At 45.5% G+C, this 115,343-nt stretch carries 99 protein-coding genes, 10 tRNA genes, 6 rRNA genes and 1 riboswitch (2 of these 116 cut by a window edge); of the genes, 58 read left to right on the top strand and 57 right to left on the bottom strand.

Annotation, left to right across the window (positions count from 1 at the left end; genetic code table 11):
* Both SJY39_RS21265 and SJY39_RS21260 read left to right on the top strand, forming a co-directional pair.
* A protein-coding gene (locus SJY39_RS21265) for a DNA-binding domain-containing protein (RefSeq protein WP_016789617.1) crosses the window boundary here: on the top strand, positions 1–312 show its final stretch. It extends 456 nt beyond the left edge of the window; 312 of the gene's 768 nt are visible here — the last part of the coding sequence; its start codon lies off the left edge, out of view; its stop codon occupies positions 310–312.
* Position 313: 1 nt separating this feature from the next.
* A complete protein-coding gene (locus SJY39_RS21260; RefSeq protein WP_010440663.1) occupies positions 314–772 on the top strand; it encodes a DoxX family protein in 459 nt (152 codons plus the stop codon).
* A gap of 85 nt (positions 773–857) precedes the next feature.
* Here the strand turns inward: SJY39_RS21260 and SJY39_RS21255 are convergent, their stop codons facing one another.
* Positions 858–1,139, bottom strand: coding sequence for a hypothetical protein (locus SJY39_RS21255; protein ID WP_004736654.1), 282 nt, complete (start codon positions 1,137–1,139; stop codon positions 858–860).
* Positions 1,140–1,242: 103 nt separating this feature from the next.
* A complete protein-coding gene (locus tag SJY39_RS21250; protein ID WP_010440662.1) occupies positions 1,243–2,442 on the bottom strand; it encodes a multidrug effflux MFS transporter in 1,200 nt (399 codons plus the stop codon).
* 101 nt (positions 2,443–2,543) lie between these two features.
* Here SJY39_RS21250 and SJY39_RS21245 point away from each other — a divergent pair, with 101 nt between their 5' ends.
* Together SJY39_RS21245 and SJY39_RS21240 are read left to right on the top strand one after the other, a co-directional pair.
* Complete coding sequence (locus SJY39_RS21245; RefSeq protein WP_016783735.1) at positions 2,544–3,485, top strand: LysR family transcriptional regulator; 942 nt, start codon at positions 2,544–2,546, stop codon at positions 3,483–3,485.
* Positions 3,486–3,608: 123 nt separating this feature from the next.
* Entirely contained in the window at positions 3,609–5,399 is a 1,791-nt protein-coding gene (locus SJY39_RS21240) for an aminopeptidase P family protein (protein ID WP_016798747.1), read from the top strand.
* 135 nt (positions 5,400–5,534) lie between these two features.
* Here SJY39_RS21240 and thiH read toward each other — a convergent pair whose 3' ends face one another.
* The 19 genes from thiH to SJY39_RS21145 form a co-directional block, all read right to left on the bottom strand.
* The gene (thiH, locus tag SJY39_RS21235; protein ID WP_010440657.1) at positions 5,535–6,662 is read right to left on the bottom strand and encodes a 2-iminoacetate synthase ThiH; all 1,128 of its coding nucleotides are present in this window, start codon (positions 6,660–6,662) and stop codon (positions 5,535–5,537) included.
* A 7-nt stretch (positions 6,663–6,669) separates the two neighbouring features.
* The gene (locus tag SJY39_RS21230) at positions 6,670–7,434 is read right to left on the bottom strand and encodes a thiazole synthase (RefSeq protein WP_010440655.1); all 765 of its coding nucleotides are present in this window, start codon (positions 7,432–7,434) and stop codon (positions 6,670–6,672) included.
* 2 nt (positions 7,435–7,436) lie between these two features.
* Positions 7,437–7,646 (bottom strand): sulfur carrier protein ThiS, encoded by a 210-nt coding sequence (gene thiS, locus SJY39_RS21225; protein ID WP_010440653.1) that lies wholly within the window; start codon positions 7,644–7,646, stop codon positions 7,437–7,439.
* Positions 7,643–8,425: a HesA/MoeB/ThiF family protein gene (locus SJY39_RS21220; RefSeq protein ID WP_010440651.1), complete on the bottom strand. Its 783-nt coding sequence runs from the start codon at positions 8,423–8,425 to the stop codon at positions 7,643–7,645. Before SJY39_RS21220 ends, thiS begins: the two co-directional genes overlap by 4 nt.
* Positions 8,415–9,707, bottom strand: a complete 1,293-nt coding sequence (locus SJY39_RS21215; protein WP_010440648.1) for a thiamine phosphate synthase — start codon at positions 9,705–9,707, stop codon at positions 8,415–8,417. Before SJY39_RS21215 ends, SJY39_RS21220 begins: the two co-directional genes overlap by 11 nt.
* Positions 9,707–11,656 carry a phosphomethylpyrimidine synthase ThiC gene (gene thiC, locus SJY39_RS21210; RefSeq protein WP_016767818.1) on the bottom strand — a complete coding sequence of 650 codons (1,950 nt, stop codon included), beginning with the start codon at positions 11,654–11,656 and terminating at the stop codon, positions 9,707–9,709. The genes SJY39_RS21215 and thiC overlap by 1 nt, the downstream gene beginning before the upstream one ends.
* Before the next feature lie 130 nt (positions 11,657–11,786).
* Positions 11,787–11,885: riboswitch (TPP riboswitch) on the bottom strand.
* Positions 11,886–11,947: 62 nt separating this feature from the next.
* Positions 11,948–12,331: a fluoride efflux transporter CrcB gene (crcB, locus tag SJY39_RS21205; RefSeq protein WP_004736665.1), complete on the bottom strand. Its 384-nt coding sequence runs from the start codon at positions 12,329–12,331 to the stop codon at positions 11,948–11,950.
* A 100-nt stretch (positions 12,332–12,431) separates the two neighbouring features.
* Positions 12,432–13,814 (bottom strand): multicopper oxidase family protein, encoded by a 1,383-nt coding sequence (locus tag SJY39_RS21200; RefSeq protein WP_016793346.1) that lies wholly within the window; start codon positions 13,812–13,814, stop codon positions 12,432–12,434.
* 319 nt (positions 13,815–14,133) lie between these two features.
* Positions 14,134–14,210: transfer RNA gene (locus SJY39_RS21195), tRNA-Trp, on the bottom strand.
* A 60-nt stretch (positions 14,211–14,270) separates the two neighbouring features.
* Positions 14,271–14,347 (bottom strand) — tRNA-Asp (locus tag SJY39_RS21190).
* 67 nt (positions 14,348–14,414) lie between these two features.
* A 5S ribosomal RNA gene (gene rrf, locus SJY39_RS21185) occupies positions 14,415–14,530 on the bottom strand.
* A 100-nt stretch (positions 14,531–14,630) separates the two neighbouring features.
* A 23S ribosomal RNA gene (locus SJY39_RS21180) occupies positions 14,631–17,524 on the bottom strand.
* 368 nt (positions 17,525–17,892) lie between these two features.
* Positions 17,893–17,968 (bottom strand) — tRNA-Val (locus SJY39_RS21175).
* 70 nt (positions 17,969–18,038) lie between these two features.
* Positions 18,039–18,114: transfer RNA gene (locus SJY39_RS21170), tRNA-Lys, on the bottom strand.
* Positions 18,115–18,116: 2 nt separating this feature from the next.
* A tRNA-Glu gene (locus SJY39_RS21165) sits at positions 18,117–18,192 on the bottom strand.
* Between the two features lie 122 nt (positions 18,193–18,314).
* A 16S ribosomal RNA gene (locus tag SJY39_RS21160) occupies positions 18,315–19,869 on the bottom strand.
* A gap of 546 nt (positions 19,870–20,415) precedes the next feature.
* Positions 20,416–20,943, bottom strand: coding sequence for a menaquinone-dependent protoporphyrinogen IX dehydrogenase (gene hemG / locus SJY39_RS21155; protein WP_016767554.1), 528 nt, complete (start codon positions 20,941–20,943; stop codon positions 20,416–20,418).
* A gap of 10 nt (positions 20,944–20,953) precedes the next feature.
* Complete coding sequence (locus SJY39_RS21150; RefSeq protein ID WP_016767553.1) at positions 20,954–22,411, bottom strand: TrkH family potassium uptake protein; 1,458 nt, start codon at positions 22,409–22,411, stop codon at positions 20,954–20,956.
* A 34-nt stretch (positions 22,412–22,445) separates the two neighbouring features.
* The gene (locus SJY39_RS21145; RefSeq protein WP_016767552.1) at positions 22,446–23,069 is read right to left on the bottom strand and encodes a YigZ family protein; all 624 of its coding nucleotides are present in this window, start codon (positions 23,067–23,069) and stop codon (positions 22,446–22,448) included.
* Positions 23,070–23,296: 227 nt separating this feature from the next.
* Here SJY39_RS21145 and fadB point away from each other — a divergent pair, with 227 nt between their 5' ends.
* From fadB to SJY39_RS21130, 3 genes are all read left to right on the top strand, one after another.
* Positions 23,297–25,468: a fatty acid oxidation complex subunit alpha FadB gene (gene fadB, locus SJY39_RS21140; RefSeq protein ID WP_016793482.1), complete on the top strand. Its 2,172-nt coding sequence runs from the start codon at positions 23,297–23,299 to the stop codon at positions 25,466–25,468.
* A 26-nt stretch (positions 25,469–25,494) separates the two neighbouring features.
* On the top strand, positions 25,495–26,658 hold the full coding sequence (gene fadA / locus SJY39_RS21135; protein ID WP_009848166.1) for an acetyl-CoA C-acyltransferase FadA: 1,164 nt from the start codon (positions 25,495–25,497) through the stop codon (positions 26,656–26,658).
* Positions 26,659–26,900: 242 nt separating this feature from the next.
* Positions 26,901–27,881, top strand: a complete 981-nt coding sequence (locus SJY39_RS21130) for an MDR family oxidoreductase (protein ID WP_010433138.1) — start codon at positions 26,901–26,903, stop codon at positions 27,879–27,881.
* Between the two features lie 120 nt (positions 27,882–28,001).
* On the opposite strand, the gene SJY39_RS21125 is transcribed toward SJY39_RS21130, so the two are convergent.
* Positions 28,002–28,943 (bottom strand): LysR family transcriptional regulator, encoded by a 942-nt coding sequence (locus SJY39_RS21125; RefSeq protein ID WP_010433141.1) that lies wholly within the window; start codon positions 28,941–28,943, stop codon positions 28,002–28,004.
* A 155-nt stretch (positions 28,944–29,098) separates the two neighbouring features.
* The gene (locus SJY39_RS21120) at positions 29,099–29,284 is read right to left on the bottom strand and encodes a hypothetical protein (protein WP_010433144.1); all 186 of its coding nucleotides are present in this window, start codon (positions 29,282–29,284) and stop codon (positions 29,099–29,101) included.
* Between the two features lie 149 nt (positions 29,285–29,433).
* Between SJY39_RS21120 and tusA the strand changes: the two genes are divergently transcribed.
* On the top strand, positions 29,434–29,685 hold the full coding sequence (gene tusA, locus SJY39_RS21115; RefSeq protein ID WP_004736675.1) for a sulfurtransferase TusA: 252 nt from the start codon (positions 29,434–29,436) through the stop codon (positions 29,683–29,685).
* Positions 29,686–29,768: 83 nt separating this feature from the next.
* Here tusA and SJY39_RS21110 read toward each other — a convergent pair whose 3' ends face one another.
* Together SJY39_RS21110 and SJY39_RS21105 are read right to left on the bottom strand one after the other, a co-directional pair.
* Positions 29,769–30,023: a hypothetical protein gene (locus tag SJY39_RS21110; RefSeq protein ID WP_016767550.1), complete on the bottom strand. Its 255-nt coding sequence runs from the start codon at positions 30,021–30,023 to the stop codon at positions 29,769–29,771.
* Positions 30,024–30,174: 151 nt separating this feature from the next.
* The gene (locus SJY39_RS21105) at positions 30,175–30,729 is read right to left on the bottom strand and encodes a TMEM165/GDT1 family protein (RefSeq protein ID WP_010433152.1); all 555 of its coding nucleotides are present in this window, start codon (positions 30,727–30,729) and stop codon (positions 30,175–30,177) included.
* Between the two features lie 420 nt (positions 30,730–31,149).
* On the opposite strand from SJY39_RS21105, the gene glyQ reads away from it, so the two are divergent.
* The 4 genes from glyQ to SJY39_RS21085 all read left to right on the top strand — a co-directional run bounded on the left by glyQ (position 31,150) and on the right by SJY39_RS21085 (position 37,943).
* Positions 31,150–32,079 (top strand): glycine--tRNA ligase subunit alpha, encoded by a 930-nt coding sequence (gene glyQ / locus SJY39_RS21100; protein ID WP_016793481.1) that lies wholly within the window; start codon positions 31,150–31,152, stop codon positions 32,077–32,079.
* Positions 32,080–32,081: 2 nt separating this feature from the next.
* Positions 32,082–34,148: a glycine--tRNA ligase subunit beta gene (gene glyS, locus SJY39_RS21095; protein WP_016784135.1), complete on the top strand. Its 2,067-nt coding sequence runs from the start codon at positions 32,082–32,084 to the stop codon at positions 34,146–34,148.
* A 202-nt stretch (positions 34,149–34,350) separates the two neighbouring features.
* Positions 34,351–36,438 (top strand): alpha-amylase, encoded by a 2,088-nt coding sequence (locus SJY39_RS21090; RefSeq protein WP_016767548.1) that lies wholly within the window; start codon positions 34,351–34,353, stop codon positions 36,436–36,438.
* A 254-nt stretch (positions 36,439–36,692) separates the two neighbouring features.
* Positions 36,693–37,943: a valine--pyruvate transaminase gene (locus SJY39_RS21085; protein ID WP_016790455.1), complete on the top strand. Its 1,251-nt coding sequence runs from the start codon at positions 36,693–36,695 to the stop codon at positions 37,941–37,943.
* A gap of 107 nt (positions 37,944–38,050) precedes the next feature.
* On the opposite strand, the gene SJY39_RS21080 is transcribed toward SJY39_RS21085, so the two are convergent.
* Positions 38,051–38,485, bottom strand: coding sequence for an Hsp20 family protein (locus tag SJY39_RS21080; protein ID WP_010433156.1), 435 nt, complete (start codon positions 38,483–38,485; stop codon positions 38,051–38,053).
* Positions 38,486–38,627: 142 nt separating this feature from the next.
* Here SJY39_RS21080 and SJY39_RS21075 point away from each other — a divergent pair, with 142 nt between their 5' ends.
* Positions 38,628–38,750 carry a hypothetical protein gene (locus SJY39_RS21075; RefSeq protein WP_022570905.1) on the top strand — a complete coding sequence of 41 codons (123 nt, stop codon included), beginning with the start codon at positions 38,628–38,630 and terminating at the stop codon, positions 38,748–38,750.
* Positions 38,751–39,021: 271 nt separating this feature from the next.
* Here the strand turns inward: SJY39_RS21075 and gyrB are convergent, their stop codons facing one another.
* The 4 genes from gyrB to dnaA form a co-directional block, all read right to left on the bottom strand.
* Positions 39,022–41,439: a DNA topoisomerase (ATP-hydrolyzing) subunit B gene (gyrB, locus tag SJY39_RS21070; RefSeq protein ID WP_016767545.1), complete on the bottom strand. Its 2,418-nt coding sequence runs from the start codon at positions 41,437–41,439 to the stop codon at positions 39,022–39,024.
* Between the two features lie 17 nt (positions 41,440–41,456).
* Entirely contained in the window at positions 41,457–42,536 is a 1,080-nt protein-coding gene (recF, locus tag SJY39_RS21065) for a DNA replication/repair protein RecF (protein WP_010433158.1), read from the bottom strand.
* Positions 42,537–42,589: 53 nt separating this feature from the next.
* Positions 42,590–43,690, bottom strand: coding sequence for a DNA polymerase III subunit beta (gene dnaN / locus SJY39_RS21060; RefSeq protein WP_010433159.1), 1,101 nt, complete (start codon positions 43,688–43,690; stop codon positions 42,590–42,592).
* A gap of 81 nt (positions 43,691–43,771) precedes the next feature.
* Complete coding sequence (gene dnaA / locus SJY39_RS21055; RefSeq protein ID WP_016784132.1) at positions 43,772–45,193, bottom strand: chromosomal replication initiator protein DnaA; 1,422 nt, start codon at positions 45,191–45,193, stop codon at positions 43,772–43,774.
* A 310-nt stretch (positions 45,194–45,503) separates the two neighbouring features.
* Between dnaA and SJY39_RS21050 the strand changes: the two genes are divergently transcribed.
* From SJY39_RS21050 to glmU, 23 genes are all read left to right on the top strand, one after another.
* Entirely contained in the window at positions 45,504–46,253 is a 750-nt protein-coding gene (locus SJY39_RS21050) for an amino acid ABC transporter substrate-binding protein (protein ID WP_016784131.1), read from the top strand.
* Positions 46,254–46,383: 130 nt separating this feature from the next.
* Entirely contained in the window at positions 46,384–47,055 is a 672-nt protein-coding gene (locus SJY39_RS21045) for an amino acid ABC transporter permease (RefSeq protein ID WP_010433176.1), read from the top strand.
* Positions 47,052–47,789 carry an amino acid ABC transporter ATP-binding protein gene (locus tag SJY39_RS21040; protein ID WP_010433180.1) on the top strand — a complete coding sequence of 246 codons (738 nt, stop codon included), beginning with the start codon at positions 47,052–47,054 and terminating at the stop codon, positions 47,787–47,789. Before SJY39_RS21045 ends, SJY39_RS21040 begins: the two co-directional genes overlap by 4 nt.
* 206 nt (positions 47,790–47,995) lie before the next feature.
* Complete coding sequence (gene rpmH / locus SJY39_RS21035; protein WP_004735800.1) at positions 47,996–48,130, top strand: 50S ribosomal protein L34; 135 nt, start codon at positions 47,996–47,998, stop codon at positions 48,128–48,130.
* A 45-nt stretch (positions 48,131–48,175) separates the two neighbouring features.
* Positions 48,176–48,499 carry a ribonuclease P protein component gene (rnpA, locus tag SJY39_RS21030; RefSeq protein WP_016767542.1) on the top strand — a complete coding sequence of 108 codons (324 nt, stop codon included), beginning with the start codon at positions 48,176–48,178 and terminating at the stop codon, positions 48,497–48,499.
* Positions 48,466–48,723: a membrane protein insertion efficiency factor YidD gene (yidD, locus tag SJY39_RS21025; protein ID WP_004735802.1), complete on the top strand. Its 258-nt coding sequence runs from the start codon at positions 48,466–48,468 to the stop codon at positions 48,721–48,723. The genes rnpA and yidD overlap by 34 nt, the downstream gene beginning before the upstream one ends.
* Positions 48,724–48,725: 2 nt before the next feature.
* The gene (yidC, locus tag SJY39_RS21020; protein WP_010433191.1) at positions 48,726–50,345 is read left to right on the top strand and encodes a membrane protein insertase YidC; all 1,620 of its coding nucleotides are present in this window, start codon (positions 48,726–48,728) and stop codon (positions 50,343–50,345) included.
* Positions 50,346–50,475: 130 nt separating this feature from the next.
* Positions 50,476–51,837, top strand: a complete 1,362-nt coding sequence (mnmE, locus tag SJY39_RS21015; RefSeq protein ID WP_029203056.1) for a tRNA uridine-5-carboxymethylaminomethyl(34) synthesis GTPase MnmE — start codon at positions 50,476–50,478, stop codon at positions 51,835–51,837.
* Between the two features lie 49 nt (positions 51,838–51,886).
* Complete coding sequence (gene mioC, locus SJY39_RS21010) at positions 51,887–52,321, top strand: FMN-binding protein MioC (RefSeq protein WP_010433198.1); 435 nt, start codon at positions 51,887–51,889, stop codon at positions 52,319–52,321.
* Between the two features lie 482 nt (positions 52,322–52,803).
* A complete protein-coding gene (gene mnmG, locus SJY39_RS21005; RefSeq protein WP_016793479.1) occupies positions 52,804–54,699 on the top strand; it encodes a tRNA uridine-5-carboxymethylaminomethyl(34) synthesis enzyme MnmG in 1,896 nt (631 codons plus the stop codon).
* Complete coding sequence (rsmG, locus tag SJY39_RS21000) at positions 54,699–55,331, top strand: 16S rRNA (guanine(527)-N(7))-methyltransferase RsmG (protein WP_016793478.1); 633 nt, start codon at positions 54,699–54,701, stop codon at positions 55,329–55,331. The genes mnmG and rsmG overlap by 1 nt, the downstream gene beginning before the upstream one ends.
* A 14-nt stretch (positions 55,332–55,345) precedes the next feature.
* Positions 55,346–56,119 (top strand): ParA family protein, encoded by a 774-nt coding sequence (locus SJY39_RS20995; RefSeq protein ID WP_010433205.1) that lies wholly within the window; start codon positions 55,346–55,348, stop codon positions 56,117–56,119.
* 23 nt (positions 56,120–56,142) lie between these two features.
* Positions 56,143–57,024, top strand: a complete 882-nt coding sequence (locus SJY39_RS20990; RefSeq protein WP_010433208.1) for a ParB/RepB/Spo0J family partition protein — start codon at positions 56,143–56,145, stop codon at positions 57,022–57,024.
* A gap of 191 nt (positions 57,025–57,215) precedes the next feature.
* Positions 57,216–57,605 (top strand): F0F1 ATP synthase subunit I, encoded by a 390-nt coding sequence (locus SJY39_RS20985; protein WP_010433210.1) that lies wholly within the window; start codon positions 57,216–57,218, stop codon positions 57,603–57,605.
* An 8-nt stretch (positions 57,606–57,613) separates the two neighbouring features.
* Positions 57,614–58,411: a F0F1 ATP synthase subunit A gene (gene atpB / locus SJY39_RS20980; RefSeq protein ID WP_009848124.1), complete on the top strand. Its 798-nt coding sequence runs from the start codon at positions 57,614–57,616 to the stop codon at positions 58,409–58,411.
* 49 nt (positions 58,412–58,460) lie between these two features.
* On the top strand, positions 58,461–58,718 hold the full coding sequence (gene atpE, locus SJY39_RS20975) for a F0F1 ATP synthase subunit C (protein WP_004411110.1): 258 nt from the start codon (positions 58,461–58,463) through the stop codon (positions 58,716–58,718).
* Between the two features lie 59 nt (positions 58,719–58,777).
* Positions 58,778–59,248, top strand: a complete 471-nt coding sequence (gene atpF, locus SJY39_RS20970; RefSeq protein ID WP_010433231.1) for a F0F1 ATP synthase subunit B — start codon at positions 58,778–58,780, stop codon at positions 59,246–59,248.
* 15 nt (positions 59,249–59,263) lie between these two features.
* Positions 59,264–59,797, top strand: coding sequence for a F0F1 ATP synthase subunit delta (gene atpH, locus SJY39_RS20965; protein WP_010433233.1), 534 nt, complete (start codon positions 59,264–59,266; stop codon positions 59,795–59,797).
* A 13-nt stretch (positions 59,798–59,810) separates the two neighbouring features.
* Complete coding sequence (atpA, locus tag SJY39_RS20960; RefSeq protein WP_010433235.1) at positions 59,811–61,352, top strand: F0F1 ATP synthase subunit alpha; 1,542 nt, start codon at positions 59,811–59,813, stop codon at positions 61,350–61,352.
* A 48-nt stretch (positions 61,353–61,400) separates the two neighbouring features.
* Complete coding sequence (atpG, locus tag SJY39_RS20955; protein ID WP_009848120.1) at positions 61,401–62,267, top strand: F0F1 ATP synthase subunit gamma; 867 nt, start codon at positions 61,401–61,403, stop codon at positions 62,265–62,267.
* A 34-nt stretch (positions 62,268–62,301) separates the two neighbouring features.
* Complete coding sequence (atpD, locus tag SJY39_RS20950; RefSeq protein ID WP_009848119.1) at positions 62,302–63,705, top strand: F0F1 ATP synthase subunit beta; 1,404 nt, start codon at positions 62,302–62,304, stop codon at positions 63,703–63,705.
* Positions 63,706–63,723: 18 nt separating this feature from the next.
* A complete protein-coding gene (locus SJY39_RS20945) occupies positions 63,724–64,146 on the top strand; it encodes a F0F1 ATP synthase subunit epsilon (protein WP_010433239.1) in 423 nt (140 codons plus the stop codon).
* A gap of 183 nt (positions 64,147–64,329) precedes the next feature.
* On the top strand, positions 64,330–65,691 hold the full coding sequence (glmU, locus tag SJY39_RS20940) for a bifunctional UDP-N-acetylglucosamine diphosphorylase/glucosamine-1-phosphate N-acetyltransferase GlmU (RefSeq protein ID WP_010433241.1): 1,362 nt from the start codon (positions 64,330–64,332) through the stop codon (positions 65,689–65,691).
* Positions 65,692–65,769: 78 nt separating this feature from the next.
* On the opposite strand, the gene punC is transcribed toward glmU, so the two are convergent.
* Complete coding sequence (gene punC, locus SJY39_RS20935) at positions 65,770–66,981, bottom strand: purine nucleoside transporter PunC (protein WP_010433243.1); 1,212 nt, start codon at positions 66,979–66,981, stop codon at positions 65,770–65,772.
* A 163-nt stretch (positions 66,982–67,144) separates the two neighbouring features.
* On the opposite strand from punC, the gene punR reads away from it, so the two are divergent.
* A complete protein-coding gene (gene punR / locus SJY39_RS20930) occupies positions 67,145–68,059 on the top strand; it encodes a DNA-binding transcriptional activator PunR (RefSeq protein WP_010433246.1) in 915 nt (304 codons plus the stop codon).
* 99 nt (positions 68,060–68,158) lie between these two features.
* On the opposite strand, the gene ilvA is transcribed toward punR, so the two are convergent.
* Genes ilvA through ilvG form a run of 5 tightly spaced genes read right to left on the bottom strand, consistent with a single transcriptional unit; the run spans position 68,159 to position 74,494 of the window.
* Positions 68,159–69,703: a threonine ammonia-lyase, biosynthetic gene (ilvA, locus tag SJY39_RS20925; RefSeq protein WP_016767538.1), complete on the bottom strand. Its 1,545-nt coding sequence runs from the start codon at positions 69,701–69,703 to the stop codon at positions 68,159–68,161.
* 2 nt (positions 69,704–69,705) lie between these two features.
* On the bottom strand, positions 69,706–71,547 hold the full coding sequence (ilvD, locus tag SJY39_RS20920; protein ID WP_010433252.1) for a dihydroxy-acid dehydratase: 1,842 nt from the start codon (positions 71,545–71,547) through the stop codon (positions 69,706–69,708).
* Positions 71,548–71,580: 33 nt separating this feature from the next.
* Complete coding sequence (locus tag SJY39_RS20915; protein ID WP_010433254.1) at positions 71,581–72,549, bottom strand: branched-chain amino acid transaminase; 969 nt, start codon at positions 72,547–72,549, stop codon at positions 71,581–71,583.
* Positions 72,550–72,561: 12 nt separating this feature from the next.
* Complete coding sequence (gene ilvM / locus SJY39_RS20910; RefSeq protein WP_010433257.1) at positions 72,562–72,846, bottom strand: acetolactate synthase 2 small subunit; 285 nt, start codon at positions 72,844–72,846, stop codon at positions 72,562–72,564.
* A gap of 1 nt (position 72,847) precedes the next feature.
* Positions 72,848–74,494, bottom strand: coding sequence for an acetolactate synthase 2 catalytic subunit (gene ilvG / locus SJY39_RS20905; RefSeq protein ID WP_010433260.1), 1,647 nt, complete (start codon positions 74,492–74,494; stop codon positions 72,848–72,850).
* A gap of 471 nt (positions 74,495–74,965) precedes the next feature.
* Between ilvG and SJY39_RS20900 the strand changes: the two genes are divergently transcribed.
* Positions 74,966–76,489 carry a YifB family Mg chelatase-like AAA ATPase gene (locus tag SJY39_RS20900; RefSeq protein WP_016767536.1) on the top strand — a complete coding sequence of 508 codons (1,524 nt, stop codon included), beginning with the start codon at positions 74,966–74,968 and terminating at the stop codon, positions 76,487–76,489.
* A 126-nt stretch (positions 76,490–76,615) separates the two neighbouring features.
* Here the strand turns inward: SJY39_RS20900 and SJY39_RS20895 are convergent, their stop codons facing one another.
* From SJY39_RS20895 to SJY39_RS20870, 6 genes are all read right to left on the bottom strand, one after another.
* Positions 76,616–77,569, bottom strand: coding sequence for a DUF2860 domain-containing protein (locus SJY39_RS20895; protein WP_010433296.1), 954 nt, complete (start codon positions 77,567–77,569; stop codon positions 76,616–76,618).
* Between the two features lie 139 nt (positions 77,570–77,708).
* Entirely contained in the window at positions 77,709–78,308 is a 600-nt protein-coding gene (locus SJY39_RS20890) for a thiol:disulfide interchange protein DsbA/DsbL (protein ID WP_010433299.1), read from the bottom strand.
* 55 nt (positions 78,309–78,363) lie between these two features.
* Entirely contained in the window at positions 78,364–79,350 is a 987-nt protein-coding gene (locus tag SJY39_RS20885) for a serine/threonine protein kinase (RefSeq protein WP_010433301.1), read from the bottom strand.
* A gap of 74 nt (positions 79,351–79,424) precedes the next feature.
* The gene (ccoG, locus tag SJY39_RS20880; protein WP_016784122.1) at positions 79,425–80,843 is read right to left on the bottom strand and encodes a cytochrome c oxidase accessory protein CcoG; all 1,419 of its coding nucleotides are present in this window, start codon (positions 80,841–80,843) and stop codon (positions 79,425–79,427) included.
* Between the two features lie 327 nt (positions 80,844–81,170).
* Complete coding sequence (locus SJY39_RS20875; protein ID WP_010433308.1) at positions 81,171–81,434, bottom strand: YihD family protein; 264 nt, start codon at positions 81,432–81,434, stop codon at positions 81,171–81,173.
* 130 nt (positions 81,435–81,564) lie between these two features.
* On the bottom strand, positions 81,565–81,732 hold the full coding sequence (locus SJY39_RS20870; protein WP_010433312.1) for a hypothetical protein: 168 nt from the start codon (positions 81,730–81,732) through the stop codon (positions 81,565–81,567).
* 283 nt (positions 81,733–82,015) lie between these two features.
* On the opposite strand from SJY39_RS20870, the gene SJY39_RS20865 reads away from it, so the two are divergent.
* Positions 82,016–82,807, top strand: a complete 792-nt coding sequence (locus SJY39_RS20865; RefSeq protein ID WP_010433315.1) for a sporulation protein — start codon at positions 82,016–82,018, stop codon at positions 82,805–82,807.
* Between the two features lie 123 nt (positions 82,808–82,930).
* Complete coding sequence (locus SJY39_RS20860) at positions 82,931–83,584, top strand: hemolysin III family protein (protein WP_016784121.1); 654 nt, start codon at positions 82,931–82,933, stop codon at positions 83,582–83,584.
* On the opposite strand, the gene SJY39_RS20855 is transcribed toward SJY39_RS20860, so the two are convergent.
* From SJY39_RS20855 to def, 6 genes are all read right to left on the bottom strand, one after another.
* Entirely contained in the window at positions 83,581–84,171 is a 591-nt protein-coding gene (locus SJY39_RS20855; protein ID WP_016784120.1) for a DUF3157 family protein, read from the bottom strand. The genes SJY39_RS20860 and SJY39_RS20855 overlap by 4 nt on opposite strands.
* 26 nt (positions 84,172–84,197) lie before the next feature.
* Positions 84,198–85,643, bottom strand: a complete 1,446-nt coding sequence (locus SJY39_RS20850) for a TrkH family potassium uptake protein (protein ID WP_029189229.1) — start codon at positions 85,641–85,643, stop codon at positions 84,198–84,200.
* Between the two features lie 96 nt (positions 85,644–85,739).
* Positions 85,740–87,116, bottom strand: a complete 1,377-nt coding sequence (gene trkA / locus SJY39_RS20845) for a Trk system potassium transporter TrkA (RefSeq protein ID WP_010433327.1) — start codon at positions 87,114–87,116, stop codon at positions 85,740–85,742.
* Positions 87,117–87,225: 109 nt separating this feature from the next.
* On the bottom strand, positions 87,226–88,506 hold the full coding sequence (gene rsmB / locus SJY39_RS20840) for a 16S rRNA (cytosine(967)-C(5))-methyltransferase RsmB (RefSeq protein WP_016784119.1): 1,281 nt from the start codon (positions 88,504–88,506) through the stop codon (positions 87,226–87,228).
* A gap of 119 nt (positions 88,507–88,625) precedes the next feature.
* Positions 88,626–89,591, bottom strand: coding sequence for a methionyl-tRNA formyltransferase (fmt, locus tag SJY39_RS20835; RefSeq protein WP_016793477.1), 966 nt, complete (start codon positions 89,589–89,591; stop codon positions 88,626–88,628).
* Positions 89,592–89,629: 38 nt separating this feature from the next.
* On the bottom strand, positions 89,630–90,142 hold the full coding sequence (gene def / locus SJY39_RS20830) for a peptide deformylase (RefSeq protein WP_010433336.1): 513 nt from the start codon (positions 90,140–90,142) through the stop codon (positions 89,630–89,632).
* 140 nt (positions 90,143–90,282) lie between these two features.
* On the opposite strand from def, the gene SJY39_RS20825 reads away from it, so the two are divergent.
* Genes SJY39_RS20825 through SJY39_RS20810 form a run of 4 tightly spaced genes read left to right on the top strand, consistent with a single transcriptional unit; the run spans position 90,283 to position 93,545 of the window.
* Positions 90,283–91,374: a LysM peptidoglycan-binding domain-containing protein gene (locus SJY39_RS20825; RefSeq protein WP_016793476.1), complete on the top strand. Its 1,092-nt coding sequence runs from the start codon at positions 90,283–90,285 to the stop codon at positions 91,372–91,374.
* Complete coding sequence (gene dprA / locus SJY39_RS20820) at positions 91,371–92,483, top strand: DNA-processing protein DprA (protein WP_016789736.1); 1,113 nt, start codon at positions 91,371–91,373, stop codon at positions 92,481–92,483. The genes SJY39_RS20825 and dprA overlap by 4 nt, the downstream gene beginning before the upstream one ends.
* A gap of 3 nt (positions 92,484–92,486) precedes the next feature.
* The gene (locus tag SJY39_RS20815; protein ID WP_009848094.1) at positions 92,487–92,963 is read left to right on the top strand and encodes a DUF494 family protein; all 477 of its coding nucleotides are present in this window, start codon (positions 92,487–92,489) and stop codon (positions 92,961–92,963) included.
* Between the two features lie 12 nt (positions 92,964–92,975).
* The gene (locus tag SJY39_RS20810; RefSeq protein ID WP_010433345.1) at positions 92,976–93,545 is read left to right on the top strand and encodes a type I DNA topoisomerase; all 570 of its coding nucleotides are present in this window, start codon (positions 92,976–92,978) and stop codon (positions 93,543–93,545) included.
* A 68-nt stretch (positions 93,546–93,613) separates the two neighbouring features.
* Here the strand turns inward: SJY39_RS20810 and SJY39_RS20805 are convergent, their stop codons facing one another.
* Together SJY39_RS20805 and purE are read right to left on the bottom strand one after the other, a co-directional pair.
* Positions 93,614–94,744 carry a 5-(carboxyamino)imidazole ribonucleotide synthase gene (locus SJY39_RS20805; protein WP_372264249.1) on the bottom strand — a complete coding sequence of 377 codons (1,131 nt, stop codon included), beginning with the start codon at positions 94,742–94,744 and terminating at the stop codon, positions 93,614–93,616.
* A gap of 5 nt (positions 94,745–94,749) precedes the next feature.
* Positions 94,750–95,235, bottom strand: coding sequence for a 5-(carboxyamino)imidazole ribonucleotide mutase (gene purE, locus SJY39_RS20800; protein ID WP_004735777.1), 486 nt, complete (start codon positions 95,233–95,235; stop codon positions 94,750–94,752).
* Between the two features lie 195 nt (positions 95,236–95,430).
* Between purE and SJY39_RS20795 the strand changes: the two genes are divergently transcribed.
* The 4 genes from SJY39_RS20795 to SJY39_RS20780 all read left to right on the top strand — a co-directional run bounded on the left by SJY39_RS20795 (position 95,431) and on the right by SJY39_RS20780 (position 98,118).
* The gene (locus SJY39_RS20795) at positions 95,431–95,988 is read left to right on the top strand and encodes an L-threonylcarbamoyladenylate synthase (RefSeq protein ID WP_010433350.1); all 558 of its coding nucleotides are present in this window, start codon (positions 95,431–95,433) and stop codon (positions 95,986–95,988) included.
* Between the two features lie 19 nt (positions 95,989–96,007).
* On the top strand, positions 96,008–96,925 hold the full coding sequence (gene hemF, locus SJY39_RS20790; protein ID WP_016767527.1) for an oxygen-dependent coproporphyrinogen oxidase: 918 nt from the start codon (positions 96,008–96,010) through the stop codon (positions 96,923–96,925).
* A gap of 75 nt (positions 96,926–97,000) precedes the next feature.
* Positions 97,001–97,831 carry a shikimate dehydrogenase gene (aroE, locus tag SJY39_RS20785; protein WP_010433366.1) on the top strand — a complete coding sequence of 277 codons (831 nt, stop codon included), beginning with the start codon at positions 97,001–97,003 and terminating at the stop codon, positions 97,829–97,831.
* 17 nt (positions 97,832–97,848) lie between these two features.
* A complete protein-coding gene (locus SJY39_RS20780; protein ID WP_010433369.1) occupies positions 97,849–98,118 on the top strand; it encodes a DUF1488 domain-containing protein in 270 nt (89 codons plus the stop codon).
* On the opposite strand, the gene SJY39_RS20775 is transcribed toward SJY39_RS20780, so the two are convergent.
* Positions 98,115–98,660, bottom strand: a complete 546-nt coding sequence (locus SJY39_RS20775) for a gamma carbonic anhydrase family protein (RefSeq protein ID WP_010433372.1) — start codon at positions 98,658–98,660, stop codon at positions 98,115–98,117. The two genes, SJY39_RS20780 and SJY39_RS20775, sit on opposite strands and share 4 nt — an antisense overlap.
* 587 nt (positions 98,661–99,247) lie before the next feature.
* Between SJY39_RS20775 and SJY39_RS20770 the strand changes: the two genes are divergently transcribed.
* From SJY39_RS20770 to SJY39_RS20735, 8 genes are all read left to right on the top strand, one after another.
* Positions 99,248–100,802 (top strand): 16S ribosomal RNA (locus SJY39_RS20770).
* Positions 100,803–100,924: 122 nt separating this feature from the next.
* Positions 100,925–101,000, top strand: a tRNA-Glu gene (locus SJY39_RS20765).
* Positions 101,001–101,002: 2 nt separating this feature from the next.
* Positions 101,003–101,078: transfer RNA gene (locus SJY39_RS20760), tRNA-Lys, on the top strand.
* 25 nt (positions 101,079–101,103) lie between these two features.
* Positions 101,104–101,179, top strand: a tRNA-Ala gene (locus SJY39_RS20755).
* A gap of 67 nt (positions 101,180–101,246) precedes the next feature.
* Positions 101,247–101,322: transfer RNA gene (locus SJY39_RS20750), tRNA-Val, on the top strand.
* A gap of 314 nt (positions 101,323–101,636) precedes the next feature.
* Positions 101,637–104,530, top strand: a 23S ribosomal RNA gene (locus tag SJY39_RS20745).
* Between the two features lie 101 nt (positions 104,531–104,631).
* Positions 104,632–104,747 (top strand): 5S ribosomal RNA (gene rrf, locus SJY39_RS20740).
* Positions 104,748–104,853: 106 nt separating this feature from the next.
* A tRNA-Ser gene (locus tag SJY39_RS20735) sits at positions 104,854–104,944 on the top strand.
* Between the two features lie 114 nt (positions 104,945–105,058).
* On the opposite strand, the gene ilvY is transcribed toward SJY39_RS20735, so the two are convergent.
* Positions 105,059–105,949 (bottom strand): HTH-type transcriptional activator IlvY, encoded by an 891-nt coding sequence (ilvY, locus tag SJY39_RS20730; protein ID WP_010433390.1) that lies wholly within the window; start codon positions 105,947–105,949, stop codon positions 105,059–105,061.
* 146 nt (positions 105,950–106,095) lie between these two features.
* On the opposite strand from ilvY, the gene ilvC reads away from it, so the two are divergent.
* Entirely contained in the window at positions 106,096–107,580 is a 1,485-nt protein-coding gene (gene ilvC / locus SJY39_RS20725; RefSeq protein ID WP_010433392.1) for a ketol-acid reductoisomerase, read from the top strand.
* Between the two features lie 159 nt (positions 107,581–107,739).
* On the opposite strand, the gene SJY39_RS20720 is transcribed toward ilvC, so the two are convergent.
* From SJY39_RS20720 to SJY39_RS20705, 4 genes are all read right to left on the bottom strand, one after another.
* Positions 107,740–107,991, bottom strand: coding sequence for an accessory factor UbiK family protein (locus SJY39_RS20720; RefSeq protein ID WP_010433394.1), 252 nt, complete (start codon positions 107,989–107,991; stop codon positions 107,740–107,742).
* Positions 107,992–108,110: 119 nt separating this feature from the next.
* Entirely contained in the window at positions 108,111–111,233 is a 3,123-nt protein-coding gene (locus tag SJY39_RS20715; protein WP_016784112.1) for a multidrug efflux RND transporter permease subunit, read from the bottom strand.
* Positions 111,234–111,244: 11 nt separating this feature from the next.
* On the bottom strand, positions 111,245–112,351 hold the full coding sequence (locus tag SJY39_RS20710) for an efflux RND transporter periplasmic adaptor subunit (protein ID WP_010433397.1): 1,107 nt from the start codon (positions 112,349–112,351) through the stop codon (positions 111,245–111,247).
* 18 nt (positions 112,352–112,369) lie between these two features.
* On the bottom strand, positions 112,370–112,951 hold the full coding sequence (locus tag SJY39_RS20705; RefSeq protein WP_010433399.1) for a TetR/AcrR family transcriptional regulator: 582 nt from the start codon (positions 112,949–112,951) through the stop codon (positions 112,370–112,372).
* A 180-nt stretch (positions 112,952–113,131) separates the two neighbouring features.
* Between SJY39_RS20705 and rep the strand changes: the two genes are divergently transcribed.
* Positions 113,132–115,150, top strand: a complete 2,019-nt coding sequence (gene rep, locus SJY39_RS20700; RefSeq protein WP_010433402.1) for a DNA helicase Rep — start codon at positions 113,132–113,134, stop codon at positions 115,148–115,150.
* A gap of 95 nt (positions 115,151–115,245) precedes the next feature.
* Here the strand turns inward: rep and SJY39_RS20695 are convergent, their stop codons facing one another.
* Positions 115,246–115,343: the 3' portion of a cytochrome c5 family protein gene (locus SJY39_RS20695; protein WP_016788864.1), read on the bottom strand. Its footprint extends 316 nt past the window's final position; 98 of the gene's 414 nt are visible here — the last part of the coding sequence; its start codon lies beyond the right edge, outside the window; it ends in the stop codon at positions 115,246–115,248.

The following is a 115,343-nucleotide window of genomic DNA, read 5'->3' as shown; positions in this document are numbered from 1 at the left end:
GTCTTCCATCTCAAAGATTCAATAACGCTAGTTAATTCTAGCTATACGATTATCGCGCTTGAGCAAGCTATCTACCAGCAACAACTTGACGGGTTAGACATCAACCAACCTGAATTAGGAGTGTTAATCAGAACCGAGAATTCACAGGTTGAGAGCTATCGTTTGACGGAAGAATGCCACCAACTATTAACTGAATTGCAATCGGGTCAAGCACTCGCTCAGATTAACCCTTCACTACTACAACACCTTAATACTGTAATGGCTCTCGACGTCATCTCAGGCTTCTCACTCAATGATGAATTGGAGACATAAAATGGATAACAACACGGTCACAAACATGATGGCTCAATACGATGCATTGATTGAGAAGTCACAATCACTTTTTGTTCCTCTGCTACTTTTGTTTTGTCGCTTATGGGTGGCTTGGGTATTCTTCAATTCAGGACTCACCAAAATAGCCACATGGGATAGCACCCTTTATTTGTTTGAGTTGGAATACCAGGTGCCATTGCTGCCTTGGGAATTAGCAGCTTACATGGGTACTGCCGCAGAATTGATTCTGCCTGTTTTCTTAGCACTAGGCCTATTAACACGACCGATGGCAGCAGCGTTATTCGTATTCAACATCATGGCTGTCGTGTCATACCCTGTGTTGTGGGAGCAAGGTTTCTATGATCATCAGTTGTGGGGATTAATGATACTGGTCGTCGTCGTATGGGGAGCCGGACCTATGTCGCTTGATCGAATATTAAGAAAACAATTCGCAAGCTAGATCTATTTTGCATCGTCCTTAAATTTACCTAGCCCTAAACGCAAAAAACCACTCAATCGAGTGGTTTCTTTTTATCTGGGATAAACTACTTGTTTAGAAAAGCTTGTAGTTCTTCAGCAGAGATACCTTGTTCTGCTAACTCTTTTGCTAATAGCTGAACTTGTTCACCTTTACGAGACTCTACCACACGCTGGAATTGGTAAATAATATCTCGCAAAGTATCGATTGGAACTTGTTTTGCCGCACTGCGAATACGCTCTTCACTTTGGTTTCCTAGCTCTTTAAGCAGTTTACCAAACATGACCTTTTCAGGTGCATCTTCCATTTGTTCTAAGATGCGCGCCATTTCGTAGGTTGTTAATGACATTACAGTATTTTCCGTTGTGGTACTAACGTTTCAATGAGTGACAAATATACCATGTTTTAACGTTTCGAAAACCGCCATTTGTATATTTTATCACCCTTGTAACTTATGCCTTTGCAAACGTCGTATGCCACGACTTACCCGCCTTGCTCGCAAGTACCAACAATGCTGGCACAATAAGGAACATTTGTAGCGCAATCATCACTTGAGACGTTAAATCAAGACGTTGCATGGTACCAACAAGTAGCCCTGAACCGCTCATTTGGAACAAACCAAGCAGCGCAGCGGCTGTACCCGCACGGTCACCAAAAGGTTCTAATGCCTTACCCGCAGCAGCGCCAAGAATCCATGCAAAACCAACCGAAGATAAGAAAATAGGCAACATAAATGCGAACGCTGTCGCTTGATCAGCAAGCACCAACATAATCACCCCAGCTAAGCCAAGTGTGGATATACCAACAACCAGGGCTTTATAGGTACCAAAGCGATCCATAAACTTCGGCGCTGTGAATGCTGCGATGATATTAATTGCCGCGTTTACACCAAACCAAAAAGTAAATTCGTTCATCGTCAAACCTAGGTTTTCCATCAACACAACAGGTGCAGAGGTAACGTAAGCAAGGATTACCGCCATCGCCATCAAGCATAAAGTGGCATGGAAGATAAATGACGGTGTTTTCAATACCGACCAGTATCGCTCTAGCTTAAAAACTGCAACCTTTTCTGTCGCAGGGTTAGACTCTTTCATTTGGAAAAACAAAATGGTGCCGACCACAATCGCAAAGCCAGCCATGAAACTGAAGTTCGAGCGCCAACCAAACTGTTGAGTCAACCAAGCACCAAGGATCGGCGCTAATGCAGGAATAAAGCAAATTGCACCGTTAAGGTAACTGATCATTCGCCCGCTCTTCTGCGGGCCAAATAGATCGCGAACCGTTGCAAAGGCTGCTACAGAAGTCGCACAAGCTCCTAAGCCTTGTAACAGCCGAGCTATTAGCATCATATCAATCGACTGAGCTGCCCACGCCAAGCAAGCACTCAGTGCATAGATACTAACACCTCCCAATGCAACGGTTCGACGTCCTAACTTATCAGCCAAAGGGCCTGCAAATAATTGCCCGACACCCATGGCGAATAAAAACCAAGTAATCGTATCTTGTGCTAGTGCATGTTCCACGTGAAACGCTGTCGAAATTTGTGGCAGTGCTGGTAGATAAATATCAATAGCCAAAGGGCTAAATAGAACCAGCATTGCAAGTAGTGCAACCTGCAATTTGCTAGGATTTGGAAGCGCGTTAGAAGGCACAAGACTCTCCGAATGAATTAATTTGGGTGCATAATAACGGACTAAAGATATGAATAGAAATGGCATATACTCATTAGTATTATTCCAAATTGGAAATTCATATGAATATCGAGAAACTGTCACGCATCGACCTAAACCTATTAGTTTGTTTACAAGTGTTGATGGAAGAGCTGAGTGTCACTCGCACCGCACATAGGCTGTGCTTGAGCCAATCAGCAGTGAGCAAGTCGCTAGCCAAGCTTCGTGAACAATTTAATGATCCCCTTTTTACGCGAAGTGCTCATGGCCTAAGACCGACACCGAAAGCTGTGTTCCTCAAGCCTCGATTAGAAACGCTGATCAATCAACTTGATGTGCTTACCCAACCGGAAACTTTCATTCCCAACAACAGCGACCATAGCTTTCACATTGCTGCCGTTGAGAGTGTTTACCCGCTGATTCTTCCGCACTTCTTACCGGCAATATTTCGACAAGCACCTAAGGTCAATATCAACACCCACGCGTGGACAGAACAAACCTTTAAGAAGCTGCAGCTTGGCGAACTAGATATCGGACTCACTGGCAAAGACATCGACATCAACGATGCGCGTTTAACTATGCTGCCGCCAGACGACATTTGCGAACAAGAGATCTACCGCGACGCACAGATGTGTGTGCTAAGACGCAACCACCCTGCTCTGAGTGGTAAATGGGATCTGGAAACCTACCTTGCGCAACGTCATGTACAAGTAAGGTGCGATGGTAACGACCGCTGGCTGCTCGACTACAAACTTGCCGATCTTGGCCATCAACGCGATATCGCGATTTCTGTTCCAGACTTCAATAGCGCTGCAAGCCTATGTACTTACACCGACTTTGTGTTTACCGCACCAAGCCACTTTACTTATCTCGTCGCTAAGCAACTCGACTTAGTGGTTGTTCCTTTACCAATGGAGTTCCCACCGATGGCATACACTTTGTTTTGGCACCGTGACAGAGAAAATGACCCAGCCTTAACTTGGTTGCGAGATATCATCAAAGAAAAAACTCTGCACCTTAGATAAAAATGGCGTACAGCGTTTGCAGCAAACGAACAAAAGCGCTAGCTTATTGACCTAATAAGTCCCCTCACCTGTATATCGACTGTGAGTGTTAACAAGGACCCTAACAATAAGGATAAAACACAGATGCACAATATCACTGCTGAACGCGTTGCTGCGGTTCGAACTTGGCTTGAAACAAACAACCTAGATGCCGTTATCATTCCACACGAAGACGAATATCTAGGTGAATACGTTCCTGCTCATAACGAGCGACTTCACTGGTTAACAGGTTTCACTGGCTCTGCAGGTGCCGCTGTTATCACTCGTGAAACTGCTGCTATTTTTGTTGATGGTCGCTACACCGTTCAGGTTCGTAAGCAGGTACCAGCAGAGTTATTTGAGTATCGCCACCTTATTGAAGAACCGGCTTTAGATTGGATCATCAACTCATTGCCTCAAGGTAGTAAGGTTGCATTCGACCCACGCATGCACACCGCTGCTTGGTTGAAAGGCGCACAAGCAAAACTAGCGGAGAAAGTTGAGCTAACAACGTTATCAGCAAACCCGATTGATGAGCTTTGGTCTGACCGTCCTGAGCCTGTTGTATCTGATGTTCGCCTAATGGCAACAGATGCCGTTGGTCAATCAAGTGAAAGCAAACGTGCGGAGATTGCTGGCTTACTAAAAGCAAAAGGTGCGGACGCCGCTATCCTTACCGAGCTCGATTCGATCTGTTGGTTGCTTAACATTCGTGGTTTGGACGTATCTCGCCTACCTGTTGTACTGTCTAATGCAATCATTCACGCTGATGAAAGCGTCGATTTCTTCCTAGACCCAGCACGCATCCCAGCAGGCTTTGAAGCACACGTTGGTAATGGTATTCGAGTTTCTCACCCATCAGAACTTGAAGTGCGCCTTCAGTCTTTAGAAAATAGAAATGTATCTGTAGATTCAAGCACGAGCAATGCTTGGTACACGCTTGTTCTGCAAAACGCTGGCGCTCACATCATTGAAGCAGCAGACCCATGCCTAATGCCAAAAGCTGCTAAAAACGCAACTGAGATTGCAGGTATGAAAGCGTGTCACATTCGAGATGGCGTGGCGATGGCGAAATTCCTGTCTTGGATTGATGCAGAAGTAGCGCAAGGTAACCTGCACAACGAAGCTGTACTAGCAGACAAAGTACAATCATTCCGTGAGCAAGACCCAACGCTGATGGACCTAAGTTTCGACACTATTTCAGCTGCAGGCGGAAACGCAGCTATGTGTCACTACAACCATGAGAACCAACCTGAACCAGGTCAGTTAGAGATGAATACTCTGTATCTAGTCGATTCAGGCGGTCAGTACTTAGATGGCACAACGGACATTACTCGTACTATCGCGATTGGCCAACCAAGTGACGAAATGATTCAGCAATTCACTCTCGCACTGAAAGGTCATATCGGCATCGCACGAGCTCGTTTCCCACAAGGCACTCGTGGTTTCCAACTTGATATCCTAGCGCGTCAGCACTTATGGGCAGAAGGCTTCGATTACGACCATGGTACTGGTCATGGTGTTGGTCACTTCCTAAGTGTTCATGAAGGACCACAAAGTATCTCTAAGAAGCTGATCGACGTGCCTCTTGTTGAAGGCATGGTGTTATCAAACGAACCGGGTTACTACCGTGCAGAAGAGTTCGGTATCCGTATCGAAAACCTAGAACTGGTTGTTGAACTTCCAACTCAAGGTGACTTCTCAGTACTAACGTTTGAGTCGCTAACACGTTGCCCTATCGATAAGCGCAACATCAATGTTGATTTGCTAACCCGACCTGAACTGGCATGGCTGAACGACTACCATCAGAAAGTTTGGAACGACGTTAGCCCATTAGTTGAAGGTGATACATTGGAATGGTTACGTCAATCAACGACACCATTAGCTCACGCTTAATAGCTTTCTAGGCTGTTTACTTAACCAAAACAAGCTCGCTAAATTAGATATAAAAACGGCTACCTAAAGGTAGCCGTTTTTGTTTGTCGATAGCATCCCATCGATGTTTCACGTGGAACATCAACCAAACGTTGATTAACCAGAATAGGCACTGTGCCAGTCTCGCCACACTGGGTCGAAACCACGCTGACGAATCATCGACTCAACATCGGCAGCACTTCTCTCATCACTTATCTCAAACTGTTCGAGTTCTTCCTCACCCGAAGCATAACCACCAGGTTGGGTTTTTGACGCAGCCGACATACTCGTGATTCCTAATGGCAACACATTGTCGCGGAAGGTTGCTGACTCACGAGTAGATAGAGATAACTCGACCTCAGGGTTTAAGAGTCTATATGCGCAGATAAGCTGAACCAACTGTTTATCGTTCATGACCGACTTAGGCTGCAAGCCTCCATTACCGTCTCCACCCTCGCACGGGCGAAGACGCGGGAATGAAATTGAATAGCGAGTCTGCCAATAAGTGCGCTCCAGGTAATCCAAGTGAGCAGCAACAAAGAAGCAGTCGGTTCTCCAATCTTCCAAACCAATCAAGGCACCAATACCTATCTTATCGATCCCCGCTTTTGCCAAGCGATCAGGAGTTTCAAGACGATATTCAAAATCCATTTTATTGCCACGTAGATGATGCTCAGCGTAAGTTCTTGGCTGGTAAGTCTCTTGGTAAACCATAACAGCATCTAAACCGAGAGATTTAAGCTCTGCGTAATCATGTTGATCAAGCGGCTGCACTTCCATTGCAAGGTAGTTAAATTGCTTTTTGATAGTCGGCAACACCTGTCGAAAGTAATTCATCCCGACCTTAGTTTCATGTTCACCGGTGACCAACAAAACGCTATCAAACTTCATCTTTTTGATAGCCGCACTTTCGGCATCAATTTCATCCAAAGTAAGCGTGCGGCGCTTGATACGATTCTCCATTGAGAAACCACAATACGTGCATGCATTCGCGCATAGATTCGAGAGATACAAAGGAATATAAAGCGACATTGTATTACCAAATCGCTTACGAGTTAGCGCCAACGATTGTTGTGCCATCTGCTCTAAGTAAGGTTCTGCCGCCGGAGAGATCAGAGCCTTAAAGTCTTCTAGGTCGCGTTTGGGTTTACTCAGAGCACGTTCAACATCCGCTGCCGTTTTACTGAAGATAGACATACCAATGTCATCCCAGTTGAGCTGTTTAAATCGATCAACAAACGTCATGGCAATATTACTCGTCTAGAAATGAAGTTAACGGACTGGAAGCAACCGCGTGAGATACCTGACCAGCGAGACCAGCAAGGTAAGCCATACGACCTGCTTCAACTGCCAACTTAAAAGCAATCGCCATATCAACAGGTTGTTGGGAAGCCGCAATCGCCGTATTCACTAACACTGCATCTGCGCCCATTTCCATTGCGCGAGCAGCATGAGATGGTGCACCTATGCCTGCATCCACAATCACAGGGACATTCGCTTGGTCGATAATGATCTCTAAGAAGTCTGCCGAAGCGATACCTTTGTTTGAACCAATTGGGGCACCTAGCGGCATAACCGCAGTACAACCCACCTCTTCCAAGCGTTTACACAATACTGGATCGGCATGACAGTAAGGCAACACAATAAAGCCATCTTTAACCAGTTGCTCAGCAGCTTTAAGCGTTTCAATTGGGTCTGGCATCAAGTACTTTGGATCTGGGTGAATTTCCAGTTTGAGCCAATTTGTGCCTAGAGCTTCACGAGCCAAATGCGCAGCAAAGATGGCGTCTTTTGCATTCTTAGCACCTGACGTATTCGGTAGTAAGTTCACGCCAGCATCAATGATGGGTTGTAAAATGTCGTCTTGCTCAGAGCGAATATCAACTCTCTTAAGCGCCATAGTTGCCAATTCCGAACCTGAGGCCTCGATAGCACTCGCCATCAATTGCTTATTGGCGAACTTACCCGTTCCAGTGAAGAGTCGTGATTGAAACGTTTTATCTGCGATAGTTAACATGGTTAGCCTCCTGCAATGGCTTGGAAAAGAGATATAGCGTCGCCTTCATTAACGACTGTTTGTTGCCACTGGCTACGCGGGACAACCGCATTATTGATTGCAAACACACAACCTAGATCAGGTAATGCTAGAACTTGGATAATGTCCGCTAGAGACGACGAGTGTGCTACTTGTTCTGATTGTTCGTTTATCGAGATAGTTATATGGCTCATTGGATTTCTTCTTCTAAATGCTTAACTACAGACGCACTGCACACAGGACATTCACTATCTTGAGTGACCATAAGGTTTTGCCAATTCATCGTCTGGCCATCGAACAGTTTGAGTTGATGTGTTGCGACCTGAAACTCACCACGAGTTAGACGTTGAATAGCAGCCAAAGCTTGAAGGTTACCTATGGTGCCAACAACTGGGCCTATGATGCCGCTATCGCTACAACGCGTCGTTTGTGGATGCTGTCTGAACGGGAACAAGCAGTGATAGCACCCTTTCTGATTCTGATAATCAAATACAATAAACTGGCCTTTCCAGCCAATTGCAGAACCAGAAATCAAAGGGGTCTTCGTGCTGAAACATGCTTGGTTAACCTGCTGGCGTGACGCGAAGTTGTCAGTACAATCCAACACTAAGTCAGCTAGCATCACTTCAAGCTCAAGCTGACTTTCACTCATTCGTTGATTGATGGTTCTTACTTGGCTGCGACCATTGAGCTCACTCAGTTGTTGCTTCAACGCTTCAACCTTAAGCGAACCTAACTGACTTTCCCTGAACGCGACCTGCCGTTGCAGGTTCGATGAATCGACACAATCATCATCAACCAGCACGATCTTTCCAACACCAGAAGCAGCTAGATAAAGAGACGCGGCATTACCTAAGCCACCACAACCAATCAACAACACATGACTATTTAGTAAGTTGCGTTGCCCTTGCTCACCCACTTCAGATAACGCAATTTGTCGTTGATAACGAATGAATTCAAAGTCACTCAGCATAGCTAGGCTCCGACATAACCTCTTCTTTGAGAGTTGAAGGTTTAGACGTCATCTGTTTTTCGAAAAATTCGATCACTTTCTGTGGGTCTTCCGCCAATGTAATCGCACGTACCACCGCCAAGCTCGATACCCCACACTCCCACACCTGCTCGGCTGTCGATTGGTCAATACCGCCAATAGCAACCGTCGGATAGCCAGTAAGTTCTTCTGTGTATGGGATAGTATCAATCAGCTGTTGATACAGAGATAAACGAACTAAACCCTGAGGTTTCGATGGCATCTGTTTAGTTGTTGTTGGGAAGATATGCCCTAGCGCAATATAGCTTGGGTTGATTTGAACAATGCGTAGCAACTCGTAATAGCCATGAGTCGAGAGTCCGATCTTAATACCCGCTTGGCTCAACTGTGAGAGGTTTGATTCTTCAATATCCTCTTGCCCCAAATGAACACCAAAAGCGTCATGCTTGAGTGCAAGCTGCCAGTAATCATTGATAAAAACTTGAGCGTTATGCTCTCGACCAAGCTCGATAGATCGTGTGACTTGTTGTTCTAAGTCCGCTTGATGCGGGTTCTTAATACGTAGTTGGACAGTGTTGATTCCAAGCTTGAGTAATCTTTCGATCCACTCAACATCATCAACTACGGGGTATAAACCGAGGCTACTCTTATTCAATTCAGGAAAATAAAGTGATGTTCCTTGGTTAGCCCAACCTACGCTTATGTCCAACCGTTGATCTTCAAGAACAGGGATAGGAAAGTCTTGATAATGTGCTGGCCATGTTCCACGTGAAACATTCGATGCAGCGCGAGCTAAAACTAGTGCGTCTTCTAATGGGAATTCCAGCGCCAACAAAGTAAGTAACCAAGCAAAATGACCACTACTATCTAATTCTTGATGAGCTGTAGTTTCACTCTTAATGACACGATTAGCATCTAGGTGAGACCAAATATCCATTACAGATGAATCATCTGAGACACCAATATAGATAGTGTTTGGAGATTGTGTAAAGGCACCACAAACGTCAGTTAGCGCGACAGAATGACTGTAATCAACAACATGATTCAGTTCCGCTAACTTACACTCCGCCAATGAATCAACATCATGAACGAAGCCAATAGATAACGCCTGCTGAGCATCAACGATAGAGAAGTATTGAGTTGGGCTTACGCCCAACTCAACTGTATCGGTTGCCAAACCTTGTCGCTTAGCAACCAATAGACAGTTCTGCACCTCTCCCGTTAACTCAATATTTTGAGATGGGATGAGTATCTTCACTGTCATTATTCCTCTAATTGAGCTTCTTTTGCACCTACTGCAGGGTGGTAAAGTTCAGAGCCGGTATCACGGAACTCTTGTGATTTCTGACGCATCCCTTCCAACGGGTTATCCAACATCTTAATTTCGATAGCCTGATCAGCCGCCACTTGTTCGGTGTCTTTCGCATACTCTCGTACTTCCTGAGAGATCTTCATCGAGCAGAATTTAGGTCCACACATAGAGCAGAAGTGAGCAACCTTACCCGACTCTTGTGGCAGGGTTTCATCGTGGAAAGAACGCGCGGTTTCCGGATCTAAAGCTAGATTAAATTGGTCTTCCCAACGGAATTCAAAACGCGCCTTTGATAATGCATTGTCGCGGATCTGTGCGCCCGGATGTCCTTTTGCCAAGTCTGCTGCATGCGCTGCCAGCTTATAAGTAATCAAGCCAGTCTTCACGTCTTCTTTGTTTGGTAAGCCTAGGTGCTCTTTAGGGGTGACATAACAGAGCATCGCACAGCCGTACCAACCAATCATGGCCGCGCCAATACCAGAGGTAATGTGGTCATAACCAGGGGCAATATCAGTTGTCAGCGGACCTAAAGTATAGAAAGGTGCTTCGTGGCAGTGCTCTAACTGCTCGTCCATATTCTCTTTAATCAGGTGCATTGGTACATGTCCAGGGCCTTCAATGATCACCTGAACGTCGTATTCCCAAGCCACTTTAGTCAACTCGCCTAGCGTACGTAACTCCGAGAATTGAGCCTCATCATTGGCATCTGCAATTGAGCCTGGGCGTAAGCCGTCACCTAATGACAGAGCAACATCGTACTTCGCACAGATCTCACAGATCTCACGGAAGTGAGTATAAAGGAAACTTTCTTGGTGATGAGCAAGACACCATTTCGCGATGATGGAGCCGCCACGAGAGACAATACCAGTCACACGTTTAGCGGTCATAGGAACGTAGCGAAGCAATAAGCCTGCGTGGATAGTAAAGTAATCAACACCCTGCTCTGCTTGTTCAATCAAGGTATCGCGCATCACTTCCCAGTTAAGGTCTTCCGCAACGCCATTCACTTTTTCAAGTGCCTGATACATAGGAACCGTACCAATTGGTACTGGGCTATTACGCAAGATCCATTCGCGAGTCTCGTGGATATTACGGCCGGTGGAAAGGTCCATCACGGTATCGCCACCCCAGCGAGTCGACCAGACTAGCTTCTCAACTTCTTCTTCAATCGAAGAGCTTACTGAAGAGTTACCGATATTGGCGTTCACTTTCACTAAGAAGTTTCGGCCAATAATCATAGGTTCTGATTCTGGGTGGTTGATGTTTGAAGGGATAATAGCTCGACCTTCTGCAACTTCTTTGCGCACGAACTCAGAGGTAATTTCTTTCGGTAGGTTGGCACCGAAGTTATGGCCAGGGTGTTGATGATTAAGCTGCTCATCAGCAAACTTCTGACGTCCCATATTCTCACGTATTGCAATGTACTCCATCTCAGGAGTGATAATACCTTGACGAGCATAATGCAGCTGGGTAACACATTGGTTACCTGTAGCACGACGAATTCTAGGTAGATTGCCGTAACGAAGGTCGTCTAGGGTTTCATCTTCTAAACGTTCTTTGGTGTAAACAGAGCTTACATCGTCTAACAGTTCCGTATCGCCACGCTCATCAATCCATTGCTCTCGCAACTTAGGAAGACCTTTATACAGGTCTATTTCGTGTGTAGGGTCTGTATAAACACCTGAGGTATCGTAAACTTGAATAGGTACATTAGGTTCGAATATAGGCTCTTTTTTGCTGCCACCCACAAGGCTATCAGCGAGTGATATTTCTCGGACAGGGACTTGAATGTCCGCTCGAGATCCTTGGATGTACGCTTTTTTTGAATTTGGATAAGGTTGTACGGATAAAGAATCAATGAAATTCTTCGCTTCCAGTCTTGCTTGTTTACGACTCGACATAGCATTTTTCCTTGGCTTTTAGCCATTATTTATAGGGATAAAAATGCTTGACGGATTTGATGCTACAAGAGGGATCACAACAAGAAAATACAGTTGTGATCTGGAGATAGATCTCTAGAAGGATTCTAGTTAGATATCTACTCTTGTTCCCTTCGCAGGTATTAGCCTGATCAGGTTCAACGGATCCCGAGTTAACGGTCTCAGCCATATGGCACTCCGACAAGTTCGATCGAGTATATAAAAACGGCTTGGATAAACCAAGCCGAGTTGTTAACAAATCGTAAGAAAGTTTTAAGACTTTATCAAAAGTTGGAAGCCGATCCATGCTGCTGAGATGCTGAGAACCACGTTGAGTAGCACATTGAGCCCCATCTTAAAGAAAGCACCCTGCTGCATAAGAAGCACGTTATCCATCGAAAATGTAGAAAATGTAGTCAATGCTCCAAGGAAACCAAGACCGATGATCTGCCTCCATGGTTCTGTCGCAACCATCTCATTCTCAAACGCTGCGATGAGCAAACCCATAATTAAAGAGCCAATTACGTTAACTGTCAGTGTACCGTAAGGGAAACCACGTCCTAGCATCACCACACATAACTCTGAAATCAAATAACGCGAACAAGCACCAAATGCGCCACCAATGGCAATAAAACCTAAAATAGATAACTGACCCATGAATCCTCCCAAACAATAGTCCCTATATTCTAGCTTTACCGTCGATAAAAGCGAGGGTAGAAACTAAGAATGCATGCGTAAATATTAAACGTTACAGGTGTCACTTAACTTCAATATATCCCATCAATCCTGTTTTCATGTGCTCAATTACATGACAGTGGTACATCCAGCGTCCGGGGTTGTCTGCAACAAATGCAGCTTTAGCTCGGCCATTTTTTCCAAGTAATACTGTATCGGTATGGAAAGGCTCTTCAATTTTTTTACCATCAAGTTCCAATACAGTAAATGTATGACCATGAATATGAATCGGGTGATGATATTGAGTGACGTTCTTAAGATCGAATATGTAAGTCTTACCCAACTCTAAAGTCGCCAATGGTTCAGGAATATTGTCTTTGCTCATTCCTTCCCATGCTCTTTTATTTGTTAGCCAAAACTTAGGCATCGATTTTCCATCTTTGGATACTGGAGAAACAGCCCCTTCCCATTCAAATAAAAAGTCGATCTCTTCAGCATTAGCAAGATCTAGGTTGGGCACTGGATTCAATGGTAGTAATGGCAACGAACGTCCTTGAGCAAATGCTGAATCTACGACTTCAAATTCACACAAAGAAAATGGGAAACGCCCCTTCATATGGAGAACGTTAACTCGCTCACCAGCTTTAGGAGCGATCAGTCCGATATCAACACGCATACCCGGACCAATTTTATGTTGAGTCAGTTTATAAGGCGTTTTTACAGGATTACCATCGATGGCTATAACCCATGCTTCAGCCCCTTCGACAGCAATAGGGTAAGTGATCGTATTATCGACATTAGCAATACGCAGTCTAGTCGCTGCATACTGCTTCAACTGATATACGGGTTCATGGACTCCATTAACACTACTCCACTCCCCAGGAGTGCCCATACGAGCACTGAGTCGTGGGATCATTAAATCTTTCCATTGACCCTGCTTGTCGATGTGCCAATGCTTAAGCATCAATGCGTGTTCTTCATCGAACCGTACTGGATTGCTCTCTTCTACGATAATAAGACCAACTAAGCCCATACCAAGCTGCTTCACGCTATTCATGTGTGGGTGATACCAAAACGTACCGGCATCTGGCGGCGTAAACTCATAAATGAATGTTTCACCTGGCATGATTGGTGGCTGACTTAAGAAGGGAACACCGTCCATTTCGATAGGAATTCTTAAGCCATGCCAATGGATAGTCGTCGGCTCTGATAGCTTATTCGTAAAACGAATTGTGACCTTTTCACCCTGTCGACATCGAATCGTCGGAGCTGGGATCTGTCCATTAAAGGCTAAGACATTGGTGTCAAATCCCGCTACTAACTCAGCCGTTGAAGGTTCAGCAGTTAAGTCATAAACATACTTTCCTTGCTCATCAGCAGACCGCTTCATTGAACAAGCGGGTAGTACTGTTAATGCAGATATAGCGAGAGATGATTGAATAAACTTACGACGGGAAATATCCATATTTGTTGCCTTTTAGTAATAACGACCAAAATGTAACAAAATATTGAGAATAATTCTCATAAAGAAGTGTGGATTGTGTTGTTAATTGCTTATAAAAGAGACTGAGATAAGTAAGCACTTACATTTCTAAGACAATATTCTATTCAAGGTAGGTAATTATCAATTAAAAATCGAACAAATATAAATCAAAAAGACTCTAGGATTTCTGCTTCGATGGGGATCAATATAGTCGACTTGGCTGACACTCCGGTCCTCAACGTCACTTTGAAAAAGTGACAGATACAAAAAAGCTCCAGCATTTCTGCTGGAGCTTTAAATATGGCAGGGGTGGAGAGATTCGAACTCCCAACACGCGGATTTGGAATCCGCTGCTCTGCCAATTGGAGCTACACCCCTAAAACTTTATCTTGCTTCAGATTCGAAAAAACCTCGCACTAGGCGAGGTTATCGAATAAGTGGCGGAGTGGACGGGACTCGAACCCGCGACCCCCGGCGTGACAGGCCGGTATTCTAACCAACTGAACTACCACTCCGCAGTGGTCAACTCACTAAGTGAGCGTCCATATCTCCAGGTTGGTCAACCTAAAGATTTAATTTAAAGCCTGGCGATGTCCTACTCTCACATGGGGAAGCCCCACACTACCATCGGCGCTATTGTGTTTCACTTCTGAGTTCGGCATGGAATCAGGTGGGTCCACAATGCTATGGTCGCCAAGCAAATTTTAAAATTCGGAAAACTGTGTTTAAAAGTTATGTCTCATCAAACGCATTCAAGGTCTGTCTTTCTTTGAGTCCACAAAACCCCTTGGGTGTTGTATGGTTAAGCCTCACGGGCAATTAGTACAGGTTAGCTCAATGCCTCGCAGCACTTACACACCCTGCCTATCAACGTCGTAGTCTACGACAACCCTTTAGGACACTTATAGTGCCAGGGAAAACTCATCTCAAGGCTCGCTTCCCGCTTAGATGCTTTCAGCGGTTATCGATTCCGAACTTAGCTACCGGGCAATGCCATTGGCATGACAACCCGAACACCAGAGGTTCGTCCACTCCGGTCCTCTCGTACTAGGAGCAGCCCCTTTCAATTTTCCAACGCCCACGGCAGATAGGGACCGAACTGTCTCACGACGTTCTAAACCCAGCTCGCGTACCACTTTAAATGGCGAACAGCCATACCCTTGGGACCGACTTCAGCCCCAGGATGTGATGAGCCGACATCGAGGTGCCAAACACCGCCGTCGATATGAACTCTTGGGCGGTATCAGCCTGTTATCCCCGGAGTACCTTTTATCCGTTGAGCGATGGCCCTTCCATTCAGAACCACCGGATCACTATGACCTGCTTTCGCACCTGCTCGAATTGTCATTCTCGCAGTCAAGCGGGCTTATGCCATTGCACTAACCACACGATGTCCAACCGTGTTTAGCCCACCTTCGTGCTCCTCCGTTACTCTTTGGGAGGAGACCGCCCCAGTCAAACTACCCACCAGGCACTGTCCGTAATCCCGATTCAGGGACCAACGTTAGAACATCAAAACTACAAGGGTGGTATTTCAAGGACGACTCCATCACATCTAGCGACGCAATTTCATAGTCTCCCACCTATCCTACACATGTAGGTTCAATGTTCAGTGCCAAGCTGTAGTAAAGGTTCACGGGGTCTTTCCGTCTAGCCGCGGGTACACTGCATCTTCACAGCGATTTCAATTTCACTGAGTCTCGGGTGGAGACAGCGTGGCCATCATTACGCCATTCGTGCAGGTCGGAACTTACCCGACAAGGAATTTCGCTACCTTAGGACCGTTATAGTTACGGCCGCCGTTTACCGGGGCTTCGATCAAGAGCTTCGACCGAAGTCTAACCCCATCAATTAACCTTCCGGCACCGGGCAGGCGTCACACCGTATACGTCATCTTACGATTTTGCACAGTGCTGTGTTTTTAATAAACAGTTGCAGCCACCTGGTATCTGCGACTCTCGTCTGCTCCATCCGCAAGGGACTTCACTGATAAGAGCGTACCTTCTCCCGAAGTTACGGTACCATTTTGCCTAGTTCCTTCACCCGAGTTCTCTCAAGCGCCTTGGTATTCTCTACCCGACCACCTGTGTCGGTTTGGGGTACGATTCCTTACAATCTGAAGCTTAGAGGCTTTTCCTGGAAGCATGGCATCAATGACTTCACTACCGTAGTAGCTCGACATCGTATCTCAGCGTTAATAGCGGTCCGGATTTACCTAAACCACCCGCCTACATACTTGAACCTGGACAACCGTCGCCAGGCCCACCTAGCCTTCTCCGTCCCCCCATCGCAATTGTAAGAAGTACAGGAATATTAACCTGTTTCCCATCGACTACGCCTTTCGGCCTCGCCTTAGGAGTCGACTTACCCTGCCCCGATTAACGTTGGACAGGAACCCTTGGTCTTCCGGCGAGGGAGTTTTTCACTCCCTTTATCGTTACTCATGTCAGCATTCGCACTTCTGATACCTCCAGCAGCCCTTACAGACCACCTTCAACGGCTTACAGAACGCTCCCCTACCCCACATACCCTAAGGTACGTAGCCGCAGCTTCGGTGTATAGCTTAGCCCCGTTACATCTTCCGCGCAGGCCGACTCGACCAGTGAGCTATTACGCTTTCTTTAAATGATGGCTGCTTCTAAGCCAACATCCTGGCTGTCTGAGCCTTCCCACATCGTTTCCCACTTAGCTATACTTTGGGACCTTAGCTGGCGGTCTGGGTTGTTTCCCTCTCCACGACGGACGTTAGCACCCGCCGTGTGTCTCCCGGATAGTACTTACTGGTATTCGGAGTTTGCAAAGGGTTGGTAAGTCGGGATGACCCCCTAGCCTTAACAGTGCTCTACCCCCAGTAGTATTCGTCCGAGGCGCTACCTAAATAGCTTTCGGGGAGAACCAGCTATCTCCAGGTTTGATTGGCCTTTCACCCCTAGCCACAAGTCATCCGCTAATTTTTCAACATTAGTCGGTTCGGTCCTCCAGTTGATGTTACTCAACCTTCAACCTGCCCATGGCTAGATCACCTGGTTTCGGGTCTAATCCTAGCAACTGTACGCCCAGTTAAGACTCGGTTTCCCTACGGCTCCCCTAAACGGTTAACCTTGCTACTAAAATTAAGTCGCTGACCCATTATACAAAAGGTACGCAGTCACACCACGAAGGTGCTCCTACTGCTTGTACGTACACGGTTTCAGGTTCTATTTCACTCCCCTCACAGGGGTTCTTTTCGCCTTTCCCTCACGGTACTGGTTCACTATCGGTCAGTCAGTAGTATTTAGCCTTGGAGGATGGTCCCCCCATATTCAGACAGGATATCACGTGTCCCGCCCTACTCGTTTTCACTGATTATGATGTGTCGGTTACGGGGCTATCACCCTTTGTTGCGAGACTTTCCAGACTCTTCACCTGCATCATTAAAAGCTTAAGGGCTAATCCAATTTCGCTCGCCGCTACTTTCGGAATCTCGGTTGATTTCTCTTCCTCGGGGTACTTAGATGTTTCAGTTCCCCCGGTTTGCCTCCTGTTGCTATGTATTCACAACAGGATACTTACTTATGTAAGTGGGTTTCCCCATTCAGGAATCCCAGACTCAAAAGGTTATTACTACCTAATCTGGGCTTATCGCAAGTTATTACGCCTTTCATCGCCTCTGACTGCCAAGGCATCCACCGTGTACGCTTAGTCACTTAACCATACAACCCGAAAGGGTCTTAGTGTATGGCAACTAACCAAGGTTTTTGGTTGTCATCAAGAAGGGTTAATTCTTGATAACTGTTTGCCGGACTCAATTGTGAATCAATGTAAACATTAATTCGAATACAAGACACTTGAATGTGTTTGTTGTGTTTATCTAATGAAAGATAAACATTGAGAACTTTTAAATTTGATTGAATTACTCGTAAGTAATCAATCAGTCAGCTTTCCAAATTGTTAAAGAGCATGAGACTTTAAGAACAGTGTTCTAAAATTCACATTTTCTAAAGACTCTCAGGGTCAAAGATACCAACCAACGACAAAAGAAGTGGTTTGGATATGTAAATAACCAAGAATATTTAGAGAATGGTGGGCGATACCGGGCTCGAACCAGTGACCCCCTGCTTGTAAGGCAGGTGCTCTCCCAACTGAGCTAATCGCCCACGATAGTTTCTTTTGTCTTCACTTTTAATAAAAGTGAAAATAAAAGCCATCCTTTACGCGGAGAAAGAATGGTGGGTCGTGCAGGATTCGAACCTGCGACCAATTGATTAAAAGTCAACTGCTCTACCAACTGAGCTAACGACCCAATGGTATCCCGTAGGGGAGTCGAACCCCTGTTACCGCCGTGAAAGGGCGGTGTCCTAGGCCTCTAGACGAACGGGACACTGCTAATTTATCTCTACTTTTAAAGTAGAAACAAACCTTGAAGAACTTGGGAGTTCTTCATCTCTTTGCTTTTCTAAACCTAATCAATCTGTGTGGACACTCATCGTAAGTATCTTCGTATAAGGAGGTGATCCAGCCCCAGGTTCCCCTAGGGCTACCTTGTTACGACTTCACCCCAGTCATGAACCACAAAGTGGTGAGCGTCCTCCCCGAAAGGTTAAACTACCCACTTCTTTTGCAGCCCACTCCCATGGTGTGACGGGCGGTGTGTACAAGGCCCGGGAACGTATTCACCGTGACATTCTGATTCACGATTACTAGCGATTCCGACTTCATGGAGTCGAGTTGCAGACTCCAATCCGGACTACGACGCACTTTTTGGGATTCGCTCACTATCGCTAGCTTGCTGCCCTCTGTATGCGCCATTGTAGCACGTGTGTAGCCCTACTCGTAAGGGCCATGATGACTTGACGTCGTCCCCACCTTCCTCCGGTTTATCACCGGCAGTCTCCCTGGAGTTCCCGACATGACTCGCTGGCAAACAAGGATAAGGGTTGCGCTCGTTGCGGGACTTAACCCAACATTTCACAACACGAGCTGACGACAGCCATGCAGCACCTGTCTCAGAGCTCCCGAAGGCACACCTGCGTCTCCGCTGGCTTCTCTGGATGTCAAGAGTAGGTAAGGTTCTTCGCGTTGCATCGAATTAAACCACATGCTCCACCGCTTGTGCGGGCCCCCGTCAATTCATTTGAGTTTTAATCTTGCGACCGTACTCCCCAGGCGGTCTACTTAACGCGTTAGCTCCGAAAGCCACGGCTCAAGGCCACAACCTCCAAGTAGACATCGTTTACGGCGTGGACTACCAGGGTATCTAATCCTGTTTGCTCCCCACGCTTTCGCATCTGAGTGTCAGTATCTGTCCAGGGGGCCGCCTTCGCCACTGGTATTCCTTCAGATCTCTACGCATTTCACCGCTACACCTGAAATTCTACCCCCCTCTACAGTACTCTAGTTCACCAGTTTCAAATGCAGTTCCGAGGTTGAGCCCCGGGCTTTCACATCTGACTTAATGAACCACCTGCATGCGCTTTACGCCCAGTAATTCCGATTAACGCTCGCACCCTCCGTATTACCGCGGCTGCTGGCACGGAGTTAGCCGGTGCTTCTTCTGTTGCTAACGTCAAGATGCGCAGCTATTAACTACACACCCTTCCTCACAACTGAAAGTACTTTACAACCCGAAGGCCTTCTTCATACACGCGGCATGGCTGCATCAGGCTTTCGCCCATTGTGCAATATTCCCCACTGCTGCCTCCCGTAGGAGTCTGGACCGTGTCTCAGTTCCAGTGTGGCTGATCATCCTCTCAGACCAGCTAGGGATCGTCGCCTTGGTGAGCCATTACCTCACCAACTAGCTAATCCCACCTAGGCATATCTTGACGCGAGAGGCCCGAAGGTCCCCCTCTTTGGCCCGTAGGCATTATGCGGTATTAGCCATCGTTTCCAATGGTTATCCCCCACATCAAGGCAATTTCCTAGGCATTACTCACCCGTCCGCCGCTCGACGCCCATTAACGCACCCGAAGGATTGTTAATGTCGTTTCCGCTCGACTTGCATGTGTTAGGCCTGCCGCCAGCGTTCAATCTGAGCCATGATCAAACTCTTCAATTTAAGATTTTGTGACTCAACGAATACTGACTTCAAAACTAATATTCATTGCTCTTTCGAAAAAGATTGATGAACATGTAATTCTAAAGCTATTACCATTCCAACAGAATGGTAATGAATTGACTGTGCCGAATAACTACAAGTAGTTAAACGTATTGGTCACTCAGTTCATTGAAATCAAGTTTGTTACCGAAGTAACTGTTACTACCTAAGTAATAACGTTTTGATATTCATCAACGAGTGCCCACACAGATTGATAGGTTTAAATTGTTAAAGAGCTTTTCCTTTTTGAGCTTCGCTCAAATCGGACGGCCATTTTAGCGATTTAAGTTTTAGTGTCAACCACTATTTTCAAAACTTTTTTCAAGCGCTTAGCTTGGCTAATTTGGCTTGTTGATTCGCTTTGGTTTCCTAAGAAGCCTTCCCGTTTCAACGAGGTCGCATTATAGAGATTTCGATCACACTGGCAAGCCCTTTTTGAAGTTTTTCTCGTTTTTTTATTCGTTCGATTAAAAAGAACTCAAAACGCCTCAAAAGTAAGCTTTTCTCTTACATCTCTTGCAGTTTCTTAGAGAATAAAGAGACTTTTTCCCAATTTGTGTACTCGACTTCTTTGGTTGTATCCGTTTCTCCACCTGTCATATTCATAATGAAGCGAATCATGGTTTTATCGAACCAGTTATAACGAGGGTAATAGAGGGCACCCGCAAACACACCGATCAAAGTTGGTTGCCACGGGGACTTAAGAAGAAACTTCTTAATATAGGCGCTACCTTCGGGAGTATCTTTGCCTTGCTCTTCTTTACGAGCTGTTAAGTTAACGCAAAAGAAAGCAACCTTGTTTGATTGCAGCTGAGCAAGATTGGCATCAATAAACTGATATAGCTTCTTATTGAGGTGCCCATAGCGAATAGATGCACCAATCAAAACTCGGTCGTATTGAGCAAAGTCGACATTATCAATGGTGTGCAGATCTTGCAGCTCACATTCGAATTCATTCATTTCTTCTTTTATATAGTTCAATATTTTCTTGGTCTGCCCTTCACGGCTTGAATACAAAAATAGAGCTTTTGCCACAATGTTGTCCTTAGCTACGCCAAAACGTAGGGGTCAATAAAATTAATAAGGTGAATATCTCTAAACGGCCAAACAGCATGGATACGATCAACACCCATTTAGCCTTGTCATTCACATCGCCGAAGTGCATTGCCACTTCACCTAAGCCTGGGCCAAGGTTATTCAATGTTGCCGCTACAGCAGAGAAAGCGCTTAGCTCATCCATCCCTGTAGCAATAAGAGCCAACATACAAACCACAAAAACCAATGCGTATGCAGAGAAGAAGCCCCAAACCGCATCAACGACACGTTGTGGTAACGCAGAACCTCCGACCTTGATGGTATAGACAGCTCGCGGGTGCACAAGACGCTTCATTTCACGAGCACCTTGCAGAGTAAGTAATAAGATTCTAATGACTTTCATACCACCGCCTGTTGAGCCTGCACATCCACCTATAAAAGAAGAGAATAGAAGCAAAACGGGCAAGAACAATGGCCACTCGGAGAAACCAGTAGTGGTGAAGCCTGCTGTCGTAGATATAGATACCGTTTGGAACAAGGCTTGATCAAAGGCATCGTAATAAGAGTCATAAGAATGGTGATTAAGCAGTAACAAAAAACAAACTAAGAACAAGACCGCCTGAATAAAGATAAACGCGCGGAATTCAGGATCTTTCCAGTAATATTTAGGATGGACCCCCCCAGAAGCAAATGCAGCAAAGTGAAGCGAATAGTTACACGCAGATATAAGAAGGAACACGACCGTAATCATGTTAACCGCCGGACTGTTGAAATAGCCCATACTCGCATCGTGAGTCGAGAAGCCACCGATCGCAATAGTAGAGAAACTGTGGCTGATTGCATCAAAGAAACTCATACCTGCAAGCCAAAACGCTACCGCACAAGCAATAGTTAGACTCAAATAGATGTACCAAAGCGCTTTTGCCGTTTCAGCAATACGCGGAGTCATCTTACTGTCTTTAACTGGACCTGGGATTTCAGCACGATATAGCTGCATACCACCGATACCGAGAACGGGAAGGATGGCGACCGCCAATACGATGATACCCATGCCACCAAACCACTGTAGAAACTGGCGATAAAATAGAATTGCCTTAGGTAGGTCATCGAGGCCAACAATTACCGTTGCACCGGTCGTCGTTAATGCAGAAAACGATTCGAAGAAAGCATCGGTTACCGAAACGTTCGGGTTATCGGCGATCAAAAACGGCAATGCGCCCGCACTGCCGATTACCGTCCAGAACAACACCACAATAAGAAAGCCATCTCGCGCTTTCAACTCATGTTTATAACGTCGGTTGGGGAACCAACAAGTTGCCCCACAGAATAATAGAACGAAAAAAGTCGTCACAAATGGTACACCCGCACCATCTCTATAGATAAGTGCGACGAGCGCAGGTGCGAGCATTGATACACTAAAAAGTGCTAATAATAATCCGACGATTCGAATAATTGAGCGAAATTGCATGAGCTATTGAACGAAGCTAAATGCTTCAAACTTCCTAGTTGTCTTTAACTTTCGTTACCAGTGCCTTGGCACCGCTTTTATTGATCATGGTCTGAGTAAACGAATCTACCTGCAGGAGCTCTATCTCAATGATAAACTCAACTTGAACACCATAATCCGCTTGGACCTCAACAGCCTGATGCTGAGCCATAATAGATTGTGCAATTGGCACGAAACCATAGTCTAACTCTAGCCGTAATTTTGTGGTTATTTTTTTCTCGATAGTTTGAAGCAGCTTGAGAGCTTGTTGTACCCCTCCACCGTATGCCTTAACCAAACCACCCGTTCCGAGTTTTATTCCGCCAGAATAACGAGTCACAACAGCTGTTAACTCGCCAACACCCGAACCAGACAGTTGCGCCAAGATAGGCTTTCCAGCAGTACCAGAAGGTTCACCATCATCACTAAAGCCCCACTTCATCGAGTCTTCAGGTCGCCCTGCAACAAATCCCCAACAATTATGTCGAGCTGAAGAATGCTCTTTTTTTACCTGTTCTACGAACTGTTTAGCAGCTTCTACACTTGGTGTATGAGCAAGCTGAGTAATGAAAACGCTCTTCTTTATCTCTTCTTCAAACAGAGCCGATGCTGACGGTATTAAATAAGGCTGTTCATTCATATCGCTAACTTAATTAATAAGAGCAGCGAAGTGTATCACGCGTGAATAATAACGGTTAGAGGATCTGTGCTATCGCACAATGTTAAACAATTGTTTAAAAAATGTATTGAAATTAATCAAGCAGAGGTACAGACTAACATAACTGGTCTTACCAGGTATTCTACAATAATAGAAAGATAACAAGATTCTCTCAAACAATCGTGGATTGTATGTCATGGAGATAGACAATGATTTACCAAGCTAACACCTTACAGGTAAAGGAATTACAAGACGGTATTGCAGAACTTAGCTTCTGTGCGCCAGCCTCTGTAAACAAACTCGACCTTGCTACTTTAGAATCACTAGATAAAGCGTTAGATGCTCTTAATGCTCACGCTGGATTACGTGGTTTAATCTTAACTTCAAACAAAGACGCGTTCATCGTAGGCGCAGACATCACTGAATTTCTTGGCCTATTTGCTAAGCCAGAAGCAGAACTTGATGAATGGTTAAGATTCGCGAATTCAATCTTCAGCAAGCTCGAAGACCTTCCTGTTCCAACTCTTTCAATGATGCGTGGCCATGCCCTAGGTGGCGGCTGTGAATGTGTCTTAGCGACCGATTTCCGTATCGGTGACAAGACCACCAGCATAGGTCTCCCAGAAACCAAACTGGGCATCATGCCTGGCTTTGGTGGTTGTGTACGCCTGCCACGTGTTATCGGTGCTGACAGCGCAATGGAAATTATCACGCAAGGCAAAGCATGTCGTGCAGATGAAGCACTTAAAGTTGGCTTGTTAGATGCGATTGTTGAAACCGACCAACTACTAGAATCAGCGATTAACACGGTTTCTTTGGCAGCCAATGAGAAACTTGATTGGCAGCTACGCCGTAAACAAAAAACATCAGCGCTTTCGCTAAGCAAACTAGAAGCGATGATGAGCTTTACTATGGCTAAGGGCTTAGTAGCTCAAAAAGCAGGACCTCATTACCCAGCCCCAATCACTTCTGTTATCGCTATCGAAGAAGCAGCACGTAGTGATCGTGATGCTGCATTGGATATCGAGCGTAAACACTTCGTTAAGCTAGCAAAATCTGAGGAAGCGAAAGCATTGGTCGGCTTATTCCTTAATGACCAATACATCAAAGGCCTAGCGAAACAAGCGGGTAAGTCTGCCAACAAAGCTACTGAACGTGCAGCAGTACTTGGTGCTGGCATCATGGGTGGCGGTATTGCTTACCAGTCAGCATTGAAAGGCGTGCCAGTGATGATGAAAGACATCGCACAGGCGTCTCTAGATCTTGGTATGAACGAAGCTTCTAAGTTGTTGAATAAGCGCTTATCACGCGGTCGCCTAGATGGATTCAAAATGGCAGGCATTCTGTCTTCTATTACCCCAAGCCTACATTACGCTGGGATTGAGCAGTCAGATGTGATTGTGGAAGCGGTTGTAGAAAACCCTAAAGTAAAAGCGGCAGTTTTGAGCGAAGTGGAAGGTTTGGTTGGTGAAGACACAGTTCTTACATCAAACACCTCAACGATTCCAATCAACCTGTTAGCGAAATCTTTGAAACGCCCAGAAAATTTCTGTGGCATGCATTTCTTTAATCCAGTACATCGCATGCCTTTGGTTGAGATCATCCGAGGTGAGCACACTTCAGAAGAAACCATTAATCGCGTAGTCGCTTACGCAGCGAAGATGGGTAAATCCCCTATCGTTGTTAACGACTGTCCAGGCTTCTTCGTTAACCGTGTACTTTTCCCTTACTTCGGCGGTTTCAGCATGTTGCTACGCGACGGTGCTGATTTCACAAAGATCGATAAAGTCATGGAGCGCAAATTCGGTTGGCCAATGGGCCCAGCTTACTTGCTAGACGTTGTAGGTTTAGACACAGCACACCATGCACAAGCAGTAATGGCACAAGGCTTCCCTGAACGTATGGGCAAGGAAGGTCGTGATGCGATTGACGCACTTTACGTCGCTGAAAAATATGGTCAGAAGAACGGCAGCGGTTTCTATACATACAGCGTGGACAAACGCGGTCGTCCTAAAAAGACCTTCTCTGAAGACATTCTTCCTATCTTGGCTGACGTATGCCAACAGCCACAAGACTTTGATGACCAGACAATTATCCAGCGCGTGATGATTCCAATGATCAACGAAGTGGTGCTTTGTTTAGAAGAAGGCATCATCGCGACACCGCAAGAAGCGGATATGGCACTGGTTTACGGTTTAGGCTTCCCTCCATTCAGAGGCGGCGTATTCCGCTACTTAGACAGTGTGGGTATTGGTAACTTCGTTGTAATGGCGAAGAGCTACCAAGACTTAGGTGCAATGTACCAAGTTCCTCAACTATTGCTTGATATGGCAGCGAAGGGCGAAAGCTTTTACGACGGCCAACAAGCCAGTTCTCTATAACCCACATTTGGAAAAGGAATAGCAAAATGAATAATGTAGTTGTTGTTGATTGCCTTCGCACCCCAATGGGACGTTCCAAAGGTGGAGCTTTCCGTCACACTCGTGCTGAAGATCTGTCGGCACATTTAATGAAAGGCATTTTAGAGCGTAACCCAGAAGTAAACCCTGTCGAAATTGAAGACATTTACTGGGGTTGTGTACAACAAACGCTAGAGCAAGGCTTCAATGTCGCACGTAACGCTGCTTTGCTTGCTGGTCTACCGATTGAGATTGGTGCGGTAACGGTCAACCGTTTATGTGGCTCATCTATGCAAGCTCTGCATGATGCAACCCGCTCTATCATGGTTGGTGATGCTGAAATCTGCCTGATAGGTGGTGTCGAACACATGGGTCATGTACCAATGAACCATGGTGTTGATTTTCACCCAGGCATGTCTAAACACGTAGCGAAAGCTGCCGGTATGATGGGCCTAACGGCTGAGATGCTAGGTAAAATGCACGGTATTAGCCGTGAAGACCAAGACGCATTCGCAGCACGCTCACATGCTCGAGCTCAAGCAGCTACGGTTGAAGGTCGTTTCAAGAACGAAATCCTACCAACAGAAGCTCACGCAGCAGACGGTTCATTGTTCACTCTGGATTACGATGAAGTCATTCGTCCAGAAACTACGGTTGAGGGCTTGTCTCAGCTTCGCCCAGTATTTGACCCAGCAAACGGTACGGTAACAGCAGGTACTTCATCAGCACTATCTGATGGTGCCTCTGCAATGCTTATCATGAGCGAAGAGAAAGCCAACGCACTTGGCCTTAAGATTCGCGCTCGCGTGAAGTCTATGGCTATCGCAGGTTGCGATCCTTCAATCATGGGTTACGGCCCAGTACCTGCTACGCAAAAAGCGCTGAAACGTGCAGGCCTAACCATTGAAGATATGGGTGTGATTGAGCTAAACGAAGCGTTTGCCGCTCAATCTCTACCTTGTGCGAAAGATCTAGGTCTATTGGATGTGGTTGATGAGAAAGTAAACCTTAACGGCGGTGCGATTGCTCTTGGTCACCCGCTAGGCTGTTCTGGTTCTCGTATCTCGACGACGCTAATCAACCTGATGGAAGCACAAGATGTGAAATACGGCTTAGCGACCATGTGTATTGGTTTAGGCCAAGGTATTGCAACGGTATTTGAACGTCCATAGCGTTTACTGACTGTAATACTTGAAGGGTAATTTTTTGTGCAGCTATATTTATATAGCTGCACTTTTTATTACTTGGCATCCAACAATGCATCGATTTCGTTCAGCAAACTCTAAGAGAGAAAAACCAACACTGACGTCTATGCACAAAACGCATATATTCAATGTTGATGTTTCATTATTTTTTCTTGAATGATTCAACTAAAGTTACTTCAGTTTCCTAATATTCCTCCACGGAGCAGATCATGTTTAAAGCACTTGTACTAAACCAAGAAGACAAAAAAACTATCGCGTCAGTTTCTCAAATTGAAGAGTCTCAATTACCAGAAGGTAACGTGAAGATTGATGTTAGCTACTCTTCTTTGAACTACAAAGATGGTTTGGCGATTACAGGTAAAGGACGCATCGTTCGTAACTTCCCTATGGTTCCTGGTATCGACCTTTCTGGTGTGGTTTCACAATCTGATGACCCACGCTACAAAGCGGGCGACGAAGTTGTTCTAACGGGTTGGGGTGTTGGTGAAGGCCACTGGGGCGGCATGGCGGAGAAAGCAAGCCTAAACGGTGATTGGTTAGTGCCAATGCCATCAGGTCTAGACGCTAAAAAAGTAATGGCTATTGGTACAGCAGGCTTTACAGCAATGCTTTGTGTGCAAGCTATCGTAGATGCAGGCATCAAACCAGAAGACGGTGAAATCCTAGTAACAGGTGCAAGTGGCGGCGTAGGCAGTGTGTCTATCACTCTACTAAACCAACTGGGCTACAAAGTCGCAGCTGTAACTGGTCGTGCTTCTGCAAATGGCGAACTATTAAAATCACTAGGCGCAACACGCATTGTAGAGCGTGCTGAACTAGAAGAACCGGCGAAGCCACTTGAGAAACAACTGTGGGCTGGTGCTATCGATACGGTAGGTAGCAAAGTACTTGCAAAAGTATTGGCGCAAATTGATTACAACGGTGCGGTTGCAATGTGTGGTCTAGCAGGCGGTTTTGACTTACCAACCACGGTAATGCCATTCATTCTGCGTAACGTTCGCCTACAGGGTGTGGACTCGGTAATGTGCCCTCGTGAAAAACGTATTAAAGCGTGGGAACAACTAGCGGAATTGCTACCTGAGTCTTTCTACGCGCAAGCAACTAAAGAAGTGTCTTTAGATGGCGCAATTCAAGCTGCAGAAGACATCACTAACGGTCAAATCACTGGTCGCGTAGTCATTAAGCTATAGATTCTCAAACCTTAAGCAACAGCTTTAGGCTTGGATAACCCAAAATAACAAAGGGCTGATAGTAATCAGCCCTTTTGTGTTTTTGTCATTAGGATCGAGTAAACCAAAGCTAAGTCCCAGTTAACCTAAGCCAACATCCGCAATACGCTTTTGAATCAATTCGCCACACTCCTCTTTAACCACTCTTCTTAACCATTGTTGCGAGGCGGAAGAATCGCAGCGCGAGTGCCAGATCAATGAGTAATCAAACGGCATAAACTCGAATGGCAGCGGTTTAACGACTAAGTCATAACGCTCAGCCACCAAGTAAGCTAAATCAGCAGGCACAGTGATCACCAACGGCATTCTATCGACAATCGCCAATGCAGCCTCAAGGTGATAAGCACGCAACACCATTTTACGTGGGTTTTGATTAGCTAAAGCGTTATCGAGTAAAGCTTTAACGCCATCACTGATCGCGATCATCGCGTGCGGAAGTGAGACATAATCTTCAAGGCTTAATGGTTGATCGGCCAATGGGTGATTTTGGGATAACAAGCAAGACACACCAACCGGCCCTAATACGTCTTTATGAAGTGGTGCGATGCTGCCACTCGGACGACAAATCGCCATATCAACGCGCTCAGTACTGAGTTGCTTAAACAAATGCTCATGCTGCAACGGCGCAAATTCCAACGAGATATTCGGCGCTTGTTCATAAATCTTAGGCAATGCATAAGGCAAGATGGTTTGCATCGCGTAGTCAGTGGTCGCAATTAAAAAACGCTCACTACAATAGTAAGGGTCAAAATCACTCGGGCTAAGCAGTTGACGGAAAGATTCTAACGGTTGATCAATACGCTGGCTGATCTCAAGTGCTTTCTTGGTAGGAATAAGATGCTGACCTTGGCGCGTAAATAGAGGATCATTAAGTAGTTCTCTAAGACGCCCTAATACACGACTGGTTGCAGATTGACTTAAATTGAGACGAAGCGCAGCCTGGCTAACACTGCCTTCTTCAATCAATACCTTTAAGGCGACCAATAAGTTCAGGTCTCTACGATAGATGTCTTCTAATTCCACGCCACTTACCTAGCTGTATACTATCACCATTGATCACTACGTTGTTTATAGCATGCTTTAGATAAAAAAAATCCCGCAATTACGCGGGGAAGCCCAAGAAAATTGGGGATAGTGTCGGAATGTTGTCGTATCGGAATTTACTTGTTGTATTAAGGTTAGTGCTCTTGCTCTTCGGCTATGCTTTGCCAACGGCGCATCTCGACCCAAATACCAATAATCGTTGCTACTATGCCAAAGATAGGCATCAGTGAAGTCTCTGTCGGTGAGCGTAGTACTAACGCACAAAAAGAAATAAAACAGAGAACCGAATAAATTGTTAATCTATCTAATCCTGTCAACATCGCCACTCCTTAGCTAGTTGCCTTTGTTTCAAGTTGTTATCAACTTGTTAATTAAGTTATAGGAAATAATTCCGTTTGCCAAGCACTTATTGCATATTTTTTCTGCAGACGTATTATTCACTCGTTAGATAGATATAGAGATACAAACCATGACATTCAAACCTGAACTGGCAACCCATACTTTAGAAGCTGAAGGCCTGCGTTGCCCGGAGCCAGTAATGATGGTCAGGAAGACAATTAGAAACATGCAGGATGGCGATGTATTACTGGTAAAAGCTGACGATCCTTCGACAACTCGAGATATTCCGAGCTTTTGTCGATTCATGGATCATCAGTTGGTAGGTCAAGCGACAGAAACTTTGCCTTACCAGTATTTGATCAGAAAGGGATTGGAGGCGTAACGCCCCACCGAGTATCAAGTATCAAAAAAGCCGCTCGTACCTTATGTTCTTAAACAGAACTCAGAGTACGAGCGGCTTTTTGTTTATTCGTTTCTAGACTTGTTTTGCAGATGCTCGAGCTGATGCTGAATTTCTCGGATATCTTTGCGCATCGGAATAATATGCGCGACCCGAATCCAAGCCTCTACCGCAAGCGCAGTCATGATGATGGCACCCGCGACCATTGGTAGCCACATGTCCGTCAACACCATGCCTAATAATGTAAGTGCAAGACCAAAAGTAAATAGATAACTTTGGCTTTGTGGAGTAATACCCATATAACGCGTCAACATAATCATGCCCTCGTGTTCTTAACTCACAATATTAAAATATCATGACAAGTATGACAGTTATATGTCCATTCGCTCGATAAACCCCACAATACTGTAAGAGTATGACCTACAACACATTACTCTACTGATTGAGTATAATAAGACTCAATACTACCTGTTAATAGAAAGCCGCAGCGATAGCTAAACCCACGAATAATAAGGCCGTGATCTTACGAATCAGGTCAAGCGGCATCTTATCTGCCGACAACTTACCGATGATAACCACTGGCACATTCGCCAATAACATACCGATCGTAGTACCTAGAATCACCCACATTAATGCATCAGAGTATTGAGCCCCTAGAATGGAGGTCGCTATCTGGGTTTTATCACCAATCTCAGCAATGAAGAACGCGATGAAACTGGCGACAAACGGGCCTCGGTTTGAGATCTGCTCATCGTCATCCAACTTATCGGGAATCAGAATCCAGCCCGCCATAGCGATGAAACTGACCACCAGCACCCACTTTAAAACTTCAGGTGAAAGATAATCGGCGACTACAACCCCGAGCCATGCAGCAAGGGCATGATTGGCAATGGTGGCAAAGAAGATAGCCGCAATGATAGGTATCGGTTTTCGATATCGACTGGCTAATAAAAGGGATAGCAACTGGGTCTTATCACCGATCTCGGCTAAGGCGACAGTTGTAATTGAAATTGCTAAAACGCTCACGACATGCTCATTTGGGATGGAGATTATTATATTTAACCAAAGACAAACCTCGCGCCCCATCCCGGTTCACGATGCTTGTCTAAGGTCTTGCTAAGCGCCACCAAGGTGGTGGTTGCCTCGAACGCCATGATGATTTTGCATCAATTATGTTGACGGACGAACTCATTCAATAGGATATGAATAAGTAAGCTACTCCCCAAAGACCGCGAGATTTTAATCACCCACGCTTTCAAACACAAGTGTCAAACTTATCAAAATATCCACTTGTGCCGAAAAACAAACATTAAAGGCAAAAAAATCCACTAAACGACATTTTAGACCACTAATTAAACAAGATTACCCCTACTCGCTTTACCAATATCTCGGTATACTCAGAGGTTATTTTTATCATTCATTTAAAAGAATCGCGCGAACCTGACTATGCAAAAATACGATATCAAAACCTTCCAGGGAATGATCCTCGCGCTGCAGGATTACTGGGCACAAAACGGTTGTACCATTGTTCAACCACTAGATATGGAAGTAGGTGCTGGCACCTCTCACCCAATGACATGTCTACGTGCACTTGGCCCAGAGCCAATGTCTACGGCGTACGTTCAACCTTCTCGTCGTCCGACCGATGGTCGTTACGGTGAAAACCCGAACCGCCTGCAGCACTACTATCAATTCCAAGTAGCTCTAAAACCTTCTCCAGATAACATCCAGGAGTTGTACTTAGGCTCGCTTGAAGTTCTTGGTGTCGACCCACTTGTTCACGACATTCGCTTCGTTGAAGATAACTGGGAAAACCCAACACTAGGCGCATGGGGCCTTGGTTGGGAAGTATGGCTAAACGGCATGGAAGTAACTCAGTTTACTTACTTCCAACAGGTTGGCGGCATTGAGTGTAAGCCTGTAACTGGCGAGATCACTTACGGTATCGAGCGTCTAGCAATGTACATCCAGGAAGTAGATTCTGTTTACGACCTTGTATGGAACGTAGCACCAGACGGTTCTAATGTGACTTACGGTGACATCTTCCACCAAAACGAAGTTGAGCAATCAACATACAACTTCGAGCACGCAGACGTAGATTTCCTATTCACTTTCTTCGACCAGTGCGAAAAAGAGTGTAAAGAGCTACTTGAGCTTGAGAAGCCACTGCCGCTTCCAGCTTACGAGCGCATTCTAAAAGCAGGTCACGCATTCAACATCCTTGATGCGCGCAAAGCTATCTCTGTAACAGAGCGTCAACGTTACATCCTTCGTATCCGCAACCTGACTAAAGCTGTTGCAGAAGCGTACTACGCGTCACGTGAAGCACTTGGCTTCCCAATGTGCCGATCTGTAGAAGAAAAGGAAGGTAAATAATCATGGCGAAGAATTTTCTAATTGAACTGGGTACGGAAGAGCTTCCACCAACGGCACTTCGTTCTCTAGCAGAAGCCTTTGCTTCTAACTTTGAAGCGGGTCTTAAAACGGCTGAGCTTTCTCACGAAGGCATCAAGTGGTACGCAGCACCTCGTCGTCTAGCTCTTAAAGTAACCGCACTGGCTGAAGGCCAAGCTGACAAAGTCGTTGAAAAGCGTGGTCCTGCTGTTTCTGTAGCATTCGATGCTGAAGGCAACGCGACTAAAGCAGCACAAGGTTGGGCTCGTGGTAACGGTATCACTGTTGAGCAAGCTGACCGTCTGAAAACAGACAAAGGCGAGTGGCTTCTTTTCAAACAAGAAGTAGCTGGCAAACCTGTTCAAGAATTGGTGATGGATATCGCTGCGAAAGCACTGGCTGGCCTACCAATCCCTAAAGCGATGCGCTGGGGTAACTCAGACATTCAATTTATCCGTCCAGTAAAAACACTGACAGTACTACTAGGTGATGAGCTTGTTGAAGGCGAAATCCTAGGTGTAGCATCTGCTCGTACTATCCGTGGCCACCGTTTCATGGGCGAACAAGAGTTTACAATCGATTCTGCTGACCAATACCCTGCGATCCTAGAAGAGCGCGGTAAAGTAATGGCAGATTACGAAGCACGTAAAGCGATCATCCTTGCTGATTCGCAAAAAGCGGCAGCAGCGGTTGGCGGTAAAGCTGACCTAGAAGATGACCTTGTTGAAGAAGTAACGTCTCTGGTTGAATGGCCAGTAGTACTTACAGCGAAGTTTGAAGAAGAATTCCTAAAAGTCCCTTCTGAAGCTTTGGTTTACACCATGAAAGGCGACCAGAAGTACTTCCCAGTGTATGACGCTGATAAGAACCTTCTGCCAAACTTCATCTTCGTTTCGAACATCGAGTCTAAAGAGCCTCGTCACGTAATCGAAGGTAACGAGAAGGTTGTACGTCCACGTCTAGCTGATGCTGAGTTCTTCTTCAACACAGACCGTAAGCGTCCGCTTATCGACCGTCTTGCTGAACTAGAGCAAGCTATCTTCCAGAAGCAACTGGGCACTATCAAAGACAAAACCGACCGCATCACAGAACTTGCTGGCTACATTGCTGAGAAAATCGATGCTGACGTTGAAAAGTCTAAGCGTGCTGGCCTACTGGCTAAGTGTGACCTAATGACATCAATGGTATTCGAATTTACGGATACTCAAGGTGTGATGGGGATGCACTACGCGACTCACGATGGTGAAGACGAGCAAGTAGCACTGGCACTTTACGAGCAGTACATGCCTCGTTTCGCGGGTGACACACTACCAAGCACTGGTATTTCTTCTGCAGTCGCAATGGCAGACAAGCTAGACACTATCGTAGGTATCTTCGGTATTGGCCAAGCACCAAAAGGTTCTGACCCATTCGCTCTACGTCGTGCATCACTAGGTGTGCTACGTATCATCGTTGAAAACGGCTACAACCTAGACCTAACCGATCTAATCGGTAAAGCGAAAGAGCTACTAGGCGACAAGCTAACTAACGACAACGTTGAAGCTGACGTTATCGACTTCATGCTAGGTCGTTTCCGCGCATGGTACCAAGATGCTGGTTTCAGCGTTGATATCATCCAAGCGGTACTAGCACGTCGTCCAACTAAACCTGCTGATTTTGACCAACGTGTTAAAGCGGTTTCTCACTTCCGTGAACTGGAAGCAGCAGAAGCACTAGCAGCAGCGAACAAGCGTGTAGGTAATATCCTTGCGAAATTCGATGGCGAGCTACCAGCAGAAATCGATCTAGCACTTCTTCAAGAAGACGCAGAGAAAGCACTGGCTGAAAACGTTGAAGTAATGACAGAAGCACTAGAACCAGCATTCGCGACAGGCAACTACCAAGAAGCCCTAAGCAAACTTGCTGACTTACGTGAACCCGTTGATGCATTCTTCGATAACGTAATGGTTATGGCTGATGATGAAGCGCTTAAGAAGAACCGTCTAACGCTACTGAACAACCTACGTAACCTGTTCCTACAGATTGCTGACATCTCTCTACTGCAAAAATAAGCACGAGTGAGACAGTTGCTCTTAGTCATACTCTGAGTAACTAACAGTAAATACCCAAAGGGAAGCGAAAGCTTCCCTTTTTGTTTTTGTGAACCAAGCATTTGTTTGTAGAGGTGTTATTGATTAACTGAATGAAACAGCACTCAGACTGTAGAGGGTATTGTTTGCTATAAATAACCTGTTTATTCAGGGGAAGGGAACAATGAAAAAGACAGTACTCGCGCTTTCAATACTCGCACTCAGCGCATGCAGCCAAACCAATGACAACAATCTACTGCTGACAATTGATAACGACACTGTCGTATTCGAATCATCCGGTAAAGGCACCGTGATTGCAGAACAGGAGCTCGCTAAAGGTAGTTATACCTTCTCTATCAGCGACGCTCAAAGTACCTGTGGTACTAACTTTGCTCTGGCTGAAGAGAGTCGCATCAAATTCAATAAACCCCTTCGCCTAGACGACTGCGCCGAAAAGTCCGAAATCGCTATTAAAGTCTTTCGCGCTAACACCTATCAATTTACACTCAACCCACAGACCAATGAACTCACGGTTCAGATAAAGCCAAAGCAGCAACAAGTTCAAAGCTTTGCCTGCCCAATACCTAGTGACCAGCCAACCACCATCAACGTTGCTCAAACCTTTGATGATGGTACCTTGGTAAGAGACGCCCTTTCAGGCAAACAAATCACAGTAACTAATGGCAGCGTCACCATGCAGCCTGCAGAAAACAGCCAAGGTATTCTGCTACTAGAGAAAGTAGAACCAGAAACCAAAGCCGATTTTAGTTGGGATAACGCCACGGTTTACTTCGTAATGACTGACCGTTTCCACAATGGCAACCCTGACAACGACAACAGCTATGGTCGCAGCCAAGATGGACAAGACGAAATCGGCACCTTCCACGGTGGTGACCTAGCAGGCTTAACCGAAAAGCTCGACTACATTGAATCGCTCGGGGCCAATGCTATCTGGATTACCTCTCCACTAGAGCAAATCCACGGCTGGGTTGGCGGTGGTGATCGCGGTGACTTCAAACACTATGGCTATCACGGCTATTACCATCAAGACTGGACCAAGCTTGATGACAACATGGGTACCGAAGACGAGCTGAAAACCTTCATCGATACCGCGCACAGCAAAGGCATTCGTGTTGTTTGGGACGTGGTGATGAACCACACTGGCTACGCCACGCTTGCCGACATGCAAGAGTTTGATTTTGGTAAACTCAACCTGACCGATGAACAAGCTAAACAAACGCTTGGTGAAAACTGGACAGATTGGCAACCCGCTAAAGGTCAGAACTGGCACTACTTCAACAACTACATCTCATACAGCGATAAAGAAGCATGGGAAAAGTGGTGGGGCAAAGCTTGGCTGCGCAGTGATATCGGAGCCTATGACTCTCCAGGTTACAATAACCTCACCATGTCTTTGGCGCATTTACCCGATTTCAAAACAGAATCGACAGAGACCACTGGGCTACCTAACTTCTATCGCAACAAGTCCACCAGCGCCACGGATGAACTCCAAACCCCTCGTGAACATCTAATCACTTGGTTGTCTGACTGGGTACGTGAATATGGCGTTGATGGTTTTAGAGTCGATACCGCCAAGCACGTTGAGTTAGACGCGTGGGCAGAGCTTAAAGAGAGCACTAACCAAGCGCTTGCAGAATGGAAGCAAAACAACCCAGACAAAGCCCTGGATGACCTACCTTTTTGGATGACAGGCGAAGTATGGGCACACAGCGTAGTCAAATCAGACTATTTTGCTAACGGCTTTGATTCGATCATCAACTTTGAATTCCAGAGTGATATCGCACCAAAGGCGCTCAAGTGCCTATCCGATCTTGATGCTGATTACCTTCGTTACGCAGAGAAGATCAACAACGACAGCGAATTCAACGTACTGAGTTACCTATCGTCTCACGACACCTCTCTATTCTGGACACAACATGGCAGCGACTTTGCGAAACAGACCAAAGCTGCAAACGCGTTGATGCTGGCTCCCGGTGCGGTGCAGATCTATTACGGAGATGAAATCGCTCGTGATTTCGGCCCAACAGGCTCAGACCCAATGCAAGGTACTCGATCTGACATGCCTTGGGATCAAATCACAGGCGAACGAGCAGAATTGCTGGAACACTGGCAAGCACTTGGCCAATTCCGCCAACGACACCCAGCAGTAGCTCAAGGTAAGCACATCATCCGCAACAACAAGGGCTACTATGCGTTCGAACGCCAATACCGAGATGACAAAGTATTGGTTGTTTACACCGGAACGAAGTAAACATTCATTGAAATAATCCGCAAAATTAAAAGGAGAAGCTTAGGCTTCTCCTTTTTTGATCACGAAACACTCGTTCAATAAGAAAGCAGACACTCATTAGTTAAACTTTATAGAAGTTTTTTTCGTGTTAGAGCATTTGGCGCTATGCGTCGCAAAAACATTGCGGTATGTTCAAGGAATACACTGTTGGTAGACATAAGGTCTGCCTTAATGACACATAACAAGCAATCACAATGAATTAGGTAAAATAAGTAATGCAGTTCTCTAAGTTTGGTGAAAAATTTAATCGATACTCTGGAATCACTCGTTTAATGGATGATTTGAATGATGGCCTGCGCACTCCTGGCGCAATCATGCTCGGTGGTGGCAACCCAGCCGCTATCCCAGCCATGCTCGATTACTTTAACCAAGCCAGTGCCGATATGCTCGCCAGTGGAGAACTCATCGCCGCCCTCGCTAACTACGATGGTCCGCAGGGCAAAAACAGCTTTATTAAGTCGTTAGCGGCAATGCTGAAAGAAACTTATGACTGGGACATCAGCGAAAAGAACATCAGCCTAACCAACGGCAGTCAAAGTGGCTTCTTTTACCTCTTCAACCTGTTAGCAGGTCAACAACCAGACGGTTCTCACAAGAAAATCTTGTTGCCGATCGCACCGGAATATATCGGCTACGGCGATGCTGGCATTGATGACGATATTTTTATCTCTTACCACCCAGAAATCGAGCTTCTTGAAAATAGACAGTTCAAATACCACGTTGATTTTGAAAAGCTTAAGGTTGACGACTCGGTTTCCGCCATCTGTGCTTCTCGCCCAACCAACCCAACCGGTAACGTGCTGACCGACGAAGAAGTACGTAAACTGGATAAACTTGCGCGCGAAAACAACATACCGCTATTGATCGATAATGCCTATGGCTTGCCGTTTCCAAACATCATCTTTGAAGATGTCGAACCGTTCTGGAATGAAAACACCATTCTGTGCATGAGCTTATCTAAGCTTGGTTTGCCTGGTGTGCGTTGCGGTATCGTGATTGCGAGCGAAGAAGTAACACAAGCTCTGACCAACATGAATGGCATTATCAGCCTAGCACCTAATAGTGTTGGCCCTGCGATTGCTAACCACATGATTGAAAAAGGCGATTTACTGCGCTTAAGTAGCGAGGTAATCAAACCTTTCTATAAAGATAAATCTCTACGTGCAGTTGAGCTCTTACAAGAAGCGATCGATGACCCTCGCTTCCGTATCCACAAGCCTGAAGGCGCGATTTTCTTATGGCTATGGTTTGATGAGTTGCCAATTACCACCATGGAGCTGTACGACCGCCTCAAAGCTCGTGGCGTATTGATTGTTCCTGGTGAATACTTCTTTATCGGCCAAGAAGACGAGTGGGATCATGCTCACCAGTGCTTACGTATGAACTACGTGCAAGATGATGAAGCAATGCAGAAAGGCATTTCAATCATTGCAGAGGAAGTGAAAAAGGCTTACTCAGAACAGTAATCAAAGCTTTTAGGTTACTGTAGGCCAAATACAAAAAAGAGCACCTCATAAGGTGCTCTTTCACTTTTACTTTCCGATATTTATTAGCTCAAATGAGCTAATAACGCTTAACCTTCTAGAAGACTATTACCATTAATAGCAATCTTACGCGGTTGCATCGCTTCTGGGATCTCGCGTTCTAGGTCGATGTGAAGGAGACCATTTTCCATGCTTGCGCCTACCACTTTTACATAGTCAGCCAGTTGGAATTTACGTTCGAAATCGCGCTCTGCAATACCTTGATATACGAAGGTTTTCTCTACTTCTTCTTTACGCTCACCTTTCACAATTAGCGTATTCTCTTTTTGAGTCAGATCTAATTGGTCATCTGCAAAGCCAGCGACTGCCATAGTAATACGGTAGTTATTCTCGTCTTTTTGCTCGATGTTATAAGGAGGGTAACCGCCAGAAGTATTTTTCGATGTGTTCGCTTCCATCATGTTGAATAGACGATCGAAGCCGATTGCGTTGCGGTAAAGTGGAGTGAAATCTACAGTTCTCATAATGCTATCCTTTTAGTAAGCAATAGTCTTAGCTGTGATTTTTACTAAGATCGAACTTGTGAGTGACCCAGTAAACAGCTAAGGGATTCAGTTTGCATTCCTCGGGTTTCGCCTCTTTTGGCGACAACGCTGGGACATGACAATGAATCAATTTTTAAATTGTGTGCTGCCAAAGTTATCCTCTATTGAGCGATACTCTAGCAACGGTTATGAAGGTTCTGTTTCTTCTCTTGTAGAGCAAGACAGTCATCCTCTTCACAACTAGATATGTGGATTGAGCAAAATAGTTTCAAGGGATTATTTTCAATTATTTTTTCAACTCAATATTTTTCAAGACCTTACCGACACAAAAAAGCACCGCCAATAGGCAGTGCTTTCATAATTTTATGAACTTAATCAATACAACGAAGACATCAATTTAATTGCTTCGAGGATAAGTTAGTTCGCATTAGTTCAAGCAAGGCGCACGCAGCATACAAGTGTATGTGAGTACGCCGAACGCAGAAATCATGCGAAATAACGACGCATCGCAGTAATTAAACGTCTAAGTTTGCTACTTTCAATGCATTCTCTTCGATGAAGTTACGACGAGGCTCTACTTGGTCGCCCATCAACGTTGTAAACAACAGATCTGCACCAACGGCATCGTCAATGGTTACTTGCATCATACGGCGAGTTTCAGGATCCATTGTCGTTTCCCAAAGCTGGTCAGGGTTCATCTCACCTAGACCTTTGTATCGTTGCAAGCTTAAGCCACGACGAGACTCTTTCACCAACCAGTTCAGAGCTTCAACAAAGCTAGAAACCGCTTGAGTACGCTCACCACGCTTGATGTAAGCGCCTTCTTCAATCAAGCCATCAAGGGCTTCAGATAGATCAGCCAGCTTCGCGAACTCTTTCGAGTTAATCAGATCAATGCTTAGTAGGTGTTCATGAGTTACACCATGAGTACGAACCACGATCTTAGGTACGCTCAAACCTAGCTCTTCATGTTTTTCAACTTCAAGGCTGTATTGGCTAGCACCGACTTCTTTCGCGTTTAGCTGTTCTACAAGCTGCTTACCCCAAGCTTCAACTGCCACGTCATCATGACACTGCTCAGCCGTTAGACGAGGAACGTAAATCAGTTCGTGAACCAATGCGCGTGGGTAACGGCGGCTCATGCGGTCAACAAGCTTAATACCCGCATTGTATTGCTGAACAAGCTTCTCTAGACCTTCACCTGCGAACGCTGGCGCTTCAGGGTTTACGTGCAGTTCTGCATTGTCTAAAGCCAAAGATACTTGATACTGGTTCATCGCATCTTCATCTTTAATGTATTGCTCTTGCTTACCTTTCTTCACTTTGTAAAGTGGCGGTTGAGCAATGTAAATGTAACCACGTTCAATCAGCTCAGGCATTTGACGGTAGAAGAACGTCAGTAGCAGTGTACGGATGTGAGAACCATCGACATCGGCATCGGTCATGATAATGATGTTATGGTAACGCAGTTTGTCTGGGTTGTATTCGTCACGGCCAATACCACAACCAAGTGCAGTGATTAACGTTGCGACTTCTTGAGAAGACAGCATTTTATCGAAACGTGCTTTCTCTACGTTAAGGATTTTACCTTTAAGCGGTAGGATTGCTTGGTTCTTACGGTTACGCCCCTGCTTAGCTGATCCGCCAGCAGAGTCTCCTTCCACAATATACAGTTCAGACAGTGCAGGATCTTTTTCCTGACAGTCAGCGAGTTTACCTGGAAGGCCTGCTAAATCTAATGCGCCTTTACGACGTGTCATCTCACGCGCTTTACGCGCTGCATCACGAGCTCGTGCTGCATCGATAATTTTCGAACAAACGATTTTCGCTTCACCTGGATTCTCAATGAGGAACTCAGACAATTTCTCACCCATAGTAGACTCTACGGCAGACTTCACTTCTGAAGAAACCAGCTTGTCTTTAGTTTGGCTTGAGAACTTAGGATCTGGCACTTTCACCGAAACAATCGCCGTCAAACCTTCACGAGCATCATCACCTGATGTTGAAGTCTTCGCTTTCTTCGAGAAGCCTTCTTTGTCCATAAAGCTATTCAATGTACGAGTTAGTGCAGCACGGAAACCTGCTAAGTGAGCACCACCATCGCGTTGAGGGATGTTGTTGGTGAAACAGTAGATGTTTTCTTGGTAGCCATCATTCCACTGCATCGCAACTTCAACGGTAATACCGTCTTCACGCTCAGAGTTAAAGTGGAAGATTTTTTGGATGATTGGCGTTTTGTTAGTATTAAGGTGCTCAACAAACGCTTGGATACCGCCTTCGTATTCGAAGTGATCCATTTTGTCTTCTTCGCGCTCGTCAATCAGCTTAATTGACACACCTGAGTTCAAGAATGATAGCTCACGTAGACGCTTAGCTAAAATATCATAATGGAACTCGATGTTAGTAAAGGTTTCTTCACTCGGCCAGAAACGAATCTCTGTACCGGTTTTATCCGTGTCACCGATAACAGCTAGTGGCGCTTGAGGCTCACCGTGGCTGTAGGTTTGAGTGTGGATTTTGCCACCACGGTGGATAGTAAGAGTAACTTGCTTAGAAAGTGCGTTAACTACTGAAACACCAACACCATGCAGACCACCAGATACCTTGTACGAGTTATCATCGAACTTACCACCAGCGTGAAGAACCGTCATGATTACTTCTGCTGCTGATACGTTTTCTTCTGGGTGCAATTCTGTTGGGATACCACGGCCGTCATCGCTTACAGACACAGAACTATCTTCATGGATAGTTACAATAATGTCATTACAGTGACCAGCTAGCGCTTCATCAATAGAGTTATCTACCACCTCAAAAACCATGTGGTGCAGACCGGTACCATCATCCGTGTCGCCAATGTACATTCCAGGACGCTTACGTACCGCATCCAGACCCTTCAGTACTTTAATACTCGATGAATCGTAATTATCTGACATAGTTACTCTCTGACTAATTATCCTTGCTCTATTTTGCCATGTTCCACATGAAACATCCTGCTATTTTCGTCATGCATATCAGCAATCTGATCAGCGGTAATAGAGCTTACAAAAACTTGAGCCTTAGTCGCCTTTAAACACTCAGCAAGACGTGCTCGGCGTTGGCTATCTAATTCGGAAGCGAAGTCATCTATTAAATAGATGCACTGCTTACCTGTCATTTGGGTGAGGTGCTGCCCTTGTGCTACGCGCAACGCGCACACCATCAACTTCAATTGACCTCGTGACAAGACATCTTCCACTGGAGTGCCGTTCACTTTTATCTTTAGATCCGCTTTGTTTGGCCCACTAAATGTGTAACCAAGCTGCTGATCCCTTTCAAAATTCTTTTCTAATATCTCAGCGTATGGGGTGTCTTTATCCCAACCACGATAGTAGTTAATCTTTATCTCAAACTCAGGAAGGAAGGTCGCACAGATTTCCTCTGCCACTTCTTTTAACTGCTCAACGTAGGTAGCGCGCCATTGGCTGATGCTTTCTGCTAAACGGGCTAATTCTTGATCCCAATAGCTTAGCTCTCGATAATTCGTTGCCGTTTTCAATAATGCATTACGCTGTTTATTGAGTCGCTTGACCCTGCCCCATGCATCATAAAAACCAGACTCACTATGGAAGACTCCCCAATCAATGAATGCCCGGCGATGTTTAGGTCCATCCGTCAGTAAATCAAACCCTTCAGGATGAATCAACTGCAATGGTAATACTTGAGCTAGCTGAGCTAATTTTTGCCCAGTTTGACCGCTTATTTTAACCTCTGTCGTGCCATCGCGCTGCTTATTAATGCCAATTGGCAGCTCAAATTGATCCGAGGTCATAAAACGGCCATGAACAAACAGTTCGCTACACTCATTTTGAATGATACGACCGGTTAATGAGCTTTTGAATGAGCGACCATGTCCGAGCAGATACACCGCTTCCAGGACACTGGTTTTGCCGCTACCGTTAGCCCCTATAAGAAAGTTAAAGCCTGATGACGGTTGAATGTCACAGGCTTCTATATTTCTAAATTGCTTAACGATTAAGCGCGATAAAGGCATAACGTCTTCATATTAATCTTCAATCACGACTCGGTAGGTCAACATATTGCAGCTTATAAACGAATTGGCATAACAACGTACATCGCGCTGTCATCTTGTGCATTTTCAATCAAGGCACTCGCATTAGCGTCTGACATTGAGATACGAACTTGTTCACAACGCAGTGTGTTCAGAACATCCAATACGTAGCTTACGTTAAAGCCAATCTCTAGCGCGTCACCGTCGAAGTTAACATCTAGCACTTCTTCTGCTTCTTCTTGTTCTGGGTTGTTCGCTGTAATACGCATCTCGCTATCCACAAGATTAACTCGAACACCACGGAATTTTTCATTCGACAGAATCGCTGCACGAGAAAATGCGGAGCGTAATTCATCACAACCGGCTTCAAGTGTCTTGGTAGTATTTTGCGGCATTACGCGGCGATAATCAGGGAAACGACCATCAACGAGCTTAGAAGTAAAGACATAGTTGTTCACTTCAGCACGCACATTAGAGTTGCCAATTTGCAGCGTTACAGGCTGTTCAGGCGCATCCAATAACTTCACTAGCTCTTGAACACCTTTACGGGGAACAATGATCTGCTTCTGGGCAAAGTCAGCACCCAATTGCGCTTGAGATACTGCCATACGGTGACCATCAGTCGCTACGCTGCGTAAGATAGAACCTTCAATCTCAAACAACATGCCGTTGAGGTAGTAACGAACATCCTGGTTCGCCATTGAGAATTGGGTTTTCTCGATAAGACCGCGTAGCTCAGCCTGTGTCACAGACACTTCAACTTCACTGCTCCAGTCTTCAATGTTTGGAAAATCTGCCGCTGGTAATGTTGCCAATGAGAAACGGCTACGACCAGAGCGAACCTGAATACGGTCACCATCCAATACCACAGTGATCACTGAGCTGTCTGGTAAACCACGGCAAATATCTAGGAACTTACGTGAAGGCACAGTAATGCTGCCCGCTTCGAAATCACCTTCAAGCGTTACACGGCTGATCAATTCAACTTCTAGATCCGTCGCTGTCATCGACAACACGTTATCTTCTACTTTAATTAGTAGGTTTCCTAGAATTGGAAGCGTTGGCCTGCCACCGAGTGCGCCAGATACTTGTTGTAATGGCTTAATCAGGTGACTACGTTCAATGGTAAATTTCATATCTTGCTCTTACGGTCTAAATGGCACTGCGTAATAGTACGTGGCCAAGATTCTGCTTATTAAGGTTAAGAATACTGTGTATTAAGAAGAAAGGGTACGAATCAAGTTCGAATAATCTTCTTTAATGTCGTGGCTCTCTTCACGCAGCTGAGCAATTTTACGACAAGCATGCAGTACAGTCGTGTGGTCACGGCCACCGAATGCATCGCCAATCTCAGGCAAGCTGTGGTTTGTTAGCTCTTTAGCCAGAGCCATCGCCAATTGACGTGGACGAGCAACAGAACGAGAGCGACGTTTCGACAAGAGATCGGCTACTTTGATTTTGTAGTACTCGGCTACTGTCTTCTGAATATTATCAATGGTGACCAATTTCTCTTGCAGTGCAAGTAGGTCACGCAGTGCTTCACGTACGAAATCGATCGTAATCGGGCGACCAGTGAAGTTCGCATTCGCGATAACACGGTTCAATGCGCCTTCCAGTTCACGAACGTTAGAACGTAGACGCTTAGCAATAAAGAAAGCCACTTCATCCGCAAGGTGGATTTGGTGGTCTTCTGCTTTCTTCATCAAGATAGCAACCCGCGTTTCAAGCTCTGGTGGCTCAATCGCAACCGTCAAACCCCAACCGAAGCGAGATTTAAGGCGATCCTCTACCCCGTTGATCTCTTTAGGATAACGGTCAGAAGTTAGGATGATCTGTTGGTTGCCTTCAAGCAGTGCGTTAAAGGTATGGAAGAACTCTTCTTGAGAGCGCTCTTTATTAGCGAAGAATTGGATATCATCGATAAGCAAAGCATCAACACTACGGTAGTAACGTTTAAATTCTTCGATCGCATTGTTTTGGAGCGCTTTCACCATGTCTTGAACAAAGCGCTCGGAGTGCATGTAAACCACTTTAGCATTCGGTTTATTATCGACAATGGCATTACCCACCGCATGTAACAAGTGCGTTTTACCTAAACCAGTACCACCATACAAAAACAACGGGTTATAAGCTGTTCCTGGGTTATCAGAAACCTGACGTGCCGCAGCCAAACCCAGTTGGTTCGACTTACCTTCAACAAAGTTATTAAACTTATGCTTTGGGTTCACGTTTGAACGGTGGTTAAGGTCAACCGCCACAGGCTCTTCATCGCGCCAGATATTGTGAACAGGCTTACGAGCTTGTAACTGCGCAGGTGCGGATGACTCAGCGGCCACATCGGCTGCCGTACGTGTACGCGCCGGTGCTGGTGTCGCAGGTTTAGGAGCAATCACGCGCTTGCTTCCCACTTCAAAATGCAGATGTGGGATATCGTTACCACAATATTCTTGCAGTAAACGGTTAATGCTATTTAGATACTTATCGCGAACCCAATCGAGTACGAAACGGTTCGGTGCAAATAGAGTTAGAGTATTGTCATTGAGTTCCGCTTGTAACGGACGAACCCACATACTGAATTCTGTAGCTGGTAACTCTTCTTGAAGCTGTTGCAAACACTGCAACCAAAGCGAAGATGACACGGTGCCCTCACTCTATTTAAGTAATATGAAATGACTGCTAATTTTACCTGTTGATAAGTCAGATCACCAGCAATTGATCACAGATCCAGTGAATAAGATCCAAGTTATTCACAATAAATTTGTAATTTATCGGTGGATCCACACATCTTGCCCCTAATTTACTCACATAATGATCCACTTATGCCCGGATCCTTGCTAGTTATCCCCAAAATGGGAATTCAATCTGGTTATGGTTAATAACATCTGGTTATTTATTCTAGAGAGCATTTTCCCAGTAACATCCAATCCCATAAATATAAGGAGTTACCAAATGAATAACTGGATTAAGGCTGCAATTGCGGCTATCGCACTCTCTGCTGCTACTGTTCAAGCTGCGACTGAAGTTAAAGTCGGTATGTCTGGTCGCTATTTCCCGTTTACGTTCGTTAAACAAGACCAACTACAAGGTTTTGAAGTGGATTTATGGGATGAGATCGGTAAGCGTAACGATTACAACGTTGAATACGTAACGGCAAACTTCTCTGGTCTGTTTGGTCTTCTTGAAACGGGTCGAATTGATACCATTTCAAACCAAATTACAATGACGGATGCGCGTAAAGCGAAATATCTTTTCGCAGACCCTTACGTAGTAGACGGCGCACAAATTACCGTTCGTAAAGGTAATGACAGCATCAAAGGAATCGAAGACCTAGATGGTAAGACGGTTGCGGTAAACCTTGGCTCAAACTTTGAGCAACTGCTGCGCAGCTACGACAAAGATGGCAAAATCAATGTGAAAACCTACGATACAGGTATTGAGCATGATGTCGCTCTTGGCCGTGCAGATGCGTTCGTTATGGATCGCCTATCAGCACTAGAACTTATCAAGAAGACAGGTCTACCATTACAGCTAGCGGGACAACCATTCGAAACAATTGAAAACGCTTGGCCTTTCGTTGACAACGACAACGGTAAAAAATTGCAAGCAGAAGTAAATAAAGCATTAGCAGCAATGCGCGAAGATGGTACGTTAGAAAGTATCTCTCAGAAATGGTTTGGTGCGGATATTACTCATAAGTAATTACTCACTTTCTCCATTCAAAGCCCACTGCTTTACACAGCGGTGGGCTTTTTGCTTTTGAGTTCAGATTAAAAAGCCTGATATAACAGTATTTCCAAACAACACTTCCAATAAAAATACGAGATAGATTATGGGATTTGACTTTAATTACATGCTAGAGCTACTGCCAATACTGCTGAAGTATCTTGGCACAACCATGGAGATGGCGACCTGGGGTTTGTTCTTTGCTCTTATCCTGTCTTTGATATTGGCAAATATTCGTGTATTCAAAATCCCAGTGCTCGATCAACTGAGTCAGCTGTATATTAGCTTCTTTCGCGGAACTCCGCTGCTAGTACAGTTGTTCCTTCTATACTACGGCCTACCGCAGGTATTTCCGTGGATGGTTGGACTCGATGCGTTTGGCGCGGCCGTGATTGGTTTAACCCTTCACTTTGCCGCTTATATGGCAGAGAGTATTCGTGCCGCGATTATTGGTATTGATCGCAGCCAAATGGAAGCCAGTTTGTCTGTAGGCATGACAACTAGCCAAGCAATGCGACGAGTCGTCTTACCGCAAGCAACTCGCGTGGCATTGCCTTCATTGATGAACTACTTCATCGACATGATCAAATCGACTTCACTTGCATTCACCCTAGGTGTAGCCGAAATCATGGCCAAAGCTCAGATGGAAGCGTCTTCAAGTTTCCGCTTCTTCGAGGCTTTCTTAGCTGTAGCGCTGATTTATTGGGGCGTGGTCGTTATCCTCACTCGTATTCAAATTTGGGCCGAAGTGAAACTGAATAAGGCGTATGTACGATGATCAAATTACAAAATATCCACAAGCAGTTTGGTGACACCGAAGTATTGAAAGGGATCGACCTTGAAATCAAACAAGGTGAGATAATTGTCATCATAGGTTCGAGTGGAACAGGTAAGTCCACACTGCTACGTTGCGTAAATTTTCTCGAGCAAGCCGATCAAGGTACGATTTCGATTGACGATATCAAGGTTGATGCTAAGAAACATACCAAAGCAGAGGTGCTGGCACTGCGCCGTAAGACCGGTTTTGTATTCCAAAACTATGCGTTATTTGCTCACCAAACTGCAAAGCAGAATATTGCTGAAGGTTTGATTACCGTTCGAGGTTGGAAAAAGAAGCAAGCCCATGAAAAAGCGCAACAAATACTCGATGATATTGGTCTAGGAGAAAAAGCAGATAGCTACCCTGCTGCGCTTTCTGGAGGTCAACAACAACGCGTTGGGATCGGCCGAGCAATGGCCCTTCAACCAGAGCTTTTGTTGTTCGATGAGCCTACTTCAGCGCTCGATCCTGAATGGGTTGGTGAAGTACTTAACCTCATGAAAAAATTAGCAAATCAGCATCAAACTATGCTGGTGGTTACCCATGAAATGCAGTTCGCTAGAGAGGTCGCAGACCGAGTGATCTTCATGGCCGATGGCCACATTGTCGAGCAGGGATCTCCACAGGATATTTTTGGTAATCCACAGGATCCAAAATTAAAAAAATTCTTAAATAAGGTTGGGATCGACTAAGGATCCTTGTGATTTTAGTTATTCTACGTATAATCCCCCGACCGGAATTTTAGTTAACCCAATCATTGACACTTTTTGTGACAGTGATTACAATTCCGCCTCTTTGTTGAGAGGCGTCGGTTTTCCTTTCTTATATAAAGAAGAGAAAAAATGCCCACGCCGGGTTTAACAAAAACCTAAAACTACTGATCAGTAAGGTAATTACAATGAAACGCACTTTTCAACCTACAGTTCTAAAGCGTAAGCGTACTCACGGTTTCCGTGCTCGCATGGCTACTAAGAACGGTCGCGCAACAATCAATGCACGTCGTGCAAAAGGCCGTAAGCGTCTTTCTAAGTAATCTTTGATTATTTTGAATAAGCTAGCCTTCGGTCGGGAGTTACGCTTGTTAACTCCCGAACATTATCAGAATGTCTTCAAGCAAGCTCATCGAGCTGGCTCCCCTCATTTCACCATCATTGCCCGAAATAACTCTCTTTCAAATCCTCGCCTTGGATTAGCCGTTCCGAAAAAACAGATTAAAACCGCCGTGGGTCGTAACCGATTCAAGCGTCTTACTCGTGAAAGCTTTCGTAACATTCAACACAAACTTCCTAACAAAGATTATGTTGTAATCGCTAAAAAGAGCGCGCAAGATTTAAGCAATGAAGAAATGTTCAAGCTACTCGACAAATTATGGCTTCGCCTGTCTCGCCCTTCGCGTGGATAGCGCTAATACCCATCTATTTTTATAGATGGTTTATTAGTCCACTCATCGGCCCACGCTGCCGATTTACTCCAACCTGCTCTTTATATGCGATAGAAGCGTTGAAAGCTCACGGTTTTGTAAAAGGGTGTTGGTTATCAGGCAAACGTCTATTAAAATGCCATCCTTTGAACGAAGGGGGCTTTGACCCCGTTCCACCAGTCCAAAAACAAGACAGAGATAAATAACGATGGATTCTCAACGTAATATCCTGTTAATCGCATTGGCTTTGGTTTCTTTCCTACTTTTCCAACAATGGAATGTAGCTAAGAACCCGGCTCCACAAGCGATTGAGCAGGCACAATCTGGCAGCACCCTACCAGCGCCATCTTATGCAGATGATCTAGACCCAGCTCCGGGCCAAGTTGCTTCTGCAAAAACTATCACAGTAACAACTGATGTACTGACTCTGTCAATTGATACGGTTGGTGGTGATGTCGTTAAAGCAAATCTAAATGATTACTCTGCAGAGTTCGATTCTGAAGATACTTTTGTTCTTCTTAAGAACGAACCAGGTCACCAATTTATCGCTCAAAGCGGTCTAGTGGGTCCTCAAGGTATCGACCTAAGCAGCACAAACCGCCCTAGCTACACAGTTTCAGCAGATAGCTTCACACTTGCTGATGGTCAGGATGAACTACGCATCCCGATGACTTACCAAGCGAACGGCCTTGAGTACACGAAAACATTCGTCCTTAAGCGTGGTAGCTACGCAATGGATGTTGAATACGATGTAGTAAACAACTCTGGTAACAACGCGACATTCGGCATGTACGCTCACCTACGTCAGAACGTTATGGACGACGGTGGTAGCCTAACAATGCCAACTTACCGTGGTGGTGCTTACTCTACGGAAGATACACGCTATAAAAAATACAGCTTCGACGACATGCAAGATCGCAACCTGTCTCTTAACCTAGCAAATGGTCAAGGTTGGGCAGCGATGATTCAGCACTACTTTGCAAGTGCATGGATTCCACGCGACGAAGCAGGCAGCAACCTTTACACTCGTGTCATTGGTAACCTTGGCGACATCGGTGTTCGCATGCCGAACAAAACCATTGCTACTGGCGACGAAGCAAGCTTTAAAGCAACGCTTTGGGTTGGTCCTAAACTTCAAGACCAAATGGCTGCTGTTGCACCAAACCTAGACCTAGTAGTTGACTACGGTTGGTTATGGTTCATTGCTAAACCACTTCATACTCTGCTTTCGTTCATTCAAGGCATCGTTGTGAACTGGGGTCTGGCAATCATCTGTCTAACGTTCATCGTTCGTGGTGCTATGTACCCACTAACGAAAGCTCAGTACACGTCTATGGCGAAAATGCGTATGCTTCAGCCTAAGCTGACTGCAATGCGTGAGCGTATTGGCGACGACCGTCAACGCATGAGCCAAGAAATGATGGAGCTTTACAAGAAAGAAAAAGTAAACCCACTGGGTGGCTGTTTACCTATCCTTCTACAAATGCCTATCTTCATTTCACTATACTGGGCACTAATGGAGTCAGTTGAACTGCGTCATTCACCGTTCTTCGGTTGGATTACTGACCTTTCAGCACAAGACCCATACTACATTTTGCCACTTCTGATGGGTGCTTCAATGTTCCTAATCCAGAAGATGAGCCCGACAACTGTAACGGATCCGATGCAGCAGAAGATCATGACCTTTATGCCGGTTATGTTCACATTCTTCTTCCTGTTCTTCCCTTCAGGTCTGGTTCTTTACTGGCTAGTATCGAACATCGTAACTCTGATTCAGCAAACGCTTATCTATCGCGCGCTGGAAAAGAAAGGCTTACATTCTAAGTAAGTTCGATAACAGAAAGAGATAAAGAAAGGCGACCAAAAGGTCGCCTTTTTGTTTTTAGCTGATTACAATTCAGCTAATTGATTAATCGTGAACGCCCCATTGTGGCTTTCACATGCTAGCAGGCACAACTATGACTACAGATACGATTGTTGCTCAAGCGACCGCGCCTGGCCGTGGTGGCGTAGGTATTATCCGCGTTTCCGGCCCACTGGCCACTCAGGTTGCATTAGAAGTAACAGGCAAAACACTCAAGCCTCGCTATGCGGAGTACCTGCCGTTTAAATCTGACGATGGCATCGAACTCGATCAAGGCATCGCGCTTTACTTCCCTAACCCGCACTCGTTTACTGGCGAAGACGTATTAGAGTTGCAAGGCCACGGCGGCCCAGTGGTTATGGATATGCTAATCAAACGCATCCTAGCCATTTCAGGCGTACGTGCAGCGCGTCCAGGTGAGTTTTCAGAACGTGCCTTCTTGAACGATAAGATGGATTTAACTCAAGCCGAAGCCATTGCTGACTTAATTGATGCCAGTTCAGAAGAAGCAGCAAAATCGGCGCTTCAATCGCTACAAGGCGAATTCTCTAAACGCATTAATACGCTTGTAGATTCTCTTATTTACTTAAGAATCTACGTTGAAGCAGCGATCGATTTCCCAGAAGAAGAAATTGATTTTCTTGCTGACGGTAAAGTCAGTACTGACTTACAGGCTATCATCGATAACCTCGAAGCTGTACGCCAAGAAGCGAATCAAGGTGCGATCATGCGTGAAGGCATGAAGGTCGTGATTGCAGGTCGCCCAAATGCCGGTAAATCGAGCCTATTGAATGCGCTGTCTGGCAAAGAATCTGCGATTGTGACCGATATTGCCGGCACCACACGTGATGTATTGCGTGAACATATCCATATTGATGGTATGCCACTGCATATTATTGATACCGCAGGCCTGCGTGATGCTTCAGATGAAGTAGAAAAAATTGGTATTGAACGAGCTTGGGAAGAAATTGCTCAGGCAGACCGAGTTTTATTTATGGTCGATGGCACCACAACAGACGCAACTGACCCGCAAGATATCTGGCCAGATTTCGTTGATCGACTACCAAATAATATCGGTATGACAGTGATCCGAAATAAAGCGGATCAAACCAGTGAAGAACTAGGTATTTGCCACGTTAACGATCCCACTCTAATTCGCTTATCAGCGAAAACAGGCGAAGGGGTCGACGCATTGCGCAGCCACCTTAAAGAGTGCATGGGGTTTGCTGGTGGGAATGAGGGCGGTTTCATGGCACGTCGTCGTCACTTAGACGCCTTAGAACGTGCATCAGAGCACTTGGACATCGGCCAACAACAGCTTGAAGGTTATATGGCCGGAGAGATCTTGGCAGAAGAGCTTCGAATCACTCAGCAACATCTTAATGAGATCACGGGTGAATTTAGTTCAGATGACTTATTAGGTCGCATCTTCTCTTCATTCTGTATTGGCAAATAATCTTTAAAGGCCGGCTTATGCTGGCCTTTTCTTTAGTAAGGACAGTTTAATGATCCACATTATTACAGGCAGTACCTTAGGTGGTGCTGAGTACGTTGGCGATCACCTTAATGATCTTCTTGAAGAGCAAGGTCAAGAGATAACCCTTCATAACCAGCCGGAATACGATGACATTCCCCAACAAGGCTTTTGGTTGTTAGTGACTTCAACTCATGGTGCTGGCGAGTTTCCAGATAATATTAAGCCGTTTATCGACGCATTGACCCAGCAATCACCAGATTTAAGTCAGATTCGCTTTGCTGTCGTAGCGCTTGGGGATTCAAGTTACGATACCTTCTGTTTGGCGGGAAAATCAGTCCACAGCTTGCTGAAAGAGCTCGGTGCCCACCCTATTTCTGACTGTTTTACCATCGATGTACTGGAAACTCCGGTACCTGAAGACGCTGCAGAAGCATGGTTTAACGATCATAGTGACCAGTTTTAAACTCTCCTATATCCCAAAAAGCGGCTTATGCCGCTTTTTTTGCCTCTGAATATCGTGATTGTGAATAACTTTTTTCCAAAAAAATTAAAAACTATCCATTTATTTTCAATTTCTTCTGTGGATAAGATCATACATATACGGTGATTAACCTATAGTTATCCAAATAACAAGTTTTAGACTAATTTCTCCCTGTGAATAAGTAGCCATTTTGATCCCAGCTAATCCTCATCATGATCAAAGTTAGATCACATGGTTTGATCCAAAAAAGATCCATGATCTTGTTGATCATTTTTGACTTATCCACAGACACCCTCGATCCTAATAATAGATCTAATAAAAGATCTCTTTAAAGATCTTATCTATATTAATTAAAAACTGCTTTTTCGAAAAATTCCAAAAACGTTTTCTCAAGCTATGAAAACAGGTAGAATATCGCTCCTTTTTATCTGTCTAGAAAACATTTGAATACCTGAGGTTGGTTCATGCTTTATCACGAAAAATTTGACGTCATCGTTGTTGGTGGTGGCCATGCAGGAACGGAAGCCGCACTCGCATCTGCACGTACTGGTCAAAGTACGTTATTACTTACTCATAATATCGATACGTTAGGACAAATGTCTTGCAACCCAGCTATTGGCGGGATCGGTAAGGGCCATTTGGTTAAAGAGGTCGATGCAATGGGTGGATTAATGGCGCAAGCTATTGATCATGCAGGTATTCAGTTCAGAACATTGAACGCATCAAAAGGCCCTGCAGTTCGTGCGACTCGTGCACAAGCTGACCGCGCACTTTACAAAGCTTTTGTTCGAAATACTCTTGAAAACACACCAAACCTAACTTTGTTCCAACAATCGGTTGATGATTTGATCGTTGAACAAGATCAAGTGGTTGGTGTGGTGACGCAGATGGGCCTTAAGTTCCGCGCTGATGCTGTGGTACTGACTGTTGGCACCTTCCTAGGCGGAAAGATCCATATTGGTATGGAAAGTTCTTCTGGTGGTCGAGCCGGTGATCCACCATCGATCGCACTTGCTGACCGTCTTCGTGATCTTCCATTCCGAGTTGATCGCCTGAAAACAGGTACACCCCCTCGTATCGATGCGCGTAGCGTTGATTTTTCTGAGCTTGAGGTTCAGCACGGTGATAACCCGACGCCTGTTTTCTCGTTCATGGGTAGCCGAACTCAACAGCCTCGTCAAATTCCATGTTATATCACGCATACCAATGAAAATACGCATGACGTTATTCGCGCTAACCTAGATCGCAGCCCAATGTACGCGGGTGTGATTGAAGGTATTGGCCCTCGCTACTGTCCTTCGATTGAAGACAAAGTGATGCGTTTTGCTGATAAGAACAGTCACCAAATTTTTATCGAACCTGAGGGTCTAACGACTCATGAGCTATACCCGAATGGTATCTCTACCAGCCTACCGTTTGATGTACAGGTTCAAATTGTTCGTTCGATGAAGGGCTTTGAAAATGCTCATATCGTTCGCCCTGGCTATGCGATTGAGTACGATTTCTTTGATCCTCGCGACCTTAAGCTGACTTACGAAACTAAGTTTATTAAAGGTCTATTCTTTGCGGGTCAAATCAACGGTACCACTGGCTACGAAGAAGCAGCTGCACAAGGCTTGATGGCAGGTCTCAATGCAAGTTTGTTTACTCAAGGCAAAGAAGGCTGGAGCCCGCGTCGCGATCAAGCTTACATGGGCGTTCTTATCGATGACTTATCGACGATGGGCACCAAAGAACCTTACCGTATGTTTACGTCTCGCGCGGAATACCGTTTGCTCCTTCGTGAAGACAACGCTGATATCCGTTTGACGGAAAAATCACGTGAACTTGGCTTGGTGGATGACGCTCGTTGGGCTCGATTCAATGAGAAAGTAGAAAACATGGAGAGAGAGCGTCAACGTCTGAAAGAAACGTGGATTAATCCTAAATCTGAAGATATTGATCAACTGAACCAAATTCTTAAAACACCAATGTCTCGTGAAGCGAGCGGTGAAGATCTTCTTCGTCGCCCTGAAATGACTTATTCACAGCTAACTGCATTGGATCGTTTTGGTCCGGCACTGGAAGATCAACAAGCGTCTGAGCAAGTTGAGATCCAAGTAAAGTACGATGGTTATATCCAGCGTCAACAAGATGAAATTGAAAAATCACTGCGTCATGAAAACACCAAACTGCCGGCTGACATCGACTACAGCAAGGTAAAAGGGCTTTCTAATGAAGTGGTTCTAAAACTAACTACCGCTAAACCTGACTCGATCGGTATTGCATCGCGTATCTCTGGTATTACACCTGCTGCAATCTCGATTTTGTTGGTTTATCTGAAAAAGCATGGCCTGTTGAAAAAAGGTGAGGAAGCATAATGAGCGTATTGCGCGAAAAACTGGATCACCTGATTGGCCAGACTGAACTTGAAGTATCGGAAAAACAACGTAGCCAATTAGTGGGCTACGTTGAGTTACTCAATAAATGGAACAAGGCCTATAATTTAACGTCTGTTCGTGACCCGCAAGAAATGATGGTGAAACATATCTTAGATAGCATCATTGTTAGCATTCACTTACAAGGCAAGCGCTTTATTGATGTCGGTACCGGCCCTGGTCTTCCTGGGATTCCGCTCTCAATCATGAACCCTGACCGTGAGTTTTACTTGTTAGATAGCTTAGGTAAGCGTATTCGTTTCATCAAGCAGGTGATTCATGAGCTGGGTATCGACAACGTAGTACCGGTTCAAAGTCGCGTTGAAGAATTTCAACCTGAAGAAAAGTTTGATGCAGTGCTCAGTCGTGCGTTTGCGTCAATGACAGACATGGTAGAGTGGTGTCACCATTTACCTAAAGAGCAATCCGGTGTATTTTTGGCTCTTAAAGGACAACATCCTAGAGACGAAATTGATCTGTTACCTGAATGGTGTTCAGTGACAGACATTAAAGCTTTGCAAGTACCAGAGCTTGATGGAGAGCGTCATCTAGTTACTTTATCGCGTCAGGGATAATCAGCGAGGCCATAGTGGGTAAAATAGTAGCAATTGCCAACCAGAAAGGTGGCGTAGGAAAAACAACAACTTGCATTAATTTGGCAGCATCAATGGCGGCAACAAAACGCAAGATATTGGTTGTTGACCTCGATCCTCAAGGTAATGCCACTATGGCGAGCGGTGTCGACAAGTATCAGGTTGAAGCAACTGCTTACGATTTGTTGGTTGAAGACACCCCATTTGATGAGGTAGTTTGTCGGAGTACATCTGGCAATTATGACCTCATCGCCGCAAACGGTGATGTGACTGCGGCAGAAATCAAATTAATGGAAGTGTTTGCTCGTGAAGTTCGTCTTAAGAACGCGCTCGCATCAGTTCGCGATAACTATGATTTCATCTTTATCGATTGCCCACCTTCTTTAAACCTGCTTACAATCAATGCGATGGCTGCGGCTGATTCCGTATTGGTTCCGATGCAATGTGAATATTTTGCATTGGAAGGTTTGACTGCGTTGATGGATACCATCAGTAAACTCGCTGCGGTAGTAAACGAGAATCTTAAGATCGAAGGTCTTCTACGTACTATGTACGATCCTCGTAACCGCTTATCGAACGAAGTATCTGATCAACTCAAAAAACATTTTGGTAGCAAAGTCTACCGAACTGTTATCCCTAGAAATGTGCGTCTGGCAGAAGCGCCTAGTCATGGCAAGCCAGCAATGTACTACGACAAATATTCCGCAGGAGCGAAGGCATATCTTGCTCTTGCAGGCGAAATGTTGCGTCGTGAAGAAGTCCCAGTATAGGTCTAACCAAAGGAATTCGCTCAATGTCTAAGCGCGGTTTAGGAAAGGGGCTAGATGCATTGCTTGCAACTAGCTCTCTGGCTCGTGAAAAACAACAAGTAGCTTCTCATAGTCAAGCGTTATCGGCTGATGGTGAGCTCATCGAACTTGCTGTCGGTTGCTTAAAGCCAGGTGTATATCAACCGCGTAAGGATATTGCGCCGGAAGCGCTAGAAGAGTTAGCGGTATCTATCCAATCTCAAGGCATTATCCAACCGATCGTTGTACGCCCTTTAGCGCACGACCAATTTGAGATTATTGCTGGTGAACGTCGTTGGAGAGCGGCTCGTCAAGCTGGTCTTAAACAAGTTCCATGCTTGATCAAGAGAGTAGAAGACAAGGCCGCGATTGCGATGGCATTGATCGAGAACATTCAACGTGAAGATCTGAATGTTATCGAAGAATCACAAGCGCTAGAGCGCTTGCAGAACGAGTTTTCACTGACACATCAGCAGGTCGCCGATGTGATTGGTAAATCCAGAGCTACCGTTAGTAACTTATTACGTCTAAATCAGCTCGAAAATGAAGTAAAAGGTTTAGTTTCCAGTAAACAACTAGAAATGGGGCATGCTAGAGCACTGCTTGCGCTTGAAGGTGTTACCCAGGTTGAGGCAGCGAATACTGCAGCAACCAAAAAAATGACCGTGCGTCAAACTGAGCAACTTGTCAAAAAGTGCTTAAAACCAGACGTTGAAGCTGAATCGAAGCCCGAAGACACTGAGGCCATCGAACTTTCACGAAGACTCACGGAAAAATTGCAAGCAAACGTTTCAGTTACTCGTTCTGTTAGCGGTAAGTCAAAAGTGACAATTACTCTTGATGAGCCTCACAAATTAGAGCAACTTATTGCTAAACTAGAGTACTAAATGAGATAATTGATTTAGGTCAATTATGAAATAAACAAGTAATTTCTTACAAAAGTTGTCGGTTTGTATACAGAAATGTAAATGATTGCTGCATTCTTATTGCAATCAATTTGGCTGAACGTATAATTTTCGCCAATTTCTCAGCACGCTTTTAAGCGAGTGGTAAAGTGGGCTTAAAGAGGAACGAATACATGGTAGCGGCGTTAGCAAGACCAGGACGAGTGCTTGCAAAGCAAATGTTATTGATCGAGCTTAGCGCGGTTATATTAGTGGCGATAGGGTTAGGTTTAGCTGTTAATCCTGATTGGGGTTTTGCTGCATTGGTTGGTGGCGGTATTTTTGTCATCGCGAATGTGGTTTTTTGTGTGTGTGCTTTCCTATTTTGTGGAGCTCGCGCAACTAAGTTAGTTGCGGCGTCGTTTTACGCAGGCGAAGCACTAAAGATCCTTATCACAGTTCTACTATTCTCTATTGTCTACATGTATATGCAGGTGGAATTAATTCCCCTCAAACTGACCTATTTACTGGTTCTAGGTATTAATATCTTTGCGCCAGTGCTTTTCATTAACAATAAAAAATAGGATGAGTTATGGCTGCGCCAACAGCATCCGGATACATTGAACACCATTTACAAAACCTTTCTTTAGCTAAGTTTGGTCTTGTAGAGGAGACAAGTTTCTGGAACGTACATATAGACAGTCTGTTTTTTTCGGTGTTGACAGGGATGTTATTCCTTTGGGTTTTTCGCTCAGTCGCTAAGAAAGCAACAGTAGGTGTACCTGGTAAGCTTCAGTGTTTTGTTGAAATGGTAGTGGAATTCGTTGGCGACAACGTTAAAGAAACTTTCCATGGTCGCAACCCTCTGATTGCCCCACTAGCACTGACTATATTCTGCTGGATTATCATTATGAACTTGATGGACTTAGTGCCTATCGATTTCTTACCATATCCTGCAGAGCATTGGCTAGGTATCCCTTACTTGAAAGTGGTTCCTACAGCTGATGTAAATATAACCATGGCAATGGCTTTGGGTGTTTTTGCTCTGATGATCTACTACAGCATCAAAGTGAAAGGCCTAGGCGGATTTGCTAAAGAATTGGCACTGCATCCATTTAATCACCCAATCATGATCCCATTTAACTTGGTACTTGAGGTAATTTCGTTATTAGCGAAGCCACTATCTCTAGGTATGCGTTTATTTGGTAATATGTTTGCGGGTGAGGTGGTGTTTATTCTTATCGCGGCAATGCTACCGTGGTACTTACAATGGGTAGGTGCACTACCTTGGGCTATCTTCCATATCTTAGTTATATTGATTCAAGCGTTTGTTTTCATGATGTTGACAATCGTTTACTTATCAATGGCTCATGAAGATAGTGATCACTAAAAAATTTTTAAGCTTTATTCTAACTATTAATGTTAATCGGAGAACGTAAATGGAAACTGTACTAAGTTTTTCAGCAATCGCTGTTGCTATTATTGTTGGTCTTTGTGCCGTAGGTACTGCAATTGGTTTTGCTATTCTTGGTGGTAAATTCCTAGAAGGCGCTGCGCGTCAACCTGAAATGGCTCCAATGCTACAAGTTAAGATGTTCATCATCGCTGGTCTACTGGATGCTGTTCCAATGATCGGTATCGTAATCGCACTACTATTCACGTTTGCTAACCCATTTGTTGGTCAACTAGCAGGCTAATTAACTCTTTAATAGTTAATTAAATTTTTGTAGTTGATTCTTAACGAGGGGTAGCTGTTGTGAATATGAACGCAACTCTGCTAGGTCAAGCAATTGCTTTTTCACTGTTTGTTTGGTTCTGCATGAAATATGTATGGCCACCAATCATGCAAGCAATTGAAGAACGTCAGAAAAAAATTGCTGACGGTCTTGTAGCCGCTGAACGCGCTGCTAAAGACTTGAACCTGGCACAAGCCAACGCTTCTGAGCAAATGAAAGAAGCAAAGCGCACTGCAACTGAGGTTATTGATCAGGCAAACAAACGTAAAGCTCAAATTATTGATGAAGCACGCGAAGAAGCTCAGGCAGAACGCCAGAAAATCTTAGCGCAAGCTGAAGCAGAAATTGAAGCAGAGCGTACACGTGCCCGTGATGACCTGCGCAAACAAGTCGCAACTCTGGCTATAGCTGGTGCTGAGAAAATCCTTGAGCGTACAATCGATAAAGATGTACACGATGATCTTCTTAACAACATTACTGCAAAACTTTAAAGCAAGGGGCTGTATATGTCTGATTTGACTACAATCGCACGCCCCTATGCTAAAGCAGCGTTTGACTTTGCGGTAGATAAAGGTGAGCTAGACCAATGGGGTCAAATGCTTACTTTTGCTGCCGAAGTGGCACAAAATGATGATGTTCACAATTTATTAAGCGGTTCTATGACTGCTGAAAAATTAGCTGAAGTATTCATTGTAATTTGTGGCGAACAATTTGATGAATTCGGCCAGAACTTAATTAAAGTGATGGCAGAGAATGGCCGCTTAATGGCTTTTCCTGATGTTTGTAAAGAGTTCTTTATACTCAAAAAAGAGTATGAGAAAGAGATCGACGTTGAAGTTACTTCAGCTGTTGAACTTTCTGAAGAACAACGCACAAGCATTATCAGCAAATTGGAACTGCGCCTTGCGCGCAAAGTTCAGCTGAATTGCAGTATAGATGAGACTCTACTTAGTGGAGTTATTATTCGAGCCGGAGACCTAGTCATCGATAACTCAGCGCGCAGTCGTTTAGACCGCCTGAGCGATGCATTGCAGTCTTAATGGGGATTGGAGCATGCAACTTAATTCCACTGAAATTAGCGATCTAATTAAACAACGTATTGAATCTTTCGACGTTGTTAGTGAAGCTCGCAATGAAGGTACTATCGTTTCTGTAAGCGATGGCATCCTTAGCATCCACGGCCTAGCGGACGTGATGCAAGGTGAAATGATCGAACTACCGGGTGGCCGTTACGCTCTAGCACTGAACTTGAACCGTGATTCGGTTGGTGCTGTTGTAATGGGCCCGTATGCTGACCTACAGGAAGGCATGAAAGTTACAGGTACTGGTCGTATTCTAGAAGTACCAGTAGGTCCTGAAATGCTTGGTCGTGTTGTAAACACGCTAGGTGAGCCAATTGATGGTAAAGGTCCAATCGAAGCTAAATTGACTTCGCCTGTAGAAATTATCGCACCAGGTGTAATCGACCGTAAATCGGTAGATCAACCTGTTCAAACTGGTTACAAGTCTGTTGACTCAATGATCCCTATCGGTCGTGGTCAACGTGAACTAGTAATCGGTGACCGTCAGACTGGTAAAACAGCAATGGCGATCGATGCGATTATTAACCAAAAAGATTCTGGTATTTTCTCTATCTACGTAGCTATCGGCCAAAAAGCGTCGACTATTGCTAACGTAGTTCGCAAACTAGAAGAGCACGGCGCACTAGCAAACACTGTTGTTGTTGTTGCATCGGCTTCTGAATCTGCAGCGCTGCAATACCTTGCACCGTATGCTGGTTGTGCGATGGGCGAATACTTCCGTGATCGCGGTGAAGATGCACTGATTGTTTATGATGACCTATCTAAGCAAGCTGTAGCTTACCGTCAAATCTCGCTACTACTTAAGCGTCCACCAGGTCGTGAAGCGTTCCCAGGTGATGTTTTCTACCTTCACTCTCGTCTACTAGAGCGTGCTGCTCGTGTAAGCGAAGCATACGTAGAAAAATTCACTAACGGTGAAGTGACAGGCAAGACTGGTTCTTTAACTGCTCTTCCTATCATCGAAACGCAAGCTGGTGACGTATCTGCATTCGTACCAACGAACGTAATCTCGATTACTGATGGTCAGATCTTCCTACAAACTGAGCTATTCAACGCCGGCGTACGTCCAGCTGTTGACCCAGGTATCTCAGTTTCTCGTGTAGGTGGTTCGGCGCAGACTAAAATCATCAAGAAGCTATCTGGCGGTATCCGTACTGCTCTAGCTCAATACCGTGAACTTGCTGCATTTGCACAATTCTCATCGGATCTTGATGAAGCGACTAAGAAGCAACTAGACCACGGTCAAAAAGTTACAGAACTGATGAAGCAGAAGCAATACGCTCCTATGTCTGTATTTGACCAAGCTCTAGTAATCTTCGCTGCAGAGCGTGGATACCTTCAAGATGTTGAACTGTCAAAAGTTCTAGATTTTGAAGCTGCTTTACTGTCGTTTGCTCGTGGTCAATATGCCGATCTAGCAACACAGATCGACACAACGGGTGCTTTCAATAAAGAAATCGAAGCTGAGCTGAAGAAGCTTGTTGACGATTTCAAGGCAACCCAGACCTGGTAATTGGTAGGTGGTCTTAGGGCCACCTCATACCATTAACGGAGAGTAACGATGGCCGGCGCAAAAGAGATACGTAATAAAATCGGTAGTGTTAAAAGCACACAGAAGATTACGAAAGCAATGGAAATGGTAGCAGCTTCAAAAATGCGTCGTTCTCAAGACGCAATGGAAGCTACTCGTCCATATGCAGAAACAATGCGTAAAGTGATCGGTCATTTGGCTAATGGTAGCCTCGAGTATAAGCATCCTTATCTTGAGGAACGTGAAGCCAAACGTGTTGGTTACATCATCGTTTCTACAGACCGTGGTCTTTGTGGTGGTTTGAACATTAACTTGTTCAAGAAAGCCATGAACGACATGAAGGATTGGTCTGAGAAAGGTGCTGATGTAGAGCTTGCAATTGTAGGTTCTAAAGCAACAGCATTTTTCAACAACAGCGGCGCGAAAGTAGCAGCTCAAGTTTCTGGTCTGGGCGATCGTCCAAGCCTTGAAGACTTGATTGGCTCTGTAAGCGTTATGCTGAAGAAATATGATGAAGGCGAATTAGATCGCCTGTTCGTAGTGTTCAACAAGTTTGAAAACACTATGGTTCAAGAACCAACGATCGATCAATTACTTCCTTTGCCTAAATCAGATAGCGAAGAAATGAAACGCAGTCATTCTTGGGACTACATTTATGAGCCCGAGCCAAAACCACTACTAGATGCACTATTGGTTCGTTATGTCGAATCTCAAGTGTACCAAGGTGTGGTCGAGAATCTTGCTTGTGAGCAAGCAGCTCGAATGATTGCTATGAAATCAGCAACAGATAACGCTGGTGACATTATTGATGACTTAGAACTTGTGTATAACAAAGCCCGTCAATCGGCGATTACACAAGAACTTTCTGAGATCGTTTCAGGCGCAGCTGCGGTTTAAGCTTAGGTAAAACTAAATAGTTAGAGGATTAACGATGGCTACAGGTAAGATCGTACAGATCATCGGTGCGGTAGTCGACGTAGAGTTCCCACAGGGCGAAGTACCTCGTGTATACGATGCTCTGAATGTTAATGAAGTGAAAGAACGTCTAGTTCTTGAAGTTCAGCAACAACTTGGCGGTGGCGTAGTTCGCGCAATCGTAATGGGTAGCTCTGATGGTTTACGTCGTGGTTTGACAGTTGAAAATACTGGCGCTCCAATCTCAGTACCAGTAGGTACTAAGACATTGGGTCGTATCATGAATGTCCTAGGTGACGCGATTGATGAGTGTGGCGAGATTGGTGCTGAAGAGCATTACGCCATTCACCGTGAAGCTCCAAGCTACGAAGAGCAGTCTAACGAGACAGCTCTTCTAGAAACTGGTGTTAAAGTAATCGACTTGATTTGTCCATTCGCTAAGGGTGGTAAAATCGGTCTATTCGGTGGTGCTGGTGTAGGTAAGACCGTTAACATGATGGAACTTATCAACAACATCGCACTTCAACACTCAGGCCTATCTGTATTTGCAGGTGTAGGTGAGCGTACTCGTGAAGGTAACGATTTCTACTTTGAAATGCAGGAAGCAGGTGTTGTAAACATCGAAAAACCTGAAGAATCAAAAGTAGCGATGGTTTACGGTCAGATGAACGAGCCACCAGGTAACCGTCTACGTGTTGCACTGACTGGTCTAACAATGGCAGAGCGCTTCCGTGACGAAGGTCGTGACGTTCTACTGTTCGTTGATAACATCTACCGTTACACACTAGCAGGTACTGAAGTATCAGCACTTCTAGGTCGTATGCCTTCTGCGGTAGGTTACCAACCTACACTAGCTGAAGAAATGGGTGTTCTGCAAGAGCGTATCACGTCAACTAAAGCTGGTTCTATCACGTCTGTACAGGCGGTATATGTACCTGCGGATGACTTGACTGACCCGTCTCCAGCAACAACGTTCGCTCACTTGGATGCAACGGTAGTACTTAACCGTAATATCGCATCTATGGGTCTATACCCAGCGATCGACCCGCTAGATTCTACTTCACGTCAACTGGATCCATTGGTAGTTGGACAAGAGCACTACGACATCGCTCGTGGCGTTCAGTCTACACTTCAGCGCTATAAAGAGCTGAAAGATATCATTGCTATCCTAGGTATGGACGAGCTATCTGAAGAAGATAAGCAAGTTGTATCTCGTGCTCGTAAGATTGAGAAGTTCCTAACTCAGCCTTACCACGTAGCGGAAGTATTTACAGGTGACCCAGGCGTTTACGTACCTCTTAAAGAGACTCTACGTGGCTTCCAAGGTCTTCTATCTGGTGAATACGATGACATTCCAGAGCAAGCGTTCATGTACTGTGGTGCAATTGACGAAGCTATCGAGAATGCTAAGAAGCTATAAGGCTAACTAGGAGGCGATATGGCAGCAATAACCTTTCATCTAGACGTTGTAAGTGCAGAGAAACAACTTTTCTCTGGTCTTGTTGAAACGTTTCAGGTGACCGGTAGTGAAGGTGAACTTGGTATTTTCCATGGTCACACTCCACTGCTGACCGCTATCAAGCCTGGTATGGTGCGTATTGTTAAGCAGCACGGCCACGAAGAAATCATTTATGTTTCTGGTGGTATGGTAGAAGTTCAACCTGGTACAGCGACTGTACTGGCTGATACTGCTATCCGTGGTGAAGAACTAGACGCAGCAAAGGCGGAAGAAGCTAAGCGCAAGGCTGTGGAGAATATCCAAAATCAGCATGGCGACATGGACTTCGCACAAGCGGCCGGTGAACTGGCTAAAGCCATTGCTCAGTTACGAGTTATCGAACTGACGAAGCAGCGCCGTTAATCTTTTATAAGATTATTGGCTCTGAGATAAAGGCGACCTACGGGTCGCCTTTTTGCATTTTTGATACATCGAAATTGTTCAGTTTTACGTATTAATAATGGTTTAGTGTGATTGAGATTTAATTTATAGACCCAAAACGGTTACAATATCGGCTTAATAAAAATAATGTTGGATAGGTTTACAATGAAGTTTAGCGCAGTGATTCTCGCAGCGGGCAAAGGCACTCGCATGTATTCAAACACACCAAAGGTTCTGCATACGCTTGCGGGCAAGCCAATGGTGAAACATGTGATCGACACTTGTAATGGGCTAGGCGCTCAAAACATCAACTTGGTTTACGGCCACGGTGGTGATCAGATGAAAGCTGTTTTAGCTGAAGAGTCTGTTAACTGGGCACTACAAGCTGAGCAGTTGGGTACTGGTCATGCGGTTGATCAAGCATCTGCGCACTTCGCGGATGATGAAAAAGTACTTGTGCTATACGGCGACGTGCCTCTCATCTCTCCAGAAACCATTGAAAATCTATTAGACGCTCAACCCAACGGTGGTATTGCATTGTTAACGGTCGTGTTGGACAACCCAATGGGCTACGGTCGTATTATTCGTCGTAACGGTCCTGTTGTCGCTATCGTTGAGCAAAAAGACGCTACGGATGAGCAGAAGCTTATCAAAGAGATCAATACTGGCGTTATGGTTGCTACTGGTGGCGATCTGAAACGTTGGTTGTCAGGCCTAAGCAACGATAACGCACAAGGTGAATACTACCTGACTGACGTTATTGCTGCAGCTCACGATGAAGGTCGTGCCGTTGAAGCAGTACACCCGGTAAGCCCTATTGAAGTGGAAGGCGTGAACGACCGCTCTCAACTGGCTCGTTTAGAGCGCGCTTACCAAGCTGAGCAGGCTGATAAGCTATTGAAGCAAGGCGTAATGTTACGCGACCCAAGCCGTTTCGATTTGCGTGGTGAATTGCAGTGCGGTATGGATGTTGAGATTGATACTAACGTTATCATCGAAGGCAGCGTAAGCATCGGCGACAACGTGGTTATCGGTACGGGTTGTGTATTGAAAGACTGTGAGATTGATGACAACACCATCGTTCGTCCATACAGCGTAATTGAAGGTGCAACGGTCGGTGAAGACTGTACGGTTGGTCCTTTCACTCGTCTACGCCCTGGTGCTGACATGCGTAATAACTCGCACGTTGGTAACTTTGTAGAAGTGAAGAACACTCGCCTTGGTGAAGGTTCTAAAGCGAACCACTTAACGTATCTAGGCGATGCTGAAATTGGTCAGCGTGTAAACGTAGGTGCGGGTGCAATTACTTGTAACTACGATGGTGCTAATAAGTTTAAGACTATCATCGGCAACGACGTATTTGTTGGCTCAGACAGCCAATTAATCGCACCAGTTACTATTGGCAACGGCGCTACCGTTGGTGCTGGCTCTACAGTAACTCGTGATGTTGCTGAAAATGAATTAGTTATCAGCCGAGCTAAAGAGCGCAAGATCGCGAACTGGCAACGTCCGGTTAAGAAAAAATAGTCTCGTAATAAACATGATTATCTAGATATGAAAAAGAGCGAATAATATCGCTCTTTTTTTTGGGGATTGGATTAGAAACTAGTCTTGTTTCTCATCTGTCACCACTCGAGAGTTATCCGGTGTAGCGAAATGTTCAGATAGCTCTTTGTTTGAAATGATGTAGCCAACCCACAATGCACCTAAACAAATTACCACTGCGATACCTGTTGCGCTCAATGCTTGGCTAGCCATTGCTGCCACCAAGGCACTTGATAGGCCACTGATACTGATTTGCAGGCTGTTCTGTAAACCAGCCGCCGTTGCTGGGCTTTGCTTGGCACTTGATAGAGCACGGTTTACCACGATTGGGTAAAGTGCGCCATTTGCTACAGCAATCAAACAGAAAGGTGCTAGTAGAGGCCAGATTGATGTCAGTTCCCACTGTGATGCGATAAAGATAAGCATCGCCGCTACGCTGAACAAGCCGATAAGGTTTCTTAGTACCACACCATCACCGTACTTCTTCACTGCTTGCTTACCGAAATAACCACCAGCCATGAATGCAATTGTCTGTGGAATGAAGCTAAGGCCTATATCTTTTGCTTCATAACCCAGTTGAGCCATGATCTCTGGCATACCCGTTAGATAAGCGAAGAACGCAGCTGACGCCGATGCAAACATCAATACGTTGCCCATGTATGGCTTTGAATGAAGCAGTGCTTTGATGTCGGTTTTGATCGATGTTTGTTTTACTTCTGGCGCTTCTTTTGGTTGAGCCATGGTCGTTGCGATCAACAATGCGCCCATTAGCGTCAATGTGATAAAGATACTGTGCCAACCAAAACTGTCTGCTAGCAACACACCTAACTGAGGTGCTAGTGCAGGAGATAGCGCTACCAAAGGCATGATAGTCGCAAAAATTTGCTGGCTACTGCTTTGCGAGTAGCGCTTGATAACCATTGCTTGCCAGATTACCGCTGGGGCACATACACCGATTGCTTGAATGAATCGTAGTGTCAGTAGGTGCCATACCTCGGTGCTGAATGCTAAGCCGAATGACGCTGCAGTAAAGATAACAAGACCAACCGCCAGTGTATTTCGGTGGCCATACTTGTCACTCGCTAGACCCCAAAGAAGTTGACCCATTGCCATACCGCCAAGGAATACGGTTAGAGACAGTGCGATTTGTTCTGGACCAGTTGCGAAATCAATCTCCATTGCCTTAAATGCAGGGAGGTACATATCAGTCGCGATAAAACCAAGCATTGAGAGAACTGCAAGATAGACCAATTGAAATTTAGAAATATTCATAAGATGCCATTAAACTAAAGGTAGTGATGTTTTTATCATCAAAAAAATTGTTTGATATACAGAGGTTAAAGTCCCTGTTTGTTTATGCTGACATTCTATTTTTCAGAACTGATAAAATAAAACGCTAAAATATATGGTTATCAATCAAAAAATTTGAAGGCTTATGTTCTCTAAATCCTCTTTAGAAATGCTCGATACGGTTGCTCGCTTAGGCAGTTTTACTGCGGCTGCAGAACAATTGCACAAAGTACCATCAGCGATCAGCTACGGTGTTAGGCAGGTTGAGCAAGAACTGGATGTTCTACTTTTCAGACGTTTACCAAGAAAAGTAGAGCTGACACCGGCAGGTGAATTGTTCATTGAAGAGGCACGTGCGTTACTAAGACAGATGGAAGAGGTCAGTGCCCAGACTCGTCGAGCGGCGCGTGGCTGGAAGAAAACCTTGCGCCTAACGCTCGATAACGTGGTTAAGCTCGATAAGATGAAGCCGATGATTGAAGAGTTTTATCAAACCTTTGAGTTCGCTGAGCTGCAGATCAACATGGAAGTGTTTAATGGTTCTTGGGAAGCCATTGCACAGGGCAGGGCGGATGTCGTCATTGGAGCCACTTCGGCGATTCCGGTCGGTGGCGACTTCGAAGTAAAGGATATGGGGCGTTTAGATTGGGCATTTGTGATGTCGCCAAGTCACCCATGCGTCCGTGAGCAAAACCTTAATGAAGCGTTTGTTAGCCAATACCCAGCAATATGTTTGGATGATACTTCTAGTGTACTGCCTAAGCGACACACAGGACACTTTTCGAATCAAAGGCGACTGTTGTTACCTAACTGGTATAGTGCGATTGAATGTCTAAAAAATGGCGTTGGTGTAGGTTACATGCCAAGGCACATTGCCGCGCCTATTATCGAGCAAGGCTTGCTGGTGGAGAAAATACTGCCAGAACCAAGCCCGCAGAGTCATTGCTGTTTGGTGTGGCGAAAAGACGATAACCATAAATTGATCGAATGGATGGTGAAGTACTTAGGGTCGAGTGAGCAACTTCATCAAGATTGGTTGGATCATCGAAAGGCGATCTAATAACTCTTTATAAAATGATCTTTTTCAAGCTTGAGCTGAATATTCACCAATAAAAAGAGCGAGTAAAAACTCGCTCTTTTTGGTTCGATAGCTTAATTCTTAAGACAAGAAGAACTTGTAAGAAGGGTTATCGGTTTCATCTTTACACTGATAACCAAGCTCTCGTAAATGTGTTGAGAACTGAGCTAAATCATCATCGCCAAGTTCGAAGCCACACAATACGCGACCATAATCGGCACCGTGGTTACGATAGTTGAACAGGCTGATGTTCCAATGGGTACCTAAGGTATCAAGGAACTTAATCAAGGCACCTGGGTATTCCGGAAACTCAAAGCTGTATAGGCGTTCTTTCAATGGCTTCGATGGTTTGCCGCCAATCATGTAGCGAATGTGCAGTTTTGCCATCTCATCATCAGAAAGGTCGACGACTGGATAGCCGCCCTCACGTAGGTCATTGATGATGTGCTCGAGCTCTTCTTGACCACCTTGCAGTCGTACACCAACGAAGATATTCGCTAGGCTTTCGTCGTTGTGGCGGTAGTTAAACTCCGTCACCGCTCGGCCGCCAATAATATTGCAGAACTCTAGGAATGCCCCTTGTCGCTCAGGGATAGTCACCGCAAGCAAACCTTCGCGCTTCTCACCTAACTCACAACGTTCAGACACATAGCGCAGACCGTGGAAGTTGGTGTTAGCACCAGACAGTACCGTCGCCAGTTGCTTGCCTTGCAGTTGGTTCTGCTCAGCAAACTTTTTCAAGCCAGCCAGAGCAAGTGCTCCCGAAGGTTCGGCAATCGCACGGGTGTCTTCAAAGATGTCTTTAACCGCAGAACAGATCTCATCACTAGAAACCGCAACATGGCCATCGATGTACTGCTGGCAAAGCCGGAAGGTTTCTTCGCCAATACGTTTAACCGCAACGCCATCTGCAAACATGCTGACTTGATCCAGGACCACAGGCTCGCCTGCATCCAGCGCTGCCTTCAAGCAAGACGAGTCTTCCGGTTCAACCGCAATGACTTTAATCTCTGGCATCAGCTGCTTGATTAACACAGCAACACCAGCCGCTAAGCCACCGCCACCAACAGGCACAAAGATATAATCCATGTGGCCGTTTTGCTGCAGCATCTCCATACCCATCGTACCTTGCCCAGCAATCACTAATGGGTGATCGAAAGGAGGAACAAAAGTGTAGCCATGTTTAGCCGAAAGGCGTTCCGCTTCCGCTTTCGCTTCATCAAAGTTACTGCCGTGCAGAACAACATTACCGCCAAATCCACGTACCGCATCAACCTTGATGTCTGGTGTGGTTTTTGGCATCACAATCGTGGTCTGAATACCCAATTTAGAACCCGACAGTGCCATGCCTTGAGCGTGGTTACCAGCCGATGCCGCAATCACACCAGCGGCTTTCTGTTGCTCATTGAGGCTTGATACCATGTTGTAGGCACCACGCAACTTGAACGAGTGCACAGGTTGGCGATCTTCGCGTTTTAGCTGAACCAGGTTACCAATTCGAGCACTTAAACGTGGCATATCCTGTAGAGGTGTCACAATCGCCGCTTCGTAAACTGGCGCTCTCAGGATCTGACGCAGATAATCTGCGCCAGTTTGTTTCTGGGGACTGGAGGCGTCATCACTCATAGTTAGCCCTCTAACTTAGACTTATCACGTACAGCGCCTTTGTCAGCACTGGTTGCCATGCTTGCGTAAGCTTTCAATGCGAAAGACACTTCACGTTGACGGTTTTCTGGTTTCCAGCCTAGTGCATCTTGCTTAACACGACGTGCTTCTAGTTCTTCTTCAGGAACATCAAGCGTGATTGAGCGGCTAGGGATATCGATAGTGATGATATCGCCTGTGTTCACTAGACCAATTACACCACCGCTTGCTGCTTCTGGAGAGGCGTGACCGATAGACAGACCTGATGTACCACCAGAGAAACGTCCGTCAGTTAATAGTGCACAAGACTTACCTAGACCCATAGATTTTAGGTAAGTGGTAGGGTAGAGCATCTCTTGCATGCCCGGACCACCTTTAGGACCTTCGTAGCGAATAACAACCACTTCGCCTGCTTTTACTTTACCCGCTAAGATACCGTCTACTGCCGTATCTTGGCTTTCGAATACGATTGCAGGGCCTTGGAATTTAAGGTTTTCTTCATCAACACCCGCGGTTTTAACGATACAACCATCAACGGCGATATTACCCGAAAGTACCGCTAGGCCACCTTCTTGGCTGAATGCGTTCTCTTTGGTACGAATACAACCTTCTTTGCGGTCGTCATCAAGACGATCCCAACGACAATCTTGTGAGAAAGCTTTGGTGGTACGGATGCCCGCAGGGCCAGCGCGGAAGAATTTAAGTACGGCTTCGTCTTCTGTCTGCATGATGTCGTATTGAGCAAGTTGCTCTTGCATGCTTAGACCAAGAACGGTGCGAGTTTGGTTGTTCAATAGACCTGCACGATCAAGCTCACCTAGGATAGCCATTACGCCACCAGCACGGTGCACGTCTTCCATGTGGTATTTAGGTGTTGAAGGAGCAACCTTACATAGGTGTGGAACGCGGCGAGACATCTCGTCGATATCACCCATATCAAAATCAATCTCACCTTCTTGAGCTGCCGCTAAAAGGTGAAGTACTGTGTTACTTGAACCACCCATCGCGATATCTAGCGCCATTGCATTATCAAAGGCTGCGCGGTTAGCAATGTTGCGTGGCAGTGCTGATTCGTCATCTTGCTCGTAGTAACGCTTAGTTAGGTCAACGATGCGTTTACCAGCATTGATGAATAGCTCTTCACGGTCAGCGTGCGTTGCTAGCATAGAACCGTTACCTGGCTGAGAGAGGCCAAGCGCTTCTGTCAGACAGTTCATTGAGTTAGCCGTGAACATGCCTGAACATGAGCCACATGTTGGACATGCAGAACGTTCTACTTGCTCACTTTGCGCATCAGAAATGGTTGGATCGGCACCCTGAATCATCGCATCAACAAGGTCTAGCTTGATGATTTGATCTGAAAGCTTGGTTTTACCGGCTTCCATTGGGCCGCCAGAAACAAAGATTACAGGGATGTTGAGGCGCATTGCAGCCATCATCATTCCCGGAGTGATTTTGTCACAGTTAGAGATACACACCATCGCATCTGCACAGTGCGCATTCACCATGTACTCTACTGAGTCTGCGATAAGCTCACGTGATGGCAGTGAGTACAGCATGCCGCCGTGACCCATTGCGATACCATCATCCACAGCGATGGTGTTGAATTCTTTAGCGATACCGCCCGCTTTCTCGATTTCACCCGCAACCAGTTGACCCATATCTTTAAGGTGAACGTGGCCTGGTACGAATTGAGTGAACGAGTTTACAACCGCGATGATTGGCTTACCGAAGTCATCATCTTTAACGCCAGTTGCACGCCATAAAGCGCGCGCACCAGCCATGTTGCGTCCGTGGGTAGTCGTTGCTGAACGATAGATTGGCATTGCTTAAATCCTTATAAAATATTTGGCTGTTGCTTACTTAGTTGTTTGCGTTTGGTTTTCTGACGCGTGGTCTGCTGGGTAAACATAATCTAACCAGCCCCACTTATCTTCAGTCGTGCCATTGAATAAACCAAAGTAAGCCGCTTGAACTTTTTCAGTGATAGGACCGCGTTTGCCTTCACCTACTGTAATTTTGTCTACGCTGCGAACCGGAACGATTTCTGCTGCTGTACCTGTCATGAAGACTTCGTCAGCAAGGTACAGGGCTTCACGAGCAATGTTCTCTTCACGGATTTCATAACCCATGTCTTTTGCTAGTGTCATGATCGAGTCACGAGTGATACCCGGCAGAATCGCGCTGGTTGCTGGTGGTGTAGAGAGAATGCCGTTACGAATAACAAAAATGTTCTCGCCTGCACCCTCTGAAAGATAACCATCAACACTCAGAGCAATACCTTCATCGTAACCATGACGACGCGCTTCACCACCAACTAGCAATGAAGATAGGTAGTTACCACCAGCCTTTGCTGAGGTTGGGATTGTATTTGGTGCTGCACGGTTCCAGCTTGAGATCATCGCATCTACGCCATTTTCTAGCGCTTCTTCACCAAGGTAAGAACCCCATGGGAAAGCGGCGATGATCAGATCCATTTCTGTATTTTCAGGAGGGCAAACACCTAAACCAACGTTACCCACAAAGCCTAGAGGGCGGATGTACGCTGACTCTAGCTTATTTTGGCGTAGCGTTTCGCGAGTCGCTTCCATTATTTCTTCCTCAGTAAAAGGAATTGGGAAGCGGTAGATTTTCGCTGAGTCTTTTAGGCGTCTTGCATGCTCTGGGTGACGGAAGATAACCGGACCCTTTGGCGTGTTATAGCAACGAACGCCTTCAAATACAGAAGTACCGTAGTGCATTGCGTGAGTAAGAACGTGAACGTTCGCCTCTGCCCAAGGAACCATTTCACCGTTAAACCAAATATAGTCTGCTGTTTTAGCTGTCATGTTTGCGGTTCCTTATGCGCTTATCTTTTGTTGTAAGTTGTTGTTTGGCAATTCATTACGGCTGATAGAGATAACGTCAACGGTACGCACATCCCACAGCTTTTCTATTTGATTAACCAAGAATGAAATCGGACGGTCACTGTCAACAATGATCTCAACGCTTGCCACTTTGCTTTCTTGGTTTTGGGTTCCTGCCACTTGTTTAACGATGAAACCACGGTGACGGATAACACGAAGAACACGTTCTAGTAGTACTGGTTTATCATCGGCTTTGATGTCTAGTAAGTATCTTTTCATGTTATGTGTTCTCCAACATTTCGCTGTTTGAAGCACCTGGCGGTACTAGTGGCCATACGTTTTCTTCTTCATCGATAAGAACATGAAGTAGGTAAGCGGTTTTGCTCTCAAGCATCTCTTTTAATGCAGGTTCTACTTCTTCTTTACGTGTGATGGTTTTGCCCGGGATATCGAATGCTTTTGCCAGCATCACGAAATCTGGGTTGTCATCCAAGATGGTTTCACTATGGCGGCCATCAAAGAACAGAGATTGCCATTGGCGAACCATGCCTAAGCGAGAGTTATTAAGCAGTACCATCTTCACTGGGATTTGACGACGTTTTAACGTGCCAAGTTCTTGTACGTTCATCATGAATGAACCGTCACCAGAGATAAGAATTGATTGGTCATCAGGACGACCAACCGATGCACCCATTGCTGCTGGTAAACCAAAGCCCATGGTGCCCAATCCAGCAGAGGTGATGAAGTTTTGTGGATCGCGTGGTTGAATATGCTGAGCTGCCCACATCTGATGTTGGCCTACATCTGTCGAAACTATAGAGCTTGAAGGCATCATGTCAGATAGTTGCTTGAGCAGTAGTGGAGCAAAGATAAGATCGCCTGGGTGGTCGTAGCGCCATTTGAACGAAGTACGTAGCCCTTCAGAGTGGTGAACCCAAGATGAGATGTCTTGGCTCAGTTCCAGTTGAGGCATGATTTTGTTGATGTCACCACGAATTGGTGCATCTGCCAGGCGCAATTTACTGAACTCAGCCGCATCGATATCGATATGAATGACTTTTGCGTGAGGAGCAAAGGTATCGAGCTTGCCTGTTACTCGGTCATCAAAACGAGCACCGACAACAATCAACAGGTCACTCTCTTGAACAACTAGGTTAGCGGCCTTGGTGCCGTGCATACCAAGCATACCAAGGTAATGTGGGTCGTCACGCTCGATAGTACCTAAGCCTTTGAGCGTGCTTACGGCTGGCATTGGGTTTAGGCGTAAAAATTCGCGAACGGATTCCGTTGCTTTAGCCAGTTGAACGCCACCACCTACGTATAAAACAGGACGAGTCGCTTGAGATAGGAAGTGTTGTGCTTGTTCAATCGCGTCAGTTGTCGCAACAGGTATCGCTGGTGGTGTAAATTCAGGAAGAACATCGACAGGTGTTTCTGCTAGTTGAACGTCTTTTGCGATATCAACAATGACCGGGCCGGGACGACCTGATTTTGCTACGACAAACGCTTCCGCTAGTGTTGGAGCGAGGTCTTCAATATCGGTTACTAGGTAGCTGTGTTTAGTACATGACAGAGACATGCCAATCACATCCATTTCTTGAAATGCATCAGTACCGATGTGTGAGCTAGCAACTTGACCTGTGATAGCAACGAGTGGGATGGAATCCATAAAGGCATCAGCAAGGCCGGTTACTAGGTTTGTCGCACCAGGGCCTGAGGTTGCCATACAAACAGCCACATCTTGAGTTGCACGAGCCATACCAATGGCAGCCATTGCTGCACCTTGCTCATGGCGACATAGGATATGTTCAACACCGCCGTCATAAAGAGCATCGTAGATTGGCATGATGGCACCGCCTGGGTAACCAAATACGGTCTCAATGCCTTGTTGCTTGAGTGCGGATACGACCAGTTCTGCGCCTTTCATCGTAATTCCTCCGTATTACCTTTATTTTGGTAATTGTTTCCATTGTCTCTGCACATCTTGTGCTCCCATTCTTCCTGTAAATCGGCAAAGCCGAAAATAATAAAATTATAAAAATCGAATCTTTAAATTAGAAAAAACCCCCGAACTTTTCAGTGCGGGGGTTTTTTCTAATTCGTGGTTACTTTTTTCCCACTCGCCCCCGCGCAGTCTCAATAATGACTACGATAATCAGGTTAATCAGTGCATAAATGCGAGCGTTAAATGTCATAAAATTCGAGTTTTCTCGTTTATTGTCTTAAGTAAATGTCTACATCTCTAGTGTTATCACACAAATCTGCTGCATGACAAGGAAAATGTCATTCTTTTTTCACATTAAAACACCATTCCACCACGCTATATAACAACCTTATCGCTTTGGTGAGCAATGAATATCCAGGGCGAATACTTTTAAATCAAAGACAAAGGAAAGTTATGGGACTCGCGATAATTCATAGTCGAGCTAGTGTGGGTGTAGAGGCTCCAGAAGTGACAGTCGAGGTGCATATCAGCAATGGAATGCCCGGTTTTACGTTGGTGGGTTTACCTGAAACAACGGTCAAGGAATCTAAAGATCGAGTGAGAAGCGCGATCATCAATTCTCGCTTTGAGTTTCCATCGAAAAGGATCACGGTTAACTTAGCTCCCGCAGATTTACCGAAAGAAGGCGGGCGGTTTGACTTGCCTATCGCGCTTGGGATTTTAGTTGCGTCGGACCAGTTACCCACATCAAAAATAGCTCAACATGAATTTATTGGTGAGTTAGCGCTGTCGGGTGAGTTGCGCTCGGTGAAAGGGGTACTGCCTGCAACACTCGCTGCTGACAGAGTTGAGCGTTGCTTAGTCGTACCGCATCACAATGGCGATCAGGCAGCTTTAGTCGGTAAAGGGGCACATAAGTCGGCGCAAACCTTGTTGGAGGTTTGTGCGGATATGTGTGGTCAGGCTCAGCTTGGTCTATATAGAACGGAACATCATCAGGCTGATGTTTCAGTGCTTCGCGACCTACAAGATATTATCGGCCAGCAGCAAGGCAAGCGAGCATTAGAAATAGCTGCTGCTGGTAACCATAATTTATTGTTCCTCGGCCCGCCTGGAACTGGCAAAACGATGTTGGCCTCGCGACTACGCGATTTATTGCCTGAGATGAGTAACGAAGAAGCGATGGAAACGGCTTCGATCGCTTCTTTAACTCAACAAGAGATCAATCAATACAACTGGAAGCAACGACCTTTTAGGTCCCCCCATCATTCGAGCTCAATGGCAGCATTGGTGGGTGGTGGTTCGGTGCCTCGCCCTGGTGAGATATCTTTGGCGCATAACGGGTTATTGTTTCTTGATGAGATGCCTGAGTTTGAGCGCAAGGTACTCGATTCTTTGCGAGAGCCGTTGGAGTCGGGTGAAATCATTATCTCTCGTGCGGCAGGTAAGACGCGTTTTCCTGCGCGCTTTCAATTAGTCGGTGCACTTAACCCAAGCCCTACAGGTTATTATGAAGGCAATCAAGCTCGAGCGAACCCACAAATCATCCTTCGCTACCTCAATCGACTATCAGGGCCGTTATTGGACCGATTCGATATGTCGTTAGAGATCCCCCTGTTGCCCAAAGGGATGTTAGCCGAAGGTGGCGACCGTGGTGAAACGACTCAAGTCGTAAAGCAAAGGGTCAGGCAGGCTCGTGAGCTGATGCTATCTCGCAATCATAAATCGAATGCACTGTTAGGTAGCCGAGAAATTGAAAAGTATTGCCCGTTAAGACGTGAGGATGCGGAGTTTCTGGAAACGGCATTGCACCGATTGGGCTTATCGATTCGCGCTTACCACCGGATCATCAAGGTGGCGCGAACCATTGCTGACCTTGACGGTAATGAGCAGATTGAAAAGAAGCACCTATCGGAAGCGCTTGGCTATCGAGCCATGGATCGGTTGTTGAAGCAACTCACAGCTCAAGCTGTATAGTAATACCAATCGTAGTAAACAACGGGTCATTATTTACTACGATTGGTATAAAAACAAGAAAGCCTGCTTTTTACGCAGGCTTTCGTTGTTATGAACTAATGGTTATGAGCGAGCAATGAAGTCTAACTAGAACTTGTAGTTCAGACCTACTGAGACGATGTATTGAGACTCATCGTAGAAGGTAATATTCGAGTCGCTGGTACCGTAGCCCGCCAGTGAAACAAACGACCAGTTTTCCCAGTTCATGAACTGCTCATACTCATATGCGGCAAACAGGTTAATGTTGTCATCGCTACGCGTTTTGCCGTAAATCGGGTTGCTAGCATCGTAGGATCGTTGGTTGTAACCCGCAGTCAACGCGTATTGGTGACGACCCATGCCACCAAATAGACTTACCTCACCGCCAAACTGTTCATAAGAGGCAGCCTTGCCATCTGCAGAGCTTGATTGGTAAATCAATGATGGTACTAACATCATGGTACGGCTGAGTGGAACGCGGTATTGGCCTTTCAGGTAGAAGGTTTCTGCATCACGTTGGAGTTCTTCTCTAACTAAATCATCTTCTACATCTTTGGTGGCGTAGGCCATGTCTAGCGAGAAAGCTGAGCCTGCAATGCTGCTTAGCTTCAAACGAAAGGCATTGCCAGTTTCATCGGTTTTGCTTCGAGTAACGCCTTCTGCATATGGATTCGCCCAAGTTTTACCTGACATAATGGTTGGCAGAAGTGAAGCGTCAATGACCATACCTGACTCTAGTTGGTATTTATAACCAACCTCTAGCACAACAGTACCTGTTGCTACGTCATCACGAGCGGTACCCGTATACACTTGATGATTTAATTTTTCACCAAAGGTGTAAGCGACATTGCCCAAAGGCGCGACTAGAAATGAGCTCTCAGATGAGGCTTTCTGGTTATTTGACGAGATGGTGCTATCAGTATCGGTATTAAAATTTGAGGTGGAAGAGGTTACCCCGGTATTGATAGAGATTTCACCACTGAAGCCTTGTTCGTTTGCAAGCTTGGCAAAGGCAGGCGAAGCAGCAACGCTTAATGCGAGAAGTGTGATTTTTATTTTCATTTACGGGCTCCTTGCCCACCGGTTCTTAGGACGGGTTATTAATATCAGTAAAGCACGGTATTTCCTGGCTGATTATTTCTCAATGATGGTTTTTGATTTAGGAAAAAAAAGGAAGCCTGAGCTTCCTTTAATCATTAACTTACTTCTTTAATAAGAAGTTAACCAGCTCGAAGTACTCATCGAGAGAGTTAATACCTTGAGCATCGATCAGGTAGCGATTATTGACTACAACAGCGGGAACGCCTGACAGGCCACTATCTTTAAATGCTTTGTCGAAGCGACGAACCATAGAATCTACTGCAAAGCCATTGTAAGCCGCATCAAATTTTTTCTCGTCGACGCCTTCGTCCAAGAAAATTTGACGTAGCTCTGCTTCATCGCGTGGTGGCTTGTTCATGTTGTGAATGCGGTTAAACATCACTGGCACCATTTTGTCTTCCACTTTCAATGCAATCATGGTTGCGTAAGCTTTGCTCATTGGTAAGCCCATGTTGCCACCCATGAATGAAACATGGTTCTTCTGTAGCTTAGCGTCTTTAGGTAGCTGTTGTTTTAGCTGCTGGATGATTGGCTCAAAGCTATTACAGTGTGGGCAGTAAAAAGAGAAGAACTCTGTCACCATTGGTTTTTTTGATGCTTCTAGGTCGAGAACTTTGTAGTGTTCACCTTCGTTAAATTTCGCAGCGTGAGCTGAAAGGCTCAACATGATCAATGAGAAAAATGCGAATAGCTTTTTCATTTATCCAATCTCCATTATGTTTGAATTTTTATCTAGTTGTATGTTGCGATTATTATTACCACTGAGGCATTAACGAAAGTGGTGGTTCTTGCAGGGTAGCAATTTGCTCTTTACAAGCAAGTACTTGTTGCTCCCAATATTTAGGATCATTAAACCATGGGAAGGCCAAAGGAAAAGCAGGATCGTGCCATCGTTTTGCTAGCCATGCCATGTAATGCACCATACGTAGACCGCGTAGTGGTTCGATTAGTTTCAGTTGTGAGGTATTAAAATCGCAAAACTCTTGATAACTCTCTAGCAGAATATCCAGTTGCATCAGTTTATCTTGGCGTTCGCCGTTAAGTAGCATCCATAGATCTTGCACCGCTGGTCCATTGCGCGAATCATCGAGATCGACGAACATTGGTCCGTCGCGCCACAATATATTACCTGGGTGGCAGTCACCATGCAGGCGGATGTTCTCAATGTTGCTCGGCCACTGGTTCTCTAGCTCTTTTATCAGAAGGTCAACGTCATTGAAGAACGCGTTTTCTAGGTGCGTCGGGATAAACTGCGAATTCTCTAGAATCTTACGTGGCTGATATAGGTATTCATCTAAGCTAATGGTTGGACGGTGTTGGAATGTTTTGCCTGCACTTGCCTTATGAATTCGACCAAGGAAACGACCTACCCCTTCCAGTTGGTTCAAGTTATCGACTTCGTACTGCCTGCCACCAACACTGTCAAACAGTGTAAACAGATAGCCTTGATACTCATGTAGGGTTTCGCCATTGATGCGTATCGGCGGTGCGACTGGAATTTCTTGGTCGATAAGCTCAAGTGTAAAGTCGTGCTCTTCTTGAATCTGTTCTTTGCTCCAGCGTTGCGGCCGATAGAACTTAACGACGTAGCGTTTACGGTCTTCGTCGGTGAATTGATATACCCGGTTTTCGTAGCTGTTGAGGGCGAGAAGCCCAGATTCAGCTCGAACTCCAATACTCTCCAGTGCGTACCACATGAAGTCAGGGGTCAAGTTATCAAAGTTAAAGGCTTGCATCGTCATAGAATAAAAAAGGCTCATTACTGAGCCTTTTTCCATTTATAGGGAAGTTATACCAATCCGTGAGAGGCTTGGTATCAGAGTTTCTTGATAAAGCGGCTTTCTACTTCCATCGTAAACTCTTCATTATCCGAGAGTATAAACTGAATTGTCGAAACTGGTGAGCTCAGTTTTTCTGGGTCGACCCCCAAACTGATAGGTAGGTTCAAAACCTCGCCCGGATCGACCGTAATGGTTTGCTTACCGTACCAGATAGAATTGGGTAACCCTTTCACATCAAGTTTGTACTCTTGCTCTTGCTGAGTTTTGTTGATGACTTTCAAGTTGTAAGTATTTTCGACAAGCCCTTGAGTATTGATTCTAAATAGCTGGTTTCTATCTCGCAGAACGCTTAAGCCTGCAGGATCAACACTCGCGATTTGTGCAAAGAATAAACCCAGCATAACGATCAATATTACACCATAGCCTAAGAGTTTAGGGCGCATCACCTTGGTTGAGTGACCTTCAAGTCTATGTTCTGTGGTGTAGTTGATCAGGCCTTTTTCATAGCCCATACGTTCCATCGTGTGGTCACAGGCATCAATACACGCACCGCAGTTAATGCATTCGTATTGTAGGCCGTCACGAATATCGATACCTGTCGGGCAAACTTGAACGCATAAATTACAGTCAATACAGTCACCAAGGCCAAGCTCTTTTGGATCGGCTTTGCGAGAACGAGGGCCGCGGCTTTCACCACGTTCTGTGTCGTAACCAACGATGAAAGTGTCTTTATCGAACATAGCCGATTGGAAGCGCGCGTAAGGACACATGTGCAGACAAACAATTGAACGCATCCAACCGGCATTGGCATAAGTACAGCCTGCAAAGAACAGTACCCAAAACACCGGCCAGAAAGACGAGTTAAAGGTAAAGAAGCCAATCACCAACTCTTTGATAGGGATGAAGTAACCGACAAAGGTTAGTCCTGTTGCGATTGCAATTGCCCACCATGCGATGTGTTTGAGGGTTTTTCTAACGATTAGATTGCTTGTCAGTTTACCTGAATCTTGTTTTCTTCTCTTATTGGCAGCGCCTTCTAGCTTTTCTTCGAACCAGATGTACATAAAGGTCCACACGGTCTGAGGACACAAGTAGCCACACCAAACACGGCCTAAAAAGGTTGTGATAAAAAACAGGCCGAACGCAGCAATCATAAATAGGATGGCGAGGAGCGTCAGATCTTGCGGGTACAGCGTGGTGCCAAAGAAGTTAAACTGCTGGCTGCCGATATCGAGTAAGATCGCTTGTCGCTCACCAAATGGAATCCATGGGATAAGCGCAAAAAGTAAAAGTAAGAACCAACCGCCATAACGGCGCAGTTGTTGGAATTTACCTTTGCTTTCTCGAACATAGATTCGGTTACTTGGGTTAAATCGATCTCCATTACCTTTATGTGTTTTCGGGTTAAAGGTTTTAGGCGTCACATCTTTGATATCGATTTTATCCTGACTCATGGACTATCCTTTTTGTGGCTTGTTTGCCCTGTTAAAGAGGGCATGACGACATTACTTGAAAGTATGGTTTAGAGAACCTATTGAAATTGAGCTTGGTGCATTTGTTGTTATCGCACTCACTCTTATTATTTTAGAAGATTCTTATGGATGGCGATTATAACGACAATCTTGTTCTCATTTCTTTAACGCTATCAACCTTTAACAACAAAAGTCATAACAGTTGTGACGAAAAAATAGCGAACAGAAACAAAAAAGCGACCAAGAGGTCGCTTTTTAGAATTGAGCAATTTATTGATAAGGCAATTAAGCTTTAACGCATTTAAGCTGTTAAAGGATGCCACGCGCTTTTAAAATCGCGGTTTTGAAGTCATCTTCTTGGTCTTTTTTCAGGCCTGGGATCATTTCATCTTTTTCACTGTTACGCATTTTGAGGTGATAGATCAGAACGTCGTCTGTCAGTTCTTCAAGTTTACCTTCGTAGCCCGCTTCTTTTGACAGCTTAATGATGAATTCTAACAAGTTAAGCTCTTGATCTTTCTGCCACTCAGGCTCCATCAATTCAAGCAGTTCTTCAATACGATGACACTTCATACTTTATTCTCCACAAATTTTATAATGATTTGTGGCTTAAGGTATCAAATCAGGTAGGGAATACCAATGTGTAAACACATTTCAGAAAGGATAGGGCAAGAAAAAAGCGCAGTAAAAACTGCGCTTTTTATTAAGCGGCTTTAATTACTTTTGTTGCAGTCGGTGCTAATAAAGCAGTCTTCTCAACTAAAGTCATTGTTGGAGCCAATTTCTTAGCCATTGGAGCGGCAGCAAAGCCACTACGACGACGCATCGCACTACGGTTGGTGTGCGAGAACCTGACAGCTGTTGGGCGCATTCATTTACCTAACGGTCAGGCATATCCATTGCCAATCTAATGGCCTGATTTACCATGAGATCCGCTTCAATTACTTGAAGAGTCACTCGTCTGGCTTTCGCCAATCCGAATAATAAATCAGGATAATGATATGCATGCATATCAAGGCTTAGATTATCACTATCTAAGTTATCGATCGACGCTTGAGTGATAAATAGACGATATTAGAGCTAAAATAGTGTGAGCAGTATATTTGAGTTTGAACCTCTTTCAGGCTTAAGATGATGTTTTAAAGGAGGTGCATATGTCGTTCTTAAAGAAAACGTTAGCAAGTTTTGGTATTGGATCTGCCAAAGTGGATTCTGTATTGCAACAGGAAGTGCTTTATCCAGGGCAAAAGGCGAGCATTATTGTGCATGTGTATGGTGGCTCTCAACCGCAGGAGATAGATAACATCGATCTCAACCTGTGTTGTCGCTACATAAAAGAAGTGACCACTAATTCGCAAAGGCAAGAGGGCGGTCAAACACGTCGAATGCACCAAACATACTCGTTGGCCAAATGGAGCCTGCCGTATTCCTTTGTGATTCAGCCGGGAGAAACTCGTGACTTTGAATGCGAGTTTGATGTGCCGTTGAATACCCCTGTGACGATTGGTGACTCAAAGGTGTGGCTTGAAACCGGGCTCGATATTGCGATGGCGATTGACCCTTCGGATAAGGATATTTTAACGGTTCGTCCTGATGCGCTACTTGATGGCATTTTTAACGAACTCGAAGCTCAAGGTCTGCGCATTCGCCAAGTTGAATGTGAAGCGGTAGATGGCTTTGAATTACCGTTTGTACAAGAGTTTGAATTTGTTCCAACCACAGGCCCTTATCATGGCCGCTGGCGTGAGCTGGAAGTGGTTGCTCATCGTGATGATACGGAGCTTAAGCTGTGGTTTGAGATAGACCGCAATCGCGATGGTGCAAAAGGTATGTTGGCTAGCTTGCTAGGCATTGGTCAGCTGCAGCGTCAGTTGAGTGTGCCATTGGATACCTCACCAGAAGATGCGGGCAAAATGGTGCTTGAGTATTTAGACAACGCTTCTTAGTGTCTGAGGAGCGACTCGGTCACACATACTTAGCAGCATTTACGTCATAATAATTTAAGCTTACACGTGTAAGCTTAATGTGTAATACTAGGCAAATCGAACATTTACTCTAGTAGGATAACCATGTCTGCATCATCGGCTAGCGAATACAGTGATATTGAAGAACGCGCTAATGCGATAACCCATGGTTTGGGCGTTGTACTTGGTGTGGTAGGCCTGGTCCTATTGCTGATTCGTGCTTTTGATTACCAAGCCGACATGCTTACTGTTGCCAGTATGGCGGTGTATGGCAGCAGTATTATTCTGCTCTTTCTTGCTTCCACGTTGTACCACTCGATCACCACTGAGAAAACCAAGCGCTTACTCAAAACTCTTGATCACTGCGCGATTTATTTACTGATTGCTGGCAGTTATACGCCATTCTTGTTAGTGAGCTTAAGAACACCATTAGCAATGGGGTTGATGGCGGTAATCTGGGGTATCGCGTTGGTCGGAATTATAATGAAGATTGCTTTTGTCTATCGATTTAAGCGCTTGTCATTGGTGACATATTTAGCGATGGGTTGGTTGTCGTTGATAGTGGTGTATCAACTAGCGATGAATATCGAGATGGGCGGTTTGGTATTATTAGCGCTTGGCGGTGTGATCTACTCTTTGGGGGTGATTTTCTATGTGGCAAAACGCATCCCTTACAATCATGCCATCTGGCACTTGTTTGTTTTGGCGGGCTGCGCTTGCCATTTCTTCGCTATTTACTTGTACGTGACTCCGGTTTAGCGAGCTAGTACTTCAGTAATTTCAGCTTTGATCTGATATTCAGGGTGTTGTTCTAGGTCGAGCTTGATTAGCTTGCCTTCCTCACCTGTCTTTGGTCGCAAATATGTGTCGGCCATTCGTTTGATTGATTTCCACACTGCAACTTTTTCTTCTGCCAACAACTCGCCTTCTACAGTAAATACGCTGATGTTAAGTGATACCAAAATGACAGCTTGAGTGCCTTGGTTGGTGATGGCAGTCGGAATAATAAGCTCACCATTTTCATAGCGACTTGCACCCAGTACAACATCCACTCCTGATTGAGACAGCTGTAAGCTTGGTTTTTTACTATTAACCACAACCGTTGTGCCACGAGTATTCGTCGCTACCGGGACGGCTACGACAGGTGCTGCTGCAACAGGGACGGCGATCTCTGATGTTGTCGCTGCTGCTTCCGTTTGCTTCGGTGCCACATATTGCCAAGTATAATCATCTTTGAGTAACACTTGTTTGCCATCAGGTAGTGTGACCATTTGATCCGCAAAGGCAGCACTTACGAATACTGAATTTGCGAGCAATGCGCCAGCGAGAAGTACGTATGATTTCATCTGTGTTTCCTTGATTTTGTGCTTGGTTAGCGTCGCCAAAAGGCTGGGAAAAATAGAACGATGAGCGTCAGTATCTCGAGTCGCCCCATCAGCATTCCTAAACTTAATAGCCATTTTGCGGCGTCAGGCAGTGGAGCAAAGTTTCCGGTTGGACCGATCACGCTGCCCATTCCTGGACCAACATTGGCAACGGCTGTGATAGCACCGGATATACTGGTTACAGGATCAAGTCCCATCGCACTCAGCCCACCGGCAATTAAGATAATCGTGATAAAGAACATCAGACCAAATGCAACGAGTGAACGTACGATGTCGTCACTGACTGGTCGTTGATTATAGCGTTGAACAAACACGCCCGATGGATGAATCAGTTTCATCATTTGTTTATGGAGCATGGTCATTGCAATTTGGAAGCGGAAGATTTTGATACCGCCAGAGGTTGAACCTGAGCACGCGCCCGCCATCATTAAAAAGGCAAACAGCGTGGTAGGCAAAGCGCCCCACGCGGTGAAGTCTTCTAAGCCAAAACCAGTTGTGGTGACGACTGACACAATGTTAAACATCGAAACACGCATCGCATCCAATACCGTGTAGCCATCTCTGACCACCAGCCATGTGGATATCACAGCACTGGTGACTAAGAATAGGTAAGCGAAGCCTCTCACTTGGGCATCTTTGTAGAGGATAGAGAGCTTTCTACCGCGCAGCGCACTGACAAAGAGTAAAAACGGTAAGCCACCTAAGAACATGAATACAGTACCCACCCAGTGAGCGCTGTTCGAGAAGTGGTTCATAGAACCGTCTGAGGTTGAGTAACCGCCTGTAGATAGCGTGGTAAATGAGTGGTTGATGGCATCAAACACACTCATGCCCGCAAATAGGTAGCTCACCAAGCATAGGCCTGTTAATACCAAATAGACCGCCACTATGTTCTTGGCGACGGTTTTTGCTCTCGGGCTGCTTTTATCTGACCAATCGGAAGACTCAGTTTGGAACAAGCGCATACCACCGACGTTAAGCATTGGTAGAACCGCTACTGCCATTACGATGAACCCAACACCACCAAGCCACTGCAATATAGATCGCCATAATAGAATGCTTGGTGCCATGCTGTCTAAGCCGCTTAATACGGTTGATCCTGTCGTGGTGATACCCGACATGGTTTCAAAATAGGCATCAGTGAAGCTGATGTGGTTGATGAAGACAAAGGGTAGTGCAGCGAAGGCGCTGGCAATAGTCCAGACCAAAGAGGTGATCAGGAACATGTCTCGCACCCCAAGTCGGAAATTAGCTGAACGGCCTAAGCTTAAGCAGATGAACGCCACAATGTGCGTGATCACTACCGATTGACCAAACTCGAGGAAGCCACCGGTGCCAGTAAAAAAGGCAACCAATGTAGGGATGTACATGAAAAGGGCGAGTTTTGATAACACTAACCCTATCACTAATAATATCGGACGAAAGTTGACCATAGCTTAATAGACCATAGCTTAAATAGATTACAGCTTTGTGCCGGAGCGTCGTTCTCACAAAAAGAAAGTTGCGAGAAGAAGCTTACGAGAACAAGGCTATAAGAAGAATGGGCTCGGTTGGAATAGAGACTCAACATCAGGTACGTATTTCTTGTCCACTAGGAACATCACAACGTGGTCATCTTGTTCAATTACGGTTCTATCGTGCGCAATAAGAACCTCTTCTCCGCGAACAATTGCACCAATAGTGGTGCCCGGTGGCAGTTTGATGTCGCCAATCGCTCGGCCAACGACTTTCGATGTGGTTTCGTCACCGTGAGCAATGGCTTCGATCGCCTCTGCAGCGCCACGACGTAGAGAGGATACGTTTACAATATCAGCACGACGAACGTGAGTAAGCAACGCAGAAATGGTCGCTTGTTGTGGCGATATCGCAATATCAATCACACCACCCTGAACAAGGTCGACGTAAGCACCACGCTGAATCAGTACCATTACCTTCTTGGCACCCATTCGCTTAGCCAGCATAGCGGACATGATGTTGGTTTCATCTTCATTGGTTAGGGCAATGAACACATCCACCTGATCGATGTTCTCTTCGGTTAGCAGTTCTTGGTCGGCGGCATCACCACAGAATACGATGGTGTTTTCTAATTCTTCAGATAGCTTCTCAGCACGAGTGTAACTACGTTCGATAAGCTTGATGCTGTAGCTCTGCTCAAGGCGTTTCGCCAAGCTTGCACCAATGTTACCACCTCCGACAATCATGATGCGGCGGTATGGCTTCTCTAGGCGTTGCAGTTCACTCATTACTGAGCGGATATGGTTACTCGCGGCCACGAAGAAAACCTCATCGTCTGCTTCAATGATGGTAGTGCCTTGCGGGCGAATAGGGCGGCCTTGACGGAAAATAGCAGCAACACGAGTATCGATGTGCGGCATGTGCTCACGCAAAGCAGATAGGGCGTTACCGACCAGTGGACCACCGTAGTAGGCTTTTACTGCGACGAGGCTAACTTTCTGTTCAGCAAAGCTCACAACCTGCAATGCGCCTGGGTATTGAATCAGGCGCTCGATATAGCTGGTCACTAGCTCTTCGGGTGCGATCAGGTGATCGACTGGGATAGCACCAGACTTGAATAGCGCTTCTTTCTCTTCTAGGTATTGAGGAGAGCGAATGCGGGCAATTCGGTTTGGTGTGTTGAAAAGAGAAAAGGCAACCTGACACGCAGCCATGTTGGTTTCATCCATGTTGGTTACGGCAACCAACATGTCGGCATCTTGCGCGCCCGCTTCACGTAGTGTGTTCGGGTGGCTGGCATAACCGTTTACAACCCTAAGGTCGTATTTATCCTGAAGTTCACGAAGTCGGTCAGTATTACGGTCGACAATAGTGATGTCGTTGTTTTCACCAACCAGGTTTTCAGCAAGGGTACCGCCAACTTGGCCTGCACCTAGGATAATGATCTTCATAGCCTGTCTCTTTTCTTTACCGTCGTAATTCTAGTGATCTCACTTTGTTTTGATAATGCACTAGAAAGAAACAGCGGCTAAGAAATAAATTCTTAGCCGCTGTTAGTTGTTATGCCTGTTTTACTAGAACTGCGTAGTAGAAGCCATCCATATCTTCTTCTCCAGGCAGTATTTGACGACCTGGATTTTCGATATCAGACCCAACAAGCGTTGCGTTCTCGGTTCGCTCAAGGAATGCTTTCACTTGCAGCACGTTTTCTTGCGGCGTGATAGAACATGTCGCATAAACCATGGTGCCGCCTTCTTTCAGCTGACGCCACATTGCATCCATGATCTCGCTTTGCAGCTCTGCTAGTGCATCAATATCAGATGCACGACGTAGCCACTTGATGTCAGGGTGACGACGAATTACGCCAGTCGCTGAACAAGGAGCATCAAGCAGGATACGGTCGAACTTATCACCCATCCACCACTCTTCAGGGTAGCGAGCATCGCCACAGATTACGTCGGCACGCAGTTGTAGGCGTTCAAGGTTATCGTAAACACGGTCTAGGCGTTTAATATCACTGTCAATCGCAACCACTTCAGTGTCTTGAGTATGTTCAAGAATGTGCGCAGTTTTACCACCTGGCGCTGCACAACAGTCTAGGATTAGCTCACCATCTTTGGGTGTTAGGTAATCAACAGAAAGTTGAGCTGCAGCATCTTGTACAGATACCCAACCTCTGTCGAAACCCGGAAGCAAAGTAACATCACAAGGTGACGCTAATTTTATGGCATCAGCCGCTTCTGGGTGCAGTGTGTATTCAATGTTTTCGTTTTTAAGCAGTTCAACATACTCGTCACGAGTGTGGTGTTGACGGTTTACGCGCAGCCACATTGGTGCTTTGCTGTTGTTTGCTTCAATCAGTTGCTCCCACTGATCTGGGTAGCTTTCTTGAAGCATTTTTAGAATCCAGCTTGGATGGCTGTATTTGCCCGCATTGTGGCTAACTGCTTTTTCATCTAGCTCTTCTTGATCGCGCAGGTAGCTGCGAAGTACTGCGTTGATCAAACCACTCAGGCTTGGGCCGCGCAGCGTTTTGGTTGCTTCAACTGTTTCAGCAACGGCAGCATGCGAAGGGATGCGCATAAAGCTCAACTGGTAAATGCCTACTAAGATCAGGTGGTGGAATACGCGCTTTTTACCTTTAAGCGAGTTTTCCATCAGTTCGTTAGCGATTGACTCCAAGCGAGGCAGGTAACGAAGTGCGCCGTAGCAAATCTCTTGCAGTAGAGCATGGTCTCGCGGACGGATCGTTTTTTGAGCCGCAGGGAGAGCGTGTGAAAGAGAGTGGCCTTTATCGACAACTTGGAATAGGACATTTGCAGCAGCAGCGCGAACATTCATGAGGGGTACCGAATATTTATTTGAATACATGAGGGCATCTCTGCCCTCGTAAAGGTTTTCTAAACTGTGTTTTTACAAGCTACACGTTTTTAAGTACATATTGAGTAGCTTTAAAGCGGTTAAGAAAGTTGAGTCCCAACTTCAAACCAGCTTGCACGTGAGTTCAAGATATCTTGAACTGACATAGCTTTTTTGCCTGGAACTTGTAACTGTTCCAATACTAGTACTTTGTCGCCAGTCGCAACATAAATACCAGTCTTATCTGCTTTGATTATTGAGCCAGCTGGCGCAGACGTCGATTCTTCATCAACACGTGTCTGCCAAACTTTAATGCTTTTTTCATCATTAGAGCTGCTATCAGTAATCGCAAAGTGACTCATTGGCCATGGGTTGAAAGCGCGCACACAACGTTCGATGTGTTCTGCACTGTCATTCCAATCAATTTTTGCTTCTTCTTTGCTCAGCTTCTTCGCGTAGTTAGCAAGCTCGTCATCTTGCTTCTCAGCAACAGCCTTACCAGAAGCGATGTCTGCTAAACACTCAACAAGAGCATCAGGACCAAGACCAGCTAACTTTTCGTACATTGACGCACTGGTATCTGTAGATTCGATTGGTAGCGTTGCGATGCTTAGCATATCACCGGTATCTAGGCCGATATCCATCTGCATGATCGTCACGCCAGTCTCTTTATCGCCCGCCCAGATAGAGCGTTGGATCGGAGCAGCACCACGCCAGCGTGGCAGGATTGAACCATGCACGTTGATACAACCTAAGCGAGGCGTATCTAATACAGCTTGTGGAAGCAATAAGCCGTAAGCGACAACAACCATGATGTCAGCATTCAAATCTGTTAGCTCTTGCTTAGCTTCATCTGACTTGAAGTTTTCTGGTTGGTAAACCGGAATATTGTTTTCAAGTGCGATGTTTTTTACCTGGCTCGCAGTCAGTTTTTTACCGCGGCCTGCTGGACGATCTGGCTGTGTGTAAACAGCAATAACTTCATGCTCCGAAGACAACAACGCCGCCAAGTGACGGGCGGCGAAATCCGGAGTACCTGCGAAGACAATTCTTAAAGATTGACTCAAGGTAGACTTCCTTCTTAATTTAGTAATAGCAGCGGTTATTAGCCTTGTTTCTCGTTGAAACGTTTAATCTTCGCTAGCTTATCTTGAATACGTTTGCGCTTTAGTGGCGATAGGTAATCAACAAACAACTTACCTTCTAGGTGGTCAAGTTCGTGCTGAACACAGATAGCCAGAAGGTCGTCAGCGTCGAATGTGAATTCGTTGCCTTCGCGGTCCAATGCTTTAACTGTGACTTCTGCAGCGCGAGGTACTAGAGCTCGAGCGCCGGGTACAGATAGACAGCCTTCTTCGATACCATCTTCGCCACGCTTCTCGGTAATTTCAGGGTTGATCAGAACAATAGGTTCATCACGTGTTTCTGAAATATCGATAACAACGATGCGTTGGTGGAAATCTACTTGCGTTGCCGCAAGGCCGATACCTTCTTCGTCGTACATGGTTTCAATCATGTCATCAACGAACTTTTGAATCTCTGGGGTAACTTCTTTTACCGGTTTCGCCACGGTACGTAGACGATCATCTGGTAATGTTAATACTTGTAATACAGACATATACACTCGAAATATTGAACTGTGCCGAAACAGCTTAAACCTTGTTGGCTCAATTCTAGACATTTTAGAGGTCAAATGACAGCATCCTGAAGGTAATTCTCAAATCAGATGTCATATATTCAGACCAAGGAACCTAGGTCATGCGTCATTTTTCTTCTATTTTTTCTCTCGTTTGTGCCTCACTTTCGTTCACCGTTATGGCTGAAAATAGTGAGCAACCTTTAACCATTAGGCAGGATGCACCTCAGGTTTATGTCGTAGTTAAGGGCGATACCTTATGGGATATTTCCACGATGTATCTCGATAGTCCTTGGTTGTGGCCGAGGTTGTGGCAAGTAAATCCAGAGATAGAAAACCCTCACCTTATTTACCCCGGAGATAAATTGTCTTTGGTTTGGATTAATGGCGAGCCTGTATTGAGCCTAAAGCCTGTAATTAAACTGAGCCCTAAGATTCGTGTCTCTGAGAAGAAAGCGGTGCCTACCGTCAACGAGGGGCTGGTTCTGCCATATCTACAATCTGACCGCTTGGTTGAGCAGCAAGATATCCAATCAGCTCAACGAGTGTTGGGGACAAGCGATGGTAAACGTTTCTTATCGGGTGAAGACCGGTTATTTATCTCGGGTAAACAGCAGTATCCCAAGTGGGGTATCTACCGCGCCGTCGAAACTTACCAGCGACAGCTACCTCAGGCGAGTATGACCTCGTTACGTTTGGTCGCCACGGCACGCTTAAAAGAAGTGGACGCTGAGTTCAGTCGCTTACAGATCGAGACCCAACTGCAAGAGGTGCTGCTTAACGATCTAGTGTTGCCTGAGCTTGGTGTCGATCAGGTGAAGCTCTCAACCACATTTTATCCAGCGCCTAGTGCTGCAGGGCAGTTTGCTAATATATTGGGTTCATTAGATGGCAGCCAATACAGTGCAAAGAATCAGGTGGTCGTTATCAATAAAGGCTCACAGGACAATCTTCGCCAAGGCTCTATGTTTACCCTCAGCGAAAACGGCGCTGTGGTGTTTGGTAAGCAAGGTGAATACAGCTACAAAGAGTCAGCGGCGAGCGATAAGGTGCAATTGCCAAGTACCTCGCTCGGTAGTTTGATGGTCATCCGCCCTTACGAGTATTTTAGTCTCGCCCTGATTACTCAGAGCTCAAAACCGGTTAGCAATGACATTCTGGCGGTATCGCCTGTGGACCTTGCTTTGAAGGAAGAGGTTAAGGGCACCAAGTGAATGAGCAACCACTGATCGCTTGGCTCTCTCTGAGCTTTGTTCCGCAATTGGGTGGCAAGCGACTTTCTCGATTGCTGAGCATTGATTCCCCTCCGAATATTGTTGGTTACTCAAGTCAGCAACTGCAAGCGCTTGGTCTGTCTGCCAAGCAAATTGCTTATTTAAGAGAGCAAGCCCCAAGAGAAGTGGAGGCTTGCTTAGCGTGGCAAGCAAGACAACCCAACCATCACATCCTTACCCCGAATTGCCCTCATTACCCCAAACTGCTGAATGAGACCGCCTCTGCGCCAAGTGTGCTTTTTGTTAAAGGTCATGTTGAAAAATTGATTGAGCCTCAAATCGCGATGGTCGGCAGTCGCAATGCTAGTCTCGAAGGGTTGCAAACCGCGAAGTCTTTCGCCAAAGAGTTCGTTCAAAACGGTTTGATTGTCACCAGTGGCTTAGCGCTCGGTATCGATGGCTATGCTCATGATGGTGCTCTAGATAAGGGTGGGGAAACTTTTGCTGTGTTGGGTTCGGGTTTGGATTCTATTTATCCTGTCCGACACCGAAATTTAGCGGATAGAATTTGTGAGAATGGTGCGTTGATTTCAGAGTTCCGTCCAGATGCCAAACCACGACCTGAACATTTTCCTCGTCGTAACCGTATTATAAGTGGTTTATCGCTCGGAACCTTAGTGGTTGAAGCAGCTGAGAAAAGTGGCTCTTTGATTACGGCTCGCTATGCCATGGAGCAGGGGCGCGAGGTTTTCGCGCTTCCAGGTTCGATTCATAGCCCAACCAGTCGTGGAGGGAATAGTTTAATCAAAGCTGGTGCATGTTTGGTACAGAGTGCTCAAGATGTTCTGATTGAAATAAAGAGTCTGTTAGACTGGTCTATTGATCAGCAGCCCAGTTTGTTCGAACCTACGTCCAGTATTGGGGAAAATGAACAATTGCCATTTCCACAGCTGTTCGCTAACGTAGGGTTAGAGGCGACACCCGTTGATATTTTGGCACAGAGAACCCATATACCTGTGCATGAGGTCATGATGCAGCTTTTGGAGCTTGAGCTCTCAGGGCATGTTGTTGCAGTTTCCGGTGGCTATATTCGAAAGGGGAGAGGCTAAGCTATGATGATGGACATACTGATGTACTTGTTTGAAACCTACATCCATAGCGATTCTGAATTGCAGGTGGATCAAGATGAGCTGGAAGATGAGCTTCTTCGAGCAGGGTTTCACCAAGATGATATTTATAAGGCTCTCCATTGGTTAGAAGATCTTGCAGCATTGCAAGATACCGAGAACCAAGCGGCGATTAGTGTGTGTTCCAATACCTCGATGCGTATTTATACCAGTCGAGAGATTTCACGTATTAATATGGAGTGTCGAGGTTTCTTACTGTTCCTTGAGCAGATCAATGTACTCACAACAGAGATTCGTGAAATGGTGATTGATCGTGTGATGGGGCTTGAGACCAACGAATTTGAATTGGATGATCTGAAATGGATTATCTTAATGGTGCTATTTAATGTGCCGGGTAATGAAAGTGCTTACACGCAAATGGAAGAGCTGTTGTACACCAAAGAGCAAGGTATCTTGCATTAATACAGGCTTGTCATGAGTAGTAAGATTGATAATCAGCTTTTTTCAGCACATGAACATGCATTAGAGCATGAACCATGTCCACAGTGTGGTGGAGAGCTTCAGCTTCGCCATGGTAAGCACGGTCCATTTTTAGGCTGCAAGCAGTATCCAAGTTGCGATTACATCAAACCCCTACATCAAAACGATGGCCATGTGGTGAAAGAGCTGGGTGTACCATGTCCTAAATGCCAAAACGAATTGGTATTAAGGCAAGGTCGCTTTGGGATGTTTATTGGTTGTAGCAGCTATCCAGAGTGTAATCACATCGAATCTTTGGACCAACCGAAAGAACGGCCTGAAGAGCAGCCACTTGTTGCTTGCCCTGAGTGTGGCAGAGGCCATTTGGTTGAGCGTAAATCTCGCTATGGCAAAATCTTCTATGCTTGTGATAACTACCCTAAGTGTAAATTCGCCGTTAATCAGCCACCTGTTATAGGTCGTTGTGAAGAATGCTTGTTTCCATTGTTGCTGGAGAAGAAAACGGCCAGTGGTACTAAGAAGCAATGTGCTGATCGCAAGTGTCACCACATTCAATCTCAATAACCTGATGTTATAGACACAAAAACGGCGCTCAATGAGCGCCGTTTCTATATTAAACCCACAATGAAAGCTTACTTCAGTTGCTCTGCAAATTCATGAACAGCAGGGTAGGCTTGCTTATCGAGAATGTTTGCCAATGAACATAATGTTCTTTGCAGCTCGGCGTTGTAGTCAGCGCTCACATTGATGTGGCCCATCTTACGACCCGCACGCTTCTCTTTGCCATACCAATGAACATGACAACCGTCTTGAGCCAGAATAGCCTCAGGGAGGGTATCTTCGCCAAGAATGTTGATCATTGCCGTAGGACGAATCAGTTTAGTGCTGCCTAGTGGCATTCCACATACGGCACGTAGGTGATTTTCAAACTGACAAGTTTCAGCACCTTGTTGAGTCCAGTGGCCAGAGTTATGAACACGTGGTGCAATCTCATTTACAAGCAGTGAACCTTTAACATCAAAGAATTCAAGCGCCAACACACCAACGTAATCCAAACGCTCTGCAACTGAGGTGAACATGGCTTTCGCTTGCTCTTGCAGTTCAATGTCATCAATTGCTGTCGATAAGCTCAACACGCCATCGGTGTGAACATTCTCAGCCAGTGGGTACACTTGAATATCGCCATTGATACCACGAGCACCGACCAGTGAGACTTCGCGATCAAACGGGACGAACTCTTCAGCCACAATTGCTTGGTTATCTGTTGCGGCAATGCACTCCGCCATTTCTGTCCATGTCGTGTCAACATTGTCTAATGTCTTTAAGCGCCATTGACCTTTGCCATCGTAGCCGCCAAGTGTGCTCTTCAATACCATTGGTAAGCCAACGTGAGCGATCGCAGCGTCAAAGTCTTCGCGAGAATTAATCACGTAGTACTTGGCATTTTTCACATTTGCTTCGTCTAACAGGGCTTTTTCAAGGCGACGATCACCGCCAGCTTTGATTGCTTCTGTTGTCGGTAAGAACTTACCGCTGCGCTCACACACCTCAAGTACATCGTGAGGGATATGTTCGAATTCAGCAGTAATGACGTCCGCACGCTCAATCGCATTTTCTAAGCCGCTGCCTAGAATCGCTTGCGTTAATGGGTGAACAATATTTTTGCTGCCAACATCAAAAGCAGAAATTTCAATATTCAGTGGTGCCCCAGCTAGGGACATCATGCGAGCAAGTTGGCCCGCGCCTAACACAAGAACATGCATGGGAATTAGTCCTCTGCAGGGTTTGGATTAGCCAGAACCGTTTCTGTTTGCTCAGAGCGGAACGCTTCTACTTTTGCCATCACTTCTTCATTGTGAGTACCAATGATTTGCGCGGCTAGGATACCAGCGTTAGCAGCACCAGCTTCACCGATAGCCAGAGTACCTACCGCGATACCTTTTGGCATTTGTACAATAGAAAGCAGAGAGTCCATGCCTTTCAGTGCTTTAGACTGAACGGGAACACCAAGAACAGGTACGCTTGTGAAAGCTGCAGCCATACCCGGAAGATGCGCAGCACCACCCGCACCCGCAATAATCACTTTAATACCGCGCTCTTTCGCACTGGTTGCGTAGTCTGCAAGCAACTGAGGTGTGCGGTGAGCAGAAACCACTTTTGTTTCGTACGCCACGCCAAACTGATCCAACATTTCTGCAGCTAGCTTCATTGTTGGCCAATCAGATTTAGAACCCATGATAATACCGACAGTCATCTCAAACTCCTTCAGGTACGATTTAATTAGTGATTAGATATTTTGCGCGCATTATACGGGTAAAATTGCTTAAGGAAAACGTTTGCGTCAGTCTAAGTTGTTAATTGATACATTTTATAAACAAATAGCTTTAGTCACAGTGAATGATAATTTGTACACTTAGCGAGTTTGATAACTGAATTAACGAGGCAGCCCGTGGATAACTTTCAACATACATTGCAGGCATTACAGCAAGGTGAAGTCATTGCTTACCCTACCGAAGGCGTTTTTGGGGTCGGTTGTGATCCCGATAATCCACAAGCTATCAAGAAATTGCTCGATTTAAAACAGCGACCGATGGAGAAAGGGTTGATCCTAATTGCTGCGAGTTATGAGCAGTTGTTGCCTTATATTGATGAAAGCCAGTTGACGGAAGCGCAGTTAGCGACCGTAAAAGCAACGTGGCCTGGCCCAGTTACTTGGATCATGCCAACCAGCAGCAAAGTGACTAACTGGGTCAGCGGCCAGTTTGATTCCATTGCAGTACGAGTGACTGATCACCCTTTAGTTCAAAGAATGTGTAATGAATTCGGTAAGCCGTTAACCTCTACCAGTGCCAACCTGACTGGCGAGCCGCCTTGCATGACGACTGAAGAAGTTCAGCAGCAACTTGGCCAATATCTAGTCTCTATTTTAGAAGGTCACACGGGTGGTCGCGAAAAACCAAGCGAAATTAGAGATGCAAAAACGTCGAAAATATTAAGACAGGGTTAAACCCTGCAAAGGAAGTAAGATGTCAGCAATTGATAAAGAAGCAGTAAAGCAGTTTTTACTGAGCCTACAAGATTCGATTTGCCAACAGCTTGAACAAGCTGATGGTGCAGCTCTTTTTGAAGAAGATGCATGGCAGCGTGAACCTGGCGAACGTCTTGGTGGCGGTGGTCGAACTCGCGTGATGACCAATGGTGCGGTATTTGAGCAAGGCGGTGTTAACTTTTCTCATGTCGCTGGTAAGGCTATGCCTGCCTCTGCAACAGCTCACCGTCCTGAATTAGCCGGACGTAAGTTTGAAGCTATGGGTGTCTCATTAGTTATCCATCCTAAAAACCCATACATCCCAACCTCACACGCGAACGTACGATTCTTTATTGCCGAAAAGGAAGGGGAAGATCCTATCTGGTGGTTCGGTGGTGGTTTTGATTTAACGCCATTCTATCCTGTCGATGAAGATTGCCAATCTTGGCATCAAACTGCTAAAGACCTGTGTGCACCATTTGGTGATGATGTTTACCAAGAACACAAAGAGTGGTGTGATAAGTACTTCTATCTACCTCACCGTGATGAAACACGTGGTGTTGGCGGTCTGTTCTTTGATGACTTAAACGAGTGGGGCTTTGAAAAGAGCTTCGCTTATATGCAGGCGGTCGGTGAAGGTTTTGCAGCCGCGTATTTACCAATTGTAGAACGACGCAAAGAGACACCTTATGGTGAACGTGAGCGTGACTTCCAGCTTTATCGTCGTGGTCGCTATGTTGAATTTAACCTTGTGTATGACCGTGGCACCTTATTTGGCCTGCAAAGTGGTGGTCGCACAGAGTCTATATTGATGTCGATGCCGCCGTTGGCTCGCTGGGAATACCGCTACGAACCACAAGCGGGTTCACCAGAAGCTCTGCTTTATAGCGACTACCTAAAGCCTCGAGTTTGGTAGTTCTTCCTTCCTTATAGGGATAGTGATAGGGTCATCTATATAGAAGACCCTTTTTTATTTCTGTTAGGTAAGGATATGACACAGCAAGTAGATCGTTATGCCGTTTTCGGTAACCCTATTGGTCAAAGCAAATCGCCATTCATTCACACATTATTTGCTCGCCAAACCAGCCAACAACTTACCTATACAGCATTACAGCCAGAACATAGTGAATTTATCACTGCTGCGAAAGCCTTTTTCAGCGAAGGTGGTAGAGGATGTAATGTCACAGCACCTTTTAAAGAAGATGCGTATCAGTTTGCCAATCGCCTAACTGAAAGGGCTGAACTAGCTGGTGCTGTAAACACACTTAAGAAGCTCGATGACGGAGAAATCATTGGTGATAACACCGATGGTGAGGGTTTAGTTCAAGATCTGCTTCAACATCAAGTTGCGTTAAAAGGAGCTCGCGTTCTTCTTCTTGGCGCTGGTGGTGCTGCGAGAGGAGTGATTCAACCTCTTCTCGACCAAAAGCCAAAACAGTTGGTGGTCGCAAATCGAACTAGTTCAAAGGCTGAACTTCTGGCTGAGATGTTTTCTTCATATGGAAACATTAAAGGAATGGGATTAAGCGATGTTAATGAAGGGTTTGATGTCATCATTAACTCGACCTCATCTGGTCTAAGTGGTCAGCTTCCTGAAGTTTCTGAGATTATCTTTAATTCGAATAGTTCCGTTTATGACATGGTTTACGGTTCGGGAACTACCGTATTTAATCAATGGGCATTAGATAATGGTGTTCATGCTGCTTATGATGGTTTGGGCATGTTAGTGGGACAGGCAGCAGAAAGCTTTATGCTTTGGCGTGGCCTTCGTCCGGGAACAAAACAGATTTTAAGAGAATTACGTAAAAACCTAGAGATGTAAGAAGGTATTTATAAAAAATGAATCAATCAATTCTATTTCCGGATATACAAGATTGGGATGAAGAGAATCAATCAATCACCTTCCCTGCGCAGCAGTCGGGCGCCCTGATTGAGTGTGTAATGTCTATTGAGGAATTATCTCGATTAGCTGGTAAAGAGATAGGAGAAGGCGATCAAGCTTTAGTTATTTTTTCAGAGTTACGTTTTGATATTGAAGAGCTAGCTGAAGAGTTAATAGAAGAAGAGGAGTATGACTCCTCTAATCGGATTCAAATCAAAATGCTTTAGACTGGCAGTACAGAGTCTAGATAGTCGTTTTTATTCTGAACATAGTTGTCAGCTGACTTCTGTAAAAAGGCACGCTCTTTATCATTTAATGGGCGTGCTTGTTTTACTGGGCTTCCTACATATAGATAACCGCTTTCAAGTACCTTATTAGGTGGAACTAAGCTACCAGCACCAATCATCACTTCTTCTTTAACAATAACGCCATCAAGCACGATAGCTCCCATGCCAACAAGTACGCGATCTTCAATAGTACAGCCATGCAGCATTACTTTATGTCCGATAGTGACATCATTACCTATTAATAGAGGATAACCGTCAGGGTTTTCTGCATTCTTATGGGTGACATGCAAGACACTGCCGTCTTGGATATTCGTTCTCTCCCCAATATGAATGTGGTTAACATCTCCTCGAGCTGCAACCAAAGGCCACACGCTAGAGTCGTCACCGATTTTGATATCACCAACCAGTACCGAACTTGTATCTATATAGACACCTTGTCCAATCTGAGGGGATATTCCTTTATAACTGCGTATTGAACTCATAAGTCCTCCTTTATATAGGTACCTTAAGCCCTTAATTAAGAGGAATACTAGTGATAATGAGGTGTTTTGAACAAAAAACGCTCGAACAATCAAAAAAGTAAGAAAAACTTCAAAAAGGGCTTGCCAGTGTGATCGAAATCTCTATAATGCGACCTCGTTGAAACGGGAAGGCTTCTTAGGAAACCAAAACGAATCAACAAGCCAAATTAGCCAAGTTAAGCGCTTGAAAAAAGTTTTGAAAATAGTGGTTGACACTAAAACTTAAATCGCTAAAATGGCCGTCCGATTTGAGCGAAGCTCAAAAAGGAAAAGCTCTTTAACAATTTAAACCTATCAATCTGTGTGGGCACTCGTTGATGAATATCAAAACGTTTTATCCTTTGGATAAAACAGTTACTTCGGTAACACAATGATTTCAATGAACTGAGTGACCAATACGTTTAACTACTTGTAGTTATTCGGCACAGTCAATTCATTACCATTCTGTTGGAATGGTAATAGCTTTAGAATTACATGTTCATCAATCTTTTTCGAAAGAGCAATGAATATTAGTTTTGAAGTCAGTATTCGTTGAGTCACAAAATCTTAAATTGAAGAGTTTGATCATGGCTCAGATTGAACGCTGGCGGCAGGCCTAACACATGCAAGTCGAGCGGAAACGACACTAACAATCCTTCGGGTGCGTTAATGGGCGTCGAGCGGCGGACGGGTGAGTAATGCCTAGGAAATTGCCTTGATGTGGGGGATAACCATTGGAAACGATGGCTAATACCGCATGATGCCTACGGGCCAAAGAGGGGGACCTTCGGGCCTCTCGCGTCAAGATATGCCTAGGTGGGATTAGCTAGTTGGTGAGGTAATGGCTCACCAAGGCGACGATCCCTAGCTGGTCTGAGAGGATGATCAGCCACACTGGAACTGAGACACGGTCCAGACTCCTACGGGAGGCAGCAGTGGGGAATATTGCACAATGGGCGAAAGCCTGATGCAGCCATGCCGCGTGTATGAAGAAGGCCTTCGGGTTGTAAAGTACTTTCAGTTGTGAGGAAGGGTGTGTAGTTAATAGCTGCGCATCTTGACGTTAGCAACAGAAGAAGCACCGGCTAACTCCGTGCCAGCAGCCGCGGTAATACGGAGGGTGCGAGCGTTAATCGGAATTACTGGGCGTAAAGCGCATGCAGGTGGTTCATTAAGTCAGATGTGAAAGCCCGGGGCTCAACCTCGGAACTGCATTTGAAACTGGTGAACTAGAGTACTGTAGAGGGGGGTAGAATTTCAGGTGTAGCGGTGAAATGCGTAGAGATCTGAAGGAATACCAGTGGCGAAGGCGGCCCCCTGGACAGATACTGACACTCAGATGCGAAAGCGTGGGGAGCAAACAGGATTAGATACCCTGGTAGTCCACGCCGTAAACGATGTCTACTTGGAGGTTGTGGCCTTGAGCCGTGGCTTTCGGAGCTAACGCGTTAAGTAGACCGCCTGGGGAGTACGGTCGCAAGATTAAAACTCAAATGAATTGACGGGGGCCCGCACAAGCGGTGGAGCATGTGGTTTAATTCGATGCAACGCGAAGAACCTTACCTACTCTTGACATCCAGAGAAGCCAGCGGAGACGCAGGTGTGCCTTCGGGAGCTCTGAGACAGGTGCTGCATGGCTGTCGTCAGCTCGTGTTGTGAAATGTTGGGTTAAGTCCCGCAACGAGCGCAACCCTTATCCTTGTTTGCCAGCGAGTCATGTCGGGAACTCCAGGGAGACTGCCGGTGATAAACCGGAGGAAGGTGGGGACGACGTCAAGTCATCATGGCCCTTACGAGTAGGGCTACACACGTGCTACAATGGCGCATACAGAGGGCAGCAAGCTAGCGATAGTGAGCGAATCCCAAAAAGTGCGTCGTAGTCCGGATTGGAGTCTGCAACTCGACTCCATGAAGTCGGAATCGCTAGTAATCGTGAATCAGAATGTCACGGTGAATACGTTCCCGGGCCTTGTACACACCGCCCGTCACACCATGGGAGTGGGCTGCAAAAGAAGTGGGTAGTTTAACCTTTCGGGGAGGACGCTCACCACTTTGTGGTTCATGACTGGGGTGAAGTCGTAACAAGGTAGCCCTAGGGGAACCTGGGGCTGGATCACCTCCTTATACGAAGATACCACGATGAGTGTCCACACAGATTGATTAGGTTTAGAAAAGCAAAGAGATGAAGAACTCCCAAGTTCTTCAAGGTTTGTTTCTACTTTTAAAAGTAGAGATAAATTAGCAGTGTCCCGTTCGTCTAGAGGCCTAGGACACCGCCCTTTCACGGCGGTAACAGGGGTTCGACTCCCCTACGGGATACCATTGGGTCGTTAGCTCAGTTGGTAGAGCAGTTGACTTTTAATCAATTGGTCGCAGGTTCGAATCCTGCACGACCCACCATTTCCTCCCAAGGAAATAAAAATATGGGGCTATAGCTCAGCTGGGAGAGCGCCTGCCTTGCACGCAGGAGGTCTGCGGTTCGATCCCGCATAGCTCCACCATTCTTTCTCCATGAAGGATGGCTTTTATTTTCACTTTTTAAAAAGTGAAGACAAAAGAAACTATCATGGGCGATTAGCTCAGTTGGGAGAGCACCTGCCTTACAAGCAGGGGGTCACTGGTTCGAGCCCGGTATCGCCCACCATCTTTAAGCATTCTCGTAAGAGAGTATTTAAAAATGGTTTTGAAAGTTTATAACTTGAAAAACTCTTGCTCTTTAACAATTTGGAAAGCTGACTGATTGATTACTTACGAGTAATTCAATCAAATTTAAAAGTTCTCAATGTTTATCTTTCATTAGATAAACACAACAAACACATTCAAGTGTCTTGTATTCGAATTAATGTTTACATTGATTCACAATTGAGTCCGGCAAACAGTCATCAAGAATTAACCCTTCTTGATGACAACCAAAAACCTTGGTTAGTTGCCATACACTAAGACCCTTTCGGGTTGTATGGTTAAGTGACTAAGCGTACACGGTGGATGCCTTGGCAGTCAGAGGCGATGAAAGGCGTAATAACTTGCGATAAGCCCAGATTAGGTAGTAATAACCTTTTGAGTCTGGGATTCCTGAATGGGGAAACCCACTTACATAAGTAAGTATCCTGTTGTGAATACATAGCAACAGGAGGCAAACCGGGGGAACTGAAACATCTAAGTACCCCGAGGAAGAGAAATCAACCGAGATTCCGAAAGTAGCGGCGAGCGAAATTGGATTAGCCCTTAAGCTTTTAATGATGCAGGTGAAGAGTCTGGAAAGTCTCGCAACAAAGGGTGATAGCCCCGTAACCGACACATCATAATCAGTGAAAACGAGTAGGGCGGGACACGTGATATCCTGTCTGAATATGGGGGGACCATCCTCCAAGGCTAAATACTACTGACTGACCGATAGTGAACCAGTACCGTGAGGGAAAGGCGAAAAGAACCCCTGTGAGGGGAGTGAAATAGAACCTGAAACCGTGTACGTACAAGCAGTAGGAGCACCTTCGTGGTGTGACTGCGTACCTTTTGTATAATGGGTCAGCGACTTAATTTTAGTAGCAAGGTTAACCGTTTAGGGGAGCCGTAGGGAAACCGAGTCTTAACTGGGCGTACAGTTGCTAGGATTAGACCCGAAACCAGGTGATCTAGCCATGGGCAGGTTGAAGGTTGAGTAACATCAACTGGAGGACCGAACCGACTAATGTTGAAAAATTAGCGGATGACTTGTGGCTAGGGGTGAAAGGCCAATCAAACCTGGAGATAGCTGGTTCTCCCCGAAAGCTATTTAGGTAGCGCCTCGGACGAATACTACTGGGGGTAGAGCACTGTTAAGGCTAGGGGGTCATCCCGACTTACCAACCCTTTGCAAACTCCGAATACCAGTAAGTACTATCCGGGAGACACACGGCGGGTGCTAACGTCCGTCGTGGAGAGGGAAACAACCCAGACCGCCAGCTAAGGTCCCAAAGTATAGCTAAGTGGGAAACGATGTGGGAAGGCTCAGACAGCCAGGATGTTGGCTTAGAAGCAGCCATCATTTAAAGAAAGCGTAATAGCTCACTGGTCGAGTCGGCCTGCGCGGAAGATGTAACGGGGCTAAGCTATACACCGAAGCTGCGGCTACGTACCTTAGGGTATGTGGGGTAGGGGAGCGTTCTGTAAGCCGTTGAAGGTGGTCTGTAAGGGCTGCTGGAGGTATCAGAAGTGCGAATGCTGACATGAGTAACGATAAAGGGAGTGAAAAACTCCCTCGCCGGAAGACCAAGGGTTCCTGTCCAACGTTAATCGGGGCAGGGTAAGTCGACTCCTAAGGCGAGGCCGAAAGGCGTAGTCGATGGGAAACAGGTTAATATTCCTGTACTTCTTACAATTGCGATGGGGGGACGGAGAAGGCTAGGTGGGCCTGGCGACGGTTGTCCAGGTTCAAGTATGTAGGCGGGTGGTTTAGGTAAATCCGGACCGCTATTAACGCTGAGATACGATGTCGAGCTACTACGGTAGTGAAGTCATTGATGCCATGCTTCCAGGAAAAGCCTCTAAGCTTCAGATTGTAAGGAATCGTACCCCAAACCGACACAGGTGGTCGGGTAGAGAATACCAAGGCGCTTGAGAGAACTCGGGTGAAGGAACTAGGCAAAATGGTACCGTAACTTCGGGAGAAGGTACGCTCTTATCAGTGAAGTCCCTTGCGGATGGAGCAGACGAGAGTCGCAGATACCAGGTGGCTGCAACTGTTTATTAAAAACACAGCACTGTGCAAAATCGTAAGATGACGTATACGGTGTGACGCCTGCCCGGTGCCGGAAGGTTAATTGATGGGGTTAGACTTCGGTCGAAGCTCTTGATCGAAGCCCCGGTAAACGGCGGCCGTAACTATAACGGTCCTAAGGTAGCGAAATTCCTTGTCGGGTAAGTTCCGACCTGCACGAATGGCGTAATGATGGCCACGCTGTCTCCACCCGAGACTCAGTGAAATTGAAATCGCTGTGAAGATGCAGTGTACCCGCGGCTAGACGGAAAGACCCCGTGAACCTTTACTACAGCTTGGCACTGAACATTGAACCTACATGTGTAGGATAGGTGGGAGACTATGAAATTGCGTCGCTAGATGTGATGGAGTCGTCCTTGAAATACCACCCTTGTAGTTTTGATGTTCTAACGTTGGCCCCTGAATCGGGGTTACGGACAGTGCCTGGTGGGTAGTTTGACTGGGGCGGTCTCCTCCCAAAGAGTAACGGAGGAGCACGAAGGTGGGCTAAACACGGTTGGACATCGTGTGGTTAGTGCAATGGCATAAGCCCGCTTGACTGCGAGAATGACAATTCGAGCAGGTGCGAAAGCAGGTCATAGTGATCCGGTGGTTCTGAATGGAAGGGCCATCGCTCAACGGATAAAAGGTACTCCGGGGATAACAGGCTGATACCGCCCAAGAGTTCATATCGACGGCGGTGTTTGGCACCTCGATGTCGGCTCATCACATCCTGGGGCTGAAGTCGGTCCCAAGGGTATGGCTGTTCGCCATTTAAAGTGGTACGCGAGCTGGGTTTAGAACGTCGTGAGACAGTTCGGTCCCTATCTGCCGTGGGCGTTGGAAAATTGAAAGGGGCTGCTCCTAGTACGAGAGGACCGGAGTGGACGAACCTCTGGTGTTCGGGTTGTCATGCCAATGGCATTGCCCGGTAGCTAAGTTCGGAATCGATAACCGCTGAAAGCATCTAAGCGGGAAGCGAGCCTTGAGATGAGTTTTCCCTGGCACTATAAGTGTCCTAAAGGGTTGTCGTAGACTACGACGTTGATAGGCAGGGTGTGTAAGTGCTGCGAGGCATTGAGCTAACCTGTACTAATTGCCCGTGAGGCTTAACCATACAACACCCAAGGGGTTTTGTGGACTCAATAGAAAGACAGACCTTGAATGCGTTTGAAGAGACATAACTTTTAAATACAGTTTTCCGAATTTTAAAATTTGCTTGGCGACCATAGCATTGTGGACCCACCTGATTCCATGCCGAACTCAGAAGTGAAACACAATAGCGCCGATGGTAGTGTGGGGCTTCCCCATGTGAGAGTAGGACATCGCCAGGCTCCAAATTTATTTTCACTTTTTTAAAAGTGAAGACAAAAGGTATCGTTACTTGCATTAGCAATTAACAACATCATTAGTGTACTAATCTATTGATGACAATTTGTTGGAGGGATGGCTGAGTGGTCGAAAGCACCGGTCTTGAAAACCGGCAACCGTTAATAGCGGTTCTAGGGTTCAAATCCCTATCCCTCCACCACCATTGAAAAGCCCGCTGAGAAATCAGCGGGCTTTTTTCTTATATGTAATATAAACAAAAAGAGAAGAGCACTGACGTGCCCTTCTCTTTTTGTTTACTTGAACCTTATTATTGCTAGTCTGTTAAATATTTGCCCTCTGCAACTTGCCAGAATGCTCTTATTAGAGGGTTATCTAGCTGAGAGCGCTTACAACACACACCTAACTCAAATGGTTTGATTGGCTCTATCTTTAAGCGGTCTACTTTGTCTCGTACAGGACTGTTGTTGATGACGACATCTGGTGCAATACCCACTCCACAACCAAGAGCAACCATACTGACGATCGCTTCATGCCCTGAAACTTGAGCATAAATGTTCGGCTTTATCTTCATCTTTTTGAACCATGCGTTTGCACGTTCTCGGGCTGTCCCTGCTTCCGGGATGATAAAGGGTACTTCATTCCAGTTGGGCTTATCTGATTGCAGTTGCTGGCTAAAGCTACTCACGCCAGATGGAATGATGACTGACAGTGGAATATCGCTGATGGTCTCGAACTCTAATCTTGAAGGCAAAATGTCAGGTTTAGCTGAAATAGCGATATCCGCCTCATCATTCAGTATCTTGTCGATGGATTGTGCTGGATCACCGGTAGAGAGCTTAAACTCAATATAGGGATGAATTGCCCTGAATTCAGTTATTAGCTCAGGAAGATGACTATAACTAGCCGTTACTGAGCAAAATATACGAATTTCTCCTTTAAGTTCCTGCTCTCCACCCTTTAGATGAAGGTTATATTGCTGCCACTCTCCAACAATGCTCAATGCAACAGGTAATAGGTGTTTGCCTGCTGGGGTGAGATCAACGCTGCGGTTATCTCTGATAAGCAATTCTTGCCCCGTCTCCTCTTCTAGTTTTTGTACCTGACGACTCAGCGCTGAAGGACTGACGTGCATAGCAGCAGCGGTTTTGCTGAAACTCTTGCTATCACATAAATGTATAAATAATTGTAGAGATTTTATGTTCATGTTCTGCGATCGTTTCCATGTTGCATTTATTGCAATAACTAATTGTGAATATATCACTTTCAGCAACGGAGTGTCTGTTTTAGTATGAAGTCATTCGATAGAGAGATATCGACCTTACGGACTTATTTTTAAAGGAGTGCCCTAGAATGGCTAACTATTTCAATACATTAAACCTTCGTGAACAACTTGACCAATTGGGTCGTTGCCGCTTTATGGATCGTGAAGAATTCGCGACAGAAGCTGAGTATCTTGAAGGTAAGAAAATCGTAATTGTTGGTTGTGGTGCTCAAGGCCTAAACCAAGGTCTAAACATGCGTGATTCTGGTCTAGACGTATCTTACGCTCTACGCCAAGCAGCAATAGATGAAAAGCGTCAATCATTCAAAAATGCTGATGAAAACGGCTTTGTTGTGGGTAGCTACGAAACGCTAATCCCTCAAGCAGACCTAGTAATCAACCTTACTCCTGATAAGCAACACACAAACGTTGTTGAAACAGTAATGCCTCTAATGAAGCAAGGTGCTGCTCTTGGTTACTCTCACGGTTTTAACGTTGTTGAAGAAGGCATGCAACTACGTGATGATCTTACGGTTGTAATGGTTGCACCTAAATGTCCTGGTTCTGAAGTACGTGAAGAGTACAAGCGTGGCTTTGGTGTTCCAACACTGATCGCTGTTCACCCAGAAAACGACCCTAAGGGCGAAGGTTGGGATATCGCCAAAGCTTGGGCAGCAGGTACTGGTGGTCACCGTGCTGGTTGCCTAGAGTCTTCTTTCGTAGCGGAAGTTAAATCTGACCTTATGGGCGAGCAAACTATCCTTTGTGGCATGCTACAAGCAGGTTCTATCGTATCGTACGAGAAGATGATTGCTGATGGCATCGAACCGGGCTACGCAGGCAAACTTCTACAATACGGTTGGGAAACGATCACTGAAGCACTGAAGTTTGGTGGCGTAACTCACATGATGGACCGTCTATCTAACCCAGCTAAAGTTAAAGCGTTTGAGCTTTCTGAAGAGCTTAAAGACCTAATGCGTCCGCTTTACAACAAGCACATGGATGACATCATCTCTGGTCACTTCTCTAGCACAATGATGGCCGACTGGGCGAACGATGACGTGAACCTACTAGGCTGGCGTGAAGAGACAGGCGAAACGGCATTCGAAAATTACCCAGCTTCTGACGTAGAAATCTCAGAGCAAGAGTATTTCGACAACGGTATCCTAATGGTTGCTATGGTTCGTGCCGGTGTTGAGCTAGCATTCGAAGCTATGACGGCATCAGGCATCATCGACGAGTCTGCTTACTACGAATCTCTACATGAGCTTCCACTAATTGCAAACACGGTTGCTCGTAAGCGTCTTTACGAAATGAACGTTGTAATTTCTGATACTGCTGAGTACGGTAACTACCTATTCGCTAACGTAGCAACACCGCTACTACGTGAGAAGTTCATGCCTTCAGTTGCAACAGACGTAATTGGCCGTGGTCTAGGTGAAACATCTAACCAAGTTGATAACGCTAAGCTAATTGAAGTAAACGAAGCTATTCGTAACCACCCTGTAGAATACATTGGTGAAGAGCTACGTAGCTACATGAGCGACATGAAGCGTATCGCTGTAGGCGGTTAATCTTCTGCTCATAACTGGATAAAGATAGCCCTGAACATTTGTTCGGGGCTTTTTTATGCCCGCAACTATTTGCTTGTAAAGTTTTGATAGGTCGAGGAAAAATAAAGGCTTACCCGAAGGTAAGCCTTTATTCGAACTTGAACTGATGGAAACGAGCTATTATTTGTCTGAAAGCTTTGCTTCTAAATCAGCTAGCTTTTGTTCCATTTCAGTTAGCTTCTGGCGAGTGCGAAGCAGTACTTGTGTTTGAACATCAAATTCTTCACGGCTCACAACGTCTAGCTTGTTTAGTTGGCCTTGGATAACCTGGCGAACTTTTTGATCTACGTCTGAACCAAGCTCTTTTACTGGTTGAGGCATAGAATCGTGAATCTGCTTAGCAATCTGCTCTAGTTTTTTTGGATCAAACATATCAATTAAAACTCCTGAATATTTACCACTATTCTATTTAATCACACTTGAGATGTCGCCTATGGCGTATAAAAAAAGGCCACCGAAGTAGCCTTTTTATTGTTAATACGACTTAGCGATTACTTATTATCAGCTAATTCTCTGTGTGCTGCTTTTGCTTCATCGACGCGAGCTAGCTTTTCTAGGTCTTTGTCTTCAACAAATACAGGTAGAGGTTTGTGTTTTTCAGCCAAGTAGCTGTAAATCACTGGCAGTACAAATAGCGTGAAGATAGTACCAATCGCCAGACCAGCTACGATTACGATACCAATACTAAAGCGCTGAGCCGCACCCGCACCACTTGCGTACATCAGTGGGATTAGGCCGGCGATCATCGCAGCTGTTGTCATTAGAATCGGACGAAGACGAACCTTCGCAGCTTCCATTACTGCTTCAATACGAGTCTTGTGATGATGCAACTGTTCCTCTTTTGCAACTTCACAGATCAAGATACCGTGCTTGGTAATCAGGCCGACCAAGGTGATTAAACCTACTTGTGAGTAGATATTCATCGTTGCCGCACCCCAAGCCAGAGCGATTAGGGCACCACAGATCGCAAGTGGCACAGATACCATGATAACCAATGGATCTTTAAGAGATTCGAATTGAATCGCCAGTACCAAGAAGATGATAGCCAGTGCTAAACCAAAGGTCGCGTAAAGCGCGCTACCTTCAGTTACGTATTGACGTGCTTCACCCATGTAATCGTGGTTATAGCCACTTGGTAGCTTATTCGCCGCCGTGTCTTCAAACCACGCAATTGCATCACCCATTGCAGCGCCTGGAGCAGGTACCGCACCAATCGTAGCTGAGTTCAATTGGTTGAAGTGAGGAAGAGAACGAGGCTCTGCCACAACATCAATCGTAATCAAACTGCCAAGTGGTACAGCATTACCGTCCGCAGCACGTACGTAGTAGTTATTCATCGATTCTGGGTTCAAACGGAATTTACGTTCAACTTGAGGGATAACCTCGTAAGAACGACCATTCAAGTCGATACGGTTTACGTAGCCATCTGACATCATGGTACCAAGCGTGATACCGATATCTTGCATGGTCACGCCGTATGCGCCCGCTTTGTCTTTGTCGATGTGTACTTTCATCGTTGCTGAGTCATAGTTCAGATCGAGATCCGAGTATACGAACAGCGGGTTTGTCGCTACATCAGTCAAGATATCAGTGGTGATTTGGAACAGGCTCTCAAAACTGTTTGGCGTTGTGATAACAAACTGAATTGGAAGACCTGAACCTGCACCTGGTAGTTCAGGCATTTGGAATGCAGTAACTGCCATTCCAGGAACATCTTTCACCAAACCACCAACGCGGGTTGCTACGTCAGATTGACTTGCTTCACGCTCACTCCAAGGCACCATAGATGCAATACCAAACGCTTGGTTTGCATTAGGAACACCTGTGAACACCTGCGCGTAAGCTACTTCTGGCTGATCAGACAGAACCTTATTTACGTCGTTCATGGTATTTTGCATGAAGTCTAAGTTCGCGTTCGACGGCGCCGTACCCATCAACATGATCACACCTTTATCTTCTGAAGGTGCTAACTCACTTGGGATGAACTTAAATAGCATTGGTAAGCTTGCAAATACGATCACCGCAAAGCCAATGAATACTGGGCGATGGTTCATTACCGCGCTAAGCATGCGCTCATAACGGTTCGTCATGCCATCCAGTACGCTATGTACTTTCTGTTCAAACTTGCTTGGCTCAGCATGAGCTTTTAGCATTTTAGAACACATCATTGGTGATAGTGTTAGTGCCACGATACCTGATACAAAAACAGAACCCGCTAGAGTTAATGCAAACTCTTTAAATAGTGAGCCCGTGATACCACCCATCATCGCGATTGGAGCGTATACTGCGCCTAGCGTTAGGGTCATTGCGATAACAGGAACCGCAATTTCACGAGTACCGATGATCGCAGCACGGAAAGGTGACTCCCCGAGCTTAATATGTCGGTCGACGTTTTCCAGTACCACGATCGCATCATCTACTACCAGACCGATGGCGAGCACCATTGCCAGTAGTGTCATCAGGTTCCAAGAGAAGCCCATTGCCTGCATTACCATTGCCACACCAATCAAAGACAGTGGGATAGTAACGATAGGGATCAGTACAGCACGGAACGAACCTAAGAACAGAGTAATTACGATCAATACGATTAATGCAGCTTCAAGGATGGTTTTTATAACCTCTTGAATCGATTCGTTAATCGCAATTGTCGAGTCATACATCACGTTCATGGAAATGTTACTTGGCAAGTTCTTCTCTAACTGAGGGAGAAGTTCGAGTACATCAGCGGCAATGTTGATTGGGTTTGCACTTGGTGCTGCGTTAATTGCTGCAACTACCGCTTCTTGGCCGTTGGCACTTGCACGGTAAATATCGTGGCTTTTCTCTAGAGAAACCTTAGCGATGTCAGACAGGCGAATAATCTCACCTTCACCACTTCTAACGACTAAGTTCTCTAGCTCTTCAGTGTTCGAAACTTGCGTGTCGGCACTGCCGTTATAAAGAACAAACTCACCTGTTGCTTGACCTGTCGCCGATTGGTAGTTATTCGCATCCAATACCGCCATTACGTCAGTTGCGGTAAGGTTTACTGCTGCCATTTTAGCTGGGTCTAGCCACACGCGTAGTGCGTATTTCATACCACCATATAGGTCAACTTTAGATACGCCATTTACCGTAAATAGTTGCGGGTTGATTACTCGCTCTAGATAGTCGGTAATTTGGCTCGACACTAACTCATCACTGGTAAAACCAATGTAGAGTACCGCCGTTGTTGAACCGGTAGACATAGTTACGGTTGGATCTTCGGCTTCTTTAGGAAGCTGAGAACGTACCGAGTTAGTCTTGGCCAGTATGTCAGACAGCGCCGCATTCGGGTCTGTGTTCAACTTCATGTTCACGGTAATCGTCGAGCTACCGAGTACAGAAGAAGAAGTCATATAGTCGATGTTATCCGCTTGGGCCACAGCCTGCTCGAGGGGCTGGGTGATAAAGCCTTGGATAAGATCGGCACTTGCACCGTAGTAACTCGTAGTTACGGTTACGACGGTATTCGTCATTTCAGGGTATTCACGCACCTGCATTTTGAAGATTGCTTGTAAGCCAAGCAACGCAATCAAAAAGCTGATGGATACCGCTAGAACTGGACGTTTAATAAAAACATCAGTAAAGCGCATTGGGCCTCCAGTTACAGCTTAGGTGTTTCAGATGGTGGAGTGATTGAATCACTTTCTACGATCTTAACTTTGGCACCGTTACTCAGACGTACTTGGCCAGAAGTTACAACCGTATCGCCAGCTTTAACGCCTTCAAGGATATGTGCGATATCTGCTGTACGTTCACCAACTTTCACAACATGTTGAGCAACACGTTGAACGCCGTCTTCTTCCGTTAGGATGTAAACATTGTCACCGTATAGAGTGAAAGTAATCGCCGTTTGCGGCAGGGTTACTTGGTTCTCTAGTTTAGGAAGAATGATGTTAGCGCGAGCGAACATGCCACTGCGAAGCTTGCCATCATTGTTTGGAATATCCGCTTGAACTTGAATAAGACCACTTTGGATGCTTACTGCAGGTTCAATAGCACTGATAGAGCCTTCAAACGGTTTTTCTGGGTAAGCATCAACAAAGATGTCGATAGCCTGGCCAACATTAATGCGAGAGATATCGGTTTGAGAAACCGTGAAGCGTAGGCGCATGACACTGGTGTCTTCTAAACGAACGATATCGGTACCCGATTGTAGGTATTGACCTAGGTATACGTTACGAATACCAACCTTGCCATCAAAAGGTGCGCGAATTTCACGGCGTTCGATCGAGGCTTTTAGGCTTTCAATATCAGCAGATAGAGAGAAGTAGTTTGCTTCTGCTTCATCGTACGCTTCTTTAGAAATAGAGCCTTTCTTGAATAGACCTTGGTAACGCTTGTATTTTGCTTTCGCAGCAGGCAAACGAGCTTCAGAACTCTTAAGGTTGGCTTTCTCTACGTCAGAATCAAGACGTACCAGTTGCTGACCACTCTTAACATCAGTACCCGATTCGAAAGAAATTTGGTCAATAACACCGCTGGTTTCGTTCGCTAGTGTCACACCTTGATTTGGTTCGATGAAGCCGATAGCTTCAATTACGGGAACCCAGTCGATCGGCTGAACTTCAGTTACCGTTACGGGAAACTCGGGTTCAGGGCGGTTGGCCATATACTCAGCAATTTTTTGTTGTTTGAACATGTTGAATCCAATAACGCTGCCAAAAAGCAATACAGCGATGAATAACATGAAGAAAGTCCACTTTTTCATTATGGTCAAAACTCCGATCTAGTGTTTAATTATTGCGTCCCAACTGGCTTCTATTGCAGCTTCTAGTGCTGCCTCGTCGAGTTGGTAAAATCCTAAAGAATGCTTTCGCGCTAGAGAGACACTAGCCGCTAAGCTCAAGCCGCTTAATACTTCATTATCAAGCGGTTTAAACAGTCCCTGCTCTTTACCTTCATTAAATAGCAGTTCAACTTGGGCAAACATTTTACGTTCCAGTTCCCTGAAGTTTAGGCTATTTGTAATAGGTAGAGAGTCATACTGAACCCGATTTTTTATCGCGGCTAAGTTCGTTCCCGCTAAGTTCCATATGTTCAACCACATAGTACGATAGCGTTGCTTAATTGGATCCGAATCATTAACCCCTTCTTGAACAGCATCAGCTACTCGTTGAGTCACGAGCACTCGAACATCATCGATCAAGTGATCTTTATCATCGAAGTAGCGATAGATAGTGCCTGCAGCTACCCCTGCTTCTTTGGCTAATTTTTGCATCGAAAGGCCTTGAAAACCGACCTCCGCAATGAGCTTTTCAGCAGCAGAAAGTATTTGTTGGCGTTTATCCTGAGGTGCATGAGTTGTCATCTTTCCATCACCAGTGAATGAACGTTCATTCATTATAGCCTAAGAACCATACATCTATGCAACAAAGTTTTACACAAATGACGTAAAAATCTTGTATAAGAGAACGTAGCATTCGTGCTATTGCAGCATTATTATAGGCGCGCAATTTAATTCGCCCCTCTAGACCAAATTGAGAATCAAATGAAACTGAATCCAAGACAAGATGAAGCCGTGAAGTATGTTTCTGGCCCCTGTTTAGTATTAGCAGGCGCTGGTTCAGGAAAAACACGTGTTATCACCAATAAGATTGCTTACTTGGTTCAAGAGTGTGGCTACAAAGCTCGTAATATTGCAGCGGTAACCTTTACCAATAAAGCGGCACGCGAAATGAAAGAGCGTGTAGGACAAACTCTAGGTAAAAATGAATCAAAAGGTCTGATCGTTTCGACCTTTCACACTATGGGTTTGACGATTATTCGCCGCGAATACAAAGCATTGGGTTTAAAAGCTGGCTTTTCTTTGTTTGATGATCAGGACCAGTTAGCTTTACTTAAAGAGTTAACCGAAAGGCAGATCGATGGTGACAAAGATCTACTACGCGCTTTAATGAGCACCATTTCGAATTGGAAGAATGACATGCTGACGCCTGATCAGGCCAAAGCACGAGCTCAAGGCGAACAAGAACAGCTTTTTGCATTCTGTTTTGAGATGTATCAGAAACAGATGAAGGCATACAACGCGCTCGATTTTGATGATCTGATTGCGATGCCGGTATTGTTACTGAAAACTAATCAAGAAGTCCGTGAGCGCTGGCAGTCTCGCATTCGCTATTTACTGGTCGATGAGTATCAAGATACCAACACCAGTCAATATGAGTTGGTTCGTTTATTGGTGGGAGAACGTGGTCGTCTGACGGTAGTAGGTGATGATGACCAATCTATTTACTCATGGCGTGGCGCAAAGCCGCAAAACTTGGTTTTGCTAGGTGAGGATTACCCGAACCTTCGTTTAATCAAACTAGAGCAAAACTATCGTTCAACCAGTCGAATTTTGCGTGCGGCGAACATCTTGATCGCTAATAACCCACACGTTTATGAAAAATCACTGTTCTCAGAGATCCCGGACGGTGAAAAGCTCAAGGTACTGAATGCCAAGAATGAAGAGCACGAAGCCGAACGTATTACTGGTGAGATCATTGCCCACAAGTTTTTGAATCGCACAGATTACAAAGATTACGCAGTGCTTTACCGTGGTAATCACCAATCTCGCTTGATTGAAAAAGCCTTGATGCAAAACCGTGTGCCTTACAAGATCTCTGGTGGTACGTCTTTCTTTGCTAGAGCTGAGATTAAAGACATCATGGCTTACTTACGTGTGTTGGTGAACCCAGATGATGACAATGCGTTTTTACGTATTGTGAACACGCCACGTCGTGAGATTGGTCCGGTTACTTTAGAGAAACTCGGCAGCTACGCCAATATGCGTGGTAAGAGCTTGTTTGAAGCCAGCTTTGAGATGGGCTTAGAGCAAACGTTGACGGGGCGTGGTCTAGAAAACTTGCGCCGTTTCGGTGACTGGATTGTTCGTATCTCGGATAATGCAGAGCGTGGTAATACGGTTGAGGCCGTACGTTCTTTGGTTCGTGACATTAACTATGAAGATTGGTTGTACGAAACTTCGGCGAGCCCGAAAGCGGCTGAAATGCGAATGAAGAACGTCTCTGATCTTTACAGTTGGATAGTGGCTGATCTTGAAGGTGACAACTACGACAAGGAAGAGAAAACCCTACGCGAGGTAGTGCAACGTTTAACACTGCGTGACATGATGGAGCGTGGGGAAGATGATGACGATGCAGACCAGGTTCAATTAATGACACTGCATGCATCGAAAGGCCTAGAGTTTCCATATGTATTCCTGATGGGGGCAGAAGAGGGTATTTTACCGCACCAAACCAGTGTTGATGAAGGCAACGTAGAAGAAGAGCGTCGTCTTATGTACGTAGGGATTACTCGAGCGCAAAAAGAGCTGACCTTTACTAAGTGTCGTGAACGCCGTCAATATGGTGAATTGATTAAGCCAACACAAAGTCGCTTTCTTGATGAACTGCCGCATGATGATGTGGAGTGGGAAAGCGTTAAGAAGCCTCAATCCGCTGAAGAAAGAATGGAAAAAGGGCAGGCGCACATTGCGAATATTCGAGCGATGTTCAATAAGAAATAATGATCTACTTTAATAGCACTATATAAAAACCAATAAAAAGGTGACCATGAGGTCACCTTTTTTGAATTTGGCATTTTTAATTACAGATCGGTAAATTACAGACCGGCAATCATGTGCTCGATAGCATCTTTGATTTCGTCGTCTGAACAGTCCATACATGAACCTTTCGCAGGCATTGCATTAAAGCCGTTGA

This window comes from Vibrio sp. R78045, assembly GCF_042466085.1.
Lineage (GTDB): Bacteria > Pseudomonadota > Gammaproteobacteria > Enterobacterales > Vibrionaceae > Vibrio > Vibrio cyclitrophicus.
This window is presented reverse-complemented; position numbering and strand designations above follow the sequence as displayed.

Coding starts and splice junctions, on each gene's coding strand:
- SJY39_RS20895 (WP_010433296.1), bottom strand. CDS start 77,569: ATGAAAATAAAAATCACACTTCTCGCATTAAGCGTTGCTGCTTCGCCT.
- SJY39_RS21255 (WP_004736654.1), bottom strand. CDS start 1,139: ATGTCATTAACAACCTACGAAATGGCGCGCATCTTAGAACAAATGGAA.
- SJY39_RS21240 (WP_016798747.1), top strand. CDS start 3,609: ATGCACAATATCACTGCTGAACGCGTTGCTGCGGTTCGAACTTGGCTT.
- aroE (WP_010433366.1), top strand. CDS start 97,001: ATGACACAGCAAGTAGATCGTTATGCCGTTTTCGGTAACCCTATTGGT.
- SJY39_RS21215 (WP_010440648.1), bottom strand. CDS start 9,707: ATGACAGTGAAGATACTCATCCCATCTCAAAATATTGAGTTAACGGGA.
- purE (WP_004735777.1), bottom strand. CDS start 95,235: ATGACTGTCGGTATTATCATGGGTTCTAAATCTGATTGGCCAACAATG.
- dnaN (WP_010433159.1), bottom strand. CDS start 43,690: ATGAAATTTACCATTGAACGTAGTCACCTGATTAAGCCATTACAACAA.
- SJY39_RS20985 (WP_010433210.1), top strand. CDS start 57,216: ATGGTAGCGGCGTTAGCAAGACCAGGACGAGTGCTTGCAAAGCAAATG.
- atpG (WP_009848120.1), top strand. CDS start 61,401: ATGGCCGGCGCAAAAGAGATACGTAATAAAATCGGTAGTGTTAAAAGC.
- SJY39_RS21130 (WP_010433138.1), top strand. CDS start 26,901: ATGTTTAAAGCACTTGTACTAAACCAAGAAGACAAAAAAACTATCGCG.
- SJY39_RS21230 (WP_010440655.1), bottom strand. CDS start 7,434: ATGTTAACTATCGCAGATAAAACGTTTCAATCACGACTCTTCACTGGA.
- SJY39_RS20885 (WP_010433301.1), bottom strand. CDS start 79,350: ATGACGATGCAAGCCTTTAACTTTGATAACTTGACCCCTGACTTCATG.
- SJY39_RS21200 (WP_016793346.1), bottom strand. CDS start 13,814: ATGGATATTTCCCGTCGTAAGTTTATTCAATCATCTCTCGCTATATCT.
- SJY39_RS21245 (WP_016783735.1), top strand. CDS start 2,544: ATGAATATCGAGAAACTGTCACGCATCGACCTAAACCTATTAGTTTGT.
- mioC (WP_010433198.1), top strand. CDS start 51,887: ATGATCCACATTATTACAGGCAGTACCTTAGGTGGTGCTGAGTACGTT.
- SJY39_RS21085 (WP_016790455.1), top strand. CDS start 36,693: ATGCAGTTCTCTAAGTTTGGTGAAAAATTTAATCGATACTCTGGAATC.
- mnmE (WP_029203056.1), top strand. CDS start 50,476: ATGACTACAGATACGATTGTTGCTCAAGCGACCGCGCCTGGCCGTGGT.
- thiH (WP_010440657.1), bottom strand. CDS start 6,662: ATGACGTTTGTTGATCGATTTAAACAGCTCAACTGGGATGACATTGGT.
- SJY39_RS20850 (WP_029189229.1), bottom strand. CDS start 85,643: ATGGTCAACTTTCGTCCGATATTATTAGTGATAGGGTTAGTGTTATCA.
- SJY39_RS21045 (WP_010433176.1), top strand. CDS start 46,384: ATGGGATTTGACTTTAATTACATGCTAGAGCTACTGCCAATACTGCTG.
- SJY39_RS20860 (WP_016784121.1), top strand. CDS start 82,931: ATGTCTGCATCATCGGCTAGCGAATACAGTGATATTGAAGAACGCGCT.
- SJY39_RS21220 (WP_010440651.1), bottom strand. CDS start 8,425: ATGCTGAGTGACTTTGAATTCATTCGTTATCAACGACAAATTGCGTTA.
- SJY39_RS20810 (WP_010433345.1), top strand. CDS start 92,976: ATGAGTAGTAAGATTGATAATCAGCTTTTTTCAGCACATGAACATGCA.
- fadB (WP_016793482.1), top strand. CDS start 23,297: ATGATTTACCAAGCTAACACCTTACAGGTAAAGGAATTACAAGACGGT.
- SJY39_RS20990 (WP_010433208.1), top strand. CDS start 56,143: ATGTCTAAGCGCGGTTTAGGAAAGGGGCTAGATGCATTGCTTGCAACT.
- SJY39_RS20775 (WP_010433372.1), bottom strand. CDS start 98,660: ATGAGTTCAATACGCAGTTATAAAGGAATATCCCCTCAGATTGGACAA.
- tusA (WP_004736675.1), top strand. CDS start 29,434: ATGACATTCAAACCTGAACTGGCAACCCATACTTTAGAAGCTGAAGGC.
- SJY39_RS20780 (WP_010433369.1), top strand. CDS start 97,849: ATGAATCAATCAATTCTATTTCCGGATATACAAGATTGGGATGAAGAG.
- SJY39_RS21150 (WP_016767553.1), bottom strand. CDS start 22,411: ATGCAATTTCGCTCAATTATTCGAATCGTCGGATTATTATTAGCACTT.
- SJY39_RS20870 (WP_010433312.1), bottom strand. CDS start 81,732: ATGCGCCCAACAGCTGTCAGGTTCTCGCACACCAACCGTAGTGCGATG.
- thiC (WP_016767818.1), bottom strand. CDS start 11,656: ATGTCGAGTCGTAAACAAGCAAGACTGGAAGCGAAGAATTTCATTGAT.
- hemF (WP_016767527.1), top strand. CDS start 96,008: ATGTCAGCAATTGATAAAGAAGCAGTAAAGCAGTTTTTACTGAGCCTA.
- fadA (WP_009848166.1), top strand. CDS start 25,495: ATGAATAATGTAGTTGTTGTTGATTGCCTTCGCACCCCAATGGGACGT.
- ilvC (WP_010433392.1), top strand. CDS start 106,096: ATGGCTAACTATTTCAATACATTAAACCTTCGTGAACAACTTGACCAA.
- punC (WP_010433243.1), bottom strand. CDS start 66,981: ATGAATATTTCTAAATTTCAATTGGTCTATCTTGCAGTTCTCTCAATG.
- SJY39_RS21080 (WP_010433156.1), bottom strand. CDS start 38,485: ATGAGAACTGTAGATTTCACTCCACTTTACCGCAACGCAATCGGCTTC.
- crcB (WP_004736665.1), bottom strand. CDS start 12,331: ATGGGTCAGTTATCTATTTTAGGTTTTATTGCCATTGGTGGCGCATTT.
- ccoG (WP_016784122.1), bottom strand. CDS start 80,843: ATGAGTCAGGATAAAATCGATATCAAAGATGTGACGCCTAAAACCTTT.
- SJY39_RS20890 (WP_010433299.1), bottom strand. CDS start 78,308: ATGAAAAAGCTATTCGCATTTTTCTCATTGATCATGTTGAGCCTTTCA.
- gyrB (WP_016767545.1), bottom strand. CDS start 41,439: ATGTCAGATAATTACGATTCATCGAGTATTAAAGTACTGAAGGGTCTG.
- atpE (WP_004411110.1), top strand. CDS start 58,461: ATGGAAACTGTACTAAGTTTTTCAGCAATCGCTGTTGCTATTATTGTT.
- SJY39_RS21050 (WP_016784131.1), top strand. CDS start 45,504: ATGAATAACTGGATTAAGGCTGCAATTGCGGCTATCGCACTCTCTGCT.
- def (WP_010433336.1), bottom strand. CDS start 90,142: ATGTCTGTATTACAAGTATTAACATTACCAGATGATCGTCTACGTACC.
- mnmG (WP_016793479.1), top strand. CDS start 52,804: ATGCTTTATCACGAAAAATTTGACGTCATCGTTGTTGGTGGTGGCCAT.
- SJY39_RS20900 (WP_016767536.1), top strand. CDS start 74,966: ATGGGACTCGCGATAATTCATAGTCGAGCTAGTGTGGGTGTAGAGGCT.
- punR (WP_010433246.1), top strand. CDS start 67,145: ATGTTCTCTAAATCCTCTTTAGAAATGCTCGATACGGTTGCTCGCTTA.
- ilvM (WP_010433257.1), bottom strand. CDS start 72,846: ATGAAAAGATACTTACTAGACATCAAAGCCGATGATAAACCAGTACTA.
- atpH (WP_010433233.1), top strand. CDS start 59,264: ATGTCTGATTTGACTACAATCGCACGCCCCTATGCTAAAGCAGCGTTT.
- SJY39_RS21120 (WP_010433144.1), bottom strand. CDS start 29,284: ATGTTGACAGGATTAGATAGATTAACAATTTATTCGGTTCTCTGTTTT.
- recF (WP_010433158.1), bottom strand. CDS start 42,536: ATGCCTTTATCGCGCTTAATCGTTAAGCAATTTAGAAATATAGAAGCC.
- glyQ (WP_016793481.1), top strand. CDS start 31,150: ATGCAAAAATACGATATCAAAACCTTCCAGGGAATGATCCTCGCGCTG.
- trkA (WP_010433327.1), bottom strand. CDS start 87,116: ATGAAGATCATTATCCTAGGTGCAGGCCAAGTTGGCGGTACCCTTGCT.
- glyS (WP_016784135.1), top strand. CDS start 32,082: ATGGCGAAGAATTTTCTAATTGAACTGGGTACGGAAGAGCTTCCACCA.
- ilvD (WP_010433252.1), bottom strand. CDS start 71,547: ATGCCAATCTATCGTTCAGCAACGACTACCCACGGACGCAACATGGCT.
- ilvY (WP_010433390.1), bottom strand. CDS start 105,949: ATGAACATAAAATCTCTACAATTATTTATACATTTATGTGATAGCAAG.
- SJY39_RS20720 (WP_010433394.1), bottom strand. CDS start 107,991: ATGTTTGATCCAAAAAAACTAGAGCAGATTGCTAAGCAGATTCACGAT.
- SJY39_RS20875 (WP_010433308.1), bottom strand. CDS start 81,434: ATGAAGTGTCATCGTATTGAAGAACTGCTTGAATTGATGGAGCCTGAG.
- glmU (WP_010433241.1), top strand. CDS start 64,330: ATGAAGTTTAGCGCAGTGATTCTCGCAGCGGGCAAAGGCACTCGCATG.
- SJY39_RS20705 (WP_010433399.1), bottom strand. CDS start 112,951: ATGACAACTCATGCACCTCAGGATAAACGCCAACAAATACTTTCTGCT.
- SJY39_RS21110 (WP_016767550.1), bottom strand. CDS start 30,023: ATGATTATGTTGACGCGTTATATGGGTATTACTCCACAAAGCCAAAGT.
- SJY39_RS20855 (WP_016784120.1), bottom strand. CDS start 84,171: ATGAAATCATACGTACTTCTCGCTGGCGCATTGCTCGCAAATTCAGTA.
- rsmG (WP_016793478.1), top strand. CDS start 54,699: ATGAGCGTATTGCGCGAAAAACTGGATCACCTGATTGGCCAGACTGAA.
- SJY39_RS20825 (WP_016793476.1), top strand. CDS start 90,283: ATGCGTCATTTTTCTTCTATTTTTTCTCTCGTTTGTGCCTCACTTTCG.
- atpA (WP_010433235.1), top strand. CDS start 59,811: ATGCAACTTAATTCCACTGAAATTAGCGATCTAATTAAACAACGTATT.
- atpB (WP_009848124.1), top strand. CDS start 57,614: ATGGCTGCGCCAACAGCATCCGGATACATTGAACACCATTTACAAAAC.
- SJY39_RS20815 (WP_009848094.1), top strand. CDS start 92,487: ATGATGATGGACATACTGATGTACTTGTTTGAAACCTACATCCATAGC.
- SJY39_RS21040 (WP_010433180.1), top strand. CDS start 47,052: ATGATCAAATTACAAAATATCCACAAGCAGTTTGGTGACACCGAAGTA.
- yidC (WP_010433191.1), top strand. CDS start 48,726: ATGGATTCTCAACGTAATATCCTGTTAATCGCATTGGCTTTGGTTTCT.
- SJY39_RS20915 (WP_010433254.1), bottom strand. CDS start 72,549: ATGACAGCTAAAACAGCAGACTATATTTGGTTTAACGGTGAAATGGTT.
- SJY39_RS21090 (WP_016767548.1), top strand. CDS start 34,351: ATGAAAAAGACAGTACTCGCGCTTTCAATACTCGCACTCAGCGCATGC.
- SJY39_RS20710 (WP_010433397.1), bottom strand. CDS start 112,351: ATGAAAAAGTGGACTTTCTTCATGTTATTCATCGCTGTATTGCTTTTT.
- thiS (WP_010440653.1), bottom strand. CDS start 7,646: ATGAGCCATATAACTATCTCGATAAACGAACAATCAGAACAAGTAGCA.
- rep (WP_010433402.1), top strand. CDS start 113,132: ATGAAACTGAATCCAAGACAAGATGAAGCCGTGAAGTATGTTTCTGGC.
- SJY39_RS20945 (WP_010433239.1), top strand. CDS start 63,724: ATGGCAGCAATAACCTTTCATCTAGACGTTGTAAGTGCAGAGAAACAA.
- ilvG (WP_010433260.1), bottom strand. CDS start 74,494: ATGAAAGGCGCAGAACTGGTCGTATCCGCACTCAAGCAACAAGGCATT.
- atpD (WP_009848119.1), top strand. CDS start 62,302: ATGGCTACAGGTAAGATCGTACAGATCATCGGTGCGGTAGTCGACGTA.
- rsmB (WP_016784119.1), bottom strand. CDS start 88,506: ATGAATGTTCGCGCTGCTGCTGCAAATGTCCTATTCCAAGTTGTCGAT.
- ilvA (WP_016767538.1), bottom strand. CDS start 69,703: ATGAGTGATGACGCCTCCAGTCCCCAGAAACAAACTGGCGCAGATTAT.
- rpmH (WP_004735800.1), top strand. CDS start 47,996: ATGAAACGCACTTTTCAACCTACAGTTCTAAAGCGTAAGCGTACTCAC.
- SJY39_RS21260 (WP_010440663.1), top strand. CDS start 314: ATGGATAACAACACGGTCACAAACATGATGGCTCAATACGATGCATTG.
- yidD (WP_004735802.1), top strand. CDS start 48,466: ATGGCTTCGCCTGTCTCGCCCTTCGCGTGGATAGCGCTAATACCCATC.
- SJY39_RS21145 (WP_016767552.1), bottom strand. CDS start 23,069: ATGAATGAACAGCCTTATTTAATACCGTCAGCATCGGCTCTGTTTGAA.
- SJY39_RS20805 (WP_372264249.1), bottom strand. CDS start 94,744: ATGCATGTTCTTGTGTTAGGCGCGGGCCAACTTGCTCGCATGATGTCC.
- SJY39_RS20865 (WP_010433315.1), top strand. CDS start 82,016: ATGTCGTTCTTAAAGAAAACGTTAGCAAGTTTTGGTATTGGATCTGCC.
- SJY39_RS21075 (WP_022570905.1), top strand. CDS start 38,628: ATGAATCAATTTTTAAATTGTGTGCTGCCAAAGTTATCCTCTATTGAG.
- SJY39_RS20715 (WP_016784112.1), bottom strand. CDS start 111,233: ATGCGCTTTACTGATGTTTTTATTAAACGTCCAGTTCTAGCGGTATCC.